The organism is Nonomuraea sp. NPDC050404 (genome assembly GCF_040655495.1).
Classification (GTDB): Bacteria; Actinomycetota; Actinomycetes; order Streptosporangiales; family Streptosporangiaceae; genus Nonomuraea.
In genome coordinates this window covers 1-114,164 of sequence record NZ_JBFAKB010000008.1, presented here as the reverse complement: position 1 = coordinate 114,164, position 114,164 = coordinate 1, and the positions used below count along the sequence as shown (strand labels likewise).

Below are 114,164 nucleotides of genomic sequence, written 5' to 3'. Positions count from 1 at the left end.
TTGGCGACCGTGTCGGTGGAGCTGCCGGCGATGTAGGTGACCTTGCAGCCGCAGGTCTTCTCGAAGTCCGGCAGCACGGCCTGCTCGAAGGCCTCCTGGTAGGAGCCTCCGTACCCCGCCACCACGAGCGTGCCCGCGGCGGCGGTCGGGCTGGGCGGGGCGCAGGCCGTCAGTGCGGTGAGGGCCAGGGCCGCGGCGAGCAGCCTTGTCATGCGGTCTCGATCTCCTTGTTCCAGCGGTCCGTCCAGGCGGAACGGTTCTTGTTGATCACGGCCCAGTCGAGTTTGCGCAGGTCGGCGGCCCGATCCTGGCCGACGACCTTGTCGGCCAGTGCCGGGTCGAGCTTGACGCCCTTGACGGTCGGGCCGTTGAAGTTGGACTCGGCCATGGCCTGCTGCGCCGCCGGTTCCAGCAGCGTGTTGACGAACTTCTGCGCCAGGTCGGCGTGCGGCGCCTTGTTCACCACGTTCACGGTGGCGATCAGCGGCAGCGCCCCCTCCTCCGGGTAGACGAACTTGACCGGATAGCCCTTCTTGGCCAGCATCTGCACCCGCGAGTTGCCCCACACGCTGGCCACGGCCTGACCTTGCAGGAAGTAGTTGGACACGTCCGCGGTGGTGTCGAAGGTGACGGCGTTGGCGGCGATCTTCTTGATGCCCGCGAAGCCCGGATCCACCTTGTGCTCGGACCCGCCGCCGACCTTGGCGGCGATGAGCAGGGCGCCCAGCCCGTACGTCTGCGTGATGGACGGCATCACGAGCTTGCCCTTGAGCTTCGGGTCGGCCAGGTCGGCCAGCTTGGTGGGCTCGGGCAGCCCGTTCTTGGCGTAGTGCTCGGTGTTGTAGGCGATGCCGGTGGCGTTGAGCGAGAAGCCCACGCCGACGTCGCCGGGCAGGCGGGCCAGGTCGATCACGTTGGCCAGGTTGGTGACGGCCTTGGGGTCGAGCGCGGCCAGCAGCCCGGCCTGCACGGCCTGGTTCTGCACGCCGTCGTCGATCAGGGCGACGTCGATCTGCGGGGCGCCCTGCTGGGCCTTCAGCTTGGCGACGGTGTCGGTGGAGCTGCCGGCGATGTAGGTGACCTTGCAGCCGCAGGTCTTCTCGAAGTCGGGGATGACCGACTGTTTGAACGCCTCCTCGTAGGAGCCGCCGTATCCGGCGACGACCAGCGTCCCCGGCGCGGCGGACGGGGTGGGCGGGGCACAGGCCGTGACTGCGAATGCGGTGAACGCGGTGGTCAGGACGGCGACGGTCAGCGGTCTGGGAGTCATGACGACCTCCGTAGGGGGCGGTCCGGGGCTAGATGGCCGATGCCGCGCGCGGTGGCGCCGGTCTCGACCAGATCGGCGACGATGTCGCCGAAGACGGGGGCGAGCTTGAAACCGTGCCCGCTGAACGCCGCCGCGACCACGGTCCTGCCCTGCCTGCCGAGCAGGCCGTGGCCGTCGGGGGTGAAGGCGTCGGCGTAGGTGGCCACGCGCACCGGGTCGGGCCGCAGGCCGGGCAGCGTCGCCGCGACGGCCTCGGCGACCTGCCGGACGTACGCGGCGGGCGCGCTGCGGGCCAGCGCGTCGGGCGAGTCGATCTCCTGCCACGGGACGTGCAGGTTGACCTTGACGCCGATGCCGTCCACCGACGGGAAGCAGGAGTAGGCGGGTTCGCCGACGCGGATGGCGATCGGGCAGCTCCCCGGATCGAACAGGCTCTCCTCGCGGCGCGGGAACCAGGTCGAGGTGATGGCCTTGGCGACGATCGGCGCGTCGGGCAGCAGCGTGCGCGCCCAGGGGCCGGGGGCCAGGACCGCGTGGGTGAAGCGGTGCTCACCGTCCGCGGTCGTCACCGTCACCCCGCCCTCGTCCTGGCGCACCCGCGTGACCGGGGTGTAGCGCAGGATGCGGGCGCCGGCCTGCTCGGCGGCGGCGGCCGCGGCCACCACGGCCGGTTCCGGGCGCAGGTAACCCGCATCGGGGTCGGCGATCATCACCTCGCCCTCGCGCAGCGGATGCTCCGGCACCCGCCGGGCCGCCTCCGCGCCGGTCAGCACCTCCACGGGCAGGTCGTGGGCGCGGGCGGCGGCCAGCACGGCGGCCAGTTTCGCATGCTCGCGCGGCCCGACCGTGACGCCGCCGACCGGGGTCAGCAGGCGGCGGCCCGCCGCCCGTTCCAACTCGCCCCACAGGTCGCGGGCCTCGCGCAACAGCGGCACGTACTGCGGCCCCTCCTTGTACGCGGTGCGGAAAATCCGCGACTCGCCTCCCGCGGCACCACGGTCGTGGCCTGGCGCGTAGGCGTCGAAACCGGTTGCCGGGATGCCGCGCGCGGCCAGCCGCCACAGGGCCATCGAGCCGACGGCGCCGATGCCGACGACGGCGACAGAGGTCATGGAACCGCTCCTTCCGGGGCCCGGCTTCTGGCCCGGCTTTTGAGCCCGGCTTTTGAGCCTGGCTTCGGGGCCCTGGCGTTGGGGCCCGGCTTCCAAGGCATGGCTTGCCAGGGCGTGGCTTTTCCAGGCCATGGCTTCCAGGGCATGGCTGTGGACCGTGGCGCACAGTGGTATGCAGCGGCGCACGGGCGGGGGTGGTCTCGGGGGTGATGGGTCGGTCAGCTGTGGTCGGAAGAGCCGCTCAGGTCGGTCTCCACGTAGAAGCTCTCGGAGCGGGGCGGGACGATCTCCTCCAGGAGTTCGGCGATCTCGCCCCGGCGGGTCCAGGTCTCGCGCATCCAGCGGAAGACGGGTGTGCCCTCGGGCAACCCGAACAGCTCCGCCTCGGTCTCGCCGAGGGCGTACGGCTCCACGTAGAGCCTGGCCCGCACCAGCTCGACCCCGCGATCGCGCAGGTAGGCGTGGGAGGTCAGGGTTTCTAACGGCTGGTCGAGCAGGTCGGGGGCCAGCCGGAAAGGCAGCACGTGCAGCTCGGTGTTGGCTACCTTGCCGTCCATGCGCAGCTTGTGGCGCTCCATCTGGACGACCGCCTCCTCGTCGGGTATCCCCGGCAGCCGCAGCCGCGCCAGGTGGGCGGGCAGCACCTGCGCCGAGATGACCTCGTGGTCTCCGTGCGTCTCCGGCCCCTGGATGAGCAGGCCGGTGAAACGCAGCAGGTTGTGCTGGCCGATCGCCTGGGCCACGAAGCTGCCGCGTCTGCGGAAGCGGACGATCAGCCCGGCGTCGGCCAGGTCACGCAGGGCCCGCTGCACGGTGATGCGCGAGACCCCGAACTCCTCACAGAGCTCGACCTCGGTGGGGATCCGGGTTCCCGGGCCCCACTGGCCGTCACGGATACGTGCCTCCAGCGCCTTGCGGATCCGCACGTGGAGCAAGAGGTCACGTTCTGACATGTCAAAATACTCGTTGTGGCGATTAGTTATGTCAATAGTCGCTTAGATATAACTTTTCGGTGTTTACCGTGGTGAAGCAGGCTCAGCGGGGGGCGGCGGTCTCCCGTACCCAGGGCAGCAGCAGCCGTTCGGCCAGCACCAGGGCGTAGAACAGCACGATGCTCATGATCCCGAGCAACGCGATGGCCGCGAACGCCAGCGCCGTGTCCGAGCTGCCGCCCGCCTGCACGATCACGAACCCCAGCCCGGCGTCCCCCGCGCTGAACTCGCCGATCACCGCGCCCACCGAGGCCAGCGGCATCGCCACCTTCAACCCCACGAAGATCTGCGGCAACGCCGCCGGGAAGCGGATCTTCACGAACGTCTGCCATCGGGGCGTGTCCAGCGACCTGGCCAGCTCCACCAGCTCCGGCGGCGTCGAGGTCAGCCCGCCCGCCACCGACAACACCACCGGGAAGAAGCACACCAGCAGCGCCATCACCACCTTCGGCTGCTGCCCGAAACCCATCCACACCACCAGCAGCGGCGCCAGCGCCACCTTCGGGACCGCGTTGAAGGCCACCAGCAGCGGATAGAACATCAGCTCCGCCACCCGCCACGCCGCGATCGCCATCCCGATCAGCAGCCCGCAGCCCACCGACAGGCCGAAGCCCAGCACGGTCTCCCCCAGCGTGATGGCCGCCTGCTCCAGCAGGTAACCCGGGATCCGGCCGAACGCCGCCACCACGTCGGCGGGCGCGGGCAGGATGATCTCCGGGATCGCGAACGCCGCGGCCACCAGCGCCCACGCGCCCACCGCGACCACCACGCCCAGCACGGACCATCCCGCCGCCGTCACCGCCTCGCGACGCTGCCCGACCTCGCGTCGCTGCCCAGCCTCCCGACGCTGCCCGGCCTGAGGGCTCCGTCCGGCCTCTGGGCGTCGTCCGGCCTCGTCCACGCCGGTCAGCCCGCGGGCAGCAGGTCGAACGCCACCACCGACTCCGGCGTCGGCGCCGTCTCGAACGCCCCGGCGGTACGCAGCGCGGTGATCGCGCGTTCGACGCGTTCCCTGCTCATCGCCCCGATCGGCTCGCCGCCGGACGGGCGCACGTAAGGCGCCATGAGGGTCAGCTCCGCCGCCGCCGACTCCGCGTTCATCGCGGGCTGGCGCTTGAGCAGGATCTGCGCCGCCTCCTGAGGATGGTCCACCGCGTACGCCAGCCCCTTCAGCAGCGCACCGGTGAACTTCCTGACCAGGTCGGGCCGGTCCTTGGCGAGCGTGGCGGAGGTGGTCACGGCCGAGCCGTACAGGTCGGTGATGACCTCACCGAAGGGCAGCACCGTCACTTTCCTGCCCTTGGCGGCGTTGCGCACCGTGGGCTCGCCGACCACGTACTGGCCGATGGCGTCCACCTGCCCGGAGGCCAGGTTGGCGGCGAGCTGCGCGGGCTCCAGGCTGACCCACTTGACCTTCTCCCGGTCCACCCCCGTGAGCTTGGCGTACGCCGGGAACATCATGCTGATCACCGACGACGCCGCGTCCGCCACGGTCTTGCCCTCCAGGTCCGCCGGTTCGCCGATGCCGCTGCCCTCCAGCGTCATCAGCGCCGCCAGCGTGCGCTGGTGCAGGGCCGCGACCGCGACCGCGCCGTCCGCCTTGCCATTGGCGGCGCTGATCAGCGTCGCGGTGAAGTCGATGGCGGAGAACTGGGCCCGCCCGCCGAGCACCGCGGCCAGGTTCTCCCCGCTGCCCTGCCCCGGCTGCACGGTGACCTCGATCCCGGCCTCGCGGAAATAGCCCTTCTCCTGCGCCACGTAGACGTATGCCTCACGGCCGAAGGTCCCGAACCCGGTCACGTACGTGACGCGGTCGGCAGCCGGCCGGGCGGGCGACGGTTCCTCTGTCCCCGAGCCGCAGCCGGCGGGCAGGGAGAACGTCGCGACGAGAACGCTGATCGTGATCACACGCGGCAGTCGCCTCATGCCCCGATCATGACCGACGATCGGGGCCAGTCAACATCGCCTATCATCTGGATCAATCGGGGCTTTCACCAGGAGGTCACCAGGTGATCCGGTTGCGGGGAGTCTCCCAGGTGTTCGGTGGCCGCCGGGGCGCGGTCGAGGCGCTGCGCGCGGTGGATCTGGACGTGGCCGGCGGGGAGTTCGTCGCCGTCGTGGGCCGCTCCGGCTGCGGCAAGTCCACCCTCCTGCGGCTGATCGCCGGTCTGCTTCCCGCCACCTCGGGCGAGGTGAGGGTAGATGGCGAGCCCGTCGTGAAGCCACGCAGGGACGTCGCCATCATGTTCCAGCGTCCGGCCCTGCTCCCCTGGCGCAGCGTCCTGGACAACGTCCTGCTTCCCGTCGAGGTGTTCGGCTGGCCCAGGGACGAGCACCGCACGCGCGCCCACAGCCTGCTCGAAATGGTCGGGCTGGAAACCTTCCACCGGCGGCTGCCGCACGAGTTGTCGGGCGGCATGCAGCAGCGCGTCGCCCTGTGCCGGGCGCTGATCCAGCGGCCCCGCGTGCTGCTCATGGACGAGCCGTTCTCCGCCCTCGACGCCCTCACCCGCGAAGAGCTGTCCATCGAGCTCCAGCAGATCCACATGGAGCACGCCGCCACCGTCGTGCTGGTCACGCACTCCATCGAGGAGGCGGTGCTGCTCGCCGACCGCGTCGTCGCCTTCACTCCCCGCCCCGGCCGCATCCTCACCACGGTGGCCGTGGACGTCCCCCGTCCCCGCACGCTCGGACAGGGCGCGCACACGGCCGGACTCGCCCGCTGCTCCGCCGAACTCCACGAAATCCTGGGCGCCGCCTCACAGCCGCCTCACCGGTAGGCGGCGCGGATCCGCTCGGCGTACGTCGGCAGGTCGAGGCCGAGCAGCCGGAACCGGCCGAGCTGGTGCAGCAGGAAGTTGTTGGCCCCCATCCGCGACAACCGGCCGACGTCCCCGGCCAGCAACGCCGCCAGCTCCTCCTCGCTCAACGCCGGACGGGCCGCGCGCAGCGCCTCCTCCGGGGCCTCGGTCAGCGCCCGCCGGAACTCGGGCTCCCTGACCACCCGGTAACACACCTTGTTCACCGCGTACAGGCTCACGTGTCCGCCCGCCAGGCCCCGTACGCGTGCCCGAACCCCGGCTGCGCCTCCAGGAACGCCGGCGCCCCCGGATCGAACGTGCCCAGCATCGCGACCCAGTCCAGCAGCTCGCCACCCGCGTTGCCCGCCTGGGCGAGCTGCTCCTCCCCCGCCTCCGCGACCAGCTTGCCGACCTCGCCGCCGGCCAGCAGCGACACCACCCGCTCCGCCCAGCGCGGATCCGGCACGCCCGTGTGGGAGTCGGCGCTGATCCGCGGCCCGCCGATCTCCAGCGAGAAGCTCCCGCTGGCCAGCACCGCGACCCGCTTCGGCGCGGGATCGTCCTCGACGGCCGCCCTGATCGCCGCGCCCAGCGCGTGGCAGCGCCGCGACAGCGGGATCGGCGGCATCAGCCCGCTCACGAACACCGGCACGATCGGCACCTCCATCCCCGGCGTCAGGAAGTGCAGCGGCACGGTCACCGCGTGGTCCAGCTCGAACTCCTGGCTCATCCCGACGTCGAACTCGGCGCGCACCACATGGGCCTGGATGCGCCTGGCGAACTCCGCGTCGATCGCCACCTCGCACGCCGGCAGCTCGCGGTAGTCGCCGGGCCCGGCCGCCGACTCCGCCACGCCGATGCTGAAGATCGGCACGCTCTCCACGAAGAAGGTGTTGTAGTGGTCGGAGGTGAACACGATCAGCACGTCCGGCGCCAGGTCCCGCAGGTGCCCGGCGACCTCGCCGTAGAGGCGTTCGAGCTCGGGGGCCAGTGCCTCGCCGCGCCGTACGATGCCCGGGAAGTGCGGCGTGTGCGGCACTCCCACCGCGCCGACGATCCGTGCCACGCGCCGCTCCTCTCGCCGCTGTTCTCAAGATTGTTCGCCTTCGCCTCGTCGTCAACCCACCACCCGGACGCCTTTACATTGTAGATCAATCCGACGGATGAGCCAGGATCAGCACCAGAGCGTCCAGAAGCCGTTGCCAGTCGCCCTCATGCAGGTCGTCGCGCCGCAGCGCCGCCGCGACGGCCGCGAGAGCGTCGGCCAGCATCGCCCGTACCACTCCCGCCTCCTCCCCCAGCGACTCCGCCAGCAACGCGGCCTGGCGCCGGAAGCGGCGCCCGCCGGCGAACTCCACCAGGGACGGCGGCGGAGCGGGCGCGCCCTCCTCCGCGGACGGGTCGGCGAGGGTGATCACGAGCCGGGTGCCGAGCGCCTCGGCGAGCCGGTCGAGGGCGGCGACGGTCGGGTTGCCCCGCCCGTTCTCCAGGTTGGCGACGTACGGCACCGACAGGCCGGCGTCGGCGGCCACCGGGGCCACGGTCCGGCCGAGCGCCGTCCGGCGGGCGCGCAGCCGCCGGCCAAGTTCCACAGGATCCACAGGGCTATCTTGACAGAATAATTCGATCCCTGTTCTCTTCTCAGAGAATAAATTCGAGGAGGAGAACCAGTGCTGCCGCATGCCCTGCGCGTCCGCGACTTCCGCTATCTCTGGGCGGGGCGGTCCGCCACCAGGCTGGGCACGAGCATGCTCGTCGTCGCCATCCCCGCCCACGTCTACGCCGTCACCGGCTCGGTGCTGGCCACCGGCGTCACCCTGGCCTTCGAGTTCCTGCCCTCCCTGCTGCTCGGGCCGGTCACCGGAGTCCTGGCCGACCGCTGGGACCGCCGCCGCCTGATGATCGCCGCCGACCTGCTGCACTCCGCGGCGGTCTCCGTCGTGCTGCTCGCCGGCACACCCGAGACGATCTGGCTCGTGTACGCCGCCGCGCTCGGGCAGGGCACCGCCGCGACGCTCTTCCACCCCGCCGCCCAGGCCCACATCCCCGTCATGGTCGGCACCGGACCCACGCTCACCAGCGCGAACGCCATCAACGCCACCACCACGGGCGTACTCGGCCTGGCCGGTCCCGCGCTCGGCGGGCTGCTGTTCGCGACGGCCGGCGTCGAGGCGGTCGTCGCCGTCGCCGCCGCGGCCGGCCTGCTGTCGGCGGCGGCGATCTCCCGCACCGCACGCCACCCCCGCACCCCGGAATCCCGGGAGCGGCTCGCGACGGTTCGGAGAGAGCTGGGGCAGGGGCTGCGCCTGGTCCTGCGGGGCCCGGCGACGCGGGCGCTGCTGGCGACCAACGCCGTGTACCTGCTGGCCAACGCCGCGCTCACGGCCCTGCTCATCCCGTTCGGCGTGGCCACGTTCGGCGGCACCACGGGGGTCGGTTACCTGCTGTCCGCCCTCGGCCTGGGCTTCGTCGTCGGCGCGCCCGTCAGCCGCCGCCTCGTGGACCGCTTCGCGCCGCGGCCGACGATCGCCACGGCCCAGGCGCTCGTCGGCGGCGCGTTCCTGCTGATGTTCAACGCCACCTCGCTGCCCGTCGCCATGACCGCCGCGTTCCTGCTCGGGCTGCCGGGGGTCACGGTGCTGGTCGCCGTGCTGACCCACGTGCAGCGGGCGGCCCCGGGCGAGTACCTCGGACGCGTCACCGCGGCCTTCCTCACCGTGGAGGCCGCCGCGAACCTGATCGGCGCGCTGGCGGGCCCGGCGCTGAGCGAACTCGCCGGGCTGCCCGTGGCGCTCAACGCCGCCTGCGCGGTGACGTTCCTGTCGGCGCTGGTTACGCTCATCCTGGTCGGCACGGTTCGTTCTGCCGAATCCCCGAACGGGCGATAGATCATCGCTGTATGTTGATCAGTGGCTGTGGGCTCGCGCACGATCAGCGACATCGTCGGCTGAAGTCCCCCGAACTCAGTCGTGAGGAGTGCTCAGTGCCCACGATCTACGACGTCGCCCGCGAGGCGGGCGTCTCCGCCGCCACCGTCTCCCGCGTGCTCAACGGCCGGCGCACGGTGGACCCCGAGATGGTCGCCCGGGTGCTGACGGCCGTCCGCGAGCTGGGTTACCGGCCCAACGCGGTGGCGCGCAACCTGCGGCGCAGCCGTACGACGTTGTGGGCGGTGATCATCTCCGACATCGGCAACCCGTTCTTCACCGCCACGGTCCGCGGCATCGAGGACGTCGCCCGGCAGGCCGGATACTCCGTCGTGCTGTGCAACAGCGACGAGGACCCGGTCAAGGAGGAGACGTACGTCACGGCGGCGCTGAGCGAGCAGATGGCCGGCGTCATCATCTCCTCGTCCGGCAGCGTCAAGGCGGCCAGGAACCTGCTCGACTCGCCCGTGCCGGTCGTCGCCATCGACCGGCAGCTTCCGCGCGGCGCGGTGGACACGGTGGTGGTCGACAACGAGGCGGGCGCCCGCGCGGCCACCCGGCACCTGCAGGAGGCCGGCTACACGAAGATCGCCTGCATCACCGGGCCCGAGGGCGTGAGCACCGCCGACCTGCGGCTGCGCGGCTACACCGAGGCACTGTCCGCCGAGCCCGTGGTGGTGCGCGCGGACTTCCGCGAGAAAGGCGGCTACGACGCGATGGCCTCGCTGCTGTCGTCGGGCTCCCGTCCCGACGCGGTGTTCGTGGCCAACAACCTGATGACGGTGGGCGCGCTGCGGTGCCTGACCGACCGGGGGGTCGAGGTGCCGGCGGAGATGGGGCTGGTGGGGTTCGACGAGATCCCGTGGGCGGACCTGGTACGGCCCTCGCTCACGACGGTCGCGCAGCCCACGTACGAACTGGGCCGCATGGCCGCCCGCCTCCTGGTCGACCGCATCGCCACCCCGTCCGCCCAGCCGGCCACGGTGGTCCTGCCCGCCGAGCTGCTTCCCCGCCAGAGCAGCGCCCGGCCTCGCTGAGAAATCGATTTCGCGGACGATGGCCGGACAGGTTGGGGTCACGACTTTGACAGCGCACCGTAACCATTAGTTACGTTCGGTAGTCAGCTCTGGCGGCGAAAGTACCCACGGAAACCATTGGCCCCCTCCGCAATCAGAAAGGCTGTCCTGATGTCTCGTTCCACCCGAATCACCGCCGTCGCCCTCGCCGGGGCCTTCGCGCTGGCCACGCTCGCCACCCCGGCAGCCGCCAACGTGCCCAGCAGCATAGACACCGCCGTCAACGCCTTCAACGGCAACTTCGCCGGCAACAACGTACCGGTCTGCGTGCCAGGCGAGGTCGCCGGCCTCGGGGTCCAGGTGCCGATCATCTCGCCGAAGAAGGCGACCTGCACCCAGCACTGACGGCCCGAACGCGGCCCTCGACCCCTGAGGACCGCAGGTGAGCCCCGCAGCGCGGCGTCCCCCTGGTGCGACAGGGCCGGCGTGCAGTCCAGCACCACGGACACCGCGCTGCGGCCCTCCCCCTTCAGGCCAGGTCAGTCCGGAACGGCAACCGCTCCTCCACCGGCGCGCCGGTTTTCACATGTCGAACACGCAGTGGCCGCACCCCTCGGCCTCCAGCAGGACGTAGTTGCCCTCGCCCGTGTCGTTGACGCCCTCGACCTGGAATTCGCGGTTGCTCTGCCCGCCCTGGTCGATGCCGTCCGTCGGGCGCTCGCACCGCCGCTGGGCGTGGAAGCGGCCGAGGTCGTCGATGTAGTAGTCGAAGAGCCCTTGATCGGCCGACAACTCGCTGATCAGCTCCACCTTCGCGCGGCTCGCGAACGGCATGTGGAACCAGGAGTCGAAGCCCTTGCCGTCCTGCGGGCTCATCCGCAGCGGCACCGAGACGAAGTTCGCGGCTCTGGCGTGCCCCATGCCGAAGAAGCCGCCGAGCGGCACCAGCACGCTGGGGCGCACCTGATCGTCCCAGGTGATCTTCAGAACGAGTCGCCGCAAGTAGTCGGCGTCCTTCGCATCCCGCCGGGACAGCGCCACCAGATGTGGGTTGATGGAGCCCGGACCCTCGATGTCGGCCAGGCTCACGGTGCCCCCGCCGGTACGGTCAGCCGGTCGTCGCCGCCACCGGTACGGTCAGCCGGTCGTCGCCGCCACCGGTACGGTCAGCCGGTCGTCGCCGCCACCGGTACGGTCAGCCGGTTGTCGTTGCCACTGGTGCGATCGTGGCTGAAGGTCCGCCTGCGCCTGGCGGTGCGCAACCGGGGCTGGCCACGCAGGCTGCTGCCGTGGTTTCCGCACGTCATGCGGCGCGAGTCCGCATTTCCTCCGGGATCGAGCAATCGAATTCTCAAGACCTGGGAGCTGAGCGTCAAGAACCCTGCGTCACGGCTCCCCGACGCCAGGGGTCCGCGGTCATACTCGGAGCATGGAGCCGCTGACGGAGATCCTGCATCTGCCGCCCGGCTACCGGCACCAGGAGCAGACCACCACACTGGAGTGGTCGCAGGTGCTGGCCAAGCTGGCCGCCGCGCCCCGCTACTGGCTGGCCACCGTACGCGCCGACGGCCGGCCGCACGTCGTGCCCGTGGACGGGGTGTGGGTGGACGACGCGCTCTACTTCGGCGGCAGCCTGGAGACCGTGCACGAGCGCAACCTGCGGCACAGCGCGGTGGTCTCGATCCACCTGGACGGGGCCGACTCGGCCGTCATCGCCGAGGGGCGGGCCGTACGCGTCCATCCGGCTCCCGAGGAGGCCCGCCGCCTGGCTGAGGCAACGCGCGCCAAGTACGGCTACGACTTCGGCCCTGACGCATATGCCGCGGGCTGCTGGGCCCTGACGCCGTCGCGGGTGATCGCCTGGAACGCCCTGCCCGCGGACGCAACCCGCTTCACCTGGCCTTCCGCCTGAGCCACCGTCAAACCCCACGTCGGAACCCTCATCCCGACCTGCGGCTTCCACCGAAACTTTCACCTCAGAGCCCGCCGCACGCGGGCGCGGGGATCGACTCGTGGCCTGCCGTGCACGGGGATCGCCTGAGCGCCTGCCATGGGCGAGCACGGGGATCGCCTGAGCGACTGCCATGGGCGAGCGTGCGGGGATCGCCTCGGGGCCTGCCGTGCGCGGGCGCGGGATTGTCGGTCCCGCCCCGTAAGGTTTCCCGCATGGCGATGCTCATCGGACGGGAACGACCTGCCGCGATCCTGCGCGGCGAGGTCGAGCGTGCGCTGGTCAGCCATGGGGCGCTGGTGCTCGTGACGGGCGAGGCGGGGATCGGCAAGAGCACGCTGGTGGCCACCGCGGCCGAGGAGGCCGTCCGGGAGGGTGCCCGGCTGCTCAGCGCGGCCTGCTGGGAGGGCGAGGGTGCACCGGGCTACTGGCCGTGGGTACAGGTGGTCAGGCAACTCTCCCCCGGCGCGACGCCGCAGAGCCTGGCGGGCGCAGACGGGGAGGCGTTCGAGCTCTACGACGCGGTGACGGGCCTGCTGGTGGACGCCTCGCGGGAGCGGCCGGTGGTGGTCCTGCTCGAAGACCTGCACTGGGCCGATGCGGCGTCGTTGCGGCTGCTGGAGTTCGTGGTGCGGCACGCCTGGTTCGAGCGACTGCTGGTGATCGGCACCTACCGGGACGCCGAGGTGGACGGACCGCTCAGCCTGCCCTTGGAGGCCAAGGCCACCACACTGACGCTGACCGGGCTCGACCGTACGGACGTGGGCCGGCTGGTGGCGCGTACCACCGGGATGACCCCAGGGGATGACCTGATCGCGGAGATCCACCAACGCACCGGCGGCAACCCGTTCTTCGTCGAACAGACCGCCCGTCTGTGGCAGGGCGGCAGCCCGCTCGCCACCATCCCGCCCGGGGTGGGCGCGGCGGTGCGGCGGCGGCTGACGCGACTCTCCGACGAGGTGCTCAACGTCCTGCGGATGGCGGCGGTGCTGGGGCGCGAGTTCACCCAGGACTCCTTGTCCACCTCACTGAACGCCCTCCCATCCGACCCTGGCGCACCACCCACGAACCCCGGCGCACCACTTACCGAGCCCCGCGCACCAAGCACCCAGCCAGGCATACCGCTCACCGAGCTCGGGACATCACGCACCCAGCCCGGCACGCCACCGAACGACGCGTCACAGGTTGCGCCCGTCACACCGCCCGATTCCGCTGCTCCCCTGCAGGCGCGGGTTGCGGCCGGGGCGGCGGTGCGCAAGGCTCTCGACCAGGCCCTGTCGGCCAAGCTCGTCCTCTCACACGGATCCGGACGGTACGCGTTCGTGCACGACCTGGTGCGCGAGACCCTCTACGCCGAACTGGACGAGGTGAGCCGTCCCGCCTTTCACGCAGCCGCCCTCACGGCCCTGGAAACGGCTCTGCCCGCCGTCCGCGCCCATCACGCTTATCTGGCCGCCGCCCCCGAAGCCCCCGGCCTGCTCCTCACCGCCGCCAGGGATGCCGAGGGCCGGATGGCGGATGAGGAGGCGGCCGGGCACTACCGCCGCGCCCTGGACCTCACACCCGCCTCCGACCCGCGCCGGAAGGCCACGATCGGACTCGACCTCGGCATGGCGCAGCACCGCGTCGGCGACACCGCCACCGGAGCACACACGCTGGACACGGCACTCGCGATCATCCGTCGACTCGACGCCCCAGACCTGCTGGCGATCGCGGCGCTGAAACTGCACGACCTCTGCCACACCGGCCAGAGCCGCTGGACCGACTTCGTCCACGAGGCCCACCACCGGCTCGTACACCGATCACCTCGCCGCCGCGGCACCGACGCCGCACAGGAGCCCTCCCCACCAACACCGGCGTCGAGCACAACCACCCACCCGGGGGCGAGCGCCGAACCCGGGACAGGCACCGGCACCGGCGCGAAGGCGGACGGCGGAGATCGGCTGAACGTCGCGGCGCGGGAGTTGAGTGCGGTCGCGGCCGACCTGGCCAGGCGGGGCGCGGACGACGACGCGCTCGGATACAGCCTCTCGGCCAGGCTGGGCATGATCTTTGGCCCGGACACCACGGCCGAACGCCTGGCGATCACCGAGGAGCTCGGGAAGGTGGCGCGGCGCAACCGGGACGAGCAACTCGACCTGACCGCCCTCAGCTGGCGCATCGGTGCGCTGCTCGAACTGGGCGATCCCCGCTGCATCGCCGAGCAGCGCGACTTCGTGGCCAGGGCTGAGCAGTCCGAGCTGGCCCTGTTCCAGCATGAGGCCGCCGTGCTGAAGGCCATGTTCGCCACTCTGACGGGCCGCTTCGAGGAGACCGACGCCCACATCGAGGCCGCGTACGAGCTGGGCGAGCAGCCGGGCATCGGCAGGCGGGACCTGCGCTGGATGCAACGCTGGTCGGTCGCCCTGCTCAGGGGCCGGTTCGACGTGGCCGAGAGCGTACTGTCGGAGATGGAACGCGCGGGCAGCCCGCACTTCCCGCTCTACCGGGCCGTGACGGCGGTGCAGCGGGACGACGGGAGCGAGGCCGCGATGCGTCACCTGGCGCAGATCATGGCGGCGGGCGAGCAGTACCTGCGCTGGATGGCGCCGCTGTGGCTGAGGTTCCAGGCGCAGGCGGCCGCGCGGTCGGGCGATCCCGTGCTCTGCGAGCACGCCCGTGCCGCCCTCGCCCCGTACGCCGGCCATTGGGGGGTGACGGCCACCGTCGCCGTCGAGGGCCCGTACGCGTACTGGGCGGCTCTGCTGGATGCGGCGCAGGAACGCTGGGACGCGGCGATCGAGGGCTTCACCTCGGCCTGGCACGCCGCCGACCTGCTGGGCGCCCGGCCCTGGTCGGTGGAGTCCCGCGCCCGCCTGGCCGATGCGCTGCAGGCCCGCGGCGACGACGTGTCCGCGCTGGTCGCGCAGGTGGAGCGGGAGGCGGCGGAGCTCGGCATGCTGGTACGCCTGCCGCGCCCCGGCGCCAACGCCTTCCGATTCGACGGCGAGGTCTGGACCCTGACCTTCGCCGGCAGGACCGTACACCTGCCCGACGCCAAGGGCCTGGCCGACCTGCACGTACTGATCGGCCGGCCGGGCCGTGACGTGGCGGCGGTCGAGCTGCTCAACCCGGCCGGCGGCGAGGTCGTGGTCGCGGCGCGCCGCCTGGGTGGTGACGACGTGCTGGACGAGGAGGCCAGGTCGCGCTACCGCGCACGGCTGGAACTGCTCGACGAGGAGATCGACCGGGCGGTGGAACGGGGCGACGACCGGCGGGCGGCCGAGTTCGACGCCGAGCGGCAGGCGCTGCTGGACGAACTGCGTACCGCGGCCGGGCTGGGAGGCCGTCCGCGCCGCCTGGGTGACGAGGCCGAACGCGCCCGCAAGGCCGTCACCAACCGTATCCGCAACACGCTGCGCCAACTCGACCAACGCCACCCCGAACTGGCCGCCCACCTGCGCGCCTCGGTCGCCACGGGCGCGACGTGCCGCTACCAGCCGACGGCCGAGGTGCACTGGTGCACGTGAGCGGCCAGCCCTCGGACTGCGCTGGTGCCGGGTCACTCGCGGGCAGCGTTCATCCGGCCGGATCCCTCCCGGGTCGTGTGCGCCCCGCCGAGTCACTCGCGGGCGGGTTTCATGCGGCCGGATCACTCATGAGCGGCATTCATGCGGCAGGGTCACTCGTGAGTGGCGTTCGCCCGGCTGGGGAGCAGGAACATCAGCAGGGCCGCGACGATGTAGCAGGCGATCTGCCAGGGCAGGATCGCGGTCAGGGCATCGCCGTATGCGGTGAGCTGGGTGGCTCCTGCGGTGAGTGCGCTCTCCATCCGGGTGAAGAACACCGCGCCGAGGACGGCGACGCCGAACGCGTTGCCGAGTTGGGTGACGGTGGTGAGCACGCCGCCCGCGGTGCCGGCGTCCTTGACGGGAACGCCGGCCAGCACGACGTTGATCAGGGAGGGTGCGGTGAGCCCCAGCCCCAGACCGCCCAGGAACAGCGGCACGGCGAGTGCCCAGTACGAGGGATTGGCGCCGTCGCGGACGAGCAGCAGCAGGACAACCTGCGACACGGCCAGGGTCAGGGCGCCCGAGATGAGCAGTGCGCGACCGGCCCGGTGCGCGAGTCCGGCGCCGACGCCCGAGGTGACGATGGAGCCGATCGCGTACGGGAGGATCACCAGGCCGGTCTCCAGCGCGGTGCGACCGGTGCCGAGCTGGAGATAGAGGGACAGCAGGAGGAAGAAGGACCCGAGCGCCCCGAAGAACAGCAGGCAGATCGACAGGCCCCCGGCGAAGGCCCGCACGCGCAGCAGCGCGGGGTCGAGGATGGGCTGCTCGCCGCGCCCGGCGAGCCGTCGCTGCCTGACCAGGAACAGGGCGGCGACGAGGACCGCGCAGGCGAGAAGGGCGAAGCTCCACCAGGGCCACCCCCAGTCACGTCCCTGCATCAGAGGCAGGAGCAGGAGCACCGCGCCAGCCGCGGCCAGCAGCGCCCCGGGCAGGTCGAGGCGGGTTTCGCCGGCCGCACGAGACTCGGGCATGAACCGGAACCCGATGATCAGCCCCACGATGGCGATCGGCACATTGACCCAGAAGATCGCCCGCCAGCCCAGGCCGAACAGGTCGGCCTCGGTCAGCACCCCGCCGAGCAACGGCCCGGCCACCGAGGCCAGGCCGAGGACCGCGCCGTACACGCCGAGTGCCTTGGCCCGTGCGGCGGGCGCGAACGAGGCGCGGATGATGCCGAACACCTGCGGGATCATCAGCCCGCCCGCCAGACCTTGAGCGATACGCATGCCGATCAGCGCGCCGGAGTCCGGCGCCAGCCCGCAGCCCGCCGAGGCCAGCATGAACCCGGCCAGCCCGAGCAGGAAGACGCGACGCCGTCCGTACTGGTCACCGAGGCGGCCGCCGGTGATGAGCCCCGCTCCGATGGAGAGGGTGTATCCCGCGAGCATCCACTGCAGCGCGACCTCGCCGGAGCCCAGGTCCTCGGCGATCCGCGGGGCCGCCACGCTGACGATCGTGGCGTCCAGGAGCTCCATGAAGTCCGCGACGAGAATCGCGGCCAGCACCAGGACCGCCTTGCGTCCGGACAGGAATGCGGCGGTCGTGCTGCCGTCGCCGCTGCCGGTGAGCGGGGAGACGGCAGTCGTGCTGCCGCCACCCCCGCTGCGGCGCCGCGAGGGAGAAATTGCGCCATTTCCACCGTGGTGCGGGGAGGGGAAAGTTGCACTGTCATCACCTCCACTGTGGCGCGGAGGGGTGACGGTGGTGCTGCCGCCATCGCCAGGGTGGTGCGGGGAGGTGGGGGTTGTGCTGCCGTCGCCGCCGCTGCGGCTCGGGGAAGTGTTGGTCATGCTGTGGCTGCGCTCCTGGTTCATGGGGATGCGATAGAATTACTGCACTGTGCAGCAATTGCGCGACGCAGCCAATGTAGCGCAAAATTCGCTGCACGACGCAGCGAGTTGGAGGGGAGACGCGGTGACGGCGCCGGATCAGGACAGGCAAGGGCTGGTCGACGAGCTGGTCGGGGTCGCGGTGCCCGGTTACGCGATCTTGGTCGTACAGCTCAACAACGTCGTGGCCACCCAACTGGGCGTCACCGACACCGACGTGCAGTGCCTGCACGCGCTGGACCGCTACGGCCCGATGACGCCCGGAGCTCTGGCCAAGCGCGTGAACCTCACCACCGGATCAGCCACCCGCATGATCGACCGGCTGGTCGCCGCCGGGTGCGTACGCCGCATGCCCGACCCCGACGATCGCAGGAAGGTCGTCGTCGAGCCGACCCAGGAGGGACTCGACCGGGTCAGGGACGCCTACGCGGGGCTGGTCGAACGCACCCGGGACGACCTGGGAGACTTCACCGACGAGGAGCTCCGCGCCGTGCTGCGCTTCGTGCGAACGGCCGAGCACAGCACCGCCGCCGAAATCCACCGACTCCAATCCGGCACCGGCAACCAGTAGCGCCCCGGGGACATCACCGTCATCGCACCACCCACCCACTCACACCATCCGCTCGCTCACGCCATCCGCTCGCTCACGCCATCCGCTTACTCACGCCCCCGCTGACGCCGGCGTGCTCACGCTGCCTGACCGCTCGCGTTGCCCGGTTCTGACGCCATCCGTCCCGTTGGCGCCGCCTGATACGCCCCCGCCACCTGATGCGACCCATCCCCCAGATGCGACCCACCGCCCGATGCGGCAACGCGCCGATGCCACGCGGCAGGGTGGGCATGGCCGCGTGGCGTCGGTGCAAAGGTGGGCTTTCGTCAGCGGAGCTTCGCGAAGAAGGTGGTGACGTCCTCAGCGAAGAGAGCGGGCTGTTCGGCGGCGAAGAAGTGACCGCCCTTGTCGTACTCGGCCCAGTGGACAATGTTGTGGTCGCGCTCGGCCCAGGCACGGATCGTGACGTCACAGGCCCTGGACACCAGAACGCCCGTGGGTACGGTACCCCGCGCGGCAGCGGCCCAGTCCCCGGCCCCGCCCCATCCCGCCGCATCGCCCGCGCCACCCCAGCCCGCGCCACCCGAGTCAGTGCCGCCCAAGCCCGCCGCGCCGCCCGAGCCGCTCCAGGCCGCGTCGGCAGGGGCTCCGGATGGGGATGCGACCTGGGGGTTGCCCCCGAAGGAGCTTCCAGACGCGTCCTCGGAAACAATTCCGGAGGTGCCCTCGGATGCGCCCCACTCCCCCGTGCCGCCGTCGCTGCTGCTCCAGTCCCCGGCGCTCATGTTCTCGTAGTAGAACTGGGCCGACGATCCAGCCGTGCCCGTCAGCCAGTAGATGCTGATATTCGTCAGCATCAGGTCGCGGTCGAGCGAATCCTCCGGAAGCCCATCAACGGGCTCGGTCAGCTCCTTGAACTTCTCCATGATCCAGGCGAGTTGCCCCACCGGCGAATCATGCAACCCGTACGACACCGTCTGAGGCCGTTTGGACTGCGTCTGCAGGTAGCCGTCGTTCATGTTCTCCATCGCGTTCCACCGCCGCCGCTCCTCATCCGACAGCCCGTCCATCTCGCCCTCCTGCCCGATCGGGAAAGTGAGCGCGGCGTTGAGGTGGATGCCGGCGACCTGCTCGGGCGCGTGTTTGCCCATCTCGGGCGCGATGAAGGCGCCGGCGTCCCCGCCCTGCACCCCGTACCGGGAATAGCCGAGCAGTTCCATGAGCCGCGCGAACGCCCTGGCGGTGCGGGCGGCGTCCCAGCCGGGGCCGGACAGCGGGGCCGAGAAGCCGAAGCCGGGCAGCGACGGGATGACCAGGTGGAAGGAGCGGGAGAGCGGCTCGATGACGTCCAGGAAGTCCATGAAGGTGCCCGGCCAGCCGTGCAGGAGCATGAGGGGCAGCGCTTCGGGATTGTCCGAGCGGACGTGGACGAAGTGCAGGTTCTGACCGTCGATCGTGGTGGTGTAATGGGGCAGTTCGTTGAGCCTCGCCTCGTGGGCGCGCCAGTCGTAGCCGGCGCGCCAGTACTCGGCCAGGTCTCTGAGGTAGCCGAGCGGAACCCCGCGCTCCCAGCCGGTGCCGGGCAGCTGGGGCTGCCATCGGGTCATGGCCAGGCGGGTACGCAGGTCGTCGAGGCCCTGCTGCGGCACCTCAATGCGGAACGGTCGAATTGTCATGATATTTCCCCTCAAATCTTGAATGCGGCGGCGTGCTCGGCGGCCCACTGGGCGAATGTGCGCCCGGGACGGCCCGTGACCCGCTCCACGGTCGGCTGCACGATGGCCCCGGCCCCCGGCGGATTGGCGCCGAGCTGGACCCCGAACTCGATCATGTCCTCGGTCACCCCGGCGGCCTGCATCGCGGCCCGGTACCCTGCCTCGTCCAGCTCCTCGAAGCGGAGCTCCCGCCCGACGGCCTCCCCGATCAGCCGCACCCGCTGCTCGGGCGTCAGCGCCTCGGGCCCGGTCAGCGTGTACGACTCCCCCGCGTGCCCGTCCTCGACCAGCGCCGCCACGGCCACGGCCGCGATGTCGGCCTCGTGCACCACCGCGCCGAGATGGTTGCCGAAGACCCGCACCACACCTTCGTCCCTGATGGAATCCACCCAGTCGTAGGCGTTGGCCATGAACTCCACGCACAGCAACTGCGTCCAGCCCACGCTGCCCGCCCGCAGCGCCCGCTCGACCGAGGACTCGTCCCAGCCGCTCAGCACGCTGACGCGCGTGACGCCCGCCTTGGCCGCCAGCTCGACGATCTCGGGCCCGGTCTCCAGCTCGGCGAAGTCGTCACCCCCGAACGTGATCAGGTGCAACCCCGTCACACCCTCCAGCGCCGGCGCCAGCGTCTCGGGCGAGGTCAGGTCGCCGCAGGCCACCTCAACCCCGTCGGGCAGCCCGGCCGCCGCCGGATTCCTGGTCAGGGCCCGTACGTGCGCGCCCCGCTCGACGAGCTGCGCCACGATCTGACGGCCGACCGTACCGGTGGCGCCGGTCACGAGGAACGTCATCGTTCTCTCCTTCGAGTACGTGTTCATTTCCGGTCTCGACCAGGAGGCGCTACACGGCAAATAGCACCCGCCACCCATCGGCCACGGCAGAAAGGGCGGCTCGTAACAACCTGGCAACATCCTCTTGCCATCGCCCATGTGACCGCTCACACTCAAGCAGAATGTGTGACCGGTCACACCGAGAGGTTGGTCCGCCATGAGGAGGAAGAATGCCTGGTCAGCGGCCCTGGTGGCAGCTGTCGTGACGAGCCTGCTGCCCGCCGTCCCCGCCCACCCCGCCGCCGCCTCACAGTTCGTCGTGGACCTCGCCGCGCCGACCGGCGCGCTGCGTTACGGCGCCACCGGCTTCCTGTACGGGCTCGGCGACGAGGGCATCCCGAACGAGACCATGCTCGCCGCGCTCAAACCCCAGGTCACGGCCCAGAAGGCGCCGGACGGCCTGCAGCACCCGAACGGCGACGCGCTGAAGATCGCACCCATGTTCAAGCGCGCCGGGGGCCGCGACATCCAGATCTACCTGCAGGACGTCTACAAGCAGTGGCCGTACGAGAAGCTCGGCCTGGCCGACTACCTGGCCAAGGTGGAGACGATGACGAGGAAGGTCGTCGCGGACCCGTACCGCGCCTCCTACGTCTATGTGCCCTTCAACGAGCCCGACCTGATCTGGTACCAGGGGAACCTGACCGCCTTCCTCAACGACTACAAGGCCGTCCACCAGCGCATCCGCTCGATCGACCCCGGCGCGCGCGTCGCCGGTCCGAACTTCGCCTCCTACCGCCCGGCCGACCTGCGCGCGTTCATGACCTTCGCCCGCGACAACGGCGTGCTGCCCGACGTCACCACCTGGCACGAGCTGGGGGACGACTTCTACACGAGCTGGCACACGCACTACGACGACTACCGGGCGATGGAGGCGAGCCTCGGGATCAGCCCGCGCCCGATCACCATCAACGAGTACGGCCGGTCGTCCGGCGACCTGGGCGTGCCGGGCAACCTGGTGCAGTACGTGGCGAAGTTCGAGAACAGCAAGGTCGACGGCTGCCTGGCGTACTGGACGACGGCCGGCGGGCTCAACGACCTGGTGACCAGGAACAACCAGGCGACCGGCGGATGGTGGCTGTACAAGTGGTACGGCGAGCTGACCGGCACCACCGTGGCCGTCACCCCACCCGCGCCCGGCGGCTCCCTGCAGGGCCTGGCGGCCTACGACCCGGCCAAGAAGCAGGCCCGGGTGATCTTCGGCGGCAACAACCCGTCGTCGGGCACCTACGACACGAACCTGGTCGTCAAGGGCATTCCCGCCGCGCTGGGCGGCACGGTGCACGCCACGGTGTGGGGCGTGGACAACTCGGGACTGAACGCCTCTCCCGGCCCATATCGGGTGACCGAGTCGGACTTCACCGCGTCCGGCGGGCAGATCACGATCCCGCTGACCGGGCTGAAGGGCTCCTCGGCCTACCACGTGATCGTGACGCCGGACAAGGACACCTCTCCCGCCGGTTCGCGCTATGAGGCCGAGTACGCGGCGCTGGCCGGCTCGGCGCGCGTCACATACGGCTCGAACACCGGCTATTCGGGCACATCCTTCGCAGAAGGCTACGGCGGCAGCACCAACGCGAGCACTCGGTTCGTGGTGACAGCCGCCGGCGACGGGTACCACGACCTCGCCCTGCGTTACTCGGCGGGCCCGTACGCGGGCGCCCCGGCCGGCCGCTCGGCGCGACTGCGGCTCAACGGCTCCGACCTCATCGACGTCGCCCTGCCCGGCACCGCCGACTGGAACACCTGGAACACGGTGACCACGAGGGTGTTCCTGACCGCCGGGATCAACCGGGTGGAGGTCAACGCGTACGCGGGCGACGACCGGGACGCGGTCAACATCGACTACCTCGACGTCACGCCCGCCACCGGCACCATCACCGCCTACCAGGCCGAATCCGCCACCAACACGCTCGGGGGCGCCGCCAGGGTGGGCTCCAACGCCGCCGCCTCGGGCGGAAGCTACGTGGGGTACGTCGGCGCGGGCGCGGCCAACACGCTGCGCTTCAACGGGGTGACGGTCCCGTCCGCCGGCCGGTACCGCATGATCGTGACGTATGCCAACGGCGAACTGGGTGAGGGGGCGACGAACTACAACACCAACATCGTCGACCGTTACGCCGACATTTCGGTCAATGGGGGCGCCGGCAGGCGGCATTACTTCCGTAACACGCTGGGCTGGTCGAACTTCCGTACCACGGTGGTGGATGTGGTGCTGGCGGCGGGCACGAACACGATCACCTTCGCCAACGCCTCCACCGGCTACGCGCCCGACCTAGACCGCATCCAGATCGCCACCCCAACCCTCGGCTAACCCCCGCCCCGACCGACCCCCCACACTCCCGGTCCCCCACGCCCCCGGTCCTCCCACACCCCGGTCCTCCCACACCCCCGGCCCTCACACCCCCGGCCCCCACACCCCTCCGTCCCCCGCACCCTCTGTCCCCGCCGACCGACATCCGGCGGAGCCTCTGCCCAGCCACTCGGCTGAGGCTCCGTCCGGCCGCTCGGCTGAGGCTCCGTCCGGCCACTCGGCTGAGGCTTTGTCCGGCCACTCGCCCGGCCGATTCCGTCCGACAGTGGACGACTGTGGCCGGCCGTGGCTCCCTATCGTCCGAACTTGGCCATCCACTCCTCGACGGCGGCCGCGATGACCAGTGGATGGTCCTCGGGCGTGTGATGTCCCGCCACCTCGTCATGCTCCGCGATCTCCAGGGCGGCGATGGTGGCCGCGCACCAGGCGAGGGTCTGCGGCGTCCACATGGAGCCGGGGCCGGGACGGAAACCGATCAGCAGCTTGGGCACGTCCACGCTGCCTGCCAGCCACCGGTCGAACGCCTCGATCCTGGCCACGACGTCGGCGGGCTCCCCGTCCAGCGGCATCGAACGGGCCCAGCGCAGCATGGGGACGCGATTCTGCCTGGTCGGATACGGCCGCAGGTAGACCGCCAAATCCTCCTCGTCCGGCGGCGTGACGACGGTGCCGGAGAAGGAGCGCAGGAAGACGTTGTCGTCGAGCATCATCGACTCTCCCACGCCCTCCGTCTTGATCGCCCTGAACAGCTCGCGTCCGCCCTCGGGAAACTCCTCCCAGCTCATCGGCTTGACGATGGCCTCGGTGAAGGCGATGCCGCGTACCCGCCCGGGATGACGGGCGGCCCAGTCGAAGGCCAGCGCGCCGCCCCAGTCGTGGCCCACGAGCACCACGTCGTCCAGGCCGAGCGCGTCGAACCAGGCGTCCAGATATCGGGCGTGGTCGGCGAAGGTGTAGTCGATGGCGGGCTTGCCCGACTCCCCCATGCCGATCAGGTCAGGAGCCAGGCGACGGCCACGGCCGATGGCGGGCATGATGTTGCGCCACAGGTGGGAGCTGGTGGGGTTGCCGTGCAGGAAGACGATCGGCGCGCCATCGCCAAGTTCCCGGTAGGACATCGTGGAGTCGAGTACGGGCTGAATGGGCATAGTGAGTTCCTTTCGTAGGGGTCATCGGTGGTCAGCGGAAGCCCGGGGTGACGGACCGGAGGACCGACGTAAAGCGCCGACACGACAGACCGGCGAACCAGCGGAAGACGCCAGACCGGCGGACCGGCGGACCGGCGGACCGGCGGACCGGCGGACGAAAAGCACCGCTGCGACAGACCGGCGAACCAGCGGAAGACGCCAGCGCGACAGACCGACAATCGGCGGAAGAGACGCCGGCCCGGTGACCGGCGAAAAGTGCCGGTGCGACAGACCGGCGGACTGGTGGAAAGCGCCGGTGCGACAGACGGGCGAGTTAGCGGAAGGCGGCGGCGTTGCGGGCCGCCCAGTCCGCGAACGGGCGCGGGGCACGACCCAGAATGCGTTCCACTTCCGGGCTGACCTGCTGCTCGGCGGGGGTGGGCGTGCCCAGAATGCTCAGAGTGCCCTCGACGGCCTCCTCCGGCATGAACCGCAACATCTGCTCCCGCGCCTCCTGCCTGCTCTGCTCGACGAACCGCACCCGCTCGCCAAGCACCTCCCCGATCGTCGCGGCCCGCTCGCGCGGGGTGATCGGCTGAGGACCGGTGAGCACGTACGTACGCCCCGCGTGCGAATCCCCCCGCAACACCGCCGCCGCGACCCCGGCGATGTCGGCGGGATCGATGAACGGCAGAGCCACGTCGGCGAACGGGGCGGCCGCCGTGCGATGGGCCCGGATCGGCTCGGCCCAGGCCAGGGCGTTGGAGTGGAACCCGCCGGGCCGCAGAATCGTCCACTCCAGCCCCGACCGGCGTACGGCCTCCTCGAAGACCACCGGCTGGGCGTAAAGGTCCGGCCGGGACCCTGCTCCCTGGGAGGAGAGCAGGACGACGCGCCGGATCCCGCCCGCCTCGGCCGCGTCCAGCACGCCCTTCGGGTCGGATCCGGCGACGTGCAGGAACAACGCGTCGCCACCGTCGAAGGCGGCTTTCAGGCTGTCGGGCTCGGCCAGATCCCCGACGAGGCTCCGTACGGACTCCGACGACGGCGCGGGCCGCCGCGAGACCGCGGCTACCTGCTCACCCGCGCCGACCAGCAGCCGGACCAGCTCGCCACCGACGTTGCCCGTGCCACCCGTTACAACGATCATCATCCCGCTCCTGAAAGTTAGTTAGCTGACTGACTCACTTCGAGACCATAGCGGTGCGCCAACGCGGCTGTCTATAGTCAGTCAGGTGACTAACTCAACGCGGGCGGGAAAGCGGGAGCGGCTGGCGCACGCCGCCGTACAGGTGCTGCATGAGCAGGGAGTCGAGAAGACCACGCTCGCCGACATCGCGCGCGCGGCCGACGTGCCCGTGGGGAACGTCTACTACTACTTCAAGACCAAGGACCAGCTGGTCGGGGCGGCCATCGAGGCGCACGGCCGGCACCTGGAGTCCGTACTCGACGGCCTCGAACGGCTCGCCACACCGCAGGAGCGGCTCAAGGCGCTGGTGCACGGCTGGATGGAGGGCCGCGACCTCGCCGCCAAGTACGGCTGCCCGACCGGCACCCTCGCCTCCGAGCTCGACAAGCGCGACGACGGCCTCGATCGCGCGATCGCCAAGGTCATGGGGCGGCTGCTCGACTGGATGGAGGGACAGTTCGCGACCATGGGGCATGCGGACGCCAAGGAGCTGGCGGTCGCCCTTTTCGCCTCCTACCAGGGCATCGCGCTGCTCACCAACACCTTCCGCGACCCGGAGATGATGGCGGCGGAGGGCCGCCGCCTGGAGCGCTGGATCGACTCGCTCACCTGAACCTGACCCCCGGCGACAACTTTTGCACTCAAAAACCCGTCGTACACCCAGAGTTATCACTCATACACTGTGAATAACGGGCAGGGTGCGGTGCGGGCGAACGGCCCCGGTCGGGGAGAGGGCAGGGTCTGTGGCGATGAGCGTGGATCCGAGAGCGGCCAAGAACGTGCTGGTTGCCGGGGAAAGGCCGGAACCCGGCCTGGAGGAGGAGCAGACCGGTTCCGGGCTGGAGTCGGTGACCCGTCATGAGGAGCTGGTGCGGCTGCTGGCCGAGCAGTTCGCGCGGGCCGACGCGTCCCTGCGGGAGCTGCAGGCGCGGGCGGACCGGGCCGACGGCGCCCGCCTCCCCCGGGCCACGTGCGCGGACATGCTGGCCGGTCGGCGCTTTCCGAAAAAGGCGGTGATGGTGGCGTTCCTGCGGGCGTGCCAGGTGCCCGAGCAGCAGGTCCCCGCGTGGGAACGGGCTTGGGAACGGGTACGGCTGGCCCGCCTGCCCACCATGGTCGTCCAGGACGGCCCGGCATGCTCCGTCCAGCAGTACCCAGCCTCCGATCCTCCGGACGAGCTGGAAGAGCCGGATGATCCGGACGTGCGCGGCCTGCTACGAGTGCTGAGCAAACCCATCGGCACAAACACAACATTCCACGCAGACGAACCCATAAGACCGGGAAGGCCAGCCGAGCCCGACCCGTTCCCGCCCCCGGACCGATGGCCAGGCCGTACCGCCGGCGCGGACCGCAACCGCACCGTCGTCATCGCCGCATTCGCCTCACTCGCCACCGGAGCGGCCCTGGGCGCGCTCGCGGCCGTGGCGGTGCTGGGCGTGCTCGCGGGCGCCTGGATCCCGGAGCTCGGTACGCCCGCGGCGAAACCCAAACCGGAGACTCCCCTCGGCTGGAAACTAGTCGACGACGGCCGCGCGTTCGGCCCCGGCGGTTCGAGCCGGTTCACCGTAACCGTCGATCCGGCCAACACCGGCGTCCGGCTGATCCGCCGCCTGGACGCCGGCATCGGCAGGCAGCATGCCGCCATCACGGTGAACGGCAGCCCGGCGGGGTCATGGCAACCACTGCCGGCGGCGCACGACTACAGGTGGCGCAACCAGAGCGTGGACCTCCCGCCGTCCGTGAGCGCGGGACGGCACTCGCTGACCGTGGTCAACACGTTCATCTCCTCCGACCTGGACTTCAACGAGTTCTCGTACGTCGTCAGACAGAAGCTCAACGGCGTCTGGTCCACCGCCGACACCCTCGACGTCGGCCCCGAACACACGGCCAGCGAGGCCGTACACGACTACCACCTCACCGGCCGCCAGACCTTCTCCGGCCCTCAGGACTTCGCCTACCCCCCGAACCATCCGCCGGACAGCGACGGGTGACGTGGCAGGATCCAGGTGGCGGACAAGATCAAGCCGGTCGACGCGCTCAAGGCAAGTAGAATGAATGTGCGTGCTGCGGGGTGCGCTTCTCATCCACGGCGCCGCAGCCTTGCGACGCGAGCATGCCCGCAGCGCACAGCCCTGGCGTCACTTCCCCAGTCGCCTCGATCGAACACCTAGGTCGGCGTGCGTCAGGCATCACGGCTCCAGGCGGGTGAGGTCGAGGGTGGCCAGGCGGGCGGGGTCGGAGAGGATGTCGATGGTGGCGATCCTGCCGTCGGCGATGGTGAAGCTCATGACGGAGATGGGCTGGTCGTCGATGGTGTTGACCAGGCCGGCGAGGCCGTTGATGAGTGCCGGGCAGGTGGCGGCGCTGGTGGCCATGCGCTGGAAGGTGGCGAGTTGTCCGGCCACGGCCGCCACGCCACGGATGATCTTCAGGCCGCCGGTGAGCGTACCGCCGTCGGCGCGCAGGACCACGTCGGGGTCGAGGATGGACACCAGCGCGGCGAAGTCGCCGCCACGGGCGGCGGCCAGGAACGCGTCCACCACGCGGCGCTGGCCGGCCAGGTCAGGGTCGGGGTTCGGGGCCGCGCCGCGTACCCGCCGGCGGGCGCGGCTGGCGAGCTTCTTGGCCGCCACGGGGGTGCGGTCCACGATGGGCGCGATCTGCTCGAACGGCAGGCCGAACATGTCGTGCAGCACGAACGCCAGCCGTTCTGGCGGGGTCAGCGATTCCAGCACGACCAGCAGCGCCAGGCCCACCGAGTCGGCCAGCAACACCTCCTGCTCCGGGTCGGCGGCATCGGCACGGCTGATCACCGGGTCGGGCAGGCGCTCCTCCAGCGACTCCTCGCGCCGGGACTTGCGGGCGCGGAGCAGGTCCAGGCACACCCGGCCGACCACGGTGGTCAGCCAGCCACCGAGATTGTCGATGTCACCGGCGTCCGTACGCGCCAGCCGCAGCCACGCCTCCTGCACCGCGTCCTCGGCCTCGCTCAGTGAGCCGAGCATCCGGTAGGCGACCGCCTTCAGGTGGGGGCGGTGCCCCTGGAACTGGTCGGCCAGGAAGTCATGGGGCGTCACGGTTGCATTCCTCTCATCTCAGCCACGTCAGAACGCTGACGTATCAAACCCGGCAAAGGTGACCGTCACCTTTGTCGCGGGCCGTCCGTCATGCCGGCGATCAGCACTCACTCTCGAAGGGTTGCAGGCGATGAGCAGGACGGATGTGCACGGCACGGTCGCGGACGGCTTCGAGCCGGTACGCGAGGAGTTCGCCGCGGTGGCGGCCGAGCAGGACGGCCAGGCGGGCGCGCAACTCGCCGCCTACGCGCACGGCCGGCAGGTGGTGGACCTGTGGGCCGGGGACGAGGCCGGCGGCGACACGCTGACCGGTGTCTACTCCTGCACCAAGGGTGCCGCGACGCTGGTGGTGGCACTGCTGACGCAGGAGGGGGTCCTCGATCTCGACGAGCCGGTGGCCCGGCACTGGCCGGAGTTCGCCGCCGCCGGCAAGGATACGATCACGCTGCGGGACGTGCTGACCCACCGCTCCGGCGTCATCGGCGTGGACGGCGGGCTGTCGGCGGCGGAACTGGCCGACGACGCGGTGATCGCGCGCCGCCTGGCCGCGCAGCGCCCGTACTGGCGGCCGGGCTCGGCCTACGGTTATGGCGGGTTCGTCTCGTTCGCCCTGGTGAACGAGGTGATCCGGCGCGTGACCGGCCGCTCGCTCCAGCAGGTCTACGACGAGCGCATCCGTGCCCCGTACGGGCTGGATCTTTATCTGGGGTTGCCCGAGGCAGAAGAGGAGCGGTTCCGGCCGATCCTGCGGTGGACGGCCACGCCGGAGCAGGAGGCCGCGTTCTGGTCGAACGTGCCGGGTCCGAACAGCATCCTCGGCATCGGGTACGGGCTCAACAGCACGCCGCCGCTGGACCAGGTGGCCTTCGCCAACACCCGCGCCGTCCGCGCCGGCGGCCAGGCGTCGGCCGGCGGGGTGGGCAGCGCGCGCGGCCTGGCCGGCCTGTACGCGGCGGCCGTCTGGGGCATCGGCGGACGCCCGCCGCTGCTCAGGCCGGACACCGTCGGCGAGTTCTCCATGTTGCACTCCACCGGCCGCGACCTGGTCCGCGGCGATCAGGGCAACTACGCGCTCGGCTTCCAGGCCAAGGGCCTGCGGTACGCCTTCCTCGGCGCGAACGCGTTCGGCCACGACGGCTCGGCCGGTTCGGAGTCCTTCGCCGACCCGCACGGCGGCATCGCCTTCGGCTACACGCGGCGCCGGTTCGGCTCCGGCTGGTCCTACCCCGAGCACGACCGGCTCGCCGCCGCCGTCCACCGCGCCGCGACCGCCTCCTGAGGAGCCGCCATGACCTCTCACGCCGGAACCCGCCTGGCCTTGTTGCTGATCGCGGCCGCGCAACTGCTGATGGTGGTGGACGGCACCATCGTGACCGTGGGCCTGCCCGTCATCGGAACCGGGCTCGGCGTCCCCGAGACCGGCCTGGACTGGGTGCTCACCACCTTCGCCCCGCTGCGCGGCGCGCTCACCAGCGGTTACACCACCGGCATGCTCGGCGCGGGCGGCTTCTACCCGGCCGCGATCGTCACCGCCGTCCTCCGCCTGCGCCCCTCGAACCGGGACGGCGAGCCCACGCCGGAGACCCTCGGCAGCAACTGACCGCCTAACCGGTCACCTTCGTGCCCTGCGATCCGTCAGAGCAGCGATCCACCATTCACCACCTTGAAGGGAACACCACCATCATGACCACCACCGAGTCCCGTCTGCCCAACCCCGCCGCACTCGTCCCCGAACTCAAGGACATCGGCGGTGCCCTGTACAGGGCGACCGGGAACGGCACGATCCCCCAGGCCACCATCGGCCTGGTCCAGTTGCGTGCCGGTCAGATCGTCGGCAACACGTACCTGACCGTCCTGCACACCGGCAACCTCCGCAAGGCCGGCGTCAGCGAGGAGAGCATCACCGCCGTGGCCTCCTGGCGGGACGCGCCGTACTTCACCGATGCCGAACGCGTCGCGTTGGAACTGGTCGAATCCGTGCTCACCCCGAACCCGTCCGGTGAGCGCGTCCCCGACGAGCTGTACGCGAGGGCGTCCGGGCAGTACGACAACAAGGCGCTCACCACGCTCATCATGGCCATCGGCCAGGTCTGCTTCTTCCTCCCCCTGGCCCTCATCGGCAAGCCGCTGCCGGGTGTGTCGCCTACGGAGCAGTGGAGGGCGTAACACCTGAAACCGGCAGGGCGAGGACGCGGCACCCCGTACCTCGCCCTGCCGGGCGACCGGAGCCGCGTGAGGTGGCCGGCCGGAGATCCAACCCTGGTCCCGCCGTCAGGGGAGTGCCGCGATCACCTCGACCTCGACCAGCAGGCCGGGCGCGGCCAAGGAGACCACCTCCACGAGGGTGCTGGCCGGGCAGGACGTGACGCCTTGGCGAAGCGGGGCGAGGATGGCGGGCAGCACTTCCGGGCGGTAGCCGACCACGTAGATCGTCTCTTTGTCGATGTGCTCGCGCCCGGTCCCGGCGGCGGCCGGCGCGAGGTCGATGGCGGCCGCGATGTGCTCGGCCTGCGTGGCGTGGTCGTCGCCGCGGATCCGGCCGGCCTCATCCTAGGCGACCTGCCCCGACAGGAACACCAGCCCAGTGGGACCTGCGCCCGCCACGATCACGTCAGCGTGCAAGGTTTGCCCCCTCCTCGATTAAATGAACATTGTTCATAAAAAGACGTTCACTAGTATCACCAGGCATGGGAACGTCGTCAACCGCACAGCGCGGCCGGGGCCGCCCCCGCAAGATGGCCGTGCCGGAAGCGGTCACCACCGCTCTGCGCCTGGTGGATGAGGAGGGCCTCGACGCGCTGACCACGCGCCACCTGGCCACGGCGCTCGACGTACAGGCGGGCACGCTCTACCGGCATTTCGCCACCAAGCAGGCGCTGCTCGCCGCCATGGCGGAGGAACTGCTGGCCGGGTGTGGGGACCCGCTCCCCGACGGCCTCACCTGGCGGGAACAACTCGCCGTGCTGGCCGGTCGCCTGCGTACGGCGCTCCTGTCCCGCCGCGACGGCGCCCGCGTCTACGCCGGCACCCACTCCGTCGGCCCCAACACGCTGGGCTTCGCCGACACCCTGGTGGGCGTGCTGCTCGAAACGGGCCTGCCCGCCGAGGCGGCCACCCGGACCATGTTCACGATCATCAACTTCACCGTCGGGCACACGCTGGAGGAGCAGGCCGCCCGCGAACTCACCGGCTCCGACCTACCCGGCGCGCTGCTCATGCTGCACACGGCCCTGGACCCGCACGTCTACCCGAACCTGGCCGCCGCCGAACCCACCCTGACCGGCACCGACTTCGACGGCCACTTCACCCACGGCCTGAACCTGCTCCTCACGGGCCTCACCGACCCGCCCCCGCCGGCAAGATCGGCTTCTTAGCCGAACACCCCCGAGGCGAGCCTGTCAGCGGCGGCACGGGGCTCGCGGCCGAGGAGTGTCGCCCTCCGGGGCTCGTGCGGTGCGGCTTGAGGTCGAAGGCCCGCAAGATCGGGCCGATGGTCGACTCCGACCGTCCACTGCGCCGCGCCATCGAGGCGCGGGTCCAGTGCCAGGGCGCCGATGATGCGCGGGCGACGTGGATTCGCCGCTGGGTCAGAAGGCGCCGGGGTGGACCGTGCGCATGGCGTCGTCGAGAAGTTCGCCGAGGGGTGCTCGGCCGTCCGCTGCCAGCCACGCCCGGTTCGCCGCCTCCAGGCATGCCAACGCGGCACCGATGACGGCGGCCGGGCGGGCGTCGGCAACGGCTGAGGTGCCGGCGGCTGGGTCGAGGCGGGCGATGATGTGTGGGATGAGCCGATCGTGCCACCTGCACTGTTTCTCCAGGTTGCAGGCCCGTAGCGCGGAATTCCCGTCGAGCATGTGCCGCAGCGCGAGGCTGCCCTGCCGGTCACGCTCCTGGTGGGTGAGCAGCACGTCGAAGGCGTGGCGCAGCGCGGTCCAGGCGTCCTCGTCCGCGGGTCTGCGTGCCAGGGCCTCGGTGAGCGCGTCGCCGAGAACGTCCAGGTGGCCGAGCACCACGTCTTCCTTCGAGGCGAAGTAGCGGAAGAAGCTGCTGCGGGACATCCCGGCCGCCGCCGCGATCTCGTCGATCGTCGTGGCGTCGTAGCCCTTGCGGGCGAACAGGTCTATCGCGACGGTCACCAACTCGGCCCGTACGGTACGGCGGGTGCGTTCACGCAGTCCGGGCCCCGGCGAGTCGTCGATCGTCATCTCGGTACTGTACTCCGTGCCTCGCTGAGACCACCGTGTCAAAAGCAGTACTGAGTCTCGCTTTCAGCGTAGGGTGACGACGACCGCTCCGGTGATCGAGCCGGAGCGGCGCGGTTTCGCCGGCATCGAGGAACGAGGATTCAATGGATCTTTCTGGCGTGGGCGTGTGGAGCACCCAGTTGCGTTACGGGGACCCCGTCGAGTCCGCCGAGGCGGCTGCGGAGCTTGAGGAGCTGGGCTTCAGCGCGTTGTGGATTCCGGACATCGGAGGCCCCGTGTTCGACGCCGTCGGCAATCTGCTGGCGGCGACCCGCGAGACGGTCGTCGCGACCGGGATCCTGAACCTGTGGATGCACGCCCCCGCCGAGGCCGCCGCGTCGTACGCGTCGCTGTCGGCCGCCCACGGCGACCGGTTCCTCATGGGCATCGGGGTGAGTCACGCCCCCTTGGTCGACGCCGCGGAAGCCGGCCGTTACCGGCGGCCGTTGGCGGCGATGGCGGCGTTCCTCGACGGCCTCGACGCGGCAGACCCACCCGTACCGGCCGAAGGACGAGTCCTGGCCGCGCTCGGCCCCAAGATGCTCGAACTGGCGGGCAAGCGGACGCGGGGAGTTCACCCCTACCTGGTCACGCCCGAGCACACCCGCATCGCCCGCGAGGCCCTGGGCGCGGGGCCGCTCGTGCTGCCGGAGCAGACGGTGATCCTCTGCTCCGGAGCGGAGGAGGCGCACGCGATCGGGACCGAGTGGCTACGGGGTTACCTGGCGCTCCCGAACTACGCCAACAGCCTGCTGCGGCTCGGATTCTCCCAGGAGGACCTGACGTCGGTGAGCGACCGCCTGTTCGACGCGCTGATCGCGTGGGGAGATGAGGAGGCGATCAGGAGCAGGGTGAACGAGCACCTGGCCGCCGGCGCCGATCATGTCACCGTGCAGGTGCTCACGGCGGACCAGGATGCCTTCCCGCGTGAGCAATGGCGCCGCCTGGGCTCCGCTCTGCGCTAGCCGCCCAGGTCTTGGCTTCGGTGGGTTAGGGCATAAACCATTTGGTACGGCGCTCCAAGTTGGCACGCCGTACCAAATGTGCCATCATGAACGCATGACGACGCGAGCACGCCGGTCTGAGCGACGTAATCAGGTGCTGTCCCGGGAGCAGATCATCGAGTCCGCCATCGAGCTGCTCGATGCGGGCGGCGAGGGCGCGCTGACCGTCCGGGCGCTGACCGAGCGCCTGTCCACCGGGTCCGGTGCGATCTCGTATCACGTGGGCAAGCGGGACGATCTCCTGGACACGGCGACCGAGACGGTCGTCATGGCCGCCCTGGCGACGAAGCCCGCCCGGGCGGAAGCGGCGCCGGCGGACGAGATCCGCGTCGTCGCGCTGGCCCTGTTCGATGCGATCGCGGAGCACCGGTGGCTCGCCACGCGGCTGACGCTCCAGATCATCCGCAACCCGGTGGGACCGGTGACGGTGGGGATCTTCGAGCGGATCGGCCGGCAGGTGGGCGCTCTGGGCGTACCGCAGGCACGCTGGTTCGACGCGGCCTCCACGCTCGTGCACTACATCCTCGGCGCGGTCAGCCAGAACGCCCGCATCGAGGGCGACACCTCGGGCGTCGACCCGGACGCGGACCGTGAGGAGTTCTTCGACGCGGCCTCGGCGGCGTGGCGGGAACTCGACCCCGAGGACTACCCGTTCATGCACGCCATCGTCGGCCAGATGAGAGCGCACGACGACCGCGAGCAGTTCCTCACCGGCATCGCCGTCATCCTCGACGGCCTCACCCGCCTGCGCTGACCCACCCCGCCGAATCCGGCCCGGGCAGGACCACGTACTGGTATCAGGGGGAAACTCACATGCACCACGTAGTAGTCGCGGGCGCCGGCCCGGTCGGCCTGTTCCTGGCCAACGAGCTGGCCCTGTCCGGCTGTTCCGTCCTCGTCCTTGAGCGCGACCGGGATCCCGCCCCGCCGTTGAAGGCGTTCCCGCTCGGATTGAGGGGCCTGAACGCCGGGTCCGCCGAGACGTTCTACCGCCGCGGGCTGCTGGAAACGGTGGCGAAGGCGTCCGGCGTCAACGCGGAGAGGCTCGGCGCGGACCCCGAGGCGATCGAGGCACCCGCCCCCCGTGAGCTGAGCCATTTCGCGGGCATGACGCTCGATCCGGCCGGCATCGACACGGCCTCGCTGCCGTTCCGGCTGCCCGGCCCGGCGATGGAAGGCTTCATGACGAGCCTGGAAGCGGTCACGGCGGTGCTGGCCGAGCAGGCCTCCGCGCTCGGCGTGGAGATCGTCCGGGGCGTTCCCGTGACCGCCGTGAGCCAGGACGGCGAGGGCGTCGCCGCCACGGCGGGCGGGCGGCGGTACCGGGCACGCTGGCTGGTCGGGTGCGATGGCGGGCACAGCGCGGTTCGCCGGCTCGCCGGCTTCGACTTCGTCGGCACCGAGCCGTTGCTCACCGGCTACGTCGCCAAGGTCACCTTCGCCGACCCCGGCCGGTTGCCCCTCGGGTTCAATCTGACGGCGAACGGCATGTACCTGCGTACGCCTCTTGAGGGGCATCTGGGCATGATGGACTTCGACGGCGGCGCCTTCGACCGCTCCCGGCCGCTGACCCGCGACCACCTCCAGACGGTGCTGCGCCGCGTCTCCGGCACCGACGTGACGCTGGAGGAGGTTCATCTCGCCTCCAGCTTCACCGACCGGGCGATGCAGGCGACGACGTACCGCAAGGGGCGCGTGCTGCTCGCCGGTGACGCCGCGCACATCCACTCGCCGCTGGGCGGGCAGGGGCTCAATCTCGGCATCGGTGACGCCATGAACCTGGGCTGGAAGCTCGCCGCGACCGTGCGCGGGCACGCGCCCGAGGACCTGCTCGACAGCTACACCGGCGAGCGTCACCCCGTCGGCGCCGGCGTACTCGACTGGTCGCGCGCCCAGGTGGCCACCATGAGGCCGGGCCCCCACGCGCCCGCACTGCGCCGGTTGGTCGGCGACCTGATGAGCACCCCTGACGGGACCACGCACGTCTACCGCAGCACATCGGGCCTGTTCCACCACTACGACCTGGGAGGTGAGCACCCGCTCATCGGCCGCAGCGCCCCGGACTTCCATTTCGCGGAGGACGGCACCCACCTCGGCGAACTGCTGCGGCAGGGGCAGGGGATCGCGCTCGACTTCACCGCTGACGGCGCGCTGCGGGAGGCGGCCCGGAGATGGGAGGGCCGGATCCGGTACGCGGCCGGCCCGGCGCGGGACAACCTCGGGCTGGCGGCCGTACTGGTCCGGCCTGACGGTGTCGTGGCCTGGGCGAGTGGCGGCACTCCCGATCGCGACGCGTTCCAACAGGCCGCCGCCCGGTGGTTCGGCACTCCCGAAAACTGAAGGCACCGGCCAGTCCCGGCGGGCGCGCCGGCCTCAAGTACCAGCCGTGACACCCGACAACCAAAGGACAACGATCATGAACAGAGCCATCAACACCCCCTCCGGCCCGGAAGGCAGCGACCCGAACGCGATCGCCTGGGTTCGCACCTGGGGCGCCTCCCCCCAGGCGCCGGACAACTCCGTCAGCTTCATCGAACCCTTCGAGAACGCGACGCTGCGGCAGATCGTCCGCATCAGTGGCGGCGGACGCCGCGTACGCGTCCGTATCAGCAACGAGTACGGAACCGCACCGCTGGCCATCGGCGCCGCCCGAGTGGCCATCGCGGACACCGACGGCGGGGACGCGGGCGGCAGCGGCCATGCGGTGACCTTCGGCGGCCGGCCGACCGCCACCGTCCCGGCGGGCGCGCCGATCCTCAGCGACCCCGTCGACCTGCGCGCCGCCGCGTTGTCACGGCTGGTCATCAGCCTCTACCTGCCCGGACGAGTCGACACCCCGACCTGTCACGGGACCTTCCACGCACTCGGCTGGCGCATCCCCGGCGACGCGACCGCTCTCGCGTCGCTCCCCGCGGACGCCACCCCCTTGCCGGCACAAGCCCTGATCTCGGCCGTGGAAGTGCAGCCCGACACACCGGCCAAGGCCATCGCCGTGATCGGCGACTCCCGCGTCGACGGCATCGGCTCCACCCCCGGCGCCGACCGGCGCTGGACCGACCTGCTCGCCGAACGTCTGGCAGCCCGCAACGGACGGACCCGCTGTGTGATCAACCAGGGCATCGGCGGCAACCGCCTGCTCACCGACGGCGTCGGCACCGCCGCCCTCGCCCGCTTCGACCGCGACGTCCTCGCCACGCCGGGCCTGGGCCACGTGATAATTGCCGTGGGCAACGACCTGGTCTTCTCCTACGCTCCGCGCACCGCGGAGACCGCCGGATTCCTCGCGATGTTCCCCGGCGAGCCCGTGGGCGTGGACGACGTCATCGCCGCTCACCTCCAGTTGGCGGCCCGCGCCCGCGCGCACGGCGCGAAGGCGTATGCGGCGACCATCGCCCCCTACGGTGGCTCGGAAATGTACACGCCCGAGGGCGACAAGGCGCGCGAGCAGGTCAACGCGTGGATCCGTACGAGCGACGCCTTTGACGGAGTGCTCGACTTCGATGCCGTCTGGCGCGACCCCGCCGATCCCAGCCGCATCCGCCCTGACCTGCACATGGGCGACAACCTCCACGGCAACGACTCGGGCTATGCCGCCCTCGCGGAATCCATCGACCTGTCCCTCTTCGGCTGATCCCTCGGCGAGGCGGCCTACCGTGGCGAAGGAAGATCGCCGAGCGTGATCCTGGCACCGGAAAGGCGTTCAACCAGCCAACCGGCCCGGAATGCGCGCCAACACCACCGCCATCACCGACGCCAACCCCAAACCCGGATGACACGCCCACCCCGTGCCCCACGCCCACCGACCCGCAGGCCACCCCACCCAGCCCGTGCTCGAGTGCGCGGCGGACGACACCAGCACATGCGCCGCGCGCTGAGCCACCCTTGGCTTTCTCCTGCCACCCGACGGTCACCTTGATCGCCAACCGCCGCCTCACTCGCCGAGGCACCCGTGCCGGTCACGGTCCGAGAGTCGTTCAGCGCCCGAGATCCTCACGGACGACGGCCATCACCTCGGCCGGCAGGGTCGCGGCTCCGGTCTCGAGCAGCCACCGCTCAAGGGCGCGGCCACGGTCGGCCAGCCACTGCTCGGTGCCGTCCGCCCGGTGCACCACCACCGTGCCGTCCGAGATCATCGCTTCCGGCTGCGCTCCCGGACCGGAGCTCACGGTGAGACCGCGATATCCCAGGCCCTCGCGTGGCGAGGGCGATCCGGGCGCGACCGGCAGCGCGCCGACGCGGCGCCGGAACTCACCGGTCTCATCCTCTCCCAGGACGAACGTGGGATTTGGCCGGCCGCTGTACAGGTCCACTTCGACGAGCATCTCGGTCTCCTTGATCTCGGAAGCCGACGGACCAGGTGTGCCGTCGCCGCCGTCCGGTCGAGAGCAGGCGCCTGCGGCGACCGCCGCGCACAACAGCAGCGCCACCCCCACCACCACCGATCTGCGTGTCCGGCGGATCATGAAGCAGTCCATCACACCCCCTTCACTCGGATCAGGCGAAGGCGCCGCCCCCGCGTGCGGTGGGCGGCTGCCCCCGGTTTCAGCGGCCGTCGTCGTCCGGTTCAGGGGCCGGCGCCAGAGTGCTCGCGGTGGGCCGGCCGATGTCGCGGATCTCGTCGACCAACGCGTTCGATCGTGGCATGGACAACCTCCGATCAGGAGATGCGCATCGTGTAGGCGGCCTGGAAATAGCCGCAGAAGTTCGTGTACGGCCCCCGAGCCGCCGTAGACGGGTTGGTGATCAAGGCGCCGTTGTTGTCGGTGTTCTTGGCCGCGGTCCCGCCGGGCTTGTGGCCCCAGAAACCCTCGGCGCTGTACCGGTACCAGTGGTAGTCGAATCCGGGCGCCACCACGAGGGCCATGACCCAGATACCGCCGGTGCCGCCGGGAAAGCAGTGGCCCCACTGGTGTGCGCCGTCCAGCAGGGCGCCCTGCCGCACGCTCGGGCACGACATGGCCGCGGTGAAACCGCTGGCCCGGCCGGGCTGGGCGAAGGTGTTGGTGCGCCGGTTGACGGCGTAGTTGTAGCAGTTGTTGTTCTGGCGCACGTACGAGTCGTCGTTCCAGAACCCCGGGTTGAAGGCGGTCGCCCAGTACGCGCACGCCGCGGCGGCGGAGACGCCACCGGCCTCCGGGTCGCCGGTGCCCGGCTCGTCCCTCGTGTACAGCGGGCCGGACCGTTCCTGTGGCGCCGAGGCGAACGGCGGATTGGCGAGTTGGTCGCGCAGCAGGTCACGGACGCCGGCGCTCATCACGGACTCGGCGGCCTCGGCCTGGTCATCGACCGGCATGCCGGCGATCAGGCGTTCGGCGATCTCGAAGCCGTGCGCCTCGTCGGCCGAACCGCCGCCCGCGATCCGGAACCGGGTGGGCAGGTCGTACCGCTCTCCGGCGGAGTCGTCCATGACCGAGAGCGTGAGGCCGCGGAAGCCGAGGCCCTGCCGCCCGGAGTCGAGCTCGGCGACGACGCCCCGGCGGTTGGCCACGGCGCGTAACACGTCGAACGATTCCGTCTCGTCCAGAACCCATTCCGGGTTCGACCGGCCGGAGAAGATGTCTGCCTCTACTTTGAGCATTTGTTTTCCTTTCCGTATGAGGAGCGAGCTGAGGATCTTGTTCGCGCACCGGGCCGGAGTCCGGCCCCCGTAACAAGCCCGGCCCGCCGTGACGAGGTGGGGCACGGTCGCGAACCTGCCGGTGTCGGCGAGCCGCTGCGGTGGGCCATTCGCCTTTGTCGTCTGCTGTGTCCCGTATGTGCGCTGCCGTGCCACCTCGCAGAGTAGGAACCGCGCTTTCACCGACGCCTCAGGGGGCGGCTCAGGGATACCCCCGGGAGCTCCTGACGCAGGTGTGCGGTGCTCGCGGGGCCAGCCTCGGGTTCGTCCCGGGCGTGCTGACCGGCTCCTCGTGGCGGGGCCGGGGTGTCACCGCACCGGGGACGGTCCCGTACGAGGCGAGGGAAATCCCTGAGGCGCCACCCGAGGCCGGTACGACCCCGTCTTCCTAACCTCCGGATGGAGCAGCGCCCTCATCAGGGGCGCGACGTGGGCGGCAGACGGAGGCGTCAGGCGCGTTGGCAGCGACGGACCGGGAACGCGGAGACGACCAGGTACGGCGGATGAGGGACGGCATCCGCCGGCGCGTCGCCAGCGACGCGCGCCGCGCGGGCCGGACGCTGTTGCGCCTGTCCCCGGCGGCCTTCACCGCTCTGTTGTGCGCATCCGCCCTGGCGCCCGTCGCCGCCGCCATCGGGACGACCTCGATGGCCGCGAACGCCGTCAATGTGCTCGGCTCCGTGGGCGCCAACGTGCTGACCGAGGTCGTCATGAGGGCCGTAGCCAGGCTGCGCGGCGACAGCGATGGCTCCGTTCCGGCGGATCGGCTGGAAGGGGAGCTGGCCGGGCGGCTGGAGGAGATTCTTGCCGGTGAGCAGGCGCGGGCGGCGGTGTTGCGCGCCGAGATGGCCGGCCTGCTGCGGGAGATCGGCGCGGTGCGTACGGCGGTCGAGGCGGCCATCGAGACTGGCGACGAGGAGCTCCGGGACCGGCTGGCCGAGCAGCTCACGGCGCTGGGGCTGGAGTTCGGCGAGTTCGCGTTCGTCATCCACGCCGTCCGCGAGGCCACCTCGGACATCCAGCGCACGTTGGCACGGCAGGACGCCGAGCACCGGGCCGACCGGGAACGGCTCCGCGGCCAGGCGCTGAGCCTGCGGCTGATCGACGAGAAGGTCTCCGTCATCGAGCGGCGCACGCGGACCGCCCGCGCCGGTGGGACCGGGGCGGCACGCTGGACGGACGACTGCCCGTACCGGGGGTTGTGGCCGTTCGAGCAGGAGCACGCCGAGGTCTTCTACGGGCGGGAACGGCTCACCGCCGAGCTGGTCGGCAAGGTGGCCGAGGCGCTGGACACAGCCGGCATGGTGGTGGTCACGGGCGCCTCGGGCACGGGCAAGTCGTCGCTGCTGCGGGCGGGCCTGCTGCCCGCGCTGGCGCTGGGAGCACTGCTGCCGGGGTCGCAACACTGGCCGCGCGTCCTGCTCACGCCCACCGCGAGCCCGCTGGACGAACTGGCCGCGCACCTGGCGACGGTCGGCGGGATGGACGCGATGGCGGTGCGGAGAGGGCTGGCCGGAGACCCGGAGGAGGCGTATCTGGCCGCCCGGCAGGCGCTGTTGATGGCGGGCGCCCCCGGTGGTGGGCGGCTGGTGCTCGTCGTGGACCAGTTCGAGGAGCTCTTCGCGCTGGGGGACGGGATGTGGGCGGAGCCGTTCGTGACGGCGCTGGCGTCGATGGCCGCCCGCCCGCCGGCGGGCGGCGAGCCCGCGGCGCTCGTTGTGCTCGGCGTGCGAGGCGACTACTGGGATCGTTGTGCCGCCCATCCGCGGCTGGCGCGCGCGCTGCAGGAGGGACAGTTCCTGGTCGGCCCCATGACGGAGTCCGAGCTGCGGCGCGCCGTCTGCGGCCCGGCCGAGTCCGCGGGGCTGGAACTGGAGGCGGGGCTCGTGGACACCGTCATCAGCGACCTCCGCCCGTCCGGCGCGGGCGGCGCGCACGAGGTGGGGGCGCTGCCGCTGTTGTCCCAGGCGATGCTGATGACCTGGCAGAGCCGGGAGGGCGATCGCCTGACGACGCGGGCGTACGGCCTGTGCGGCGGTGTCGGCCGGGCCGTGCAGAACAGCGGCGACGCCGCCTATCACGCCCTCGGCGAGCGGGAACGCGAGCTGGCCCGCGAGGTGCTCGTCCGGCTCACGTCCGTCAACCGGCAGGGGCGGGTCGTGCGCCGGCGGGCCCGGCTGGCCGATCTGCGCCTGGCGGACGGGGTGGACGCCGTGCTCGGCACGCTCGCCGCCCGGCGGCTGGTCATCCTGCACGACGACAGCGCGGAACTCGCCCACGACGTGCTGCTGCATGCCTGGCCGCGCCTGCGGGGCTGGCTGCGCGAGGAGGAGGGCGACCGCGTCCTGTACACCCAGCTCCTGGACGACGCCGCGCAATGGCGCTCCCGCGAGCACGACCCGTCATTCCTTTATCGGGGCACCCAGCTCGCCGCGGTGCTGTCCGCGTCGTCCCGCTGGAGCGTGCATTCCGGACATTATCCCGCGCTGCCGGAGCTTCCGGCGGCGTTCCTGGCCGCGTCGGAGGACGCGGAGCGGCGCCGCCGGCGCAACCGCCACCGCACGCGCGGTTCCCTGGCCGTCCTGCTGGCGATCACTCTGGTGGCGGGCGGGTTCGCCGTGGAGCGAAGCCTGTCGGCCGCGTACCAGAACCAGTTGCGGCTCTCCCGCCAGGCGGCGGCCCGCGCCGAGTTGCTGCGCGCGACCGACCCGATGCGGGCGCTGCTCATGAGCGTGGCGGCCTGGCGCCGCGCCCCCGGGGACCTGGAGGCCCTCAGCGCGCTCTACGGCTCCCTGGCGCAGCGGGAGGCGCACGTGCTGCCGCCCCGCGCCAACAGCTCCGACGAGGTGTACGCCCTCAGCCGGGACGGATCGATCCTGGCGGTGGTGAGCGGGGGCAGGCTGTCGCGCTGGGACGTGGCCGGTGAGCGTCGGATCCAGGGCGCCGAGCCCGAGGTGGGTCCCGGGGTGACGGCGATCGCGCTGAGCCCCGGCGGGGACAGGCTGGCGGTCGGCTCGGCCCGTTCTGTCCGGCTCTGGGACCTGCGCACGGGGAAGCCCGCCTCCGGCGTGTTCGGGCCGGGCGGCGCGGAGCGGATCGGCTTCCGGGCGGGCGGGGACGTCCTCGTCGTCGAACGGTTCGGCCGCGGGCAGGTGTGGCAGGTGTCGGGACGGCCCAGGCGGCTGTGGAAGAGCAAGGCGGACCTGGCGCTGCTGGAGGTCTCCGGCGACGGCCGCCTACGGGTGAGCGCCCAGGACCTGGGCTCGTACCTGCTGACGGATCGTCCCGGCGCCGTGCCGCGCGAGCTGGGGCCGCTCCCCGACGGCGGCGGGGCCGCCGCCTTCTCCGCCGACGGCTCGACCCTGGCGGTGGGCGCGGACCGTCAGGTGCGGTTCTGGGACCTGGCCCGGCACCGCTGGGAGGAGCGGGTGCTCCCCGTGGAGGCCGCCGAAGCCGTCACGTTCAGCGGCGACGGCCGTTTCGTGGCCACCTACGACGGCAGGGCCGTGCGGTTGTGGCGCCGCGACGGGGACCAGGTGCTGGTACGCCAGGTCTTCGACCTGGCCGGCGGGCCACGGCTCGGCGCGGGCACGCTCACCTACCTCAGGGAGAACGGCGAGGTCGTCCGGCTCGACATCGGCGGGCTCACCAAGCCGACCCCGCTGGTCGCCGGGGTGCGGATGGCGGGGATCGACCGGCAGGCCCGTACGGTCCTGCTGCTCGGCGCCTCGGCCGAGCTCGCCCGGCCCCGCCGGCAGCTTGACGTTCCCGGATCGGCCGGACCGGCGGCGTTCGCCCCGGACGGTCGCACGGTGGCGGTCGCCCTGTCCGGCAGGCCGGAGGTGATCATTTATGACGTCGCCACCGGGTTGCCGAGGCACACGCTGCGGGTCAGGAACGCCGTCTCGGCGGGCGGCCTGGTGTACAACACCGCCGGCACGCGACTGGCCGTGACCCCCTTCGACGGCGCCGACCACGGGAAGGTGCAGCTCTTCGACGCCGGCGATGGGCGGTTCGTGCGCACGCTCGACCAGGCCGGCGGTTCGCAACTGGCCTTCAGCCGCGACGACCGCCTGCTCGTCGTCAACGACCCCGTGCACAACGGCGTACTGGACCTGGCCACGGACACCCCGCACCGCCTGCTGTTCGGCAGGGGCGGGGAAGGCGGGCGGGCCCTGGCCGTCAGCCCCGACGGCCGGAGCATCGTCGCCGGCGGTCCCGGCTCCGACCTCGACCTGTGGAATACGCGCACGCTGACGCGGACGGGCACGCTGCGCCCGCCGGGCGACGAGATCGAGCAGTTCAACGCCGCCGTCTTCAGCCCCGACGGGCGACTTCTGGCGGCGGGCGGCGCCAGTGGCCGGGTCTGGTTGTGGCACGTGGCCGACGGCCGCCTGCTCGGAGCGCCCATCCCGCAGCACGCCGGCGACCTGCTGGCCATGGCGTTCGCGCCGGACGGCGGCACGCTGCACAGCGCGGGAACGGACGGCGTGGTACGCGTCCTGCCCATCGCGGCCGCCCGCGCCGCGGCCGAGCTGTGCCGCCGGATCAGCGGCGGCCTGAGCGAGGACGCGTGGAAACGGCTCATCGTCGAAGCGGACTACACGGATGTCTGCTGAAACCCCCAAAGGAGGACACATCATGGCCATCGACAAGATCACCGTCACACCGGCGATCGTCGAGGTGGACGACATCGTCAAGCAGGTCACCTTCGTCGTCGAGGGCACGGGACTCAACAACCTTCGCGGCGAAATGATCTCACCGGACGACAATCAGCCGCCGCAGCCACTCGCCTTCCAGCCGGACGGCGCGCCGGGCCGGTGGAAGGCGGCTCGCCCGTTCTCGTTCGCGGACACCACGGGGGTGTGGCTCCTGCTGGTGCAGGCGGACGGCGCGGAAGGCGAGCAGGAATTCGAGGTGTTGTGGAGCCGGGCGCGGTACCCCGTCCGGATCACCGGCTTCAAGGCCACCACGACCACCACGATCCAGCGCGGCGACCCGGTGATGCTGGAGGGCGAGGTCCAGTTCCAGGAGGGCGGCCAGTGGAAGCCGTTCGGCCACCAGACGGTCTCGATCTTCTGCGACGAGACGGGCGGAACGGAGGAGTTCGAGCTCGACCTCGTCGTCGCCGACGGGAAGGGCCGGTTCGAGGCAGAGGTCTACCCGGACTTCGAGGGCGACCTGCGTGCCACGCTGCGCATCACGCGCCAGGCCGGCCCCAGCGCGCCGAACGTCATACACGTGCGGGTCGCGGTCGCCAGCGGCACCGGTAACACGTTCACCGACTACGACGTCGACGACGCGGCGGGCAATCTCTACCGGCATCGCATCTACATCACGACCGCCGCCGGAGCGGCCAAGGGGAAGATCCAGGTACGCCGGTCCCGGAGCGAGTCCCAGCCCGGGCGTACGGCCCGCGGCGTCCCCGGCCGCATCCGCGCGGGGAGGAGGTGGAAGACGTCGGCGTCACCCGGCCAATCGGGGGGCTCCTATGACGTCAAGGCGCTGGCGGACGGCCGCTGGTGGCGCATCAAGTATCTCGGGAAAAAGAACGGCTACGGCCCCTGGCACAAGAGCCCATAGCGAAGCAGCCCCGGTCGGCCAGGTGAGCGCGACGTTCACCTGGCAGCAGGGCGGAGGTATCCGCGCGGCGTTCGCCCGGCGGGCGCTGGGGCCACCGGCGCGGCGTTCACCTGGGCGGGCGCTGGAGCCACCGGATCGTTTCGCCCTTGACGGTCCACGCCACGCCGTACCAGGTGGTCGCCCGGCCGGAGAAGCGCCTGATCCGGAGGTCGTACACCTGCCCCGGCACGCCGAGGAACTCCACGAGCTCGTAGCTGTTGTCCCAGGAGCAGCTGGCGCACACCAGCTCACCGTCCTGGTCGAAGACCAGCAGGTCCAGATCCACCGCCAGGTGCGCGGTCAGCCTGTCGCCGACGACCTGCGGCCTGCCGTCCCAGGCCAGGGCGGCCCGCACCCGGGGCGCGAGCAGGCCGGCCGGCACCTGCACGCGGTAGGCGAGGCCGGCCGTGCCGTTCGCGCCGAAGTCCTGGGTGCGCAGGGTGCCCACGTCCCAGCCACGCGCCGAGGCGCCCGCGCCGGACGAGCGCCGCACCTGCGCGATCTCCAGGCTGTTGTAGCCGTTGAGCGCGCCCACGCCGTCGGAGGCGTCCACGTGCGCGGCCAGGTCGTCCTGCCAGGCGCCCCCGGACGGGTTGCGGTCGGCGCCCGCCAGGAGGATCGCCCTGCAGCCTTCCGGCCAGGATCGCAGCACGCCGTCCTCGTCCTGCAGCAGCGCCGCGCAACCGGCCACCGCCGGGGCGGCGAAGCTGGTGCCGGTCAGCGTGACGTTCAGCGCGGTGACGCCGATGCCGTTGGCCGACAGTTCCGGCAGCTCCCGGTCCGCGTGGGGCGACAGGGGGTTGTTGAAGACCGAGTTGCCCGCCATCGCCGTGGCCGTGTCGTCGTGGTTGCCGATGGTCAAGCCGTTGTACCCCTTGTGGTTGACGTACTCGTCCTCGATGGGGTCGGCCTCGGCCTCGGCCTCCTCGTAGTTGCCCGCCGCCTGCACGATCGTCGGGTACGGCCGGCGCAACACCAGGTAGTCCTTGTAGAGATCCTCGTGGCCCGGGCGACCGAGGTCGGTCGCGGCGGGCAGGTGGAAACTCTGGTTCACGACCGTGCACCCCTTCCTGCGTACCGCCCAGCACAGCGCGCGCAGGCTGTAGTCGTTGGCGGAGTACAGGCTGCAGCCGGGCGCGTGGCCGTGGGGCCTGTCGGGCTCGGTGTTCTTGATGATGGCGTGGGTGAGCCTGGCGTGGTCGGACCGGTCCGGAGGGGTGTGCAGGTAGGCGCCCGCGATGTCCAGGTACTTGTCCTCGTCGGGCCCGGATTCCCACACCGCGACCCCGACGCCGCCCCCGGTGCGGTTCAGCTGGGTGTGCGCCACGTCGGTGCCGGCCAGCTGCATGGAGATGTCCAGGTCGGGCACGCCGTCGGTCTCGTACAGGTACGCGGCGGTCACCACGTCGCGCCGTACCAGCTTGCGGATGGCGGCCGGGTCCAGGACGGCGTAGACGACGGGGGCGACGTCGTCCGGTGTCGCCTCGCGGTCGTACCTCCTGACGGCCCGGAGGAGCCGCTCGGTGAGGCGCTCTACCTCCTCGTCCAGGCGTTGCTCGTGAGGGTAGGGTCCCTCGGCCGCGCGATCCTCCCCGTCCGGCTTGACGTAGTCGGCGAGCCCGGCTGGCACCTGGGTCCAGAACGCGACCGGGATGCGGCCCTTCTCCCGCATCCGCCGGTCCAGCGCCTCGTGGATCTTCCCGTAACGGCGGGCCCTGCGCCGGGCCACCCTGGCCAGTTCCCTGTCCGCCCGCACCTTCCGGCCGAACCTGTCGAAGGCGAGTTCCACCGGCGTGTCCGTCGTGGTGTCGAGGGCCTTGAACACGTCGATGTACCGTCCGCGCCCGCTCCGGGAGAGCGGCAGCCTCCTGGTCTCCAGTCCCCTCAGCCAGATCCTGGCGAACGCCTCCACCTTGAGATGTTCGGGGATCCGCGCCCTCGTGCCCGCCACGAGGAACGGCACCTCGAACGGCTCCCCCATGCGGTTGAACGTGCTGTCGAGGACCTCGCCGACCACCAGATGGTGCCGCCCCTGGGGAAGGTCCCCGAGCGGGACCACCACCGCCGTACGGCCCTCGTCGGCCAGTTCGACCCGGACCCGGTGGCCGCGGATCCCGATCGATGCCTGCGCCGCCGACGCCGCCATCGGCTCCGTCGTGGTGACGGTGAGGGGGGTGCCGGGCCGGAGCAGTTGCTCCGCCCTGATGTTGACGCTCACCTGGTTCGGCATTCCTGCTCCCTTGGGGTGAGTCCGATGGGCCCGGATAGAGGATGAGCCGTCCGGGCCGGACGATCCAGTCACAACCTCCTGACACCCCCTGTGGGGTTCATCAGGTCAGGAAGGTGACGTAGAGCAGGTACACGTTCAAGAAGATGATCATGGCTGCGATGGCGCCGGCCGTCACGTTCGTGATCCGGTGGTTGACGAATGAGCCCATGATGTCGGGGCGGCGGGTCAGCATCAGCAGCGGCACCAGCGCGAACGGGATGCCGAACGACAGCACGACCTGCGAGACCACCAGGCTGTCCGTGGCCGGCAGGCCCAGCCCGAGCACCACCAGCGCCGGGAGCATCGTCAGGCCCCGCCGCAGGAACAGCGGGATGCTCCGGCGGATGAAGCCCTGCATGACCACCTGTCCGGCGTAGGTGCCGACGCTCGACGACGACAGTCCCGAGGCGAGCAGCGCCACCGCGAACGCGAGGGCCGCCGCCCCGCCGACCAGCTGGCCGAGGCCGGCGTGCGCGGCCTCGATCGAGTCGATGTCGGCGCGGCCCCGCCCGTTGAACAGGGACGCGGCGATCACCAGCATCGACAGGTTGATCAGCCCGGCGGTGCCGAGGCCGATCACCACGTCGAGCCGCTGGAAGCGGAGCAGCTCACGGCGTTCGGCGTCGTCGCGGCAGGTCACCCGCGCCTTCGTCAGCGCGGAGTGCAGGTAGACGACGTGCGGCATGACCGTGGCGCCGATGATGCCCGCCACCAGCAGCAGGCTCTCGTCGCCGGCGAGGCCGGGCAGCAGGCCGCCCGCGACGGCCGCCGGGTCGGCCCCCACGACGGCCAGGTCGTACAGGAAGCCGAGGAACACGATGAGCAGCAGGCCGGTGATGGCCAGCTCGAAGCGCCGGTAGCCGCGCTGCTCCAGGGCCAGGATCGCGAACGCGACGACGGCGGTGATCAGCCCGGCCGCGAACAGCGGCACCCCGAACAGCAGGTTCAGGCCGACGGCCGCGCCGACGAACTCGGCCAGGTCCGTCGCCATCGCGATGATCTCCGCCTGCACCCACAACCCGCGCGACACCGGCCGCGGGAAGTGCTCGCGGCACAACTCCGGCAGGTCGCGCCCGGTGGCCACGCCGGCCTTCGCCGACAGGTACTGCACCAGCATGGCCATCAGGTTGGCGACCACGATCACCCAGACCAGGGTGTAGCCGAACTTCGCGCCGGCGGTGAAGTTCGTGGCGAAGTTGCCCGGGTCGATGTAGGCGACCGCCGCGACGAAGGCCGGGCCCATCAGCGCCACGGGGCCGCGTACCCGGCCGCGCGAGCGCAGGAGACGCAGGGAACTGCTGTGACTGTGTGAAGGGCCGGTGGTCACTGAGCCCATGTCTCACCGCCGGTGGTTAATGAGCCCATGTCTCACCGCCGGTGGTTAATGAGCTCATGCCTCGCCGCCGGGGGTTACCGAGCCCATGCCTCACCCGACCGATGGCCCGAGGCCGAGTGACTGCGGGGTGCTCGAATCGGGCGACGGCTGGTTCAGGCCCTCGTCGAGCGGGCCGAACTCGGTCATGAGCGCGCGGCTGCCGCCCCACGGCGTCTGCTCCTCGGCGACGAGCGTGTTCGTCGTCAGCAGCAGGCCGGCCACCGAGGCACCGTTCTGCAGCGCGGAGCGGGCGACCCGCAGCGGGTCCACGATGCCCATCTCGATCATGTCGCCGAACCGTTCACGCAGCGCGTCGAACCCCTCGTCGGGGCCCAGCCGCTCGGTCCGCGCGACCACCTCGGGGCCGGAGAAGCCGGCGTTGGCGGCGATGAGGTACGCGGGCTCGGGCAGCGCCCGGCGCACGATCTCCACACCGGTGGCGTAGTCGTCCTTGGCCTCCAGGTCCTCCAGCGCGGACGCGGCGTGCAGCAGCGCCGCGCCGCCGCCGGCCACGACGCCCTCGGCCATCGCCGCGCGGGTCGCCGACAGGGCGTCCTCGACCCGATGTTGCAGCTCCTTGAGCTCGGCGTTGGTGGGCGCGCCCACCCGGATGACGGCGACCTTGCCCGACAGCGCCCCGATCCGCTCGGTGAGCACGTCCTCGTCCACGCCGAACGTGGCCCGCCCGAACTCGGCGCGCAGCTGGGTGAGACGGAACTCCACCGCCTCGGGCGCGCCGCCGCCCCCGATGAGGGCGGTACGGTCGGCGGTGACCCGCACCTGGGCCGCGGTGCCGAGCTGGTCGACGGTCATGGTCTCCAGGGTGAAGCCGGAGTGCCGGCTGTACACGGCGCCGCCGGTGATCGCGGCGATGTCCTCCAGCTTGTGCAGCCGCCTGTCGCCGAACCCCGGCGCCCGTACGGCGACGCACCGGAAGATCCCGTTGACGTGGTTGTGGACCAGCATGCCCAGCGCCGTGCCCTCGACCGACTCGGCGACGATGACCAGCGGCCGCGGCGCCCGCATGATCTTGTCGAGGAGCGGCATCAGCTCCTGCACCTTCGTGATCTTCTCGCTGCACAGCAGGATGTACGGGTCGGCGACGACCGCCTCCAGGCTCGCCGGATCGGTCACCATGTACGGCGACAGGTAGCCGTTGTCGAACTCGAAGCCCTCGACGAACTCCACGCTCATGCCGTGCCGCGCCGACTCCTCGACGGTGACGATGCCGCCGTCGCCGACGGTGCCCAGCGCCTTGGCGATCACCGCGCCGACCGTGTCGTCGTCGTTGGCCGAGATCGCGGCCACCCGCGCGAGGTCCCGCTCGGTGCTCACCGGATGGGCGACGGCGGCCAGGCGCTCGACGAGCCGTCCGACGGCCAGGTCGATGCCCCGCTTGACGAGCACCGGGTTGGCGCCGGCGCCGATCGCCGCCATGCCCTCCCTGACGATCGCCTGGGCCAGCACGGTGGCCGTGGTGGTGCCGTCGCCGACGATGTCGTTGGTCTTGATGGCCGCTTCCTTGACGAGTTGGGCGCCCATGTTCTCGAACTGGTCCTTGAGGTGGATCTCCCGCGCGATCGTCACGCCGTCGTTGGTGACCACCGGCGAGCCGGTCAGCTTCTCCAGGATGACGTTGCGTCCCTTGGGCCCGAGCGTCGACTTCACCGCCTCGGCGAGCTGGTCGACGCCGCTCTGCAGCAGGGTGCGCGCCTGCGGGCCGAAGCGCAGTTCCTTGGCCATCGGTGCTCCTTACGGGATGAGGATGGCGCGGCCGCGGACCCGGCCCGCGTCGAGGTCCCGCAGGGCCTCCGCCGCGGCCTCCAGCGGGTACGTCCTGGTGTGCAGGGTGACCTTGCCGGCCTGGGCCAGCACCATCAGCTCGGCGAGGTCGTTGTAGGTGCCGACGATGTTGCCCACCACGTTGCGCTCGGTGGAGATGATGTCGAGCGTCGGGATGCGCACGGTGCCGCCGTACCCGATGACGAAGTACGAGCCGGCGCGCGCGGTCATCGCGAACCCGTCCTGCTCGGCGCCCTGCTCGGCGACGAAGTCGAGCACCACCTCGGCGCCACGGGCGTCCGTGAGGTCCATGACCGCCTCGACCTGCCTGCCGTCGGCGACGACGCCGTTGTGCGCGCCGAGTTGCTCGGCGAGCTTGAGCGCGTCGGGGTTGCGGTCGACGACGACGATCCTGGTCGCGGTGAGCGCGGCCAGGCACTGGATGCCGATGTGGCCGAGCCCGCCCGCGCCGATGACGACGCAGGTCGTGCCGGGGTACAGCAGCGGGATCGCCTTGCGGACCGCGTGGTAGGCGGTGATGCCGGCGTCGGCCAGCGCGGCGACGTCCTCCGGCCTGGTCCGCGGGCCGAGCTTGACGCAGGCCCGCTCCGAGGTGAGCAGGAGCCCGGCCATGCCGCCGTCGCGGGACAGCCCCGGGAAGGCACTGGCGGCGCAGTGCATGTCCTGCCCGATCCGGCAGGCGCGGCACAACCCGCAGGTGGGCGTCGGGTGCAGGATGACCGGGTCGCCCGGCCGCACGGTGGTGACGGCGGAGCCGACCTCGTGCACCCAGCCGGCGTTCTCGTGGCCGAGCGTGTAGGGCAGCGGGACGCCCGTCGTCTCGGCCCACTGGCCCTCGATGACGTGCAGGTCGGTACGGCACACCCCGGCGCCGCCGATGCGTACCACGACGTCGAGCGGGCCTTCGACGGTCGGCTCTGGCACCTCCTCGACCACGGGCATCCGATGGTAGTCGTGCAGCCGGACGGCCTTCATCGCTCCTCCTCGCCTTCTCCCTCGTCCTGGTAGCGGTGCCGCAGCATGCCGCGGCAGATGCCGGTGTTGGCCTCGATGCCGACCCGCATGGTGCGCGCCCTGCGCAGATGCGGGGCGGCCCGGTCCGGGCCGATCGGGGCGCCCGTCTCCGGGTCGATCAGCAGCGGGGCGTCGTCCCCGGCGGGCAGGCCCAGCTCGGCGCGCCGCTCGCGCAGCCGGTCGAGCTCGCGGGAGGCCGGCACGTCGCCGAGCCTCAGCCCGGCCGCGACCCCGATGTCGGGCAGGGCGCGGCACACCTGGTCGGTGCCGGCCAGCACCGCCCTGCGCAGGAAGTCCGCGCGCAGCCGGTCGAGCTCCCCGGTCGCCTCGCCGGGGAAGGACCGCTCGAACCCGGCCCGCGCGGCCACCCCGCCGTTGATGGCCTCGGCCGCGAAGTGGTCCACGAGGACCACCTCGGCATGGCGTACGCCCTCCAATGCGGACACCGCGTCGTGCGCGTCGGCGACCATGAGGAAGGCGAAGTTGGGCGCGCAGAAGTACGTCGGCAGCCGCAGGCGTACCGTGGCGTGCCCGTCGGCGGACACGGCGCACGACGCGACGAACCCGAGCGCGGTGATCGGCTCGTCCAGCTCCGGGTCGCGGACCTTCGCCAGCGCGGCGAGGATCCGCGACCCGTCGATCGCGACGTTCGTCCCGGTACTCATGCCGCCGCTCATGCCGGCGCAAGCGGCGGGACGTCCCGCGGGGCGTCGAGCCGGAGCTCGGCCGGCACGTCGATGCCGTAGAGCCTGGCCGCGTTCAGCCCGAGGATCTTCTTCTTCGTCGCGGTGGTGACCCGCGGGTAGTCGGAGAACTCCTCGCCCGGGTAGTCCCAGTCCACGAAGCCCTCGATCTGCCACCTGGGCTCCCAGATGCCGTAGTCGCTGCCGAAGGTCATCTTGTCCTCGCCGACCCAGAACAGCAGCTCGCCCATCACCTTGGCGAAGAACTTCGGGCGGGCGTGCATGAGGCCGCCGATGACGACCGACAGCCCCGCGTACACGTTGGGCTCCTGGGTGGCCATGAAGCAGAAGTCCTCGATGCGCGGCAGCCCGACGTGCTCGACGATAAAGTTCAGGTCGGGGAAGTCGGTCGCCGCGTGGTCGATGTCGGAGACGTCGAACGCGTCCTTGTCCAGCGGCCAGATGGTGGGGCCTTTGTGCACGTGGATGTTGACGATCCCGAGCTCGCCGCACGCCTCCAGGTAGCGGTAGGCCGCCGGGTCCTTCAGCGTCCAGCCGCGCGAGCCGTCGCGCCACTCGGCGGTGTAGAGCTTGACGCCCTTGCAGCCGTACCGCTCGACGTTGTGGGCGAGCGTCTTGAGCCCGTCCTCGCCGTCGCGCGGGTCCCAGCGGGTGTTGACGATGAACCTGCCGGGGTGCTTCTCGCCGAGCGCCGCGTTGCGCTCGGTGGTGTTGAAGCCCTCCTTGTACCACTCCGTCAGGTACGTCGGCTGGAAGACGGCCACGTCCACGTGCCCGTCCCGGAAGAGGTCGGTCATCAGGTCCTGTTCGGAGTACTTCTGGAACTTCTCCATCGGCCAGTGGGTCTCGGGCGGCGCCAGCCCCTGGTAGGCGTGGAAGCATTCGATCCAGCCCTTGGCGTACCGCTCGGCGCCCGGCACCCAGTTGTCCGGCGCGGCGTTCCAGTAGTGCATGTGGCCGTCGACCACGAAGTACTTCTCGCCGTCCTTCTCGTACACGGTTCACCTCCTCGGCGTGACGGTCAGGTCGAAGCCGAGGTACTCGGCCGCGTCCTCGGGGTTGGCGAACATGATGGTCCGGTCGTCCTCGTGGATCATCCGGCCGTAGTGGGTGGACATGTTCTCCTCGAACTCGGCGCTGTCGAAGTAGCCGGGCTCCTCGCCGAGCGCCTCGGAGATCTCGTCGTAGACGACGTCCATCCGGCGCAGCGCGTCGACCCGGATCATCGACGGCAGCGGCGTCACCACCACGTCGGGCTTCCTGCTCATGACCTCGGCCACCACCACGCCGACCTGGTTGTTCATCAGCGTGAAACCGCACCTGTTCGACGAGGTGTTGTCGGACTTGAAGGGGCTCTCGGCCGTCTTGAACGTCGTCTTGTACGCGGTCACTGCGTCAGCTCCTTCGGGGTCTCCAGGTGCAGCTCGGACAGGATGCCGGTGAAGCGGCTCTTGGCCCGGTCGAGGCCGTCCTCGAAGCGGGGCGCCTTCGCGTCGGGCTGCGACCACAGCGGCTGCAGGGTGCGGGCGGCCGTGATGGCGTGCGGCACCCAGATCGACAGCCACTCCCGCATGATCGTGGTGTTGTGGCGGGCGAACTCGCGGTCGCCGGTCAGCAGGGCGAACATGACCTTCGTGTAGCGCAGGTCCCGCTCGGCGTAGTCGTACTCCTCTGCGCCGACGATCGTGGGCGTGACGAAGTCGCCGTTGCGCGGCGCGGCCTGCTGCACCAGGTGGCTCCGGAACAGCTCGCCGACCAGCGGCTCGAAGACGATGTTGGCGGCGAACACGGCCTCGCACCAGTCGTCCACGGCGGTGAGCCGCTCGGCGGTCTCCCGTACGCCCTGCCAGGCCGGCTCGTTGTTCCACGCCTCCAGGTGCGCGGCGCCGTCGAAGGCGTCGATCTCCTCGCTCAGCGTCAGGTTGTACAGGGCGAGGTCCTGGGCCGCCCTGATCCGGTGCATGCTGTTGACCGAGATCGCATTGTTGTGCATGTTGGTGGGCGCGCGGCGGTTGGCGTTGGCGAACAGGTAGAGGCCGAGCCCATGGTCCACGTGCATCCACGCGCCGACGTGGCTCTCCACGAAGCGCACCCAGTTGGGGTTCCACTGCTCGAACGCCTTGGCCTGCCTGGCCGCCTCGATGTTCTGGCCGACCTGGCGCACCACGTTGGAGTTGTAGCGGTAGAGGGACAGCTCCCACTCCTGGTTGGGGTCGCGGAACTCGTGCCAGCCGTGCGCCGGCCAGTCGTAGCCCTTTCCGCCGGACCCGGGTCCCCGCTCGGGCTCGGGCCGGTCCTGGCCCCACGCCTTGAGCGCGGTCCAGTCCAGGGGGTAGCCGCCGCGGCCGTCGGAGAAGCCGTACAGCCAGCCCTGGCTCAGGTAGTGCCGGGGGTCCGGCTGGACCTCGACGGTCACGTCCTCGTAGTGGGTGCGCTTGCGTTTCTGCGGCGTGTAGTAGGAGAACTGGCGCGCGGTCGAATCCGGGAACTCCTTGGCGCCGGCCTCGGCGTCGGTGAAGACCGGCTTCGGTACGCTTCGCGGGGTTGTCATAAGGTTTGTCCCCCTCACCCGGTCGTAGTGAATTTGTCGTAGTAGATGTGTTTCTGCGGCACCCCGAGCGCGGCCAGCAGCGGCATCGCCGCCTCGACCATGGGCGGCGGCCCGCACAGGTAGGCGTGCGTGCCGCTGAGGTCGCGCTCGTGCCGTTTCAGCACGTCGGTGATGAGGCCGACCTCGCCGTCCCAGTCCTCCTCGGCCGCCGGTTCCGACAGCGCCGGCACGTAACGGAAGCCGGGCAGCGTGTGCTCCAGGGCGCGCAGCTCCTGCTCGAAGCAGAGGTCGCGGCGGCGGCGCGCGCCGTAGTAGTAGGTGGCCCTGCGCCGGATGCCGCGCTCGGCCATCGAGCGCAGCAGCGCGAGGATCGGGGCCATGCCGGCGCCGCCGCCGACGAAGAGCAGGTCCTCGTCGTGCCCCTCGCGCAGGGTGAAGACGCCGAACGGGCCCGTCAGGCCGAGTCTGTCGCCGGCCGCGAGCCTGGTGTCCAGGAAATGGGAGAACAGCCCGTCCGGGTACACCTTGATGACGAACTCCAGCCGTCCGCCGTCGCGGCTGGAGGTGTTCGCCATCGAGAACGACCGGGTCGCATCGGTGCCGGGGACGGCGATGTCCACGTACTGCCCGGGGAAGAACCTGATCTCCCCGGGCTCGACCAGCCGCAGCACGAGGTGGCGCAGGTCGTGGGTGACCGGGTCGTTGGCGACGACCTCGGCCACCGCGTGCACGATCGGCAGTCCGGAGCGGATCATCTCCTCGTCGTAGTTGAGCAGCTCGATCGTGACGTCCTCGTACACGTGCGCCCGGCACAACAACGTGTAGCCCTCCTGTTTCTCGTAGTCGGGCAGGGCGAAGGTCGAGTACCGGTCGAGCTCGATGTCCTCGCCGTCCAGGACGAACGACTTGCAGGCCGCGCACTGCCCCTCCTTGCAGCCGTGCATGAGCATCAGCCCCTGCTCCGCCGCGGCGCGCAGAACCGTCTGGTCCTCCCCGACCTCGATCTCGATGCCGACCGGCTCGAACCGGACGACGTGCTTGTCCGCCATCTACGTGCTCTTGGGGGCGGGGCGCCCGGCGGGCCCGCCGCGCACGTAGTCGGCGCGGAACGCCTCACGCTCCTCCGGGGTCATCTCGTTGAGCAGCACGTTCGGGCTCTGCAGCGGCGGGCAGCGGCGCAGGTGGTCCAGGGTCCACATCTTGGCCGGGTCCAGGTTCAGATGCGGCTGGGCGACCATCGTCCTGCCGTCGTCGCGGACGAAGCCCATGTCGGTGACGACGTCGGCCCAGTTCCAGCCGTGGTAGAGCGTCTCCCATTCGCGCGAGCCGATGAGCTGGCCCATGTTGGGCGTCTGCCGGCCCTGGTAGGTGGGGCGGAACGCGGTGACGTCGGTCCAGCGGCACGCCTCGTGGCAGTACGTGCGCCACTGGCCCTCCACCTCGGCCATCACCATGTCCTCGCGGACCAGGCAGGGCACCATGCAGGTCCAGCAGCGGTGCGGGTACTGGTAGTCGACGTCCTCGAAGACGATCGGGTTGTGGCCGTTGGGCGTGGACAGGCGGTTGTAGTTCTCCCACCACTTGCCGTACCTGTCGTACCAGCCGGGGTACTTGTGCTCGAACCACTCGAAGTCCTGGTCGGTCATCGGGTCGATGCGCCAGTAGTTGGCGAGCCAGCCGGTGGCGAAGAACTGGGCGACCTCGTGCACGTAGCCCTTGTTCCAGATCTGGTTCCACGCCTCCTCGATCAGGTCGTGCGGGATGACGAGGCCGTACTTCTCCAGCGGCACGAGGTAGCTGCGGTAGTAGTCGTCGTAGATCCACCGGCGCCACATCTCGGCGTAGCTCTCGCGGTCCTTGCGGCGGTCCTTGGTGCCGTACTCGATGAACGTGCCGATGGCGGCGTCGACCACGCGGTGGTTGTTCCACCAGGCGTAGCGCAGGTCGCGCTGGAGCAGTTGGTGGTTGCCCTCGTCGGCCAGGGCCATCAGCAGCGTCGCGTAGCCGTTGCTGATGTGCCGGGACTCGTCGGACTGCACCGAGTGGAACACCGTCGGCAGCAGGTAGTCGCCGTTGGCGGCGGCCTCGGCCGGCATGGCGACGAACAGCGTGTTGGTGAACGCGGTCTCCGCCACGATCGTCAGGTAGATGCTGGCCGCGGTGATGGCGTCGCCGGTGATGAAGCCCTCGGCGAACTGGCGGCCGATCGTCCCGCAGTAGTCGTTCTGGAAGTTGCGCAGGCTGCTGTTGAAGCCGGCCGGGTCGATGTAGTTGTTCATGTACAGGCGCTTGAGGTTCTGCTGGATCGTCGAGTGCCTGACCTCGTCGATCATCTGGATCGCCTGGCCGTTGTGCAGTTCGGGGTTGGGCACCGTACGGAAGAGCAGCGGCATCGCCCGCGCGGCCGAGATCTCCGGCAGCGGGATGATGCTGAGGAACAGCTTCTGCCACTCCAGCCAGCGCTCCTGCACCTGGCGGAACATGTTGCCCCTGATGGCGCCGTCGGAGGCGCCGTAGACGCGGTGGTCCTTCTCCTCCTGCATCGGGAAGTAGGACCGAAGCACCTGCTTGAGCGGGTCCTTCTTCTGCGCCTTGCGGAAGGTGTAGTCGGTTCCGTACTGCGACACCGGCTCGTGGTACGTCGGTTCCCAGGACAGCTCCTGGATCTTCTGGTGGGCCTTGGCCACGCTCTGGCGACTCATCGCCTCACTCCTCACGTCCGTGCCCGGATCAGACCACGGGAGCGGCTCCGTGGCGGTCTCAAGTTGAGTCGGTCCGCGGGGGTTTCGGTCAGCGCTCGCCCAGCATGGCGTTCCTCAGGTCGGCCAGCTCCCGGCGTACGCCCTCGGTGACGTGCCGGTTCCCCTCCGGCGCGGGCTCGATGCCGAGCGCCCGCAGCAGCTCGGCCGCCGGGCCGCCGGGGTCGGCGCCGCCGAGCACGGGGTGCAGGCCCTGCGCGGCCAGGTGGTGGAAGACCAGGTTGACGACGCTCCAGGGGTTGTAGGTCTCCTCCATGGGCACCTCCTCGCGGATCACCGCTTCGATCGAACGGCGTGCGCGGCGGTGCGGCGGTCTCAATATGAGACAGGTATCGGACAGGCGGCGCGTATTGTGAAGTCTCGACGTAAACCCGCAAGCCCACCCGCGGGCCCGACCTCGCCCGCGGGAGCGTTCCCGCGAACAGGGGGCCCCATGCCGCCCGCAGTGACGCGTCCAGGTGACGGTGACGACCTGGCCAAGGTTCGCGAACGGTTCCTGACCGCGGAGACCGTCGATCCGCGCCAGGTGCGCGACGCCATCCTCGCGTCGTGGCGGCGGTCCCTGCGTCTCAACGTGGCGGCCGACCGCATCGACCTGACCTACATGCGCGACCCCGACCTCGACACCCCGCTGAGCCGCAGCGCCCTGCCGGTGCTCATGCACCTGCGCGAGCACCTGGACGGCCAGCCGATCAGCATCATCCTCACCGACCCCGCCGGGCTGGTGCTGGCCCGGCTGGCGGCCGACCACGATCTCGACGCGCATCTCGACCACGTCCAGCTCGCGCCCGGCTTCAGCTACGCGGAGGAGTTCGTCGGCACCAATGGCATCGGCACGGCCCTGGAGGGCGGGCGGCCGATGCACGTGTTCGGCCACGAGCACTATGCCGAGCACCTGGAGGACCTGGCCTGCGCGGGCGTGCCGATCCACCATCCGATCTCGGGCAAGACGGTCGGCGCCGTCGATCTGACCTGCTGGCGCAAGGACGCCGACGCGCTGCTGCTGGCGCTGGCCAAGACCACGGCGGACCAGATCAGGCAGGCGCTGTTCACCGACAGCCACATCCGCGATCTGGAGTTGCTGCAGGAGTACCAGCGGGCGTGCCGGCGCACCACCGGCATCGTCTTCGCGATCAGCGACGACGTCGTGATGATGAACGACCTCGCCCGGCAGGTGCTCGATCCCGGCGAGCAGTCGATCCTGCTCGGGCAGGCGGCCGACGCGCTCACCGCCCGCCATCCGGCCGCGGTGGTCACGGTCGAGCTGCCCAGCGGCGTGCGGGCGAAGATGCGCTGCCGGCCCGTGGGCGGCGGGGGCCGCCCGGCCGGCGGGGTGGTGCACGTCAAGCTCACCGAATTCGGCGAGCGGCCACACGGCGAACTCGTGACGCCGCCCCGGATGTTCCTGCCGGGCCTGGTCGGCTCGGGCGCGTTGTGGTCACGCGGCTGCCATCAGGTGGAGGCGATCCACGCGGCCGGTGAGTGGCTCGCGCTGGAGGGCGAGTGCGGCGTCGGCAAGCTGGCGGTCCTGCGGGCCGTCCACCGGCGCCGTACCCCGGCCGCCCGTTTCTCCGTGCTGGACGCCGCCGAGGCCACCGACCGGAGCTGGGTCGCCGCGGCGCGCGGGGAACTGCTCGGCGGTACGGGCACCCTGGTGATCCGGCACGTCGATCGGCTCTCCGCCGGGCGGCTGCACGCGCTGTCCTCTGCCCTGCGGGCGGCCACGGCCGCGGACCGGCCCGACCCATTGTGGGTCGCGGTCACGCTGAGCCGGCGGGAGGACGGTGGCGAGCTGGCCGAGCTGCTGCGCTTCTTCCCCAGCACGGTCGAGCTGCCGCCGCTGCGCCACCACGCCGACGACGTGCACGCGCTGGTGCCGTTCTTCCTGGGCAAGCTCGTGCCGGGCGGCCGCCTGGTGTGCTCGCCGGAGGCGATGCAGTTCCTCCTGCGGTCGAGCTGGCCGGGCAACGTCGAGCAGCTCTGGCAGGTGTTGCGGCGGATCGTGCAACATCGGCGCACCGGCTCCATCCGGCCGAACGACCTGCCGCCGGAGTGCCGCACGGTCAGCCGCCGGCTGCTCAGCCCGCTGGAGGCCATGGAGCGGGACGCCATCGTGCAGAGCCTGATCGACCACGACGGCAACAAGGTCAGGGCGGCCAGGTCGCTCGGCATGTCGCGGGCCACGATCTACCGCAAGATCCACGGGTACGGCATCGTGCCGCCGACCGGCTGACGTACCGCCCCCTTGGAGGACCTTCCCGCGCTCACGCGCCCTGCGCGACCGCCGCCAGTACGCTGTCGATGGCCGCCCGGCCCGCCCGCATCGCGGCCTTCAGCGTTCTCCCGTCCCGGGTGAGCCGTCCCACCTGCGGCGAGTCCGGCGCCGGCCGGACCGAGAGCACCGCGGGCCCGCTCCGGGCCTCGGCCGCCCCGGCGAGGAGGGACGCCGCCAGGCCCGTGCGGTCGTAGCGGGCGAGCAACTCGTCGTCCTCCAGCAGCCGGGAGTCGCGCCCGAAGTAGCTGTGGCGAAGAGCCTCCGGATATCCCCGCAGAGCGGTGGCGGCGATCAGCCGCGCGCCGTAGGACGGCCGCGCCGTCATCCCGGCCGCCGCCGTCACCGCAGGTGGCCACGGTTGAGGGCGGGAGCGCAGCACCAGGACGTGGGTCGCCCCCTGGGCCAGCGCCGTGCGGTAGGGGACGGACTCGGCGAGCCCGGCGTCGTAGAAGAGCCGCCCGCCCAGCTCCACCGGCGGCCCGGCGAGGAACGGCAGCGCGGCGCTGGCCCGCAGCGCCAGCCGCAGCTCGGCCGGGCCGCTCAGGTAGGGCCGCAGATCGGTGGACGTGCCGGTGTGCGCGTCGGTGGCCAGCGGGTGGTATTCGATGGGGTTGGCCAGGATGGCCGCGCAGTCCATGCCGAGCACCTCGGCGTAGAGGTGTTCGACCAGGTTGCGCACGTCCACCATCGGCTGGCGGCGCCACAGGTTGGACAGGCGGATCATGGCCTTGGCGTAGGCGGGCTCGGCCCAGCCGTTCAGGTGCTCCGGAGTGCCGCTGAGCAGCCAGGCTCCGGTGATCGCGCCCGCGGAGGCGCCGTAGACCGCGTCGAACGCGGGCGCCATCCCGGCGTCGTGCAGGCCCAGCGCCATGCCGGCGGAGACGGTGCCGCGCATGCCGCCGCCCTCGATCGCCAGGGCCACCCTGAAGCCGTCACGGCGTTCTCCGGGACGGCTGCCCTGCCCGACCCGGTCGGCGATGACCCTCAGCACCGCGTGCGCGTCCGTCACGGGCGCCGATTCCTGCGTCATGGAGAACCTCTCTCGTGAAGACCGGGCGTCGCCCCGGCGTCAGGCACGCGGCGCCCTCACTCCGGAGAGCAGCTGGCCAACCAGCCGGTCGGCCGCGTCGTCCTGCGCCAGGTCGCCGTAGAACAGCACTTTCGCGGTCAGCGTGCCGATGATCGTCTGGATCAGCAGGCGCGGGTCGCAGTCGGCCCGCAGCTCACCGCGGTCGATCGCGCGGCCGACGATCGCCGAGGCCCGCCGCAGCCGCGTGTCCCAGAACTCCGAAGCGTGGGTGAGCGCCGGGTCGGACGGCGGCCGGGCGCCGATGCGCAGCAATGCCTGACCCACCGGTGAGGTCAGGAAACGCAGCAACGAGGTGGCGTACAGCCGCAGGTCACGCTCCACGTCCCCGGTGTCGGACATGAGCACGGCCTCGTCCGTGCCGTGCCCCACCGCCTCGGAGATCAGCCTCTCCCACGTGCCCCAGCGCCGGTAGATCGAGCTCTCGTGCACCCCGGCGGCCGCGGACACGGCGGCCACGGTCGTCGCCTCGACCCCCTCCGTCACCAGCAGGTCCACGGTCGCGCTCAGCACGGCCGACCGGAACCCCTCCCCGCGCCGGCCCAGCGGCCTGCGCTGTGCCTCCATGGTGCCGCCTCTATAGCGAGTCAACTTGCTTTGGACGCGACCATCATAGCCCGCAAAGCGAGGACACTTGCGATAGCCCCATTGAAGCTGGTCAGAGGTGGTCCACCGGTCCGGAGGTCTATCCCTGAGGGCTATCCCCTCGATCTCCGCCGGGGTCCCAGTGTTCTTGATGGGGAGCGCCACGCTGGACCGGCCCAGGGAGCAAGTCACCGATGCTGAAGATCGACCGTGCCGCCGTCAATGAGGTGGCCGGGGCGAGCGGGCCCGGCGACCTCGTCGCCCGGGTGCACGACGCCGTACGCCTGGAGTTCGCCACCATCCCGCCGTACCTCACCGCGATGTTGTCGCTGAAGCCCGGCCGCAACCGCGACATCTGGTGGGCCATCCACGACGTCGTGGTGGACGAGATGCTGCACCTGATCATCGGCTGCAACCTGCTCAACGCCCTCGGCGCCCGCCCCGCGCTCGACGGCGCGGACTTCGTCCCGCGCTATCCGGGGCCGCTGCCGCTCGGCATCGGCGACGACCTCGTGGTCGGGCTCGAACCGTTCTCCCGCGAACTCATGGAGCGCGTGTTCATGCGCATCGAGGAGCCGGAGGACCCGCTGATCTTCCGTCAGGCGAGCGCGCCGCCGGAGTTCGCCACGATCGGCGAGTTCTACCGCACTCTGAGCGAGACCCTCCTCGCCCTGCCCGGCCCGCTCATGCCCGGCGACCCCGCCCGCCAGGTGGTCGCGCCCCACTGGTATGGCACCGACCGGCTCTTCCCGATCAGGACGACCAAGGACGCCGCCCGTGCCGTCAGCCTCATCGTCGAGGAGGGCGAGGGAACCCGCGACTCCCCCGTGGACCCCGACGGGGACATCGCGCACTACTACCGCTTCGCCGCGATCGCCAAGGGCCGCCGCCTGGTGCGCGACCCCTCCGCGCCCGCCGGATACTCCTACACCGGAGCGCCGTACCCCTTCGACCCCGACGGGGTGTGGCCGCTGACGCCCAACCAGCGCGCCGCCGACCTCGACCCGGCGTCCGAGGCGTGGCGGCGGGCGCGGCAGTTCCAGGTGACGTTCACGCGGCTGCTGTCGGCGCTGCAGCAGTGCGTGGACGGGCGGCCCGGCCGGCTCGACGCGGCGATGGGGATCATGTTCGAGCTCAAGCTGGCCGGGCAAATGCTGGCCGCCACCCCGGTGGTGTGCGGCGGAGCCCCCACCGGCAGGAACGCCGGGCCCGTGTTCGTCCGCGAGACGATCAACCGCTGAATCACGGCGAGAAGGGTGTGGCATCGCGTCCGTGGTCTGCGGGCGTGTCCCGTATGGGATCCGGCGTCCGATGGTTAGCGTGAAGGTGCGTTTCGGATCGTGTGCACCAGGTCCGCTCCTCCCGCGAAGGTTTTCCACGGCGACGGAAGGAGCCGCGTGCATGTACGCGACGACCTCGCGGAGCGGCCCGGTGTGTGAGCCGGGCCCGTGTTGAGCCCGGTGGTGGTCATCGGGGCCGGTCTGGGCGGCCTGGCGGCGGCCGTCCGCCTGGCCGCGGCCGGCCGCGAGGTGACGGTGGTGGAGGCCCTCGACGAGCCCGGCGGCTGCTGCGGCACCGCCCGGCTCGGCCCCTACCGCTTCGACACCGGCCCGTCGGTGCTGACCATGCCGGGCGTGCTGGCCGAGATCTTCGGCGCGGCCGGGCAGGAGTTGCGGCACTGGCTGCCGTTGCGCCGCCTGGACCCGTCCTACCGGATGATCTTCGAGGACGGATCGCGGCTGGATGTGCTGCCGGAGCGCGAGGCGATGGCCGAGCAGGTGCGCGCCGTGTGCGGGCCCGCGGAGGCCGCGCGCTACGAGCGGTACCGGCGGCTGCTGGAGGAGATGTTCCGCCTGGAGTGGCCGGCGTTCATCGACGCCGACATGACGCGGCTGCGCGGTCTGGCCCGGCCGGCGGCGCTGCTGCGGCTGGCCGCGCTGGGCGGCTTCCGGCGGCTGGACCGGCTGGCGGCCCGTCACCTAAGGGATCCACGGCTGATCAAGGCGCACACGTTCCAGGCCCTGTACGTGGGGCTCTCGCCCCGGCGCGCGCTGGGCATCTACGCCGTCATCGCGCACATGGACACCGTCGGCGGCGTCTACTTCCCCGAGCGCGGCGGCATGCACGCCATCCCGGTGGCCATGGCGGCGCTGCTGGAGAAGCTGGGCGGCGGGATCCGCCACGGCGTACGCGCCCGGAGGGTCGAGACGGACGGCGACGGCGTCACCGGCGTCCTGCTGGCGGACGGCGAGCGCCTGCCGGCCGGGCAGGTGGTCGTCGCGTGCGACCGGCTGGCGGCCCAGCGGCTGCTGCCCGGCCCGGCCGGCGACTGGCGGCTGCGCCGCCCCCGCCACTCCCCCTCGTGCCTGGTGATGCACGCCGGCCTGGACCGCCCGCCGGCCGGTCAGGCCCACCACACACTGCATTTCGGGCGGGCCTGGCGGGAGACGTTCACCGCTCTGGCGGCGGGCAGGCCGCAACCTGACCCGAGCCTGCTCATCACCTGCCCCGAGCCGGACGGCGAGGCCGCGCCGCACGGGCAGGCCACGCTCAGCGTCCTGGAGCCCGCGCCGAACCTCGAACGCGCCGACTGGGGGCGGCTGCGGCCCGAACTGGAGGCGCGGCTGCTCGGCCGGCTGGCCGAACTCGGCTACGGCGACCTCACGGACGCGCCCCGGCTGGTGCTGGACCCGCCCGCCTGGGCGGCGCGCGGGCACAGCGCGGGCACCCCGTTCGCGCTCGATCACCGCTTCACCCAGACGGCGTGGCTGCGCCCGTCCGCCGTCGCCCGGCGGGTGCCGGGGCTGCACTTCGCCGGCATGTACACCGCGCCCGGGGTCGGGGTGCCGCCCGTGCTGATCTCCGGCCGGCTGGCCGCCGAACGCATTCTCGAGGAGACCCGTTGACGCTCACCGCCAGCTACGAACGCTGCCGGCGGCTGCATGCCCGCTATGGCCGTTCGTACTATCTGGCCACCCGGCTGCTGCCGCGGTGGAAACGGCGGCACGTGCACGCCCTGTACGGTTTCGCCCGCTACGCCGACGAGATCGTCGACTCCTTCACGATGATCGCCGACCGGGCCGGCGCCCTCGGCGAGCTGGCCGTCCGGGTCGAGGCCGGGCTCGCGGGCGCGAGCGTGGACGGTCCCGTGCTGCCCGCCTTCCTGCACACCGTGCGCTCCTTCGGCATCGGTCACGACGACATCGGCGCCTTCCTCGTCTCCATGCGGACCGACCTGTCGGTGACCCGGTACGCGACCTACGACGACCTGCTCGGCTACATGGCGGGATCGGCCGCCGCCATCGGCACGATGATGTTGCCGGTGCTGGAGCCGGCGCCCGGCCGCGAGGAGGCGGCCCGCGAGCCCGCCCGCCAGCTCGGGCTGGCCTTCCAGCTCACCAACTTCCTGCGCGACGTCGGCGAGGACCACGCCAGGGGCCGCGTCTACCTGCCGCTGGAGGACCTGGACAAGTTCGGGGTCGAGCCGGACGACCTGGGCGCCCGCCGGACAGGCTCCCGCGTGCGGGAGTTGCTCGCCTTCGAGGCCGGACGCGCCCGTGACCACTACCGCGCCGCCGCCGGCGGCATCGGCCTGCTCATCGCCTCGTCGCGGCCGTGTGTGCGGGCCGCGTTCGAGCTGTACGGCGGCATCCTGGAGGAGATCGAGCGCCGCGGTTTCGAGGTGCTGACCCATCGGGTACGGGTGCCGCGCCGGCGCAAGGCCGCCGTGTTCGCCCGGCAGGTGCTGGCCTCCGCCGAGGCGGGCCGGGCCGAGCGTCGTGTCCGCGCGGAACTCCCGTGACCGCCGGGACACGCGTCTTCGTGACCGCCGGGACACCTGTGGGGTGCTCGTGAGCGCCGAGCCAACCGTGCCACCCGTGCCGCCCGTGGTCCTGGACGCGATGGGCGGCGACCATGGGCCCGCCGAGACGGTCGCCGGTGCGGTGGCGGCGCGGCGGGCGTACCAGGTGCCCGTCACCCTGGTCGGCGATGAGCCGCGCGTGCTGGACGAACTGCGCAGGCACGGCGCCGTCGGCGAGATCCCCGTGGTGCACGCCCATGACGCCGTCCCGATGGCCGAGCGCGGCGCCGCCGCCGCGACGCTGGCGACCTCCAGCCTGGCGGTCGGCTGCGAACTGGTCGGCCGGGGCGCGGGCCGGGCGTTCGTGTCGGCGGGCTCCACCGGCGCGGTGGTCTCCTGCGCGGTGCGCGGCATCGGCCGCCGCAGCGGGGTGCTGCGGCCCGCGCTGGCCGTGGCGCTGCCCTCGCTGGCGGGCGGCGCGAGCGTGCTCGTGGACGCGGGCGCGACGGCCGATCCGAGCCCGGCCATGGTGGCCCAGTTCGCCCTGCTGGGCGTGGGGTACGCGCGAGCCGTGCTCGGCCGTACGGACCCGGCGGTGGGGTTGTTGTCCATCGGCTCCGAGCCGGGCAAGGGCAACCGGCTGACCCGCGAGGCCGCGGTGTTGCTCGCCGCATCGCCGGTGCGCTTCCACGGCGCCATCGAGGGCCACGACGTGCTGGCCGGCATCGTGGACGTGATCGTCACCGACGGTTTCACCGGCAACGTGGTGCTGAAGAACGTCGAGGGTTGTGTCCGTACGGCGCTGGCCATGGTCGCGCGGGCCGGCATCGCCTCGCCGGAGCGGCTCGCCGAGGTGGCCCGGCGCTACGACCCGGAAACGCACGGCGGCGCCGCGCTGCTCGGGCTGCGCGGCACCGTCGTCGTCGCGCACGGCTCCTCCCGCGCGGCCACCATCGCCCGGGCCTGCGTGGTGGCCGGCGCGCTGGCGGGACACGATCCGCGGGCCGGCACCGGGACCATAACGGCGGAGCCGGTGTCATGACCGCGTCAGCGCAGCGGGTCGGTTCCGTCCCAGGTGCCTTCGCTGGCGATCGGGGTGAAGCGGGCGAACAACTCCTCGGCGTACCAGTCGTGCGCCCGCACCCGCTCGATGACCCGCAAGTGCTCCTGCCCTCGGTAAGCGAAGGCGCGCACCGCCTCGCGGTCCCGCCACAGCGAGAAGGTCGCCTGCCGGGCCAGCGGCCACTCCCCCATACCGATCGAGGCCAGACAGCCGTCCTGCCGCCCCAGCAGTTCCTCGACCGGCGGCACCGACCGGTAGAAGGCGAACAGGCGGCGAGCCCGGATCGACGCCCTGGTAAGCACCGCCACCGGCCCCACACCGCCATCCTGGGCCACCGGTCCATCGAAAGGGTCGCGGCCCGACCAGGTGCCGCGCGAGGTGAGCGGGGCCAGCCGCACCTGCCAGCGCTCGGCCGCCTCGGTTTGCCAGCGGGCGGCGATCGGCGAGGTGCGCAGGAACTCCGCCAGATCACTTTCGTCGCGCCAGACCGCGAACAGCGCCCATCGGCGCAGGTCGGCGCCCAGCGACATGGTCCTGCCCCGGCCGGTGCCGAGCAGCCGCCAGAACCGCGGCCCGCCGGCGCGGCGCAGCAGCGGCCGGTCGAAGGCCATGTGCCTCATCGCGCGGGCGCTGTCGTACCGGATGAGGTGGAACGAGGCTATGGTCGTTGATCTGCCGGTGCCGGTCATCGCCGGTTACCTGATCGGCTCGGTGCCGGTCGCGGTGCTGGTGGCGCGCGCGTACGGCGTCGATCCACGCAGGGTCGGCGACCGCAACCCGGGGTACTGGAACGTCAGGGAACAGCTCGGCCGGCGGGCCGCGCTGCCGGTGTTCGCCGGCGACACGGCGAAGGGCGCGCTGGCCGCCCTGGTGGGGCTGCTGGTCAGCGGCGTCCACACCACCGGCCTCGGCGTGGTGACGGGGGCGAGCGTCGTGCCGGTGTATCTGGCGGTGGCGGCGGCCATGGCCGGGCACGCGTGGCCGGTCTTCGCCGGTTTCCGGGGCGGCAGGTCCGTGCTGACGTTCGCCGGCGGCATCGCGGTCATCTGCCCGCCGGCGTTCCTGCTGGCGGTCGCGGCCCTGGTGGTGGTCGCGGCGGTGCTGCGCTCGTTCGCGGTGGGGGCTCGCCTGGCGGTGTTCGGCGTGCCGGTGCTGCAACTGCTGTTCGCGCCCGCTGAGCTGGTGGCGGCCACCGGAGGACTGATGTGCCTCATCGGGCTGCGCTTCGGCCAGGCCGCACTGACCACCCGCCGCCACTGACGTCCCGCCCGTCACCGCCGACGTCGCGCACGGCACCGTTGGCGTCCCGCGCGGTGCTGGCGGTGACCGGATAGGTGCGGCCGCGCCAGGTTCGTACGGGGCGGAGCGTGGCCTGGGTCAACCTGAACGCCGAGGCCGGGTCGAGCAGTGGCGACAGCAGCAGGCCCGCGCCCGGCGCGCGATAACTGCCGCGCAGCGCGCCCGCCAGCAGCAGCCGGACCGCCAGTAGCGCCACGTCCAGGCCGGTGGGCCGGCCGGCGGCCAGTCGCAGCACGGGCAGCGCCCCGGTGAGCCAGATGACGGCCAGGTCGGCCGCCTGCCATCCCGGCCCCGTCACATCGCGCAGCGGCAACGAACGGCCCCACTCCCGCCACAGCTCCCTCACGGAGTCGTGCATGTCGACCTCCAGCAGGGCGGCCGCGTCCAGGAAGCCCACCGCCCAGCCCCGCCCGGCCAGGGACCGGGCCAGCGCCACGTCGTCGGTCATCCGATCCCGGACCAGCGCGAACCCGTCCACCTCGCACATCGGGGCCCGGCGGAAGGCCATGCACTGCCCGTTGGCGACGACGCGATGGGGCGGCGGCGGGCTCGCCGGGCCGACCGGCCCGAACCGGCAGACCAGCGTCGCCAGCATGGAGGCGTGCAGCGCCTGCTCCAGCATGCCGTCGCAGGCGAACCGGGGGGCCGCGCTCACCAGGTCGTACCGCTCCAGGGCGTCCGCGAGCGCGCCGAACAGGCCGGGGCCCGGCCGGGCGTCTGCATCCAGCGTGACCACGACGTCGCAGGTGGCGGCGGCCATCCCCTGGCGCAGCGCCCACTGCTTGCCCACCCACCCACTCGGCAGCGGACCGGCGGTGACGACCTTGGCTCCCAGCGACGCGGCCACCCCGGCCGTACCGTCCTCGGAGCCGTCGTCGACCACGATCACCTCAGTGACGGCGGGAGCCGCGAGCACAGCGCGCAGGCATGGCCCGATCCTGGCCGCCTCGTCGCGCGCCGGGATCACCACGGAGATCGTCACACCGGCGGATTGGCGGGGCGTCAGCGACGGGAGCCGCCGCCGTCCGCGCGCGAGCCTGGCGGCCACCGTGGCGCCCGCGACGACCTGCGCGCCCATGAGCAGCCGCCCCGCCGACCGCCCGAACGATCCCACGGCCGGGAAGGGAAGCCTCATTGCGGGCCGCCGGGGAAGTCCTGTGCGACCAGGCCGGCGACGATGCGGGCGCCCAGTGCCACCATGGGCAGCCCGCCGCCCGGATGTGCCGAGCCGCCGACCAGGTACAGGCCTCTGCGCGGGCCGCGGTTGCCCGGGCGCAGCAAGGACGCCGACCGGCCCCGGTGGGCGCTGCCGTAGATGGCGCCGCCCCAGGAGCCGTAGCGGTCGCGCAGGTCGGCCGGGGTGAAGACGTCGGTGAAGCGCAACCGGCCCGCGAGGTCGTGGCCACGCTCGGCCAGCCGCTCCAGCACCAGGTCCCGGTACGCCTCCACCCCGATCGGCCACCGGCCGGGATCGCGCGCGGGCACGTTGACGAGCATCGTCCAGTTCTCGGACCCCGCCGGTGCCTGGGAGGGATCATCGACCGACGAGCAGCCGAGGTAGATCGTCGGGTCGCGCGGCGGGCTCCCGCGATCGAAGATGTCGCCGAACTCCCGCTCGTAGCCGGCCGAGAACAACACCGAATGATGCGGCAGCCCGGGTGTGCGCCCCTCGACCCCGGCCAGGATCAGCAGCGCCGAGGAGGACCGCCCCAGGCCGGCGATCCGGCGCAGCCGCCGGCGATCGGGCAGCAGGCGGCCGTACAGGGCGGCGGCGTCGGTGTTGGCCACCACCACGTCGCAGCGCACGCGGCTCCCGCAGGCCAGCCGCACCCCCGTCACCCGGGAACTGTCGGCCTCGATCGCGGCGACCGGCTCGGACAGCGACACCCGCACGCCCGCGGCCTTCAGCAGCAGCGCCAGGTCGTCGGCCAGCCGGGCCAGGCCGCCCGGCACGTACCAGATGCCCTGCCCGTGCTCCAGCGCGGGAACGCAGCCCAGCGCGGCGGGGGCCCGGTACGGGTTCGACCCGGCGTAGGTGGCGTAGCGGCCGACGTACTGCCGCAGCCGGGGGTCACGGAAGTAGCGGCGGGCCAGCCCGTCCAGGGTGCGCGTGGGAGCCACAGCCAGCAGGTCCGACAGCCGGGCCCGGCCGTGCCGCCGGATCAGCGGCCCGGCGAACACGGTGCGCCTCGCCGCCTCCAGGCAGCCCCGCGCCCAGCCATGAAAGGCGCGCCAGCTCTGCCCCTCCCCCGGGGCCAGCCGTTCCACCCCGGCGGCCATGCGTTCCGGGTCGCGCGGGGCGTCCAGCACGCTGCCGTCGGCGAACCGGTAGCGGCACAGCAGTTCGGGCTCGATCAGCTCGCCGGTGAGCCCGAGTTCACGGAACAGCTCCGGCATGGTGAGCAGCGACGGCCCCAGGGAGAAGGTGAACCCGTCGCGGCGGTGCTCGGCCAGCTTGCCGCCCAGCCGCGGCAACCGCTCGTACAGCCGCACCCGGTTTCCCTGCCTGGCCAGCAGCAGCGCGCACACCATGCCGCCCACGCCGCCGCCGATCACCGTCACCTCTGCCATGACCCGCTCCTCTGCCGCGACCGGATCCTCTGCCGTGACCCGCTCCTCTGCCGCGACCGGATCCTCTGCCGTGACCCGCTCCTCTGCCGTGACTGGCTCCTCTGCCATGACCGGCTCCAGGCCGGCGCGGCGAACGCGCCCATCGTGATCCCTCCGGCCGCCGCCACCAGCACGTCGGGCGGGTCGAACACGGCCGCGAAGGCGACCGTCTCCATCACCGCCATGACCGTGTACAGCACCAGCAGCCCCCGCCCTGCCCGCGCCCCGCCGCAGATGTGCCCGACGACCAGCATGACCAGCGCCGACACCAGCAGCCAGCCCGCGAAGTTGCTCAGCGGGATGCCGCGGTAGAAGCCGTCGCGCGCCCACGTCCACAACCCGAGCCGGACCATCTGCGGATCGAGGAACACATCCCACGCCGTCAGCGCGCCCGCGCCCGCGCACACCCGTGCCCAGCCGCCGGCCGGAGCGACGGCGGCAGCCACGGCGTACGCCGCCAGCCCCATGCCGCCCCAGGCCAGCGCCACCACCACGGGAACGCCGCCCACCTGCGGCCACAGCACATCGCTGTAGCGGTAGGCGCCGAACGGAAAGCCGGTCAGCACGCCGACCGCCTCGGCCGCGTACCCGGTCAGCGCCGCCGCACCGAACGCGATCACGGCCCTGCGCACGCCCCACGCGTGGGCGGCGAACGCCACGGCGCAGACCGCCAGCAGCGTCACGATCGGCCCGGTGAACCGCTCCGGCCGCGCGTCCAGCCCCGACGCCACCTGGCTGCCCATCATGGCCAGCAGGAACAGCACGCCCAGCGCTCGTGCCGGCCCCAGGGCCACACGTCTCACCTGTTCGCTTGGCGTCTGGTCCACACGCTGTCTCCTGAAGCCGCCCCCGGTCACGGAGGCATGTGCCCCGTGGTGCCCCAAGCGAGCCTCATGGCCGGCCGAGCATCCGATCAAGCTTCGCCAGCGGCCGCTCAGCCCTGTGTGGCGTAGCCGTTGTCCCAGGCCCAGGTGGCGATGGCCACCCGGTTACGCAGGCCCAGCCTGCGCTGGACGGCGGCGAGGTGGTTCTTGACGGTGCCGTGCGACAGGAACAGCTCTGCGGCGATCTCGGCGTTGGTCTTGCCGGCGGCCACGCCGCGCACGATGTCGATCTGGCGCGCGGTCAGCGGCTCAGGCCCGGGGACGGCGCCGGCCGGGGCCGGGCGCGTCAGTTGGCGCAGCAGCCGGACGGTGATCTGCGGGCCGATGAGCGCGTCGCCGGCGACGGCCGCGCGCACGGCCTCGACCAGGAGGGCCGGGCTGGAGCGCTTGAGCAGGAAGCCGCAGGCGCCGTTGCGCAGGGCCGTGTCGACGTACTCGTCGAGGTCGAACGTGGTCACCACGACGACCGGGATCGGGTCGGCGACCCCGGGGCCGGCCAGGGCCCGCGTCACCTCCAGGCCGTCGAGCACCGGCATGCGGATGTCGGCGAGCACGACGTCGGGCCGGACCCGGCGCGCCAGTTCGATCGCGGCGGCGCCGTCGGCCGCCTCCGCGACGACCCGCAGGTCGGGCTGGGCCTCCAGGATCATGCGGAAGGCGCTGCGGATGTCGTCCTGGTCGTCGGCGATCAGTATGCCGGTCATCGTCGCACCGTCCCGCTTCCCGCCGGCGGCAGCACCGCGCGCACCCGCCAGCCCTCCTCGTACGGCCCATAGGTCAAGGTGCCGCCCAGCCCGCGTACCCGGTCCGCCAGGCCGGACAGTCCCCATCCGCGGGTGCGCCCGGCGGGATGCGCACCCCCCTTGCCGCCCCCGTCGTCGGTCACGGTCACCTCCAGCTCACCCCGGGGGCCGGGGCGCAGGTCCACCCCGACCGTGGTGGCGCGGCCGGCGTGCCGCCGGACGTTGGTCAGCGCCTCGACGACGACGCGGTAGGCCACGGTCGCCGCCTCCCTGGGCACCTCGATGCCCTCGGCCACCTGGAGCCGCACCCGTGCGGGGCCGGCCGCCGAATACCGTGCGGCCAGCTCCGGCAGTTCCCGCAGGCCGGGCAGGGGTGAGAGGCCGGCCCGCGCGTTCGGATGCAGGGCGTCCACGGCCTGGTCCATCGAGGCCAGCGAGCGCAGACCGGCCTGCTCGATGCGGGCGAACATGGCGACGGCCCGCTCCGGGTCCCGCAGGGCGGTCAGCTGGCCGGCCTGGGCCTGGGCGACGATCGCGCTGACATCGTGAGCGACGAAGTCGTGCAGGTCGCGAGCGAGATCGAGGCGCTGCGCCTGCCGGGCCTCGGCCACCGCGCGGCGACGGCGGGCGTCCAGGGCGCGCAGGTACGCACCGGCCGCGGCGGCGGCCAGCGTGCCGACCGAGAAGATGGCGCAGGCGATCACCGCCGTCACCGGCGAGACGGTCAGGCTCGCCGCGATCAGCCTCAGGATGAGCACGACGATCGCGGCGGCGACCGCGGTGCCCAGGCCGATCGCCTGCCGCACGGTCGCCCGGCGTGCCAGCCCGCCCACGCCGGCCATCAGCGCGATCATCTCCACGTAGCCGGGCGCGTCCGGCGGCGGCGGGGTTCCCGCACGGGCGTACAGGGCGCTGACCAGCACGGAAACCAGAGCGGCCGCACCGGGGCCCCACACCACGCCGCGCCAGATGACGAGGATCGCGGCCGCCATGGCGACCGCGGCCGAGACCAGCGCGAGCCCGCCATAGAACGGCGCGAGCACGAACCCGGCCAGCCCCACGGCCACGGCGATGCCGTACGTGGCCGGCCGTCGCCGATCTCCTCCTCCCATGCTCTGAGCATAGATGTCACCGGCCCGCCCGCACCCGTGCCGAACGGCACCCATCGGGCCCCGGATCTCGGTGTCAACGAGGCCGGACGGCATCTGCCCCGGCCGCCCGAGCGTGGCCAGACTCGGTTCCATGTCGATCGCGCAAACCCGCCAACCGCTCAACAACCCGGCGACGCCCGTGCCCCGATGGGCCAGGCTGGCGGCCCATGGCGCCGCGCTGGCTCCTCTGCCGTCCGGAATATGGCGGATCGCCATGGCGGCCGGCATCCCCGTCGGCTTCGACGCGGCCTGGCTGCGCAACGCCCACATCCCCGGCGGCGGATCCGTGTGGCCCGTCACCCTCAGCCTGCTCACCGAGGCATGCGCGCTGCTCGCCCTCGGCCTCGTGCAACCGTGGGGGGAACGGGCGCCTCGCTGGATCCCGTTCATCGGCGGCAGGACCGTGCGTCCCGCCGCGGCCGTCATCCCGGCGACGATCGCCTCGGTGATCCTGACCATGTTCGGCGTCGTCTTCGGCATCAAGATCGTGCTCGTGCTCGCGGGGGCCGAGCACGATCCGAGCTTTCCCGAGGGCGTGGCGGCCTGGGTGATGAGCCTCACCTACGTTCCGCTGCTGCTCTGGGGTCCGCTGCTCGCGCTGGCCACGCTCGCCTATCACCGCCGGCGCACGCGGGAGCAGGCCCGGCCCGGATGATCGCCACTTACCGAAAGTGACATCTCTGTCACGGACTGGCAGGTGTGCGGTTAGTATCGTAACCCGCCACCGATCGATCGGCGCGTTCTCCCTGCGCGCCCGCAACGGACGTTCCCCCCATGACCGAACCGCCTTCGTCAGCACGGCAAGAGGGCTCGCCGCGCCAGGACTCCCGTGTCATCGTCCTGCAAGCGCTGGCGAGCGCGGCAGCGCCGCCGATCGTCAACCAGGTCTGGGGGGATTTGTCCGGCTTTCCAGGTGGTCCCTATGTGGGTTTTCCGCTCCTGGCCCTGCTGATCCTGCTGGTCCTGCGCGCCTTGTCGAAGGTGAGCCCGGAGAAGGTACGCAGGCGGGTGACGGACCTGGGGGCGCGATGGTGGCACCGGTTCGGAGAGAGGACACCGGACCGGCTGGGGCGGTGGGCCGCCCGGCTGCGGCTGGGCCGACTGGGCAGGCTGTCGCTGGCCGTCTACCTGGCCGCGCTCGCCGGAGCCTGCGCCGTCGCCGTACCGTGGCTGCTGGTCCGGGGTGGGGCCTGGCTCCATCGGCAGGTCGTTCCCGGGCCGTGCGCCACACCGCTGGAGTTGTCGGTCATGACCGCCCCGGAGAACGTGCACGCGTTGCGGGCGGAGGCCCGTTCGTACATGAAGGATCGGTCGGCGGACGGCTGCGCGCGGCACCGCGTCTCCGTGTACGCCTCCCCCGCACCCGCCGACATGCACCACGGTTTCCGCCACGCCTGGACCCGGGGGCAGCACAACCAGAGTGCCGTCCCCTTCGTCCGTCTCCTGTCTCCGCGGCCCGACCTCTGGGTCGCGACCACGACCCAGGAGCGCGATCTGGTGCTGGGCCGGGGCAGGGACACGGTGGAGAGCGAGGACGGCGGGACCATCACGGTGACCCCGGCGGGCGACGCCGGGACCGACCGCCTGACACTGGCCGTCCCCGGCGTCCGTCGCGACGCCCTGCCCCAGGGCATGGACGCCGCCGGCCTCGCGACAGCGGTGTCGGACGCGCGGGGGAAGCTGAAGATGCGGCTGGTCTACCCGCAGCCGAGCCTGTCGGTCGCGGGTCTCCTCGCCGCCTCCCGCGTCGTGGCCACCGACGACGGCGAGCAGTTGGCCCGCAGCACGGCGTTCGGGGGCACCGTCATGGAGTTGTTGTGCCGGTTCCGGGCCGCGCCACCCGACGAGCGGCGCGACCTGGCGTTGCTCGTGCCCGCGCGGGTCGTCCGCGAGGGCACCGAGGACGTGCTGACCCGCTTCGACTGCCCCGGCGAGTCCTTGTACGGCCACCAGGGCCTGCACGACGTGGAGTCCGAGGACGGCCCGCTCATCAAGCACCCGATCTATCACGTCCTCTGGCCGGGACCCCGGGAGCGCACGCGGTATGAGGCCGCGCGCGACCTGGCCGGCTGGCTGGACAGGACGTCTCCTCTCGGCCGCCCGGCGCACTCGGACGACAAGCCGTTGGAGACGAGCCTGGACTCCGTCCGGGCCGCCGTCGACGCCAAGCTGCCCCCCATTCGTGTCCAGGTGGCGCTGGACGGCTCGGGGTCGATGGTCCGTTCGCCTGCCGCCCCCTTGCCCGGGATCCAGGACGCCTTCACCGCCGTCCGTCCCGCGCTCGGCAGCAGGGACGCCCTCTACCTGAGCTCGTTCTTCCGCGCCGGCGGCGCGACCACCGTGACCGCGTCCCCGGCGGCCTACCACCTCCAGGACTGGGACCGCCTGCTCCAACGGCTCGTCCCCGGCCCCGCGGGGGCGGCGGACGCGCCGGTGTCGCAGGCGCTGAAGAAACTGGCCGACAAGATCGACGCTCCCGGCATGCCGGTCATCGTGATCACCGACGGTGGCCCCTTCGACGACGAGCGGGACGCGTTCACCGCCGTCCGGCGGGCGGAACGAGCCTCGGACACGGTCGGCTCCGTGCACATCCTCGTGGTCGGCGACCGTCCCTGCCCGCCCGGCGGCACAGGTGCGGCCGATACGCACCGCGTGACCTGCGTCGCCGTGGCGGCCGACGAACTGGAGAAGGCCCTGCGCACCACGATCTCCGCCATCAGGGACCGTTCCCAGTGATCGGCAGGTGGCGACGCGCCCCACGTCCCGAACGTGTCCTGGTCCCCGTCGCTTTCCTGATGAGCGCCGGCCTGCTGCTGTACCAGGTGGCGGCGGGCCTGGACGCTCCGGGGGAGCACGTGTGCCCGCCGGCCAAGGGGATCCGGGTGGTCGCCGGCGACGATGTCAACGCCAGCACGCACCGCCGCCGCCTGTTCGACGAGTGGAACTCCGGCGGGCACACGCGGGCCGAACTGATCGAGGTCGGCCAGTACACCGATGAGGAGCGCAAGGAGATGGCCGCCTCGGCGCAGGCCGGGCGCTGTTCCTACGACGTGCTGATCCTGGACGTCGCGTGGACCCAGGAGTTCGCCCGCAACGGCTACATCGATGAGATTCCGCTCAGTGCGGACCGGCGCGCGCAGTTCGTGCCCGAGGTGCTGCGTACGGGCCAGGTGGACGGCCGCCAGTACGCCGTGCCGTTCGGCACGAACGTGCCCCTGCTGTACTACAAGGCTGGCCGGGAGTACCCCCGTGACGTGGGCCGTTTCCTGCGGCTCGCCGCCCGGGACGGCTATGCCGGGCAGTGGGACGACTACGAGGGGGGCACGGTCAACCTCCTGGAGGCGATCCACTCCTACGGCGCGGAGGTCGTCGAGGACGGCCGCGTGGTCGTCGCGGAGCCGGAGAACGCCGAGAAGGCCCAGGTCGCGCTGCGGCAGTGGGGTGCCATGATGGCCGGCGCCATCGCACGCCGGCCGGACCACCGCACCCTTCAGGAGCGCAGCAGCATGCGGGAGTTCCGCCGGCCGCAGATCGGCTACCTGCGGCACTGGGCGTACTCCTTCCACGAGTTGGCCGCCGATCCCGCCATGCGCGCCGCGGACGGGAGCCTGCGCTTCGAGATCGGCCGGTTTCCGGCACGCGGTGTGCTGGGCGGCTTCAACCTCGCCATCGCCAGGAACTCCCCGAACGCGGCGGAGGCGAGGGAGCTCATCGACTTCCTCACCTCGCGCGAAGCCCAGACCACGCTGTTCACCTGCGGCGGCTACCCCGCCGTGATCGAGCAGGTGTACACCGACTTCCGGGAACGGCCCACGACCTGCGGGAAGGAAGGCGGCGACGACGAACTCGCGCTGCGCGCCGATGACCTGCGCACGCTCGCCATGGTGGTCCGCGCGGGACTGGACGACGCCGTGACCCGGCCGGCCTCGCCGCACTACGCCCTGTTCAGCGAGGTGTTCCGGTCCTGTGTCCGTACCGCCGTGCAGGGCGGGCGCTCCTCTTCCATCGACCTGTCCGCACTCGCCACCGCGCTGCAGGAGGCCCTGGCGGGGCGCCGCGCGTCCGACACGCCCTGCACGGGGGCGAGCTGACCCGGAGTGTTTACATTCGCCCGGATTGCATTTATGAACAGATGGGACGAGCGCCGGGGCCGGGAGGCCATCATGCCAAAACTTTCGCGCAGCGACTGGTACGACCTGTCACGCGACACGAATTGGACCTTCCGCTACGTCACCGAGGAAGCGGCATTCCCGGAGGAGTTGTCCGGCTCCCATCGCATCCCCAGTGAAGGATGGTTGCGGTGGGACGAGCCGTACAAGATCAGTTATCGGGAATATGTGCACAACCAGGTGACCAAGGACACCACGACTTACTCGCTGAAGAACGCGGTCGGGCGCTCGAAGTTGTTCGACCAGCTTGATCCCGGCTGGAAATCGGTGATTCTGGCCCATTACGGCGCCATCACCATGCCCGAATTCCTGGCCTCGATCGGGGAGGCGCGCATGGCCCGGTTCGGGCGGGCCGCGGCCTGGCGCAACACCGCGACCTTCGGCGCGCTGGACGAGATGCGGCACGGCCAGATCCAGGCGTTCTTCCCCTACGGGCTGCTGGACAAGGAGCCGCGCGCCGACTGGGCGCTCAAGGCGTTCCACACCGACAACTGGGTGGTGCTCGCCGTACGGCACCTGTTCGACGACATGTTCCTGGCCAACGACGCGGTCTCCATGGCGCTGCAGCTCACTTTCACCTTCGAGACGGGTTTCACGAACCTGCAGTTCCTCGGCATGGCGGCGGACGCCATGGACGTGGGCGACCTGGAGTTCGGCGCGCTCATCTCCAGCATCCAGACCGATGAGGCCCGTCATTCCCAGCAGGGCGAGCCGACCATCAAAGTGCTGATCGAGAACGGGCACAAGAAATGGGGCCAGTTCCTCATCGACCATATGTTCTGGCGGTCGTGGCGGGCTTTCGCGGTGCTCACCGGTCTGTCGATGGACTACTACACGCCGCTGGAAAGCCGGCGGATGTCGTTCAAGGAATTCATCGAGGACTGGGTGATCAAACAGTTCGCGGAGCAGTTCCACGATTTCGGCCTGGACCGACCCTGGTATTGGGAGGAGTTCATCCGCGAGCTCTCCTGGTATCACCACGCCATCCATCTGGGCGTGTGGACCTACCGGCCCACCGTCTGGTGGAACCCGGACGCGGGCGCGTCGGCCGCCGAGCGCGCGTGGCTGGAGGAGAAGTATCCGGGGTGGAATGACACCTTCGGCCGGAACTGGGACGTCATCCAGGACAACCTGCGCAAGGGAGAGGTCGCGGCGACCTTCCCCGAGACGCTGCCGCTCATGTGCAACCTCTGCCAGATCCCCATCGTCCGGCCCGCCGGCGTCACGGCCGGCGCCCTGGACTCGCCGGCGCCGCTGCGGCACACGTACGAGGGCCGGACCTATTTGTTCTGCTCCGAGCCGTGCAAGTGGATCTTCACCTCCCGGCCGGAGCGGTTCGCCGGGCACAAGTCGCTCATCGACCGCCTGCTCGGCGGCGACATCACCCCGCCCGACCTGGGCGGCGTGCTGCGCTACATGGGGCTGTCGGAGGCCGAACAGGGCCGCGACGCCACCGGCTACGACTGGGCCCGCTGACACACGAGGAGGGGTTCATGGCGCTGCTGCCGCTGTCGGCGAGCTTCCGGGGCGACATCGCGGTACTGCTCGTCCTGGTGGACGACCAGGACACCGCCGAGGTCGTCGGCCGGAAGATCGCCGTGCACGTCGCCGGCCGCCGGGCGCCGGCCGGATCGGGGCCCGTCCGCGTACGTCACGAGGGCCGGATCCTGCCCGCAGGCCAGCGGGTCGGCGAGGCGGGCCTGAGCCCGCTGGACTACGTGGAAGCGTTCTTCGATGAGCGCTGACCTCCGCTGGCTGCCCGCCGCGACCCTGGACGAGTTGTGGGAGGGCGACCTCGCCGAGGTCGAGGTGGGCGGCGACGCCGTGCTGCTGGCGCACCTGCCGGGCGGCGAGCTGCGAGCCTACCAGGCGCTCTGCCCGCACTCGGAGTTCCCGCTGGCCTCGGGCGACCTCGACGGCGGCGTGCTCACGTGCGCGGCACACGGATGGGAGTTCGACCTGCTCACGGGCCGGGGAGTCAACCCGGACAGCTGCCGGCTGTACACCTTCCCCGTCCGGCTGGAGGGGGAACGGATCGACGTCGCGGTGCCGGCCGACGGCCTGCGTCACCACAACCGTTGCCGCGGATAGCCGCGCGACCAGTGAGGAGCCCGCTCGTGGCAGAGGACCGGACGCGGCTGGTGGGACCGGTGGTGCGGGGATTCGACCCGGACGTGATGGACGCCCTGCTGACCGCGATCGAGCACGACAATCCCGGCACGGAACTGCTGGTGGAGGACCACGGCGGCTACGTGCGCATTCACGCGCCGCTGCGGTTGCGGGTCACCCGCGCCAGCCTGGAGGAGGCCGCCGGCCGCGCCTTCCCGCTCTCCGGCCTCGAACCGGCCATGGCGAGCTTCGCCGGCCGGATGCGCTATGAGGGCGACGACGAGCTCATCTGGTACCTGACCAGGGAGGACTGACCATGGCAACGGCAGGCGACCCACGCCGGCGGCGCACCTGGAGCCTGTTCGACGGCGAGCGCCGCAGGCCCGACGAGTACGACATCGTCACCCGGGGCTTCCACTACCACTTCGGCCGCCGGCCGGCGCCCTTCGACCTCGACCCGCGCAGCGCGATCAACCAGTGGTACCTGCGCTACCGGGAGGGCTCACTGCTGCAGGCGCCGGACTGGGACGGCTTCCGCGACCCCGCACGGCTCAACTACCGGCGCTACGTCGCGCTCCAGAACGACCGCGAGATCTACGCCGAGGGCGTCGTGGACAGCTTCGAGGCCGACGACCACGACGCGCGCCTCGACCCCGCCTGGGTCGCGGTGCTCGGCCGCGCGTACCTGCCGGCCCGCTTCGCCCTGCACGTCCTGCAGATCACCAGCATGTACGTCGCCCAGCTCGGCCCCTGCGCGGCCATCACGAACGCGGCCCTGTTCCAGGGCGCCGACGAACTGCGTGCCCTGCAGTGGATCGCCTACCGGGCCAAGTCGCTCTCCCTCGCCCACGGGGCCGAACTCGCCGACAGCGGGGCGACGCGTGCCATCTGGCAGGACGATCCCGCGTGGCAGCCGGCCCGGGAGGCGCTGGAACTGCTGCTGCTCGCCTACGACTGGGGTGAGGCGTTCGTGGCGCTCAACCTCGTCGTCAAGCCCGCCTTCGACGCGCTGTTCAAGGGTTCCTTCGCCGAGCTGGCGCAGGCCCACGGCGACGGCCTGACCGCGCGGCTGCTGACGGACTCCGGCACCGACACCGCCCGCAGCCAGGCGTGGAGCTCGGCCCTGGCCCGGTACGCGCTCGCCGCCCGCCCGGAGAACCTGAAGGCCGTCACCGACTGGCAGCACACCTGGACGCCGCGCGCCGCCGCGGCGGTCGAAGGTCTGGCCGCCGTGTTCGCCACGGCCCCGCACCCCGCGGACCCCCACGAGGTGACGGCCGCCGTCACCACCTCCGCCGAGCGGCTCACTGCGTCGATCCTGAGCTGAGGCGCCGGGCCGCGCCCAGTTCGGCGTCGCGGGCCTGCCGGAACCGGTCGAACTCGGCGCGGTGGGCGGCGATGGCGTCGAGCTGAACGGCCTTCTCGGCGGCGGACCAGGCGGCGACCAGGCCGGTCGCCCGCTTGCAGCCGACGTCGGCCCGGGCGGCGGCGATCTCCCGGGGTGAGGCTTGGGCGGAGCTCGTCCAGGCCGGGTCGCTCACGGCGTCGAGGGGTGTGCGGTAGGCGAATCCCCTGTCCTTCATACATCCGCTCCATGCGCCGAACGCCGCGACGACGGCGGGAAGGCGCTGGGACGCCTCGAAGGTGCTGCCGATGAAGCCGTTCAGCCGCCCCCGGTCGATCTTGGGGATGCCCTCCGCCAGCCGTGTGCGCGCGGTGTTCCGGCAGCCGCCCTGGCCGTCGTGCCCGTACGCGGCGCGCCGCCCGGCCGGGGGCAGCGCCTCCCGCCGTCGCCACACCTGTTCGCGCGCCCACTGGTCAGGGGCCGGGGGCGGCAGGTGGTAGCCGTGGTGTTCGGCCACCTTGGGCTCGATCACGCCGTAGCGCCTGCGGTGCAACGGGTCGGTGTCGGTGCGCGCCGGCGGTGGCAGCAGTTCCCAGTCGAGGCCGGAGGCGCGCATGCAGGCGCGGGTGAGCAGGTCTTCGGCGTACTCGATCGTGTGGATGTCGAGGCGGGAAAGGGTGAAGTCGTCGAAGGGGACGCGAAGGCCGCGAACCTCCGCGCTCACTTCGGCCGGTACGACGCTCTCCGGCGTCGGCACGCACCCGGCGAGGAGCACCGCGACGAGAAGGGAAAGAGCGGCGCGGGAGGGGTGCGCCGAAGAGAAGGGGCCGGCGGGCCGGGGTATCGGCACGGCTTGCCTCCTCGTGGCGTCTCGCGGGTGCCGCCCTCTAGATCACGAAACGGACCGAGCTGGCCACGTTGTCGAAACGGGCGGGGTTGTTGCTGTTGTGGGTCAGGTCGCTGTCGGAGGAATGGGCGAGCGCGGAGTAGGCGGCGCCGCTGTAGTTGGCGTCGGAGTACATCACCGCGCGCTGGTCGCCCTGGTTCCTGAAGGAGCTGATGTTGTCGTTGATGCTCGCCCCGGTGCCGGACCAGTAGTTGCCCATGAAGTTGCTGTCGTTGCCCGACAGGTGGGCCGAGCGGCCCTTGAAGTCGTCGTGCTCGTAGACGGTGAGCGAGCGGGGCGCCCGCGCTTCGGCGTCCGCCGGGGATCCTGCCGCGAGCAGCCCGGAGATTCCGAGCAGCGCGGCACCGACGGTCGTACCGAACCTGTGCTTCATACGCTCTCCCTACGGATGGGGCGCCGGGGACGCCACAACGATGGTCATCGCTCTGTGCATCAACAACATAACGCAAAGTAGCGGTCCCGATGCGGCAATGCCGCGGTTCGCTCGTCCCGGCCATGGCCGGACTGCCGGAGGGGCGCCATGCCACCCGGGCCCGTACCTGCCGGAGCGCGAGATGCGTCAGTGCCGCTCCGCCAGGTGCCTGCGCAGCAGCGGGTGGAGGAAGTGGTAGGCACGTGGTTCGCACTGCCGCAGCAGGCCCGCGCGGGCCGCGGCGGTGAGCAGCGGTGAGACGTCCTTCGCGCGGACGCGCGCCTGCCGCAGTGTCGTCCTGATGTCCGGGTCGTCGCCCCGGAACGTGTCCTGCCGCCGCCGGATCGTCTCGGCGGCGATCGCGCACAACCCATCGGTCACCTCGCCGGCGTCGAGCCCGGCCGCCGCCGTCGCCGCCAGCGCCCGTTCGGCGTACCAGGGCACGAAGGAGACCGGCTCCGGCGGCAGGTCGTCGATCCACTCCGGCGCGCCGGTGAGCACCGCGAGCAACGCGGGTGAGCCGAGCAGCTCGGAGGTCAGCCCGAGCAGGCGGTCCGGCTCGACCTTGCGGGCGGCGAGCAGCGTCTCCAGCCGCCTGCGCGCCTCGGACGCCACCACGCCGAGCACCTCCAGGGCCTCGAACCCCGGCGCAGACGGGGTCCTGCCCGTCATGATCACGTCGAACTCGGTGTGCTCCGCCCACCCCAGGAACTCCTCCCGCGCGTCCCGGGCCAGCGTCTCCAGCCCGTCGAGCACCAGGATGAGCCGCCGCCGCACGAGCATGGCGTTGGCGCCGGCGAGCGAGAGCCCGTACTCGGCCACCAGCGCGTGCATCAGCGCCCGCTCGTAAGCGGACTGCTCGACCTCCAGCCCGGCGAACGGCAGGAACACCGGCACGTGGCCACCCCGCCGCTCCGACAACCGGCGCGCCAGCCGGGCCGCCAGGACGCTCTTGCCCGTCCCCGGCCCGCCGGTCAGCAGCAGCTTGCCGGTCCGCAGGCCAAGGATGTCGTCCAGCCCCCGCACGCGCGGCGGGTCCTCTCCGCTGAAGCGCACCACCGGGTCCATCAGCGGGCCGTCATCGCCGACCTCCCGGTCCACCCGCTCGTGTACGAGCCCGGCCAGGCCGTCCAGCGGAATCTCGTGGGAGGACTCCTCCTGCCCGCTCAGCCAGGGGTCGCTGGACTGGGGCGACTTGCGTACCAGGTCGATGTAGACTTCCGCGTCGCGCGGCACCCTCCTCGGATCCCTGCGCAGCTCATCCACGATGCCGGCGACGGTCTCACCGTAGTCGGCGGGCGTCTCCGGCATCTCGGCGAGCCGGCGCAGCAACGACGGCTCCTTCATGAGCTGTGCGTACGTCTCCGGCGCCCGGTCCCTCAGCAGCAGGACGGCCGCCAGGATCGAGACGTCATAGAGGCCGTGGGCCGTCTCCTTGGCGACGCGGTCCTGCAGGATGAGGACGTTGATGAAGCGTTTGATCGTACGCGGGTTGCGCGGCAGCGCGCACTTCAGCATGCCGCCCGCGGCTTCGATGTCCTTGTCCGCGAGCAGGCGCTCCAGGTAGCTCGCGAAGTCCTCCTCGGACATCCGAGGCATCTCAAAGGGAAACTGGATGATCTTATCCAGGTAGTCGCCTACCGGATCCTCCTTGTACTTCTCGCGCACGGCCGCGATCAGCGGGCCCTTGGCCACGCCCAGCACGAACACGCAGTTGTCCCGGTTGAAGTGCAGCTTCAGCGACTCCAGCAGGCCGGTGATGCGATCCGCCTCGCAGCGGTCCAGGTCGTCCACGAACACGATCAGGCGTTCCTGGCCGCGCACGGCCAGCGCGGTCTCGATGAGGACGCGCAGATACTCGTCCAGCCGCGTGCGCTCGGAACGGATGCGGAAGTGCTCCGCGTCGTAGTCCTCGATCGACTTGCGCACGTCGGGCAGGCTGATCCTGAGCGTGGTCGACAACACGAGTGAGCCGAGCATGTCGGAGATCGTCCGCAGCGTCCTGCGCACGTTCTCCCTGCCCTGCAGGCCGAGGCCGTCGACGATGGCATGGAGCAGCGGCAGCACCGGGTTGTCCTCGTGCTGGTGCCGCCAGGGGTCGAACCACACGTGGGCGTACTTGTCGGGGTCGCGTGCGAGCTGCTCGCGGACCTGCATCAGCATCGAGGTCTTGCCGGTCCCCCACTCGCCGAACACGCCGATCACCATGGGCGGCGTGGCCTCGCGGGCCAGCGCGGCGAGCTGGCGGACGTAGGCGGCGCGGTTGAGCTCATCCACGTACACGGGCTCGTCGCTGTGCGTGAAACCCTGCGGCCCCGCGGGGGCTCGGGTACGCGGCGCCGTTGCCTCCCCCATCTCCCGGGACCGCCCGCGCCGCCGTCGCCACCAGGAGAGCGGGGCCGCCACGATGCTCACGAGCAGCAGGACGCCAACGACGACCGGCACGAACGGATGGCGCGTCAGGAAGGAGGGCTGCGTCGTGACGGCCACCCGTAACCGGTCGATGCCCGCCTCCGAGACGAGGACGAGCTGACCGGAGCCGGCGTGCGGGCGCGAGTTGCTGCCCACGACAGTGAACGTCGCCGAACCCCCGGCCGGGATGTGGGCCCGGCTACCGCCCTTCAGCGCGATCGCGTCGGCGATGGGTCCCGCGACCTGGACCTCGACGTCGATGGCCGGGCCAGGATTGACGACGACGACCGGCCAGGCACCGGTGCGCAGGCGTTCCAGGGCGATGGAGAGCTGGTCCTCGTCCCGGAACTCCGGCGCCGCCGCGGCTCCGGCGTGTGACGACCTGGCCTGTGCCGGGATCGCTGCCGGAACAAGGCCCGCGCCGAGGCTCACGACAAGACCTAGGGTGAGGCATGGGGGCAGCAGCGCACGAAATCTCCTTGCCATGCTCTGATTGCAACCGAAAGTGGCGCCCAGCGCACCGGTCTTCGCCGATTAGGTGACGGCCGCCTGCGGTCCGGCGATCTGCGGCCCGGTGGCCTCGATCCCACGCGGCTCAGCGGGCTCAGTGGCGTCAATCCCGCGCAGCTCGGCGGCCCTGACCCCGCTCGGCTCGGCGGCCCTGACCCCGCTCGGCTCGGTGACCCCGACAGCAGGCGGCTCGGTGGCCTCGGCACCAGGCAGCGAGGTGGTCTCGACACCGCGCAGTGAGTCATCCATCCTGCGCAGAGGCGTCTCCGTGCCGCGCATGGCCTCCTCGGTCCTGTCCGGCGCGACCTCCGCCGAACTCACGACGGCCGCCGCGTTCCGCACGGCGGCCTCCATCCTCGGCACGGACACCAGGCTGCTCCTGAGCCTGGGCACCGTGGTCATCGCCAGGGCCACCACTCCCATGGGGACGCAGAGCATGAGCAGCGCCACCCAGGACTCCACGTGCCCGACCAGGAGGCTCGCCAGCAGCGGCCCGAGCGCCACGGCGCTGTAGCTGCCCAGGCGGGACACCCCGGCCACGCGGGCGATCCGGTCGAGCGGAACCTGGCTGAGCACGGTACGCATGGTGACGTTGCTCAGCCCGCCTGCCAGCCCGATGAGGAGCAGCGCGACCCCGAACGACCACCACACCTGGAGCAGGAGGAGCGGCAGCGCCAGCGCCACCGCGCACGCCCACAGGTGTACCAGCATCACGGGCCTGTGCCGGAGCGTCCGCCGATCGGCCCGCCCGCGGCGGATCGACGTGATCGCCCCGATGACGCCGCCGATGCCGGAGGCGGCCAGGATGGTGCCGGCGAGGGCGGAGGGCAGGCCGTCGTTCGTCGCCTCCCACAGAAACACGACGATCATGCCCTGGACCATGAAATTGATGAGTGCCGTGATGAGCGTCGCAGAACGAAGGAAGCGATTCCTCCGCAATTCGGTCAAACCGCCTCGCATCTCCACAAAAATCTCACCGAGCGGCTTTCCCTTCGCCGTGATATCGCGAGGCACCTTGCGCAGCGTCGCCGCGGCCCCGAATAGCATCACTGCATTTGCAACAAATGCGACAATCGGGTGCACTCCGTAAAGAAGACCCCCCAAGGGACGCCCCGCCAGAACCATGCCGTGCACGGACGCCTCGTGCAGAGCCAGGGCGGTCTCCACCTGGCCCGCCTTGTCCGGCTTGACCGTGGACGGGATCAGCACGGTCTCCGCGAGCGACGAGTGCACCGAGATCGTTCCCTCAACCAGTGCGACCAGCAGGAGCCAATGGAGCTCAAGTGTCCCCGTGACCATGGACAACACGATTCCCGCGACGAGCGCGCCACGGAGGAACTCGCTCCACACCATGACCCGGCGGGGGCCGATCCTGTCGATCCACGCGCCGGCCGGGATGTACCACAGCAGACCGGGCACGGTCGAGGCGAACATGACCAGGGCGATCGCACCGGGTGACCTGGTGAGTTCGTACGCCAGCAGCGGGTAGGTCACCCCGACGGTACGGCTGCCCAACATGGAAAGGGTCGATCCCACCCAAGACCACATGAAGGGCGAATTATCCCTGAAAAGATCCTTAACCACAAAGCTCGCTCCACGCCCGTGACCGCTTTTATCGCAGAAACGGACGTTGGCGGCCTCTGATTCCCAAATGGCACACGGCTGATGCCCGAGGCACGCGATGATAATAGAGCAACATCAGTCACGCCTGTTACCAAGGCCACTTAAAACTTTTTCAGGCGGTGACGATCAGCCGATCGGCGGCCTCGGTGAGCTGCGGCGGCAGCGGCCGTCTGCCCCTGATCTCCCGGGCCCGCCACGCCAGCCTCGACGCCTCCGAGTGACGCCCCGCCACCTTCATCACCCGGGCCGCGCGCAACAGGGTCGCCGCGTCGCTGTCCACGTCGAGCTGGGGCATCGCCTCGACCGCCTTGCGCACGTCGCCGCTCAATGCCAGCGCCAGGGCGTAGGCGGCCTGGGTGGAGGGCTGCTCATGCGGCTTGACCTTGCCGAGGTCGCTCAGCGCGCGCTCGTACCTGGCCAGGTCGGAGAGGATCTCGCCCCTGGCCCGCAGGATCTCGGGCTGCTCGCCGCTCTGGCGCAGCGCGCTGTCCAGGACGTCCACCGCCCCGCTCTCCCGGCCGACGTACCACAACGCCCACGCCAGCTCGGTCCGGATGGCGGGCTCCCTGCTGCGCCTGGCCGCCGACTCGAGCTGGGCGACGGCGTCCTGGTACGCGCCGCGGTCGAGCAGGATCCGGCCGATGGCGGTCAGATGTGTGGCGACGATCTGGTCCGAGCCCGGCCTCGTGTCGTAACGGCGGACCGCCTCCCAATAGTGCTCCAGCGCGGCGTCGCCGTCGTCGCGCAGGTACGCCAGGTCACCCAGCAGCGACTCGGCCCTGGCCCGCATCCTGTTGTCGGGCCGCAGGCCGATCTCCTCCAGCGCGTACCGCTCGGCGATGTGGAACCAGCCCCTGTGCAGCGCGGCGCCGGCCGCGGCCAGCCGGTCGGCCACCGTGGAGTCGGGGACGCCGGCGGTGCGGCGCAGAAAGGGATCGACCAGCCGCTGGGGCATCTCGTAGCGGCACTTCTCACCGACCCGCAGCACCAGGCGTTCCGTCAGGGCCTGGGCGACCGGCTGGGGCAGCTCCTCGCACGTCTTGTCCTGGCGGGCGATCGGCCGCAACAGCTCGACCAGCCCGTCCGCGTCTCCCTCGAAGTGGTCGCGGGCCACCTCGTGGACCACCTGATGCGTGAAGGAGCCCAGCACGTCGTCGACGTCCACCAGGTCGCCCGCGCCGATGGCCGCGGTGCGGTCGCCGACGGAGTCCCACAGCGCGGTGCACACCAGCTGCAGGTGCAAGGGCTCAACGGTCGCCGACGGCGCCGGGCCGGCGTCCCGTAGCCGGTCGACGAGCGCCTCGCCCACGCCCGGCTCGAACTCGCGGCCCGCCGCTTCGAGCGGGCGGCGGCACGCCTCCAGCGCGGCGTCCGGTCCCAGCGGCCGCAGCCCGAACGAGGCGCCCCTGGCCATGTGGGCCCGCAGGCCGTCGTGCCGCCGCAGTGATTCGAGCTGGTCGTCGCTGACCACGACGAGCAGCCTGAGCGGCAGGTCGTCGGCGGCGAGCGCGTCGCCGAGCTGGTCGAGCAGGTGGTAGTGGTCGCGCGAGGACCGGCGAAAGGCCGTGAAGACGTCGTCGGCCTGGTCGAGCACGGCCATGATCGGGCGGCCGCTGGGGCTCCAGTGGTGCCGCAGGTAGGCGGAGATGGTCAGGCCGGCGAACCGGATCGGGTTCTCGTACGGCGACCACGCGGCGAGCAGCGCGAAGGCTTGCGGATCACTGCCCTCGGGGATGAACGCCGCGGGCACGAAGGACGGACGGTTCACCCCGCCCACGGGCAGCACGTCGAACCGCGACAGGTCGAGCCGGGGCAGCACCCCGGCGGTGACCAGTGAGGTCTTCCCGACGCCCGAGGGCCCGTGCAGGATGGTGAGGCGGTTGTTCTGCCAGCGTTCGGTGAGTTCGCCGATCTCGCGATCTCGCCCGTGGAATTTGGCGACGTCCTCCCGGCGGAACGGTTGCAGCCCGACGAACGGTGCCAGGCTCTTGCCGCTGGAAGTCATACCGCGCTCCGCCGCCTCGTGTCGGTACCAAACAATTCGTCCATCGTGCCGCACCGGATTATCAGCGCATCGCCGGACGATTGCGGGTGGATAAATCTCCCCTCACCGTACCGCGCATCCACCGGCGGCATCCGCATCAAAGGACATGAAGTGTCGGGCCAGGCCGCGACGACGCTCTCCGGCGACCTTGGTCAGGTCGCCGACTGGAAATCCGCGACCGGTGCGCCCTGGCTGGAGATACGCTGCAACGCCCGTGTTAGCACTGGTAGATCGAGATCCTTGAGATCTTCCAGGGTTTCCTCGTCCACGTCGATGACGCCGGTCGCCCACTCGCCGCCCATAAACCCTCCTGTCGCCGGTTTCCGGCTGCCCGTAAACCGGAATTCGATCGGGGCATGCCTATTGACGCCTTAATTGTGATTCTGTGGCCGCCCTTCGCCAGAATCAATCGTAGGATCGGAATTCACAGGGACGCGAGAAGGCGAGGCGACGTGGACGAGCAGGTCGTTCCTCAGACGGTGCCCCGGATGCCGCCTATCTGGGGAAGGAAAATCCCAGGCCGTAACAGACATTTCACCGGGCGCGAAACTCTGCTCAACGAGCTGAGGAAAAGCCTCACGGAGACCACCCGGGCTGCCGTCGTGCCTCTTCCGCAGGCCCTGCAGGGGCTGGGCGGCGTGGGCAAGACTCAACTCGCGGTCGAGTACGCCTGGGCCTATCGCGGCCACTACGACCTGGTCTGCTGGATCGCCGCCGACCAGCCGCTGCTGATCCCCAGCGTGCTCGCGGCGCTGACCGAAGACCTCAAGCTGCCCTCGGCCGGCAGCAAGGGAATCGAGGAGTCCGCCGAACTGGTGCGCGACGCGCTGCAACGCGGCGAGCCGGTGGACCGCTGGTTGCTGATCTTCGACAACGCGGACGACCCGGAGGAGATCCGCCCCTTCATCCCGCAGGGCAGGCCGGACGGCCACGTGCTGATCACCTCCAGGAACAGCAGGTGGAGCGGCGTGGCCGAGACCGTGCCCGTGGACGTCTTCTCCACCGCCGAGAGCGTGGCCTTCCTGCGCAAGCGCCTGCGCCGCGACGTACCGCAGAAGGAGGCCGAGCATCTGGCGCACGAGCTCGGCGACCTCCCGCTGGCGCTGGAGCAGGCCGCCGCCCTGCAGGACACGACCGGGATGTCCACTGAGGAGTACGTACGGCTGCTGGCCGAGCAGACCAGGCAGCTGCTCCAGCTCGGCAAGTCGACCGAGTACCCGCACACGATGACCGCCGCCTGGCAGCTCTCGGTCCACCAGATCGAGACCCGGATGCGCGAGGCGGCCGAGGTGCTGCGGTGCCTGGCCTTCTTCGGGCCCGACCCCATCCCGCGCTTCGTCTTCGAGCGCGGCAGGGACAGCGGCGCCAAGCGCATGGGGCCGATCCTGTCCGACGGGATCAAGCTCATCCAGGCCTTCGCCGAGCTGGGCCGGTTCTCCCTGCTGCGGATGGAGCGCGACACCGGCACGGTCCAGGTGCACCGGCTGGTGCAGGCCCTGCTGCGCGACTCGCTCGACCCGGAGCAGCAGGAGGCGGTCCGGCACGAGGTGCACCTGCTGCTGGCCAGCAGCGCACCCACGGACCCCGAGGACATCGCCAACCAGGAGGAGTACGCCCTCCTGCTGCCCCATGTGCGCCCGTCCGGCGTCACCCGATGCAACGAGGAGGCCGTACAGGACTTCGCCCTCGGCATCGTGCGCCATCTCTACCGGGTGGCCAACTGGAAGTCGGCGCGATCGCTGGCCGAGGAGTTCCACGACAGCTGGTCCACGATCTCGGGCGATCGCAGCCCCGCCGTGCTGCGGTTGCGGCGGCACCTGGGCAACGTGTTGTGGCAGCTCGGCGCGAACAAGGAGTCGCTGGAGCTCAACGACGAGACCTTCGACCTCATGCGCGAGGTGTTCGGGGCCGAGCACATGGACACCCTGAGCATGGCCCTCACCTACGCCGCGAACCTGCGCGCCCAGGGCCGCTTCAAGGCCGCCCTGGAACAGGACGAGACGTCACTGGCCGCGCTTGAGAAGGGGCCGGGGGCCAAGGATCCGATGACCCTGCGCGCCATCAACAACCTGGCGCTCGACCACGCCCTGCTCAGCCAGTACGACGACGCTCTGGAGCTGCAGCAGCTCGCCTACATGGAGCAGAGCAGCGCGCGGCGCGGGGTGAGCAGGTGGGACGTCCAGGCGAGCTGGAACAACCTGGCCCGTGTGGTGCGCCTGTCCGGCCAGCATGAGCAGGCGTGCGACGTGGGCGAGGCGGCCTACGCCAACGGCATCAGAGAGCTCAAGATCGAGCATCCCCTGACCCTGGCCACCGCGAGGGACCTGTCCATCGCCAAGCGGCGCATGGGGGACCTCGACGAGGCGTTCGAGCTCATTCAGGACACCTACGCCAGGCTGAGCAAGATCTACGGCCCCGACCACCCGGAGACCATGGCCGCGGAGGTCGCGCTGAGTAACACCCTGCGTCAGACCAACCACCTCGAAGACGCCATGGCGCTGGCCAAGGGCGCGGTTCAGCGCTACGCGAAGACCTACGGTGAGCAGCACCCGTTCACCTACGGCTGCCAGCTCAACCTCGCTCTGCTGTTCCGGCTGCGCGGCGACGCGCGCAAGGCCAGGGAACTGGATGAGAAGGCCCGGGAGGGGCTGCTCGCCCAGCTCGGCGAGGCGCACGTGTACACCTTCACCAGCGCCATCAACCTGGCGGGCGACCTGGCGGACCTCAAGAACCCGGCCGCGGCGTGCGAGCTGGGCGAGCGGACGCTGGCCGGCGTGCGCGACTTCGTCGGCCCGAAGAACGGCCTCTCGCTCGCCGCCGCGATCAACCTCTCGATCGACCTGCGCGCCACCGGGAGGACCAAGGAGGCCGCGACGATGTACGCCGAGGCGATGGCCGAGTACGAACGTATGTCGCCCACCCACCCGGAACGGCTCAACGCCGCCGGCGGCAAGCGCTTCAACTGGGACTTCGACTCCTACAGCCTGTGACCGGGGTCGTCCCCGTTCACGGCCAGCCAGGTCGTCCGGTGCGCATCGGCCTCCTGCCGCGCGATCTCCAGCGCGGCGGGAGGCACCGGCTCCCGCGACCACGCCGTCAGGGTTCGCCGCATCGCGGCGACGAACCGTTCGCCCGCCGCGGTGAGCCGGCCGCTGTCCAGCAGCGTGCCGGTCACCGTCCGAGCGGCCTCCCGCCAGTGGGCGAACTCGATGTGCGGCCGCAGGTCCGCCTCGTGGGCCCGCTGCCGCCGCCAGAATCCGGACACCCCCAGATACGCGTAGGCCCCCTGGAGCAAACCTGACAGGGGGCGCGGGTCGGGCCGCCATGGCGCGTAGTACGTGCTCGTCCGGTCCGGCTCCAGCAGCCGTACGACGTCCAGGATCGCGTTGAGCTTGCCGTGCTGGATCTCGTGCGCGAACGTGGCGGCCAGCCAGCGGCCGTCGGGGGGCGTGGACATGGCGATCGTCCCGAACAGGTCGCCCGCCGAGGCGCTGTGCATGCCCTGCGCCGGCCCCTTGATCGGGGTCAGCACGGAGACGAGGGCGCGGGTCTCCCCGGCGATCGTCCAGTGGTGGGCGCGGAGCGTCGCCCAGGCCGCCTCCAGGCCCGCCCGCCACACCCGCAGCTCCGCCTCCCCCAGGCGCTCGGCCGCGCCGGCGGCGCGCCAGCGGAAAAAGTCGAGGTCGTCGATGAGCAGGCGCAGACCGGCGTCCGCGGTTTCCAGCCACCGCAGGGGACGCCAGCCGCGTTGCTCGCCGGCGCCGGGACGCAGGCACAGATCCCCGGCCTCCACCCGTCCGTCGGCGCGCACGAGGAGGTCCGTCAGCCCGTCCGGGCCGCCCTGAAGTTCGAGCAGGCCCAGGGACGGCAACATGATCGTGCCGCCGGTCACGGGGACCTGGACCTCGCACGCCAGGCCCGCCTTGATCGCGGCGGCGGCGGCGACCGCGCCGAGCCGCGCCGGATCGCAGTGCCCGGCCGGACGCTCCCCCGGGCAATCGCCGCCCTCCAGCGCGCGGACGGCGCGCGCGGCCCAGGCGCCGACCGCCGGGTGGGCCAGCGTGCCGCGTACCGTCGCGGGGTTCTTCTTCTGGATCTCGGCGAGCACGTCGTAGGCGTGCTCCGTGGCCCGCGCGTGCGGATGGCCGGTTTCCGCGGCCAGCCGCGCCGTGCCCAGCACGAGCAGCAGGTGCTTGCTGCGCTGCGGGGCGGCGAGGTGGCGCACGGCGTCCGCGCCGCCGCCCCCCGAAGCCAGCCCGGACAGGGCGTGGCCGGGCAACCGGTGATCCCTGAGGAGCATGCGGGTCCTTTCAGCGAGAGGCACGGCGCAGGTCGCCGACGAGACGGTTGTGGATGTGCCCGATCAGCTGATAGAGGTCCGGGCAGTACACGGACGGGTTGCGGAAGCCCGTGCCCCGGCGGTAGCGGTGCGGGTAGAGGCCCGCGCCGCACACCCTGCCGAAACGGCAGTCGCGGCAGGTGTCGCTCAGCGCGTCCACGCCCAGTTGCCTGGCCACCATTCCCGGGTGTTCGAGGGCCAGGTCGAACGGATGGTCCACGACGTTCAGGCCGGTGGTGGGGGCGCCGTGCCGCACCACTTTCAGGGAGTCGGTCTGCTCGATCGTGCCGTCGGTCTCGATGACCACCAGCGTGGACGGCGTCAGGCCGACCGCCTCGCTGGCCGACGCGCCGCCCAGCATCAGATTGACGATCTCCTGAAAGAGGCGGACGACCGTTTCACCGCTGCGGCCGTACCAGTGGTCGAAAACCGCGATCAGCCAGTCACCATAGGGCGTATTCGCAGGGTCAGGTGATCGATACGCGGGCGGCGATTCCCAGGTGCCGTGCGGCAGCAGGAAATCGACCATGGGCGGCTCGAATTGCAGTAATGACTCATATGTTTCGACGGGGTCGTTCGTAAGATCAACCGTGCACAACAAACCGCTGTACAGAGGCCGGAACCGCGGGCCGCGCAATAGGTTCAGCGCGTCGGCGACCGCGTCGAAACTGCTGCGGCCGTCGGCGTGGCGGCGGTTGCGGTCGTTGGCCGTTCTGCCGCCGTCGAGACTGACGCCCACCTGCACGTCCAGTTCGCGGAACGTGCGCAGGGCGGCCTCGTCCAGGAGCACCGCGTTGGTCTGCACGACCGCGTCTACGCGCAGGTCGCCGCGGGCCGCCGCGCGGGCCGTCTCCACGACCTTGCGCAGGTAGGCATGGCCGGCGAGCAGCGGTTCCCCGCCGTGCAGGATCAGCCGGACCGACCGCATGCGGTGGGCCTCGGCGTGCTCGGCGATGCGCTCGGCGGCGGCCGTGACCAGGTCGGGGGCCATGACCAGGGGTTTCGAGCGCCAGCTCTGGTCGGCGAGGGTATAGACGTAGCAGTAGTCGCAGGCGAGATTGCAGCGGCTGTGAACCTTGAGCAGGAATTGCTGGAAGGGCCGGGGACGCCAGCCGTTCTTCAGCATTTGCGCCACATCGAGAGTGTCGGGCCACTCTCCCGCTGGATCCTCCCACTGGTACGTCAATCCCGTAACACCCCGCACCGCCGGAAAATATCCGCTCGATTGACGATGCTAGCCGAGACGCCATGCACTGTGGAGAACTATTTTGCTATCCCTGCAAATGGCCGCATTTTCGCTGCCAGTCGGCCCGCCCGGAACGGCTCGTACTCTCCGGACGGCTCTTCCTGGCACCGCACGATGCACGTGCCGCCGACAGGCCGTGTCCGTCACCGTCGGCAGTGCGGCAAAATAGGACAGTGATCGCAGAAGTGGAGATCTCTCCTCGGGAAACCGAGGTGCTGGGGCTGGTCGGGGCCCATCTCAGCAACGCCGAGATCGCGGCACGGTTGTGCCTCTCGGTGCGTACCGTGGAAAGTCACGTCTCCTCGCTGCTGCGCAAGCTGGAGGTGCCGGACCGGCGGGCGCTCGCCCGGCGCGCGCCCGAACCGGCCGGCGCGGGCCCCTCCCCTTCGCCGCCGGTGTTGCCGGCCCCGCTGACCTCGTTCGTCGGGCGGGTGAGCGAGCGGGCCGCGCTGGCCGAGCTGATCAGGGCGCACCGCCAGGTGACCGCGGTCGGGCCCGGCGGGGTGGGCAAGACCCGGCTCGCCCTGGCGGTGGCCGCGGACGCGGCCGGCGACTTCTCCGACGGGATGTGGTTCGCCGACCTGGTCCCGGTCACCGACCCCGACCTGATCGCGACCGCGGTCGCCGGGGCGCTCGGCCTCGGCGAGCAGCCGGGCAGCGACATGACCGAGTCCGTGGTCGCCGCGCTGGCCGACCATCATGCCCTGCTGGTGCTGGACAACTGCGAGCACGTGGTGGACGGGGTGGCGCTGTTCCTTGAGCGGCTGCTGGCGACGTGCCCCCGGGTGACGGTGCTGGCGACCAGCCGGGCCCGGCTGATGGTGCCGTTCGAGCGGGTGTATCCGGTCCCGCCGCTGTCGCTGGCCGTCGATGGCACGCCGGACGCGGTCGCGTTGTTCATGGAGCGGGCGGCGGCGGTCGGCCGGCCGCTGGATCCTCTGCTGCGCGACCAGGTCGCCTCGATCTGTGAGCGGCTGGACGGAATGGCGCTGGCGATCGAGCTGGCCGCCGCCCGGTGCCCCACGCTCGGGCTGGACGGCATCACCGCCGCCCTGTCCCACCCGCTGCGGATGCTCACCGGCGGATCCCGCGCCGACGAGCGGCACCGTTCGGTGCGGGCGGCGCTGGACTGGAGCCATGCCCTGCTGGAGCCGGCCGACCGGGCGCTGCTGCGCCGGGTGTCGGTGTTCGTGGCGCCGTTCACCTCCGCCGCGGCGGCGGAGGTGGCCGGCTCCGAGGAGGGCCTGGTCGCCGACGTGTTGGCCCGGCTCGCCGAGCAGAGCCTGCTGGGGGTGACGGCGTCCGCCGGCGGCACGGAGTACCGGGCGCTGGAGACCATCCGCCAGTACGGGATGGAGCGGCTGGCCGAGACCGGTGAGCTGGCCGACGCCCGGTCCCGGCACCTCGCCTGGTGCCTGGCCACGGCCGCCGGCCTGGCACCAGGCATGGGGGCGGGACCGGACTGGCGGGCCCGGTTCGACCGGGTGGCCGATGACCTGCGCGCGGCCCTGGTGTGGGCGGCCGAGCGGCCGGAGCGGCGCGCGGACACCCACGAGCTCGCCCGGCACCTGGCGGAGCTGACCTTCACCCGCAATCTGGTCGGCGAGTCGCAGCGGCACTACGAGCAGGCCGCCGGGCTCGCGATCGACCCCGCCGCCGCCGCGTCGATGCTCCGGCAGGCCGCGGCCGTGGCCGGCTGCCGCACGATCGGCGACGACATGTACCGCCTCCGCCTGGCGGCCGCGGACGCCGCCCGCAAGTCGGGCGACACCGCCGGCGCCGCCGCCGACCTGGCGACCGCCGCCACCATGGCCTTCCGTTTCTCGCCCACCTTCCTGCGGCTCCCGTCCACGGAGGAGGCGCTCGCGCTGATCACCGAGGCGCGGGAGCCGGCCGGCGACGATCCGGCCGCGCGGGCCGCGGTGGCGCTGGCCGAGGCCGCCGTGCTCACCGACGCGTTCGGCGCCGCTCAGGGCCCGCCAGGCAACTCCGTACCGGAGACGATCGCCTACGCCGAGCGGGCCGTCGAGCTCGCCCGCAGAACCGGCGACCCGCTCGCCGAGTCGGCCGCGCTGGACGCGCTCGCCTCCGCGAAGAGCTGGGCGGGTGAGGCCTTCGCCGCGGCGGACCTGGCCAGGCGCCGGGTCACGCTGCTGTCGTCCCTGCCGATCTCCCCGGCCGGCACGCACGAGCTGATCGACGCGCTCGGCATGGTCACCGAGGCGGCCCTTGGCGTGGGGGACGTGCCGGGCGCCCGCCTGTGGGCACGCCGGCTGGCCGAGCATCCGTCGCTGGCGGAGGTCGGGCACCGCGCTCCGCTGATGGTAGACGCGCTGGCGGGCAACGCCGGCGACGTGCTCGCCGGCAGCGTCCGGCTGCTCGACGCGTGGCGGCGGGCAGGCAGTCCCGCCCGGTCGCACCTCGGCCCCGCGGTCGCCGGTGTGGCGATGATCCACGGCCTGCGCGACGACCAGGACGCTCAGCGCGAATGGCAGGAGATCCTGAGCCGGCTCGGCACCCTGCCGTCGCACACCTACGGCTACGGCGCGGTCTTCGAGGCGATGCTCCTCCTGCACCAGGGTCAGGCCGAGCAGGCGCTGCGACGGCTGGCCCCCGAGCCCGAGCAGGTGTGGAAATGGGTCACCTGGATCTGGTACCACTGGTACGTCGCGCTGCGTGCCGAGGCCGCCGTACTCGCCGGAAGCCCCGATGCCCGCGACCGTACGGCCGAGGCCGGGACCGTCGTGGCCGGCAACCCGGTGGCCGCCGCCATCGTGCGGCGGGCCGAAGCCCTGCTCGACGGCAACACGGAGGCGCTGCTCGCCACGGCGGACGCGTTCGACGCCGCCGGCTGCCCCTACCAGTCCGCACGGACCATGCTCCTCGCCGGCGGCGAGCACGCCGGACGCGGCGCGAGGGCGCTCACCGGCCTCGGCCTGACCTCAGGGCGGGGAGGTCCCGGATGAGTCGCGCAGGCGGCGGTAACGCGCCGGAGTGATCCCGTACGTCCTGCGGAACAGCCGGACGCGCAGGACGAGCAGCGCGCCGGGATCGGTGACGAAGGACGAGGGGTCGGTCTCCACCTCACGGGCCAGCACGGCCGTGAGCAGGTCGACGACCGTGCCGGACAACCGGTCCAGGTCGGCCGGCGACAGGTGGTCGGACTGCGCCATCACCTGGTGGAGCAGGCCGCTGAGCACCGCCCCGACGCCGCTGCTCCCCGGCACCCTCCTGGCCAGCAACCGCCGTTTATGTGTGTGAAAGAAGCGTGGGCTGCAGCACCACCAAGTTGGTCACCTGAAACCGCCGGCCCGGCTCTCGGGGGAACAGGGCCCCGGCTCCGGCCGGGGCCCTTTCACCTGCTCTTCTTCCGCATCCGCCTCACTCGGCCGTGAGGGCCTCCCGTATCGCCTTGACGGCGGCGGTCGGGGCGTAGCCGTCGGGGACGCCTTCGACCAGGATGATGTCGCCCTCGATGTGCCGCGAGCGCAGCGGCGCGATCTCCCGGTAGGCGGGCGAGTCCCACCAGGCCCGCGCCTCGTCGATCCCCGGGAAGCCGATCATCACGACGGACCCGGGCCAGGCGCCCTCCTTGACCTCGTGCGGGGTGGCGTGCACGAGGTAGCGGCCGCCGTACGGCTCGAAGGTGGCGGGGAGACGCTCGACGTACTCGGCGATCTCCAGATGCGGGGCGGCGTCCTGCAGGTGAGCTATGACGTAGGCGGGCATGATGTCCTTCTGGTAGATCAAGCTTTGGTACGCCGCCAATCTTGGCATTCCCGGCATAGCTGTAGCGATTACCTGACAGGTAAGCGCTTCACGTTCATCGGACCAGCCGCTCGACGGTCTCCGCACGCGACCTTTTCAGCAGGCCGACGTAATCGGTGCCGCCCGTCCCGCCGGCCGTGCCGCGTTCGAACCGCTGAATGTAGCGCCCGGTGATGCCGAGATGCAGGGCCCTGAGCCGGGCCAGGGCGGTCACGGCCGCGTTGTACGCCTCGGCCAGTCGCGGCCGGGTGTCGCGGTGCAGCGCGACGTAGTCCCGTACCGAAGGGCCGGCCTCCAGGTCCTGGAGGAAGCGGCGGTGCGGCCCCGGCATGTACGCGCGCATGCCGGTCAGGAAGCCGGCGGTCAGCCCGTCGCGATGGGGCACGTCGAGCCCGGCGTCGAAGGCCTGGATGAGCGTGCTCTGCGCGGCGCTGCCGCCGGCCAGCACCAGCGGCTCCCGATCCACGCCTTCAAACCGCAGCCCCGGCGCGGACCAGCCGGTCAGGTACGGCCTGATCCGGTGGTAGAAGACGTAGGGGTCGCACCACCGTTCGATGTCGAGGAACGCCTCGATCACGCGGCCGAGCACCTCGCGAATGCCGGGCAGCGCCTCGGCGAGCCGGGCGTGGTCGTCGTCGGCCACGGCCTGCCGGACCTGCGCGAGCAGGGGCAGCGCGGGGGCTCCTGCCAGCTCGACCCCCACGATCGCGAGGTAGAACCACTTCTCGTCCAGGCCGCCGAGGAACGTCTGCTGAGTGTCGACGTTGGACGTGCTCAGCGGAGCGGTCCTGTCGATGCGCCGCCAGTTGTTGAGCACGATCGAGGCGTGGGCGACGATCGGCATCCGGTCCAGCCGCCGGGCGAGCTCGTGCAGCGGCCGGGCCACCGGGGCCGGGAGGGTGCGGGCGGGCGGGCCGGCGCCCCATACGTACCCGTTGGCGAGGCAGGTCAGCAGGAGCATGGCCCGTTCCCGCTCCCCAGGCGACTCCAGGGCGTCCGGCGGGAGCACGGGCATCGACTCGATCGCGGGACGCAGCCGCCCCGTCATGATCAGAGCCGTGAGGTCGCGTGCGGCCCGCTCCCAAGGGCGGTAGCACGACGGCAGCGCGTCCACCGGGTCCTCGGCGGGCAGGAACCCGTGGCGCGCGTCGATGGCGTACTCCGCCAGCGGGGCGATCCTCGACCCGGGAGCGCGGGCGCGCGTCGTCTCTGCCGTCAACGGGCTTCCTCCCCCTCACCCACGTCCTGGCCGCTCGATGCCCTTCCACGCACCTGCCGAAACCGTGGTGTGCGAGGGCTGGAGCCCGGACCCCCCGCTGACGCCGGTGCGGATCTGCCGCGAGGAGGCTACGAGGCGTGGGCGCTCAGCGCCGTGAGGGCGGCGGCGAGTTGCGGATCCGCCCGCCTCGCCTCCTCCAGGGCGGCCTCCAGCGTCTCCTCATAGGTGCGGCTCGCCTCGGCGTGCCTGGTCCGGCCCGCCTCGGTGAGGACCGTGTAGACCCCCCGCTTGTCGTCAGGGCACAGATCCCGGACGGCGAAGCCCGCCGTGCCCAGTCGCGCCACCAGGCGGGTCACCGAACTCTGGTTGAGCCCGACCTTGTCCGCCAGCTCCTGCATGCGCAGCTCGGAGGTGGGCGAGGCGGCGAGGTGGCCCAGCGCGCGGAACTCCGACAGTCCGATGCCGTGCCTTCTCTGCAGCGCGGTGGCGAGCCTGTTCTCCACGCGGGTGTGCAGGAGGAGGACGTGCTGCCAGGTCGCGGCGAGGTCCGAGACGGGTGGCGCGGCTGCGGGAGTCATGAGACCTCTTTGTTCGAGCGGTACGGGCCTTCCGGAGGCATTTCTGAGACCGGCTTGACAGAAGGATACATGTACATGCAACATCTTGTCGCGTCAGAAACTTGCACGTACATACAAGTAGGAGCAACTCCCATGGCCTGGCTCTACCTGCTCATAGCGGCCGTCTTCGAAGTCGTCTTCGCCCTGGCCACCAACGCCACCGAGGGCTTCACCCGGCTGGGGCCCTCCCTGCTCACGGCCGCGGCGGCGGCCATCGGGATCTTCTTCCTGAGCCTGGCGCTCAAGACGCTGGACGTCGGCGTCGGCTACACCATCTGGACCGGCATCGGCTCGGTCGGCACCGTCGTCTTCGGCGCGGTGATCTTCGGCGAGGAGTTCACCATCTGGAAGGTGCTGGCCTTCGTCCTGATCATCGGCGGCGTGCTGGGCCTCAAGCTCTCCGACCGCCTGACCGCCAAGAAGCCGTCCGCGGCCTGATCCACCCTCTCACCTGAAGGAACGTCATCATGGCCTGGATCTACCTCTCCATCGCGATCGTCTTCGAGATCGGCTTCGCCCTCGGCACCAACGCCACCAAGGGCTTCACCCGCCTCTGGCCGTCGGTCTTCACCCTGCTGTCGGCCGCCGGCGGCATCTACACCCTGAGCCTGGCGCTCAGAACGCTGGACGTCGGCGTCGGCTACACCATCTGGACCGGCATCGGCTCCATCGGCACCGTCATCCTCGGCGCCCTCATCTACAAGGAGAAGATCACGCCTGCCAAGCTCGCGTCCTTCGCCGCGATCATCGGCGGCGTAGCCCTCCTCAAGCTCGCCGCGGGAATCTGACCGCCGACGCCACGCGAGGGCGGCGTCCTGGCGGTGGCACTCGCCGATTGGAATGATGACGGGATGGAATATCGCGAGCTGGGACGATCAGGGCTGCGGGTATCGGTGCTCACCATGGGCACGATGACGTTCGGCGGCGGGGGCAAGTTCGCCTATGTCGGCGACACCGGGGTGGAAGAGGCGCGCAAGCAGATCGACATGTGCCTGGACGCCGGGGTCAATCTCATCGACACCGCCGACGTGTACTCCACCGGCCTGTCGGAGGAGATCGTCGGCAAGGCGATCCAGGGCCGCCGTGACGACCTGCTGCTGGCCACCAAGGTACGCATGCCGATGGGCGACGGCCCCAACGACGCCGGGTTGTCGCGCCACCACGTGATCACCGGGGCGGAGGCCAGCCTGCGCCGCCTGGGCACCGACCACATCGACCTGTACCAGGTGCACGAATGGGACGGCCGCACCCCCGTCGAGGAGACCCTGGCGGCGCTCGACCACCTGGTGAGCGCCGGCAAGGTGCGGTACGTCGGCGTCTCCAACTACACCGGCTGGCAGCTCATGAAGGCGCTGGGCACCGCCGACAGGCTCGGCCTGCCGCGCTTCGTCAGCCAGCAGATCTACTACTCCCTCCAGGCCCGCGACTCCGAGTACGAGCTGATCCCGGCCGCGATCGACCAGGGCCTCGGCGTGCTGGTGTGGAGCCCGCTGGCCGGCGGCCTGCTGTCCGGCCGCTACCGCCGAGACGCCCAGCCGTCCGAGGGCCGCCAGCTCACCGAGTGGAACGAGCCTCCCGTACGCGACCAGGAGCAGTTGTACGACACCGTCGAGGTGCTGGTCGACATCGCCGGGGAGCACGGGGTTTCGGCGGCGCAAGTGGCGCTGGCCTGGTTGCTGGGGCGGCCCGCGATCACGTCACTGGTGGTCGGCGCGCGCACCAGCGAGCAACTGGCCGACAACCTGGCCGCCGCCGAGCTGAAGCTGACCGCCGAGCAGCGCGCCCGGCTGGACGAGGTCAGCCGCCAGCCGCTGCTCTACCCGTACTGGCATCAGGCGGCGACCGCCTCCGACCGGCTCTCACCCGCCGATCTGAGCCTGCTCGGACCGCACCTTTAGACCATGTCCCGACAGAGTAGGTTCTCGCCTGTGAGTGATATTCGCCTCCTTGGTCCCGAGGAACTGCCCCTGTGCCGGCGGCTCGAAAGCGACCGCGAGTGGTCCACCGACGAGGCCAAATGGCGGCTGATGTTCGAGGCGGGCGAGGTCTACGCCGTCGACGCGGACGACGGCGACGGCCTGGCCGGATGCGTCGTGGTGACCCGCTACGGCGACACGCTGGCAGCCGTCGGCATGATGCTGGTCGCCGGCCGGTACGGCAGGCAGGGGCTCGGCACGCGGCTGATGAAGCATGCCCTGGAGGTCGCCGGAGACCGTACCGTGGAGCTCACCGCGACCCGGTTCGGGCGCCCCGTCTACGAGCGGCTGGGCTTCCGGCCCACGGGCAGCCTGACGATCACCATGGGCCCGATGCGGGGGCCGGCATGGGCGTCCGCGGTCCGCGTGGCCACACCGGACGACCACGCCGCGCTCCTCGCCCTGGACGCCGAGGTCACCGGGGCCGACCGGAGCAAGGCGCTGACCGCCCTGCTGACCACGGCCGAGCGCACGATCGTCACCGACGGCGGCTTCGCCGTGTCCTGGAACGCCGGCCCCCACCGTGTCATCGGCCCCGTGGTCGCGTCCTCGGAGGAAGCCGCCCGCGAACTCATCCTGGCCGCCGCCCACGACGCCGACCGCGACGTACGAATCGACCTGCTGGACGCCTACCCGGGCCTGCGCCCGTGGCTAACCGGGCTGGGCCCCACCGAAGGCCCCGCGGCCCTGCCGACGATGGTCTACGGCGCCCACCGCCACCCGGGCGACCGCGGGCGATACGTCGCTCCCATCCTCGTCTCCATGGGCTGACAGGTTATGCCAGGTGCTCGCCGGTGAGCCGGTCCAGCACCGCGCGAAGGTCCACTTCCCGGGCGATCTCCAGCACGGCCCTGGCCATCATCGGCTCGGGGCCGGTGCCGGTCAGCACCAGCCCCACCCGCGGCTCGTACGCGGGCCGCTCCAGCCGGATGACCCGCATGCCCTCGGGCACGCCGAACATGTGCAGCCACGCGTGCGCGATCACGCTCGACCAGTGGTGCGTCGCGACGTGCGCGAACAGCGCCGAGACGGTGTCGGTCTCGATGGCGGGCATGGCCACCGCGCCGGCCTCGCGGAAGTTGGCGTCCAGGATGCGGCGGTTGCGCATCTCGGGGGCGAGCAGGCACAGGGGCAGCGCGGCGACCTCCGCCCAGCGCACCACCCGCCGGTCGGCCAGCCCGCCGTCGGACGGGGTGAGCAGCAGGTAGCGCTCCTCGTACAGCGGGGTGGCGCGTACCTCGCCGAGGTCCTCCTCATCGTCGTCGAGGTAGGTCATCGCCATGTCGATCTCGTACTCGGCCAGTTGCCGCGCGATCTCCCGCGACGACAACGACGTCAGCCGCACCCGTACGTGCGGATAACGCTCGCAGAACGGCGTGGTCAGCAGCGAGGCGGCGGTCAGCGCGGTCGGGATGGCCCCCAGGCGCAGCGTGCCCGACAGGCCCTCGCGCATCCTGGCCAGGTCCTGGCGCATGGCGTCGGTGTCGGCGATGATGCGCTGCGCCCACAACACCACCCGCTCGCCCTCAGCGGTCAGGCCGGCGAACTTGCGGCCGCGGCGGACCAGCGGCACGTCCAGTTCGCGTTCCAGCTTGCGGATGGCCGCCGAGAGCGACGGCTGGGAGACGTGGCAGGCCGCGGCGGCGCGGGCGAAATGCCGCTCCCGGGCCAGGGCGACGAGGTACTCCAACTGGCGCAACAACACGCCACAGGATGTCCCAGCCTCGCCCGTCCCGTCCATCTCGGCTGCTTGGCGAAGTCGGCCGGGCACGAGCGCGGGGCGGTACGGCCCGGGTGACGAGCCAGGTCGTACGCGCCCCGGATCTACCCGGTCACGCCTGGCTTGGCTCGGGCGGGGCGGAGGTCATGGGCCGTACCACGCGCACGCTGGCGGAGCCGATGTCGAAATAGAGCCCCACCAGCTTGAGCCGTCCGGTATCGACCCGCTCGTCCACCTGGGGGTAGCTGCGGAGATTGTCCAGTTGCTGCTGCACGTTGAACTGGCAGAGCAGGTCCAGCGCTTCGTCGTGGAGGTGCCCGTCGTCCGCGCGGAGCCCGGTCAGGCTGGCATCGCCGTGCCGGAGCCAGCGGCCGAGTTGCGGCAGTTCGGCCGTGGCCGCCGGGCCGGCGAGCAGCGCGGCCATCGCGCCGCAGCCCGAGTGGCCGCACACCGTGATGGTGTGCACGCCCAGGACGCGGGTGGCGTACTCGATGGCGGCGGCCACCGAGTCGTCACCCGGCGCGGAGCCCGCGCGCGGCACCAGGTTGCCGATGTTGCGCACGGTGAACAGGTCGCCGGGGCCGCTGGAGGTGATCAGGCTGGGCATGATCCTTGAGTCGGCGCAGGTGATGAACAGGTGGGTGGGCTGCTGCTTGGCGGCCAGTGCGGTGAAGATGGGCCGTACCAGCGGCGCCGTACGGCGGTGGAACTCGTCGGCGCCCTGCGTGAGCCGGCATTCCACGGTCGTGGGCGCGTCGGGGCGGCGGTGGGTCCAGGGCAGCCACCAGCGTCCGGCCGGCTTGGGCGGGCTCTTGGCCGGAGACATGCGGGCCCCGCTGGCGGCGATCGTGTACCACTCGTCGTGCAGTTCGTCGATGGTCACCGTGCCGCCCAGACGTTCGTGCTCCTGCCGCCAGTTGTGGATGGCCTCGAAAGCGGCGTTGTCCATGAAGTCGATGTTGAGGTCGAGGTCCACGGCGGCTCCGGCGGGAATGGCGCGCAGTTCCTGGGTGAGGCGGGGCACGCCGAGGAAGGTGAGCGAGCCGGAGACCGTGGTGTGCAGATGCCCGTTCAGCTCTTCGCGCTTGTCGATCGTCACCCGGGTCAGCCGCCGCAGGGCGAGCAGCGCGGCCAGGGCGAGGCCGGCCAGCACGCCCTCGGCCAGGCCGACCAGGATCACGCCTGCCATGGTGACCAGGTAGACGGACACCTCGTTGTGGCCGTGCACCTTCTTGACGTGACCGAGGCTGATCGTCCTGATGCCGATGTAGATCAGCAGGGCCGCCAGCGCCTCCATCGGGATGAGCTGGATCGTTCCACCGAGGCAGAGCGCGAAGAGCAGGACCCAGACGCCGTGCAGGATGGCCGACCGCCGGCTGCGTGCGCCGGCCCGGATGTTGGTGGTGCTGCGTACGATGACGCCGGCCACGGGAAGCCCGCCGAGCAGGCCGCTGACCACGTTGGCCAGGCCCTGCCCGGACAGCTCGCGGTCAAGGTCGGCGCGGGGGCCGGTGTGCATGCCGTCGGTGGCCACGCAGCAGAGCAGGGACTCCGCCCCGGCCAGGAGCGCGATCAGCAGTACGGCGCCGGCGACGTGGTGCCAGTCTCCCTGCGGCAGCGCGGGCGGCGCCCATGTGGTGATCGCGCCGGTCAGGTCGATGCGGGTGACGTTCCAGCCGAACACCCACGCGGTGCCCGCGGCGACGAGCAGCGCCGCCAGCGGGGCCGGGATCGCCCGGACGTGCTTGGGCAGCCGGCCCCAGATCAGCATGACCGTGACGGTGAGCACGCCGACCATGACCTTGTGGCCGTGCAGGTCGATGATCTGCCCGGGAAGCTGAATCAGGTTGGCCAGTGCCGAGTGCTGCGGGCTGCCGCCCAGGACGACGTGCAGCTGGGCCAGCGCGATGATGATGCCGACGCCGGCCAGCATGCCGTGGACGACCGCGGGTGAGACGGCCAGCGCGGCCCGCGCCGCCTTGAACACGCCGAGCAGCACCTGTACGGCGCCGGCGAGAATGGTGATCACGCAGGTGGCGCGCCAGCCGTAGGTGTGCACCAGGCCGGCGATCACCACGGTCAGGCTCGCCGTCGGGCCGCTCACCTGCACGGGCGAGCCGCCCAGCCAGCCGGCGACGATGCCACCGGCGACGGCGGCGATCAGCCCCGACGCCGGGGGCGCGCCGGCGGCCATGGCGATGCCCAGGGACAGGGGCACGGCCACCAGGAACACGACGAGTGACGCCGGGAGATCGCTTCTGAGAGTACGCATAACGCTACTCTCCGTATCTATCTTCATGCGGCACACCATAGTGGTGAAGGCGGCGCCGCCAGGCGTCTACCGAGCGCTGTTCGCTATCGGCGCTCGCCGGAGCACGCCCAGCGCGTGTTCAGACGGTGGCCGAGGGACTGCATGGGACGTTCGACGAAGCGGTGGCTGAGCCAGCTGAGCGGTATGAGCAGGCACAGGAAGCCCACGCCGACGCCGATCTGCAGCGGCGGCGGCGACCAGCGCATCTCCCCCGCCACCCGCATGACGATCAGGAGGATCGGCAGGTGCACGAGGTAGAGGGAGTAGCTGATCTTGCCCAGCCAGGCGAGCACGGCGGGCACCGGGCGGGCGCGCCAGGCCATGGCGGCGGCGAAGGTCAGGGCCGCGAGGAGGATGGTCAGGGCCCACACGTTCGGCCGCACCCACCACCAGCCGGCGTTGAGCGCCCACAGCGGGGTCGCGGCCACGAGCGTGGCGGCGCCGGCCACCGGCCAGAGCGCTCCCCCGCCGTGCTCCCAGCGATGAATCGCCGTACCGGTGAACATCACGGCCAGGATGGCCGCCCCGAACCAGGGGACCCGGCTGCTCAGCAGCACCAGCAGCAGCGCCATCACCCCCAGCGCGCACGCCGCGACCGTACGCCCGCGCCCCGACACCACGCAGCCGAGCCCGATCACGAAGAGGCCCGACGACACCCACACCAGCCAGCCGCCCGACAACAGCGGCCCCGATAAGACCAGCCCGGCGATCGCGCCGATCAGCGCGAACCCGGCCGGAAGCAGGCCCCGGCCGTCGCGCACGCCGGCCACGAACAGCGCGGCGGCCAGCAGGTAGAAGATCATCTCGTACGACAACGTCCACATGGTGTTCAGCACGCCCGCCATGCCCACCGCGTCCAGCAACATCGTCAGATGCGCCACCACGGACGACAGATCCCTGGCCACCTCGGAACGGATCGGAACCCACCAGGCCAGGGCGAGCACCAGGGCGATGACCGCCAGGTAGAGCGGATAGAGGCGGAAGAACCGGCCGACCCAGAAGGCCCGTACGTCGCCGTGCCGTTCCAGCGAGGCCGGGATGATGTATCCGCTGACCAGGAAGAACACGAGCACGCCGTAGACGCCGAGGTTGAAGGCGGTGGGCCGCAGCCAGGGCATGGCCCAGGTGGTCAGGTGCTCCCCCACCACGGCGAGGGCGCCGATGCCGCGCAATGCGTCCAGCCAGGCGAGCCGGGCGGGCGCCCGCGGCCCGGCACGAGTGATCGCGGAGGTGGCCGTCGGCACAGGCTCAACGTATAGGAAGGATGATCCAAAGTGCAGGGCCCGGCGACGAACTTTCGCGCGACGGGACCCGTCTGACCCATATGAACCGGATTCTGCCGGCCGTCGTCGTGCTGGTGCTGGTGCTTGGCGGGTGTAGCGGTGGCGTCCCGGTGGACCTGCCGCGTTTCGCCGGGTCCGCCCGCTCGGTCGAAGAGGTCGCACGCCAGTTGCGCACGTACGAGTCGCGCGGGGACTCGTCCTACCCCGCGGTGGGTGACGTCTTCCAGCTGTGCCTGGGCACCCTCGATTCCCGCGCCCCCGCCGAGCCGCAGGCGCTCCCTTCCGTGGTCGCGCATCTGAAGACGTCCCCGCCCGTGGACGTGCGGTTCATGTTGATGCCCGACGCCGCGCGGGCGGCCGGCCTGGTGGCCCGGGCCGCAGGGGTGGCTCAAGGCTGCGCCGGGTCGGCGAGCGGCACCCTGGGCGAGGGCATGGACGCGGAGACGACCGTGTCCGCCTTCAACCGTGACGGCTGGTCGGGCGTGCAGGTCATCACCAGCGGGCGGCGCGGAAGCGACACGGACAACCCGTTCTTCTACCGGCCGTTCACCTCGGGGGCTCTGGTGGTGAACAAGGGTGCGTGGGTCGTGGAACTGGAATGGGACCTCGACGGCCGTTTCGGGTCCCCTGACCCCGGGTGGGCCGAGGCGGGGCTGAAGCTCTCCCAGGCCGTGCTGGCCGTGGCCGACGGCGGCGTGACGGCGCCGGATGCTCAGGAGCGGACGACCCGGTTGGTACATGCCCTGCCCGATCCCGGCGCCTACGGTGAGCGGCTGAAGGTCTGGCCGGAGCCCGGCGAGCCGCGCCAGTACCGCGAACAGGGGTCGGGGCCGCCGATGAGCAACGACCTGTCCTGCGGCACCGTACCGGCCAGGGAGCACCCTCCGGGCTTCCTGCCCTCGGTGCGGCGCTCGCTGCTCGGCGAGGTCGCCGTGCACGAGATGGTGTCGCCGGCGCGTGACGAACAGCACGCCGAGCAGGTACGGCGGACCTGGTTGCACGATGACCTGACGAGTTCCTCGCCGCCGGACCCTTGCGGCTATTCCGACCCGGGGTTCGTCCACAGCGCGCAGACCGAGGCGAAGGGCGTCGCACCGTCGGTCACGGCCTTCCGGCATGGGGAGTGGACCGGGGAGATCGAGCGATTCGCCGCACGTCATCCGAAGGCGACCGCCGCCTCCGGTTACCGCGACTCCTATGCCCATGTGGCGGTCGCCGTAAGGAAAGGCGCGGTGGCCGTTTACCTGCGGTGGCAGGGCGCGGCAGGGGTGGATCCGCAGCCGGTGTTCAGGCGCGGCGAGTCGGCCGTGAAGCGTACGCTGGACCGGCTCGCAGGGGCCGCCTGACGCTGGTGGGTTGGCATCGCCTTCGACGGCTCACGTGGCGTCGGTGCTCACGCGGATGAGGTGGGGGCCCGCCGCGATGATCTCCGCGGCCGCCTCGTCGTCGAGCCTGTCATCCGTGATGATCTTGTGGATCTCGTCCAGCCGCAGCGCCCGGTAGCGCGCGAACCGGCCGAACTTCGCGCTGCCCGCGACGAGGACCGACGTGGTGGCGGCGGCGAGTGCGGCACGTTTGACATCGATCTTCGCTTCGACGGGCGTGGTGACGCCGTGCCGTACATCCCAGGAACTCGAGGACAGGAAGGCGATGTCGAGGGAGAGCTCACGCAGGGCGAGGGTGGCGAGCCTGCCGGAGGTGGAACGGTTCGCGGTCTCGACCCGGCCGCCGACGCAGATGAGGTCCACGCCCGGGTGGTCGATGAAGTCGGTCACGGTCGCCAGGTCGTTGCTGACCACCGTCAGGTCGCGCGCCTCGTCGAGGAAGGGGCGGACGGCCTGGATCGTGGTGCCGGCGTCGAGGTAGATGGTCATCGAGTCGGCGACCATCCCGGCCGCGGCGCGCGCCATCGCGGCCTTGCCCGCCTGGTCGGTGACCGCCTTCTCGGTACGGTCGGGCTCGCGCAGCAGCCGGGTGACGATCTTGGCCCCACCCGGCGTGGCCTCGACGCTGCCCTGCTTCTCCAGGGCGATGATGTCCCGGCGGATGGTCATGTGGCTGACGGAGAGGAGCTCGGTGAGCTGGCGGTAACTCAGCACGTGGGCATGCTGCAGATGACGCAGGATTTCCTGCCTGCGCTGCTCAGGAATGAGTGGCGGCCTCGCCATGGACTACCTCCTCGCCGGGGCTCAGTGTAGTGCGCTCCCCCCACGGGCTGGACCAGCGCGCGGCAAGCTCGGCCACCGCTTCGGCAGTGAGCTCCCGGCGCGGCATTCCGCTGGTCAGCAGCGTGATCCGGCAGGCTTCCTCAAGTTCGGCGGCGCGGTCAACGGCCTCGTCCAGATCCGTGCCGGCCAGCACCGATCCGTGGTTGGCCAGCAGCGCGCCACGCAGTTCCCAGGGGCAGGTGCGCAGGTCCTCGCCGAGAGCGGGATCACCGGGCCGGCGGTAGGGCAGCAGCGGCGTCTGACCGACGCGCATCACGAAGTACGGGGTGAGCGGGGGCACCGCGCTGTGCTCCGACCACGGTTCCAGGCAGGCGACGGCCACCGCCGAGGGCGAATGGACGTGCACCACCGCCCGGTGACCGGGATCGCGCTGGTAGAAGGCGATGTGCAGCGGCCACTCCTTCGACGGTTTCGCGCCGTCGAGGTGACGCCCGTCGAGGTCGAGCACCGCGATGTCTTCCGGCCGCATCCGGCCCAGCGGCGCGCCGGTCCCGCTGATCATGATCCGGTCACCGGCGCGGACGCTGAGGTTGCCGCTGGTGCCGGGGCTGAGGCCCTCCTCGACCACGCGGACACCGGCGGCGAGCAGGTCGTCCAGCGCGCTCACGCGAGCCGGTCCCAGGCCGAGGTGAACAGGTCGTCGGGCCCGAAGTTGCCGCTCTTGAGCGCCAGTGCGACCACCTCTCCGCCGGCGGTGGTGGCGGAGCTCCAGCAGATGCCGGTGGCGATTTCCGGGCCTATGCGCAGCAGGCCGATGCCCAGCGCGCGGACGATCGCGCCGCTGGTCTCGCCGCCGGCGACCAGCAGGCGGGTGATGCCGGCCCGCTCGACCAGCCGCTGCGCGACGCGGGCGAGCACGTGCTCGACGGCGGGCGCGACCGGCCGGCCAGCTATCTCGTGGACGAGGTCGGCCTGCTCCCCTGCGGCGTACACGACGGGTGCGGCGCCGTCCGGCTGGGCCCGGACCCATTGGGTGATCGCGTCGATCTCGCTTTCCGGGTCGCGTACGGCCGTCGCCGGGTCGATCCGGCGTACCGGCTGGGTGCGGGCGGCGGTGGCGATCTGCCGCCGCGTGGTCGCCGACGCGCTGCCGCACAACACCACGCGGCCGGCGTCCGGGCCCGGTGACCAGGTGTCCGCCGCGGCGCCGGGACTCGGCAGGCCGTGGGCCAGGCCGGAGCCGCCGCTCACGAGCGGGCTGCCGGCGACCGCGACGCCGAGGACGCGCAGGTCGTCGTCATCGATCGTGTCGACGACGACGTAGCGGGCGGGCGCGGCCGCGATGGCGGCCCGGACCGCCTCCGGACCCTGCCGCACCGTCTCGTGGTGGATCTCCGAGACGGCGTGCCGGGTCTGCGGGCGGAGCAGGTCGGCGACCCGGGAGCGGGTCATCGGCGTGAGCGGGTGGTGCCGCATCGAGGAGTGTTCGAGGAGGTCGCCGCCAACGAAGAGGTGACCGTGGTAGACCGTGCGGCCGTTGGCGGGCAGCGCGGGCGCGACAACCACCCGCTCTGCGCCCAGTTCCTCCGACACCATGTCCAGGACCGGCCCGATGTTGCCCTCGTCGGTGGAGTCGAAGGTGGAGCAGTACTTCACATAGATCTGCTCGGCGTCCCAGCTCCGCAGCCTGTCCAGCGCGCCGCGCGAGGAGGCGACCGCCTCGCCGGAGGGCGCGGTCCGGGTCTTCAGCGCGATGACCAGCGCGTCGAGATCGGCGCGCGCCGATGTGCCCGGGTCGTGCTCCTCGATGGCGACGGCCACCCGATAACCGTTGCGGCGCAACATGATCGCGAGATCCGTCGCGCCCGTGAAGTCGTCGGCGATGGCACCCAGCACTGTCGCACCTCGTTCTTCCTCGTCAGGCCTGCCTATGCCTACATTTCATCTCATGTGAATATTTGATGCAAATTTGTAAAATTCTAGATCCTGTGTAACAGTGGCGGCCAGCGTCGTCCCTGGTCACCTGGGCGGCGCTTTGCCAGATTGGAGCTACGGTGATCCATTCCCATGCCGTGCGGGATCACGTTCCCGTCAGAGTCGCGCTGACCGGCGCAGGCGGTGGATACGGCCGCACGCTGCTCGCGCAGCTCCAGCACACGCCCGAACTGATCCCGGCGGTGCTCATCGATCCCGACGTGGACGGCGTGCGCCGCATGCTTGCCGAACTCGGGCACGACGCGGCCGGCCTCGCGGCGCCGGCCACCGGCGAGGAGTTCCGTGCCGCCGTCGCCGCCGGCCGCACAGTCCTGCTCGCCGACGCCGCCCCGCTCGGCTGGGACGGCGTGGACGTCCTGGTCGAGGCGACCGGCCACGTGAGCTCCGGCACCGCCTACGCCGAGGACGCGCTGGCGCACGGGGTGCACGTCGTCATGGTCAGCAAGGAAGTCGACACCGTCGCCGGTGTCGCCCTCGCGGCCAGGGCGGCGGCGGCCGGCGTACGTTACCTGCCGGGCGACGGCGACCAGCCCGCCAACCTGCTGCGCCTCGTCGACTGGATCTCGGCCACCGGCCTGGAGATCGTCGCCATCGGCAAATCGGGCGAGTACGACCTCGTCTTCGACCCCGGCAAGGGAACCGTGACGCAGGCCGGGGTGACGATCGACGCACCCGCCCTGGCCGAGGTGCTCGATCTGGGCGACGATCCGCTCGCCGCGCTGCGCCGCCGCGCCGATCTCGTCGCCGGGCTCAAGCGCAGGGCGGCCGCCGACCTGTGCGAGATGACCGTGGTGGCGATGCGCACGGGCGCCGTGCCGGACGAGGAGAGCCTGCACTACCCGGTGGCCAGGATCGCCGAACTCGCCGACATCTACGCCACGCGTCAGGACGGCGGCCTCGTGGGCCGCGACGGCGTCATCGACGTGTTCTCCGCGCTGCGCCTGCCCGGCGAGGCGAGCTTCGCCGGCGGCGTGTTCGCGGTGGTGCGTACCGGCGATCCGGCGACCTGGGAAATGTTGCGGGGCAAGGGGCACGTCGTCAGCCGAGACGGCCGCTACGCCTGCCTCTACTGGCCCTACCACGCGATGGGCGTCGAAACCCCGCTCACCATCCACGCCGCCGTCACCGGCGCGGGCGTCGCGCCGCGCCCCCGGCCGACGGTGCTGCTCGCGGCCAGGACCGCCACGGCCCTGGAGGCCGGTACGCCGTTCCGGGTCGCCGGTCACCATCACGAGATCGACGGCGTCGCCCCGGTCATGGTGGCTCCCGACGCCGGCCTCGCGCCCTACTACCTGCTCGGCGACGCGCGGTTGCGCCGCCGGGTCGAGGCGGGCGAGCTCGTGCGCCTCGACGACCTCGAGAACGTCGCGCCCGTACCGCTCGCCGCCTATCTCGCCGCAGCACCCCCAGCCCCCCAGCCGAAGGGAACCGACCAATGACGACGCTGCCCCCGCGTTCACCCCGAGGGGACGGACCATGAGCGTCGAGATCATCGCGCTGATCGTCTTCGCGGGCGTTTTCGCCGTCTCCGCGATCCGCAACGTGCACATGGGGGCGTTGGCGCTGGTCGCCGCCTTCATCGTCGGTATCGGGTTCGTCGGCGAGGGACTCGACGACATTCTCGAGGCGTTCCCGGTCGATACGCTGCTCATCCTGCTCGGCATCACCTACCTGTTCGGCATGGCCAGGGAGACCGGCACGATCGACTGGCTCGTCGACCGTTCCGTGCGTCTGGTCGGCCCACGGGTCTCCCTGCTGCCGTGGGCGATGTGGCTGATCGGCACGGGGGTGGCCTGTCTCGGCACCTCTCACGCGGCGTTCGCCGTCGTGCCGATCGCGATGTCACTGGCCACGACGCACCGGATCAGCCCGACGCTCATGGGCATCGCCATGAGCTCCGCGATCGTGGGCGGGGCGCTGGCTCCGACGAGCATCAACGGCATCACGGTCGCCACCATCGCCGAGGACACGGGGCTGCCGTACAACGCGGGGCTCATGTTCGTCCTGTCGGTCGGGGTGAACGCCCTGGTGGTCCTGGCCGCCTTCCTGATGTTCGGCGGCCCGGAACTGATCCGCCGTTCGCGGCGGGGAACCGCGGCGGCCGCCGAGCCTGCCGGGAGCGGTGGCTCGGGTTCCGCGACCGGCACTCCGGGTTCCGCGACCGGCACCCTTGGTTCCGCGACGGGCACCCCGGGCTCTGCGACCGGCACCGCGGGTACTGCGACCGGCACCTTGGCGATCACCGACACCACCGCAGCGGCGCCACCGCCGATCACTCGCATCCAGGTGATCGTGTTGTGCGCGCTGTTCGCCCTGATCGCCGGGTTCTTCGGGCTCACCGTGCTCGACGTCGACGTCAATCTCGGTGTCGTCGCGCTCACCCTCGCGGTGATCCTCTCCCTCCTGGTGCCGGACGTGGGGCGCCGCGCGATGTCGAAGGTCGACTGGGGGACGATCCTGCTGCTCGGCGGCATCATGACCTATGTGGGCGTACTGACCAGGCTGGGCGCTATCGACCAGCTCGGCGAACTGGCCAGGTCGGTCAACATCCCCCTGATCGCGGCCATCGTCATCTGTGTCATCGCCGGCCTGGTGTCGGCGTTCGCCTCGACGATCGGCATTCTCGGCGCACTCATTCCGCTGGCCGTACCGCTCCTCATGCCCGGGGGCGGGCTGGAGATGACCGGGTTCATCTACGCGCTGGCCATCTCGGCGTCGCTGGTGGACTGCGCGCCGTTCTCCACCACGGGTGCGACGATCGTCGCCTCCGCGGCCGAGGACGAACGACCGCTGCTGTCGAGACGCCTCACGGTCTGGGGATTCGCCATGGTCCTGATCGGCCCCGCGGCCACGATCATCACCATGGTGCTGCCACCCCTGCTACTCGCCGGCTGACCACACCGCACCGCTCCGCTTCTGGACGAGCGAGGCACCCCTCGGCCGCAGTGACCGTCAGGTGGCCGGATCGACACAACACGACGCGATGCGACACGACGCGGCCCGGAGTCCGGCAACGGCCGGCCTCCGGGCGTCGCCGGGTTGATCGGGCTGGCGCTCGGGGCGCTGCTCCTGCCCAACGCAGCCGCCGCCGAGCCAGCCGCGCACGACACCGGGCGGGCATCCTCCTGCCCCTGCACCTCGACGCGGGGAGGTGCCGGGCGGGGCGCGCCGGCCGGGGTGTGGGGCGGCCCCGCGCCGGGGGGGGGCGCCCCGGGGCGTGGTCGCCGGCCGGCGGGGTCCCGGGCCACGTGGCCGGGGGGGGGGCGGCGGGCGGGG

The 114,164-nt window shown here is 71.5% G+C and carries 101 protein-coding genes (1 of these 101 running past the window's edge); 43 read left to right on the top strand and 58 right to left on the bottom strand.

The window, feature by feature from the left end:
* From AB0I81_RS23670 to AB0I81_RS23645, 6 genes are all read right to left on the bottom strand, one after another.
* A protein-coding gene (locus AB0I81_RS23670) for an ABC transporter substrate-binding protein (protein ID WP_360659993.1) crosses the window boundary here: on the bottom strand, window positions 1-212 show its 5' end (the start). 820 nt of this gene lie to the left of the window's left edge; only the first 212 of its 1,032 coding nucleotides appear in the window; the start codon lies at window positions 210-212; the stop codon falls past the left edge of the window.
* Complete coding sequence (locus AB0I81_RS23665) at window positions 209-1,270, bottom strand: ABC transporter substrate-binding protein (RefSeq protein ID WP_360659991.1); 1,062 nt, start codon at window positions 1,268-1,270, stop codon at window positions 209-211. Before AB0I81_RS23665 ends, AB0I81_RS23670 begins: the two co-directional genes overlap by 4 nt.
* Window positions 1,267-2,382: an N-methyl-L-tryptophan oxidase gene (solA, locus tag AB0I81_RS23660; RefSeq protein ID WP_360659989.1), complete on the bottom strand. Its 1,116-nt coding sequence runs from the start codon at window positions 2,380-2,382 to the stop codon at window positions 1,267-1,269. The genes AB0I81_RS23665 and solA overlap by 4 nt, the downstream gene beginning before the upstream one ends.
* A gap of 218 nt (window positions 2,383-2,600) precedes the next feature.
* On the bottom strand, window positions 2,601-3,335 hold the full coding sequence (locus AB0I81_RS23655) for a GntR family transcriptional regulator (RefSeq protein WP_360659987.1): 735 nt from the start codon (window positions 3,333-3,335) through the stop codon (window positions 2,601-2,603).
* Window positions 3,336-3,417: 82 nt separating this feature from the next.
* Entirely contained in the window at window positions 3,418-4,173 is a 756-nt protein-coding gene (locus tag AB0I81_RS23650) for an ABC transporter permease (RefSeq protein WP_360659985.1), read from the bottom strand.
* Window positions 4,174-4,280: 107 nt separating this feature from the next.
* Complete coding sequence (locus AB0I81_RS23645) at window positions 4,281-5,300, bottom strand: ABC transporter substrate-binding protein (protein ID WP_360659983.1); 1,020 nt, start codon at window positions 5,298-5,300, stop codon at window positions 4,281-4,283.
* Window positions 5,301-5,383: 83 nt separating this feature from the next.
* Between AB0I81_RS23645 and AB0I81_RS23640 the strand changes: the two genes are divergently transcribed.
* Window positions 5,384-6,154 (top strand): ABC transporter ATP-binding protein, encoded by a 771-nt coding sequence (locus AB0I81_RS23640; protein WP_360659981.1) that lies wholly within the window; start codon window positions 5,384-5,386, stop codon window positions 6,152-6,154.
* Here AB0I81_RS23640 and AB0I81_RS23635 read toward each other — a convergent pair.
* The 3 genes from AB0I81_RS23635 to AB0I81_RS23625 form a co-directional block, all read right to left on the bottom strand.
* Window positions 6,145-6,414 carry a hypothetical protein gene (locus AB0I81_RS23635; RefSeq protein ID WP_360659979.1) on the bottom strand — a complete coding sequence of 90 codons (270 nt, stop codon included), beginning with the start codon at window positions 6,412-6,414 and terminating at the stop codon, window positions 6,145-6,147. The genes AB0I81_RS23640 and AB0I81_RS23635 overlap by 10 nt on opposite strands.
* Window positions 6,411-7,241 carry a hypothetical protein gene (locus AB0I81_RS23630; RefSeq protein ID WP_360659977.1) on the bottom strand — a complete coding sequence of 277 codons (831 nt, stop codon included), beginning with the start codon at window positions 7,239-7,241 and terminating at the stop codon, window positions 6,411-6,413. The genes AB0I81_RS23635 and AB0I81_RS23630 overlap by 4 nt, the downstream gene beginning before the upstream one ends.
* Before the next feature lie 85 nt (window positions 7,242-7,326).
* Window positions 7,327-7,776 carry a helix-turn-helix domain-containing protein gene (locus AB0I81_RS23625; RefSeq protein WP_360659975.1) on the bottom strand — a complete coding sequence of 150 codons (450 nt, stop codon included), beginning with the start codon at window positions 7,774-7,776 and terminating at the stop codon, window positions 7,327-7,329.
* 69 nt (window positions 7,777-7,845) lie between these two features.
* On the opposite strand from AB0I81_RS23625, the gene AB0I81_RS23620 reads away from it, so the two are divergent.
* The 3 genes from AB0I81_RS23620 to AB0I81_RS23610 all read left to right on the top strand — a co-directional run bounded on the left by AB0I81_RS23620 (window position 7,846) and on the right by AB0I81_RS23610 (window position 10,523).
* Complete coding sequence (locus AB0I81_RS23620; RefSeq protein WP_360659973.1) at window positions 7,846-9,063, top strand: MFS transporter; 1,218 nt, start codon at window positions 7,846-7,848, stop codon at window positions 9,061-9,063.
* A gap of 95 nt (window positions 9,064-9,158) precedes the next feature.
* Entirely contained in the window at window positions 9,159-10,139 is a 981-nt protein-coding gene (locus AB0I81_RS23615; RefSeq protein ID WP_360659971.1) for a LacI family DNA-binding transcriptional regulator, read from the top strand.
* A gap of 150 nt (window positions 10,140-10,289) precedes the next feature.
* A complete protein-coding gene (locus tag AB0I81_RS23610) occupies window positions 10,290-10,523 on the top strand; it encodes a hypothetical protein (protein ID WP_360659969.1) in 234 nt (77 codons plus the stop codon).
* A gap of 177 nt (window positions 10,524-10,700) precedes the next feature.
* Here the strand turns inward: AB0I81_RS23610 and AB0I81_RS23605 are convergent, their stop codons facing one another.
* Complete coding sequence (locus AB0I81_RS23605) at window positions 10,701-11,207, bottom strand: DUF2961 domain-containing protein (protein WP_360659967.1); 507 nt, start codon at window positions 11,205-11,207, stop codon at window positions 10,701-10,703.
* 77 nt (window positions 11,208-11,284) lie between these two features.
* Window positions 11,285-11,425 (bottom strand): hypothetical protein, encoded by a 141-nt coding sequence (locus tag AB0I81_RS23600; RefSeq protein WP_360659965.1) that lies wholly within the window; start codon window positions 11,423-11,425, stop codon window positions 11,285-11,287.
* Between the two features lie 122 nt (window positions 11,426-11,547).
* On the opposite strand from AB0I81_RS23600, the gene AB0I81_RS23595 reads away from it, so the two are divergent.
* Window positions 11,548-12,030 (top strand): pyridoxamine 5'-phosphate oxidase family protein, encoded by a 483-nt coding sequence (locus tag AB0I81_RS23595; protein ID WP_360659963.1) that lies wholly within the window; start codon window positions 11,548-11,550, stop codon window positions 12,028-12,030.
* A gap of 254 nt (window positions 12,031-12,284) precedes the next feature.
* Window positions 12,285-15,578, top strand: coding sequence for an AAA family ATPase (locus tag AB0I81_RS23590; protein WP_360659962.1), 3,294 nt, complete (start codon window positions 12,285-12,287; stop codon window positions 15,576-15,578).
* A 152-nt stretch (window positions 15,579-15,730) separates the two neighbouring features.
* Here AB0I81_RS23590 and AB0I81_RS23585 read toward each other — a convergent pair whose 3' ends face one another.
* A complete protein-coding gene (locus AB0I81_RS23585; RefSeq protein WP_360659960.1) occupies window positions 15,731-17,413 on the bottom strand; it encodes an MFS transporter in 1,683 nt (560 codons plus the stop codon).
* Between the two features lie 124 nt (window positions 17,414-17,537).
* On the opposite strand from AB0I81_RS23585, the gene AB0I81_RS23580 reads away from it, so the two are divergent.
* Window positions 17,538-18,023: a MarR family transcriptional regulator gene (locus AB0I81_RS23580; RefSeq protein WP_360659958.1), complete on the top strand. Its 486-nt coding sequence runs from the start codon at window positions 17,538-17,540 to the stop codon at window positions 18,021-18,023.
* A 305-nt stretch (window positions 18,024-18,328) separates the two neighbouring features.
* Here the strand turns inward: AB0I81_RS23580 and AB0I81_RS23575 are convergent, their stop codons facing one another.
* Together AB0I81_RS23575 and AB0I81_RS23570 are read right to left on the bottom strand one after the other, a co-directional pair.
* Window positions 18,329-19,678 carry an epoxide hydrolase family protein gene (locus AB0I81_RS23575; RefSeq protein ID WP_360659957.1) on the bottom strand — a complete coding sequence of 450 codons (1,350 nt, stop codon included), beginning with the start codon at window positions 19,676-19,678 and terminating at the stop codon, window positions 18,329-18,331.
* A gap of 11 nt (window positions 19,679-19,689) precedes the next feature.
* Window positions 19,690-20,508 carry an NmrA family NAD(P)-binding protein gene (locus AB0I81_RS23570; protein WP_360659956.1) on the bottom strand — a complete coding sequence of 273 codons (819 nt, stop codon included), beginning with the start codon at window positions 20,506-20,508 and terminating at the stop codon, window positions 19,690-19,692.
* Window positions 20,509-20,704: 196 nt separating this feature from the next.
* Here AB0I81_RS23570 and AB0I81_RS23565 point away from each other — a divergent pair, with 196 nt between their 5' ends.
* Window positions 20,705-22,861, top strand: coding sequence for a carbohydrate-binding protein (locus tag AB0I81_RS23565; RefSeq protein ID WP_360659954.1), 2,157 nt, complete (start codon window positions 20,705-20,707; stop codon window positions 22,859-22,861).
* Window positions 22,862-23,154: 293 nt separating this feature from the next.
* Here the strand turns inward: AB0I81_RS23565 and AB0I81_RS23560 are convergent, their stop codons facing one another.
* Complete coding sequence (locus AB0I81_RS23560; RefSeq protein WP_360659952.1) at window positions 23,155-24,009, bottom strand: haloalkane dehalogenase; 855 nt, start codon at window positions 24,007-24,009, stop codon at window positions 23,155-23,157.
* A 313-nt stretch (window positions 24,010-24,322) separates the two neighbouring features.
* Window positions 24,323-25,141: an NAD(P)H-binding protein gene (locus AB0I81_RS23555; protein WP_360659950.1), complete on the bottom strand. Its 819-nt coding sequence runs from the start codon at window positions 25,139-25,141 to the stop codon at window positions 24,323-24,325.
* 82 nt (window positions 25,142-25,223) lie between these two features.
* Between AB0I81_RS23555 and AB0I81_RS23550 the strand changes: the two genes are divergently transcribed.
* Window positions 25,224-25,790 carry a TetR/AcrR family transcriptional regulator gene (locus tag AB0I81_RS23550; protein WP_360659948.1) on the top strand — a complete coding sequence of 189 codons (567 nt, stop codon included), beginning with the start codon at window positions 25,224-25,226 and terminating at the stop codon, window positions 25,788-25,790.
* Between the two features lie 136 nt (window positions 25,791-25,926).
* Complete coding sequence (locus AB0I81_RS23545) at window positions 25,927-27,168, top strand: hypothetical protein (protein ID WP_360659946.1); 1,242 nt, start codon at window positions 25,927-25,929, stop codon at window positions 27,166-27,168.
* 198 nt (window positions 27,169-27,366) lie between these two features.
* On the opposite strand, the gene sigJ is transcribed toward AB0I81_RS23545, so the two are convergent.
* Window positions 27,367-28,254, bottom strand: a complete 888-nt coding sequence (gene sigJ, locus AB0I81_RS23540; RefSeq protein WP_360659944.1) for an RNA polymerase sigma factor SigJ — start codon at window positions 28,252-28,254, stop codon at window positions 27,367-27,369.
* 130 nt (window positions 28,255-28,384) lie between these two features.
* Here sigJ and AB0I81_RS23535 point away from each other — a divergent pair, with 130 nt between their 5' ends.
* The 3 genes from AB0I81_RS23535 (at window position 28,385) to AB0I81_RS23525 (ending at window position 30,420) form a co-directional block, all read left to right on the top strand.
* On the top strand, window positions 28,385-29,533 hold the full coding sequence (locus tag AB0I81_RS23535; RefSeq protein WP_360659942.1) for a serine hydrolase domain-containing protein: 1,149 nt from the start codon (window positions 28,385-28,387) through the stop codon (window positions 29,531-29,533).
* A gap of 9 nt (window positions 29,534-29,542) precedes the next feature.
* Window positions 29,543-29,854 (top strand): hypothetical protein, encoded by a 312-nt coding sequence (locus AB0I81_RS23530; protein ID WP_360659940.1) that lies wholly within the window; start codon window positions 29,543-29,545, stop codon window positions 29,852-29,854.
* Window positions 29,855-29,937: 83 nt separating this feature from the next.
* Window positions 29,938-30,420 carry a carboxymuconolactone decarboxylase family protein gene (locus AB0I81_RS23525; protein WP_360659938.1) on the top strand — a complete coding sequence of 161 codons (483 nt, stop codon included), beginning with the start codon at window positions 29,938-29,940 and terminating at the stop codon, window positions 30,418-30,420.
* Between the two features lie 105 nt (window positions 30,421-30,525).
* Here AB0I81_RS23525 and AB0I81_RS23520 read toward each other — a convergent pair whose 3' ends face one another.
* Entirely contained in the window at window positions 30,526-30,789 is a 264-nt protein-coding gene (locus tag AB0I81_RS23520) for a RidA family protein (protein WP_360660710.1), read from the bottom strand.
* A 152-nt stretch (window positions 30,790-30,941) separates the two neighbouring features.
* On the opposite strand from AB0I81_RS23520, the gene AB0I81_RS23515 reads away from it, so the two are divergent.
* A complete protein-coding gene (locus tag AB0I81_RS23515) occupies window positions 30,942-31,628 on the top strand; it encodes a TetR/AcrR family transcriptional regulator (RefSeq protein WP_360659936.1) in 687 nt (228 codons plus the stop codon).
* A 213-nt stretch (window positions 31,629-31,841) separates the two neighbouring features.
* Here the strand turns inward: AB0I81_RS23515 and AB0I81_RS23510 are convergent, their stop codons facing one another.
* Window positions 31,842-32,459: a TetR family transcriptional regulator gene (locus AB0I81_RS23510; RefSeq protein ID WP_360659934.1), complete on the bottom strand. Its 618-nt coding sequence runs from the start codon at window positions 32,457-32,459 to the stop codon at window positions 31,842-31,844.
* Between the two features lie 143 nt (window positions 32,460-32,602).
* On the opposite strand from AB0I81_RS23510, the gene AB0I81_RS23505 reads away from it, so the two are divergent.
* The 4 genes from AB0I81_RS23505 to AB0I81_RS23490 all read left to right on the top strand — a co-directional run bounded on the left by AB0I81_RS23505 (window position 32,603) and on the right by AB0I81_RS23490 (window position 37,133).
* Window positions 32,603-33,463, top strand: a complete 861-nt coding sequence (locus AB0I81_RS23505) for an LLM class F420-dependent oxidoreductase (RefSeq protein WP_360659933.1) — start codon at window positions 32,603-32,605, stop codon at window positions 33,461-33,463.
* Between the two features lie 94 nt (window positions 33,464-33,557).
* Window positions 33,558-34,256, top strand: a complete 699-nt coding sequence (locus AB0I81_RS23500) for a TetR/AcrR family transcriptional regulator C-terminal domain-containing protein (protein ID WP_360659931.1) — start codon at window positions 33,558-33,560, stop codon at window positions 34,254-34,256.
* Between the two features lie 59 nt (window positions 34,257-34,315).
* The gene (locus tag AB0I81_RS23495; RefSeq protein WP_360659929.1) at window positions 34,316-35,842 is read left to right on the top strand and encodes an FAD-dependent oxidoreductase; all 1,527 of its coding nucleotides are present in this window, start codon (window positions 34,316-34,318) and stop codon (window positions 35,840-35,842) included.
* 76 nt (window positions 35,843-35,918) lie between these two features.
* Window positions 35,919-37,133, top strand: a complete 1,215-nt coding sequence (locus tag AB0I81_RS23490; RefSeq protein WP_360659927.1) for an SGNH/GDSL hydrolase family protein — start codon at window positions 35,919-35,921, stop codon at window positions 37,131-37,133.
* Window positions 37,134-37,476: 343 nt separating this feature from the next.
* Here the strand turns inward: AB0I81_RS23490 and AB0I81_RS23485 are convergent, their stop codons facing one another.
* Both AB0I81_RS23485 and AB0I81_RS23480 read right to left on the bottom strand, forming a co-directional pair.
* Window positions 37,477-37,965 carry a hypothetical protein gene (locus tag AB0I81_RS23485; RefSeq protein ID WP_360659925.1) on the bottom strand — a complete coding sequence of 163 codons (489 nt, stop codon included), beginning with the start codon at window positions 37,963-37,965 and terminating at the stop codon, window positions 37,477-37,479.
* Between the two features lie 194 nt (window positions 37,966-38,159).
* The gene (locus AB0I81_RS23480; protein ID WP_360659923.1) at window positions 38,160-39,080 is read right to left on the bottom strand and encodes a hypothetical protein; all 921 of its coding nucleotides are present in this window, start codon (window positions 39,078-39,080) and stop codon (window positions 38,160-38,162) included.
* Between the two features lie 497 nt (window positions 39,081-39,577).
* Between AB0I81_RS23480 and AB0I81_RS23475 the strand changes: the two genes are divergently transcribed.
* Window positions 39,578-43,738: an AAA family ATPase gene (locus AB0I81_RS23475; protein ID WP_360659921.1), complete on the top strand. Its 4,161-nt coding sequence runs from the start codon at window positions 39,578-39,580 to the stop codon at window positions 43,736-43,738.
* 22 nt (window positions 43,739-43,760) lie between these two features.
* Entirely contained in the window at window positions 43,761-44,702 is a 942-nt protein-coding gene (locus AB0I81_RS23470; RefSeq protein WP_360659919.1) for a hypothetical protein, read from the top strand.
* Window positions 44,703-44,808: 106 nt separating this feature from the next.
* On the opposite strand, the gene AB0I81_RS23465 is transcribed toward AB0I81_RS23470, so the two are convergent.
* From AB0I81_RS23465 to AB0I81_RS23415, 11 genes are all read right to left on the bottom strand, one after another.
* Window positions 44,809-46,971, bottom strand: a complete 2,163-nt coding sequence (locus AB0I81_RS23465; RefSeq protein ID WP_360659917.1) for a S8 family serine peptidase — start codon at window positions 46,969-46,971, stop codon at window positions 44,809-44,811.
* A 100-nt stretch (window positions 46,972-47,071) separates the two neighbouring features.
* Window positions 47,072-48,346, bottom strand: a complete 1,275-nt coding sequence (locus tag AB0I81_RS23460) for an Nramp family divalent metal transporter (RefSeq protein WP_360659915.1) — start codon at window positions 48,344-48,346, stop codon at window positions 47,072-47,074.
* 90 nt (window positions 48,347-48,436) lie between these two features.
* Window positions 48,437-50,128: a chaperonin GroEL gene (groL, locus tag AB0I81_RS23455; RefSeq protein ID WP_360659913.1), complete on the bottom strand. Its 1,692-nt coding sequence runs from the start codon at window positions 50,126-50,128 to the stop codon at window positions 48,437-48,439.
* 9 nt (window positions 50,129-50,137) lie between these two features.
* Window positions 50,138-51,163 carry an NAD(P)-dependent alcohol dehydrogenase gene (locus AB0I81_RS23450; protein ID WP_360659912.1) on the bottom strand — a complete coding sequence of 342 codons (1,026 nt, stop codon included), beginning with the start codon at window positions 51,161-51,163 and terminating at the stop codon, window positions 50,138-50,140.
* A complete protein-coding gene (locus tag AB0I81_RS23445) occupies window positions 51,160-51,867 on the bottom strand; it encodes an iron-sulfur cluster assembly protein (RefSeq protein WP_360659910.1) in 708 nt (235 codons plus the stop codon). The genes AB0I81_RS23450 and AB0I81_RS23445 overlap by 4 nt, the downstream gene beginning before the upstream one ends.
* Before the next feature lie 8 nt (window positions 51,868-51,875).
* On the bottom strand, window positions 51,876-52,904 hold the full coding sequence (locus tag AB0I81_RS23440) for an amidohydrolase family protein (protein ID WP_360659908.1): 1,029 nt from the start codon (window positions 52,902-52,904) through the stop codon (window positions 51,876-51,878).
* Between the two features lie 3 nt (window positions 52,905-52,907).
* Window positions 52,908-53,297, bottom strand: a complete 390-nt coding sequence (gene mimD / locus AB0I81_RS23435; RefSeq protein WP_360659906.1) for a propane 2-monooxygenase effector subunit MimD — start codon at window positions 53,295-53,297, stop codon at window positions 52,908-52,910.
* Window positions 53,294-54,457, bottom strand: a complete 1,164-nt coding sequence (locus AB0I81_RS23430) for a hypothetical protein (protein WP_360659904.1) — start codon at window positions 54,455-54,457, stop codon at window positions 53,294-53,296. Before AB0I81_RS23430 ends, mimD begins: the two co-directional genes overlap by 4 nt.
* A gap of 14 nt (window positions 54,458-54,471) precedes the next feature.
* Entirely contained in the window at window positions 54,472-55,506 is a 1,035-nt protein-coding gene (locus AB0I81_RS23425) for a 2Fe-2S iron-sulfur cluster binding domain-containing protein (RefSeq protein WP_360659902.1), read from the bottom strand.
* Window positions 55,507-57,159 carry a hypothetical protein gene (locus tag AB0I81_RS23420; RefSeq protein ID WP_360659900.1) on the bottom strand — a complete coding sequence of 551 codons (1,653 nt, stop codon included), beginning with the start codon at window positions 57,157-57,159 and terminating at the stop codon, window positions 55,507-55,509. It lies immediately after the preceding gene.
* 88 nt (window positions 57,160-57,247) lie between these two features.
* Window positions 57,248-57,493, bottom strand: coding sequence for a hypothetical protein (locus AB0I81_RS23415; RefSeq protein ID WP_360659898.1), 246 nt, complete (start codon window positions 57,491-57,493; stop codon window positions 57,248-57,250).
* Between the two features lie 168 nt (window positions 57,494-57,661).
* On the opposite strand from AB0I81_RS23415, the gene AB0I81_RS23410 reads away from it, so the two are divergent.
* Window positions 57,662-59,449 carry a GAF domain-containing protein gene (locus tag AB0I81_RS23410; RefSeq protein ID WP_360659896.1) on the top strand — a complete coding sequence of 596 codons (1,788 nt, stop codon included), beginning with the start codon at window positions 57,662-57,664 and terminating at the stop codon, window positions 59,447-59,449.
* Window positions 59,450-59,480: 31 nt separating this feature from the next.
* On the opposite strand, the gene AB0I81_RS23405 is transcribed toward AB0I81_RS23410, so the two are convergent.
* Window positions 59,481-60,521 carry a patatin-like phospholipase family protein gene (locus tag AB0I81_RS23405; RefSeq protein WP_360659894.1) on the bottom strand — a complete coding sequence of 347 codons (1,041 nt, stop codon included), beginning with the start codon at window positions 60,519-60,521 and terminating at the stop codon, window positions 59,481-59,483.
* A 39-nt stretch (window positions 60,522-60,560) separates the two neighbouring features.
* Complete coding sequence (locus tag AB0I81_RS23400; RefSeq protein WP_360659892.1) at window positions 60,561-61,145, bottom strand: TetR-like C-terminal domain-containing protein; 585 nt, start codon at window positions 61,143-61,145, stop codon at window positions 60,561-60,563.
* 212 nt (window positions 61,146-61,357) lie between these two features.
* On the opposite strand from AB0I81_RS23400, the gene AB0I81_RS23395 reads away from it, so the two are divergent.
* The 4 genes from AB0I81_RS23395 (at window position 61,358) to AB0I81_RS23380 (ending at window position 66,007) form a co-directional block, all read left to right on the top strand.
* A complete protein-coding gene (locus AB0I81_RS23395) occupies window positions 61,358-62,404 on the top strand; it encodes a ferritin-like protein (protein ID WP_360659890.1) in 1,047 nt (348 codons plus the stop codon).
* 207 nt (window positions 62,405-62,611) lie between these two features.
* The gene (gene crtI, locus AB0I81_RS23390) at window positions 62,612-64,069 is read left to right on the top strand and encodes a phytoene desaturase family protein (RefSeq protein ID WP_360659888.1); all 1,458 of its coding nucleotides are present in this window, start codon (window positions 62,612-62,614) and stop codon (window positions 64,067-64,069) included.
* Complete coding sequence (locus tag AB0I81_RS23385; protein WP_360659886.1) at window positions 64,066-64,965, top strand: phytoene/squalene synthase family protein; 900 nt, start codon at window positions 64,066-64,068, stop codon at window positions 64,963-64,965. Before crtI (AB0I81_RS23390) ends, AB0I81_RS23385 begins: the two co-directional genes overlap by 4 nt.
* Before the next feature lie 49 nt (window positions 64,966-65,014).
* The gene (locus AB0I81_RS23380) at window positions 65,015-66,007 is read left to right on the top strand and encodes a phosphate acyltransferase PlsX (RefSeq protein WP_360659884.1); all 993 of its coding nucleotides are present in this window, start codon (window positions 65,015-65,017) and stop codon (window positions 66,005-66,007) included.
* Window positions 66,008-66,012: 5 nt separating this feature from the next.
* Here AB0I81_RS23380 and AB0I81_RS23375 read toward each other — a convergent pair whose 3' ends face one another.
* Window positions 66,013-66,648 carry a spheroidene monooxygenase gene (locus AB0I81_RS23375; protein ID WP_360659882.1) on the bottom strand — a complete coding sequence of 212 codons (636 nt, stop codon included), beginning with the start codon at window positions 66,646-66,648 and terminating at the stop codon, window positions 66,013-66,015.
* A 40-nt stretch (window positions 66,649-66,688) separates the two neighbouring features.
* Between AB0I81_RS23375 and AB0I81_RS23370 the strand changes: the two genes are divergently transcribed.
* On the top strand, window positions 66,689-67,288 hold the full coding sequence (locus AB0I81_RS23370; RefSeq protein ID WP_360659880.1) for a glycerol-3-phosphate acyltransferase: 600 nt from the start codon (window positions 66,689-66,691) through the stop codon (window positions 67,286-67,288).
* On the opposite strand, the gene AB0I81_RS23365 is transcribed toward AB0I81_RS23370, so the two are convergent.
* From AB0I81_RS23365 to AB0I81_RS23345, 5 genes are all read right to left on the bottom strand, one after another.
* Window positions 67,239-68,441, bottom strand: a complete 1,203-nt coding sequence (locus tag AB0I81_RS23365) for a glycosyltransferase family 2 protein (RefSeq protein WP_360659878.1) — start codon at window positions 68,439-68,441, stop codon at window positions 67,239-67,241. The genes AB0I81_RS23370 and AB0I81_RS23365 overlap by 50 nt on opposite strands.
* A gap of 17 nt (window positions 68,442-68,458) precedes the next feature.
* Window positions 68,459-69,898: a phytoene desaturase family protein gene (crtI, locus tag AB0I81_RS23360; RefSeq protein WP_360659876.1), complete on the bottom strand. Its 1,440-nt coding sequence runs from the start codon at window positions 69,896-69,898 to the stop codon at window positions 68,459-68,461.
* Complete coding sequence (locus AB0I81_RS23355) at window positions 69,886-70,731, bottom strand: carotenoid biosynthesis protein (RefSeq protein WP_360659874.1); 846 nt, start codon at window positions 70,729-70,731, stop codon at window positions 69,886-69,888. The genes crtI (AB0I81_RS23360) and AB0I81_RS23355 overlap by 13 nt, the downstream gene beginning before the upstream one ends.
* Before the next feature lie 140 nt (window positions 70,732-70,871).
* Window positions 70,872-71,525 carry a response regulator transcription factor gene (locus tag AB0I81_RS23350; protein WP_360659872.1) on the bottom strand — a complete coding sequence of 218 codons (654 nt, stop codon included), beginning with the start codon at window positions 71,523-71,525 and terminating at the stop codon, window positions 70,872-70,874.
* Entirely contained in the window at window positions 71,522-72,676 is a 1,155-nt protein-coding gene (locus AB0I81_RS23345; protein ID WP_360659870.1) for a histidine kinase, read from the bottom strand. The genes AB0I81_RS23350 and AB0I81_RS23345 overlap by 4 nt, the downstream gene beginning before the upstream one ends.
* 130 nt (window positions 72,677-72,806) lie before the next feature.
* Between AB0I81_RS23345 and AB0I81_RS23340 the strand changes: the two genes are divergently transcribed.
* The 8 genes from AB0I81_RS23340 to AB0I81_RS23305 all read left to right on the top strand — a co-directional run bounded on the left by AB0I81_RS23340 (window position 72,807) and on the right by AB0I81_RS23305 (window position 80,320).
* A complete protein-coding gene (locus AB0I81_RS23340; protein WP_360659869.1) occupies window positions 72,807-73,370 on the top strand; it encodes a hypothetical protein in 564 nt (187 codons plus the stop codon).
* Between the two features lie 269 nt (window positions 73,371-73,639).
* Window positions 73,640-75,451 (top strand): vWA domain-containing protein, encoded by a 1,812-nt coding sequence (locus tag AB0I81_RS23335; protein WP_360659867.1) that lies wholly within the window; start codon window positions 73,640-73,642, stop codon window positions 75,449-75,451.
* Between the two features lie 59 nt (window positions 75,452-75,510).
* Window positions 75,511-76,806 (top strand): extracellular solute-binding protein, encoded by a 1,296-nt coding sequence (locus tag AB0I81_RS23330; protein WP_360659865.1) that lies wholly within the window; start codon window positions 75,511-75,513, stop codon window positions 76,804-76,806.
* 72 nt (window positions 76,807-76,878) lie between these two features.
* On the top strand, window positions 76,879-78,360 hold the full coding sequence (locus AB0I81_RS23325) for a YHS domain-containing protein (RefSeq protein WP_360659863.1): 1,482 nt from the start codon (window positions 76,879-76,881) through the stop codon (window positions 78,358-78,360).
* Window positions 78,361-78,377: 17 nt separating this feature from the next.
* Window positions 78,378-78,629: a toluene-4-monooxygenase system B family protein gene (locus tag AB0I81_RS23320; RefSeq protein WP_360659861.1), complete on the top strand. Its 252-nt coding sequence runs from the start codon at window positions 78,378-78,380 to the stop codon at window positions 78,627-78,629.
* Window positions 78,619-78,975 (top strand): Rieske 2Fe-2S domain-containing protein, encoded by a 357-nt coding sequence (locus AB0I81_RS23315; RefSeq protein ID WP_360659859.1) that lies wholly within the window; start codon window positions 78,619-78,621, stop codon window positions 78,973-78,975. Before AB0I81_RS23320 ends, AB0I81_RS23315 begins: the two co-directional genes overlap by 11 nt.
* A gap of 26 nt (window positions 78,976-79,001) precedes the next feature.
* Window positions 79,002-79,307, top strand: a complete 306-nt coding sequence (locus AB0I81_RS23310; RefSeq protein WP_360659857.1) for an MmoB/DmpM family protein — start codon at window positions 79,002-79,004, stop codon at window positions 79,305-79,307.
* Window positions 79,308-79,309: 2 nt separating this feature from the next.
* The gene (locus AB0I81_RS23305; protein ID WP_360659855.1) at window positions 79,310-80,320 is read left to right on the top strand and encodes a hypothetical protein; all 1,011 of its coding nucleotides are present in this window, start codon (window positions 79,310-79,312) and stop codon (window positions 80,318-80,320) included.
* Here the strand turns inward: AB0I81_RS23305 and AB0I81_RS23300 are convergent.
* From AB0I81_RS23300 to AB0I81_RS23275, 6 genes are all read right to left on the bottom strand, one after another.
* On the bottom strand, window positions 80,298-81,188 hold the full coding sequence (locus AB0I81_RS23300) for a hypothetical protein (protein ID WP_360659853.1): 891 nt from the start codon (window positions 81,186-81,188) through the stop codon (window positions 80,298-80,300). The genes AB0I81_RS23305 and AB0I81_RS23300 overlap by 23 nt on opposite strands.
* A 37-nt stretch (window positions 81,189-81,225) precedes the next feature.
* Window positions 81,226-81,618, bottom strand: a complete 393-nt coding sequence (locus tag AB0I81_RS23295; RefSeq protein WP_360659852.1) for a peptidase inhibitor family I36 protein — start codon at window positions 81,616-81,618, stop codon at window positions 81,226-81,228.
* A gap of 186 nt (window positions 81,619-81,804) precedes the next feature.
* The gene (locus AB0I81_RS23290) at window positions 81,805-84,501 is read right to left on the bottom strand and encodes a P-loop NTPase fold protein (protein ID WP_360659850.1); all 2,697 of its coding nucleotides are present in this window, start codon (window positions 84,499-84,501) and stop codon (window positions 81,805-81,807) included.
* Window positions 84,502-84,603: 102 nt separating this feature from the next.
* Window positions 84,604-86,127, bottom strand: a complete 1,524-nt coding sequence (locus AB0I81_RS23285; protein WP_360659848.1) for an MFS transporter — start codon at window positions 86,125-86,127, stop codon at window positions 84,604-84,606.
* A gap of 187 nt (window positions 86,128-86,314) precedes the next feature.
* Complete coding sequence (locus tag AB0I81_RS23280) at window positions 86,315-88,207, bottom strand: hypothetical protein (protein ID WP_360659846.1); 1,893 nt, start codon at window positions 88,205-88,207, stop codon at window positions 86,315-86,317.
* 191 nt (window positions 88,208-88,398) lie between these two features.
* Window positions 88,399-88,548, bottom strand: a complete 150-nt coding sequence (locus AB0I81_RS23275; protein WP_360659845.1) for a hypothetical protein — start codon at window positions 88,546-88,548, stop codon at window positions 88,399-88,401.
* Between the two features lie 54 nt (window positions 88,549-88,602).
* On the opposite strand from AB0I81_RS23275, the gene fxsT reads away from it, so the two are divergent.
* Complete coding sequence (gene fxsT, locus AB0I81_RS23270; protein ID WP_360659843.1) at window positions 88,603-91,236, top strand: FxSxx-COOH system tetratricopeptide repeat protein; 2,634 nt, start codon at window positions 88,603-88,605, stop codon at window positions 91,234-91,236.
* On the opposite strand, the gene AB0I81_RS23265 is transcribed toward fxsT, so the two are convergent.
* Both AB0I81_RS23265 and AB0I81_RS23260 read right to left on the bottom strand, forming a co-directional pair.
* Window positions 91,224-92,546, bottom strand: a complete 1,323-nt coding sequence (locus AB0I81_RS23265; protein ID WP_360659841.1) for an HEXXH motif domain-containing protein — start codon at window positions 92,544-92,546, stop codon at window positions 91,224-91,226. The two genes, fxsT and AB0I81_RS23265, sit on opposite strands and share 13 nt — an antisense overlap.
* Before the next feature lie 10 nt (window positions 92,547-92,556).
* A complete protein-coding gene (locus tag AB0I81_RS23260) occupies window positions 92,557-93,711 on the bottom strand; it encodes an FxsB family cyclophane-forming radical SAM/SPASM peptide maturase (protein WP_360660706.1) in 1,155 nt (384 codons plus the stop codon).
* Between the two features lie 293 nt (window positions 93,712-94,004).
* Here AB0I81_RS23260 and AB0I81_RS23255 point away from each other — a divergent pair, with 293 nt between their 5' ends.
* On the top strand, window positions 94,005-96,797 hold the full coding sequence (locus tag AB0I81_RS23255; protein WP_360659840.1) for a LuxR C-terminal-related transcriptional regulator: 2,793 nt from the start codon (window positions 94,005-94,007) through the stop codon (window positions 96,795-96,797).
* On the opposite strand, the gene AB0I81_RS23250 is transcribed toward AB0I81_RS23255, so the two are convergent.
* The 4 genes from AB0I81_RS23250 to AB0I81_RS23235 all read right to left on the bottom strand — a co-directional run bounded on the left by AB0I81_RS23250 (window position 96,774) and on the right by AB0I81_RS23235 (window position 99,396).
* The gene (locus AB0I81_RS23250; RefSeq protein WP_360659838.1) at window positions 96,774-97,073 is read right to left on the bottom strand and encodes a helix-turn-helix transcriptional regulator; all 300 of its coding nucleotides are present in this window, start codon (window positions 97,071-97,073) and stop codon (window positions 96,774-96,776) included. The two genes, AB0I81_RS23255 and AB0I81_RS23250, sit on opposite strands and share 24 nt — an antisense overlap.
* 139 nt (window positions 97,074-97,212) lie before the next feature.
* Complete coding sequence (locus AB0I81_RS23245) at window positions 97,213-97,560, bottom strand: DUF1330 domain-containing protein (protein ID WP_360659836.1); 348 nt, start codon at window positions 97,558-97,560, stop codon at window positions 97,213-97,215.
* 94 nt (window positions 97,561-97,654) lie between these two features.
* The gene (locus tag AB0I81_RS23240) at window positions 97,655-98,818 is read right to left on the bottom strand and encodes an indoleamine 2,3-dioxygenase (RefSeq protein WP_360659834.1); all 1,164 of its coding nucleotides are present in this window, start codon (window positions 98,816-98,818) and stop codon (window positions 97,655-97,657) included.
* Window positions 98,819-98,946: 128 nt separating this feature from the next.
* Window positions 98,947-99,396, bottom strand: a complete 450-nt coding sequence (locus tag AB0I81_RS23235) for a MarR family transcriptional regulator (protein ID WP_360659832.1) — start codon at window positions 99,394-99,396, stop codon at window positions 98,947-98,949.
* Window positions 99,397-99,528: 132 nt separating this feature from the next.
* Between AB0I81_RS23235 and AB0I81_RS23230 the strand changes: the two genes are divergently transcribed.
* The 4 genes from AB0I81_RS23230 to AB0I81_RS23215 all read left to right on the top strand — a co-directional run bounded on the left by AB0I81_RS23230 (window position 99,529) and on the right by AB0I81_RS23215 (window position 102,182).
* Complete coding sequence (locus AB0I81_RS23230) at window positions 99,529-99,873, top strand: multidrug efflux SMR transporter (protein WP_360659830.1); 345 nt, start codon at window positions 99,529-99,531, stop codon at window positions 99,871-99,873.
* 29 nt (window positions 99,874-99,902) lie between these two features.
* A complete protein-coding gene (locus AB0I81_RS23225; RefSeq protein WP_360659828.1) occupies window positions 99,903-100,223 on the top strand; it encodes a multidrug efflux SMR transporter in 321 nt (106 codons plus the stop codon).
* Window positions 100,224-100,286: 63 nt separating this feature from the next.
* The gene (locus AB0I81_RS23220; protein ID WP_360659826.1) at window positions 100,287-101,333 is read left to right on the top strand and encodes an aldo/keto reductase; all 1,047 of its coding nucleotides are present in this window, start codon (window positions 100,287-100,289) and stop codon (window positions 101,331-101,333) included.
* Window positions 101,334-101,363: 30 nt separating this feature from the next.
* Complete coding sequence (locus AB0I81_RS23215) at window positions 101,364-102,182, top strand: GNAT family N-acetyltransferase (RefSeq protein WP_360659824.1); 819 nt, start codon at window positions 101,364-101,366, stop codon at window positions 102,180-102,182.
* A 4-nt stretch (window positions 102,183-102,186) separates the two neighbouring features.
* Here AB0I81_RS23215 and AB0I81_RS23210 read toward each other — a convergent pair whose 3' ends face one another.
* The 3 genes from AB0I81_RS23210 to AB0I81_RS23200 form a co-directional block, all read right to left on the bottom strand.
* The gene (locus AB0I81_RS23210) at window positions 102,187-103,116 is read right to left on the bottom strand and encodes a LysR family transcriptional regulator (RefSeq protein ID WP_360660704.1); all 930 of its coding nucleotides are present in this window, start codon (window positions 103,114-103,116) and stop codon (window positions 102,187-102,189) included.
* Window positions 103,117-103,243: 127 nt separating this feature from the next.
* A complete protein-coding gene (locus AB0I81_RS23205) occupies window positions 103,244-105,403 on the bottom strand; it encodes a bifunctional SulP family inorganic anion transporter/carbonic anhydrase (protein ID WP_360659822.1) in 2,160 nt (719 codons plus the stop codon).
* An 83-nt stretch (window positions 105,404-105,486) separates the two neighbouring features.
* Window positions 105,487-106,686, bottom strand: a complete 1,200-nt coding sequence (locus AB0I81_RS23200) for an acyltransferase (protein ID WP_360659820.1) — start codon at window positions 106,684-106,686, stop codon at window positions 105,487-105,489.
* An 80-nt stretch (window positions 106,687-106,766) separates the two neighbouring features.
* Here AB0I81_RS23200 and AB0I81_RS23195 point away from each other — a divergent pair, with 80 nt between their 5' ends.
* Window positions 106,767-108,071: a hypothetical protein gene (locus AB0I81_RS23195; protein ID WP_360659818.1), complete on the top strand. Its 1,305-nt coding sequence runs from the start codon at window positions 106,767-106,769 to the stop codon at window positions 108,069-108,071.
* A gap of 30 nt (window positions 108,072-108,101) precedes the next feature.
* Here AB0I81_RS23195 and AB0I81_RS23190 read toward each other — a convergent pair whose 3' ends face one another.
* The 3 genes from AB0I81_RS23190 to otnK are packed head-to-tail and all read right to left on the bottom strand — an operon-like array spanning window position 108,102 to window position 110,789.
* On the bottom strand, window positions 108,102-108,893 hold the full coding sequence (locus AB0I81_RS23190) for a DeoR/GlpR family DNA-binding transcription regulator (RefSeq protein WP_360659816.1): 792 nt from the start codon (window positions 108,891-108,893) through the stop codon (window positions 108,102-108,104).
* Window positions 108,868-109,560, bottom strand: a complete 693-nt coding sequence (locus AB0I81_RS23185; RefSeq protein ID WP_360659814.1) for a class II aldolase/adducin family protein — start codon at window positions 109,558-109,560, stop codon at window positions 108,868-108,870. Before AB0I81_RS23185 ends, AB0I81_RS23190 begins: the two co-directional genes overlap by 26 nt.
* The gene (gene otnK / locus AB0I81_RS23180; protein ID WP_360659812.1) at window positions 109,557-110,789 is read right to left on the bottom strand and encodes a 3-oxo-tetronate kinase; all 1,233 of its coding nucleotides are present in this window, start codon (window positions 110,787-110,789) and stop codon (window positions 109,557-109,559) included. The genes AB0I81_RS23185 and otnK overlap by 4 nt, the downstream gene beginning before the upstream one ends.
* A 158-nt stretch (window positions 110,790-110,947) precedes the next feature.
* Between otnK and AB0I81_RS23175 the strand changes: the two genes are divergently transcribed.
* Together AB0I81_RS23175 and AB0I81_RS23170 are read left to right on the top strand one after the other, a co-directional pair.
* Window positions 110,948-112,327, top strand: coding sequence for a homoserine dehydrogenase (locus tag AB0I81_RS23175; RefSeq protein ID WP_360659810.1), 1,380 nt, complete (start codon window positions 110,948-110,950; stop codon window positions 112,325-112,327).
* 37 nt (window positions 112,328-112,364) lie between these two features.
* Window positions 112,365-113,783 carry an SLC13 family permease gene (locus AB0I81_RS23170; RefSeq protein WP_360659808.1) on the top strand — a complete coding sequence of 473 codons (1,419 nt, stop codon included), beginning with the start codon at window positions 112,365-112,367 and terminating at the stop codon, window positions 113,781-113,783.
* Window positions 113,784-114,164: the final 381 nt, after the last annotated feature.

Bases quoted from the DNA above. Each gene is read 5' to 3' on its own strand.
- AB0I81_RS23515 (WP_360659936.1), top strand. From the start codon at position 30,942: ATGGGAACGTCGTCAACCGCACAGCGCGGCCGGGGCCGCCCCCGCAAG.
- AB0I81_RS23465 (WP_360659917.1), bottom strand. From the start codon at position 46,971: ATGCCGAACCAGGTGAGCGTCAACATCAGGGCGGAGCAACTGCTCCGG.
- AB0I81_RS23560 (WP_360659952.1), bottom strand. From the start codon at position 24,009: ATGCCCATTCAGCCCGTACTCGACTCCACGATGTCCTACCGGGAACTT.
- AB0I81_RS23535 (WP_360659942.1), top strand. From the start codon at position 28,385: ATGAGCAGGACGGATGTGCACGGCACGGTCGCGGACGGCTTCGAGCCG.
- AB0I81_RS23395 (WP_360659890.1), top strand. From the start codon at position 61,358: ATGCTGAAGATCGACCGTGCCGCCGTCAATGAGGTGGCCGGGGCGAGC.
- AB0I81_RS23330 (WP_360659865.1), top strand. From the start codon at position 75,511: ATGAGCGCCGGCCTGCTGCTGTACCAGGTGGCGGCGGGCCTGGACGCT.
- AB0I81_RS23420 (WP_360659900.1), bottom strand. From the start codon at position 57,159: ATGAGTCGCCAGAGCGTGGCCAAGGCCCACCAGAAGATCCAGGAGCTG.
- AB0I81_RS23655 (WP_360659987.1), bottom strand. From the start codon at position 3,335: ATGTCAGAACGTGACCTCTTGCTCCACGTGCGGATCCGCAAGGCGCTG.
- AB0I81_RS23205 (WP_360659822.1), bottom strand. From the start codon at position 105,403: ATGCGTACTCTCAGAAGCGATCTCCCGGCGTCACTCGTCGTGTTCCTG.
- AB0I81_RS23430 (WP_360659904.1), bottom strand. From the start codon at position 54,457: ATGACAACCCCGCGAAGCGTACCGAAGCCGGTCTTCACCGACGCCGAG.
- AB0I81_RS23315 (WP_360659859.1), top strand. From the start codon at position 78,619: ATGAGCGCTGACCTCCGCTGGCTGCCCGCCGCGACCCTGGACGAGTTG.
- AB0I81_RS23325 (WP_360659863.1), top strand. From the start codon at position 76,879: ATGCCAAAACTTTCGCGCAGCGACTGGTACGACCTGTCACGCGACACG.
- AB0I81_RS23485 (WP_360659925.1), bottom strand. From the start codon at position 37,965: ATGATCCGCCGGACACGCAGATCGGTGGTGGTGGGGGTGGCGCTGCTG.
- AB0I81_RS23470 (WP_360659919.1), top strand. From the start codon at position 43,761: ATGGCCATCGACAAGATCACCGTCACACCGGCGATCGTCGAGGTGGAC.
- AB0I81_RS23570 (WP_360659956.1), bottom strand. From the start codon at position 20,508: ATGACGTTCCTCGTGACCGGCGCCACCGGTACGGTCGGCCGTCAGATC.
- AB0I81_RS23220 (WP_360659826.1), top strand. From the start codon at position 100,287: ATGGAATATCGCGAGCTGGGACGATCAGGGCTGCGGGTATCGGTGCTC.
- AB0I81_RS23280 (WP_360659846.1), bottom strand. From the start codon at position 88,207: ATGACTTCCAGCGGCAAGAGCCTGGCACCGTTCGTCGGGCTGCAACCG.
- AB0I81_RS23510 (WP_360659934.1), bottom strand. From the start codon at position 32,459: ATGACGATCGACGACTCGCCGGGGCCCGGACTGCGTGAACGCACCCGC.
- AB0I81_RS23490 (WP_360659927.1), top strand. From the start codon at position 35,919: ATGAACAGAGCCATCAACACCCCCTCCGGCCCGGAAGGCAGCGACCCG.
- AB0I81_RS23645 (WP_360659983.1), bottom strand. From the start codon at position 5,300: ATGAGGCGACTGCCGCGTGTGATCACGATCAGCGTTCTCGTCGCGACG.
- groL (WP_360659913.1), bottom strand. From the start codon at position 50,128: ATGGCCAAGGAACTGCGCTTCGGCCCGCAGGCGCGCACCCTGCTGCAG.
- AB0I81_RS23295 (WP_360659852.1), bottom strand. From the start codon at position 81,618: ATGAAGCACAGGTTCGGTACGACCGTCGGTGCCGCGCTGCTCGGAATC.
- AB0I81_RS23525 (WP_360659938.1), top strand. From the start codon at position 29,938: ATGACCACCACCGAGTCCCGTCTGCCCAACCCCGCCGCACTCGTCCCC.
- AB0I81_RS23265 (WP_360659841.1), bottom strand. From the start codon at position 92,546: ATGCTCCTCAGGGATCACCGGTTGCCCGGCCACGCCCTGTCCGGGCTG.
- AB0I81_RS23275 (WP_360659845.1), bottom strand. From the start codon at position 88,548: ATGGGCGGCGAGTGGGCGACCGGCGTCATCGACGTGGACGAGGAAACC.
- AB0I81_RS23195 (WP_360659818.1), top strand. From the start codon at position 106,767: ATGAACCGGATTCTGCCGGCCGTCGTCGTGCTGGTGCTGGTGCTTGGC.
- AB0I81_RS23450 (WP_360659912.1), bottom strand. From the start codon at position 51,163: ATGAAGGCCGTCCGGCTGCACGACTACCATCGGATGCCCGTGGTCGAG.
- AB0I81_RS23530 (WP_360659940.1), top strand. From the start codon at position 29,543: ATGACCTCTCACGCCGGAACCCGCCTGGCCTTGTTGCTGATCGCGGCC.
- AB0I81_RS23405 (WP_360659894.1), bottom strand. From the start codon at position 60,521: ATGACGCAGGAATCGGCGCCCGTGACGGACGCGCACGCGGTGCTGAGG.
- fxsT (WP_360659843.1), top strand. From the start codon at position 88,603: ATGCCTATTGACGCCTTAATTGTGATTCTGTGGCCGCCCTTCGCCAGA.
- AB0I81_RS23565 (WP_360659954.1), top strand. From the start codon at position 20,705: ATGAGGAGGAAGAATGCCTGGTCAGCGGCCCTGGTGGCAGCTGTCGTG.
- AB0I81_RS23505 (WP_360659933.1), top strand. From the start codon at position 32,603: ATGGATCTTTCTGGCGTGGGCGTGTGGAGCACCCAGTTGCGTTACGGG.
- AB0I81_RS23480 (WP_360659923.1), bottom strand. From the start codon at position 39,080: ATGCTCAAAGTAGAGGCAGACATCTTCTCCGGCCGGTCGAACCCGGAA.
- AB0I81_RS23400 (WP_360659892.1), bottom strand. From the start codon at position 61,145: ATGGAGGCACAGCGCAGGCCGCTGGGCCGGCGCGGGGAGGGGTTCCGG.
- AB0I81_RS23575 (WP_360659957.1), bottom strand. From the start codon at position 19,678: ATGACAATTCGACCGTTCCGCATTGAGGTGCCGCAGCAGGGCCTCGAC.
- AB0I81_RS23460 (WP_360659915.1), bottom strand. From the start codon at position 48,346: ATGGGCTCAGTGACCACCGGCCCTTCACACAGTCACAGCAGTTCCCTG.
- AB0I81_RS23545 (WP_360659946.1), top strand. From the start codon at position 25,927: ATGAGCGTGGATCCGAGAGCGGCCAAGAACGTGCTGGTTGCCGGGGAA.
- AB0I81_RS23500 (WP_360659931.1), top strand. From the start codon at position 33,558: ATGACGACGCGAGCACGCCGGTCTGAGCGACGTAATCAGGTGCTGTCC.
- AB0I81_RS23245 (WP_360659836.1), bottom strand. From the start codon at position 97,560: ATGCCCGCCTACGTCATAGCTCACCTGCAGGACGCCGCCCCGCATCTG.
- AB0I81_RS23260 (WP_360660706.1), bottom strand. From the start codon at position 93,711: ATGCTGAAGAACGGCTGGCGTCCCCGGCCCTTCCAGCAATTCCTGCTC.
- AB0I81_RS23375 (WP_360659882.1), bottom strand. From the start codon at position 66,648: ATGAGGCACATGGCCTTCGACCGGCCGCTGCTGCGCCGCGCCGGCGGG.
- AB0I81_RS23170 (WP_360659808.1), top strand. From the start codon at position 112,365: ATGAGCGTCGAGATCATCGCGCTGATCGTCTTCGCGGGCGTTTTCGCC.
- AB0I81_RS23665 (WP_360659991.1), bottom strand. From the start codon at position 1,270: ATGACTCCCAGACCGCTGACCGTCGCCGTCCTGACCACCGCGTTCACC.
- AB0I81_RS23235 (WP_360659832.1), bottom strand. From the start codon at position 99,396: ATGACTCCCGCAGCCGCGCCACCCGTCTCGGACCTCGCCGCGACCTGG.
- AB0I81_RS23495 (WP_360659929.1), top strand. From the start codon at position 34,316: ATGCACCACGTAGTAGTCGCGGGCGCCGGCCCGGTCGGCCTGTTCCTG.
- AB0I81_RS23285 (WP_360659848.1), bottom strand. From the start codon at position 86,127: ATGTGGTCTTGGGTGGGATCGACCCTTTCCATGTTGGGCAGCCGTACC.
- crtI (WP_360659876.1), bottom strand. From the start codon at position 69,898: ATGGCAGAGGTGACGGTGATCGGCGGCGGCGTGGGCGGCATGGTGTGC.
- AB0I81_RS23350 (WP_360659872.1), bottom strand. From the start codon at position 71,525: ATGACCGGCATACTGATCGCCGACGACCAGGACGACATCCGCAGCGCC.
- AB0I81_RS23340 (WP_360659869.1), top strand. From the start codon at position 72,807: ATGTCGATCGCGCAAACCCGCCAACCGCTCAACAACCCGGCGACGCCC.
- AB0I81_RS23555 (WP_360659950.1), bottom strand. From the start codon at position 25,141: ATGATGATCGTTGTAACGGGTGGCACGGGCAACGTCGGTGGCGAGCTG.
- AB0I81_RS23590 (WP_360659962.1), top strand. From the start codon at position 12,285: ATGGCGATGCTCATCGGACGGGAACGACCTGCCGCGATCCTGCGCGGC.
- AB0I81_RS23610 (WP_360659969.1), top strand. From the start codon at position 10,290: ATGTCTCGTTCCACCCGAATCACCGCCGTCGCCCTCGCCGGGGCCTTC.
- AB0I81_RS23190 (WP_360659816.1), bottom strand. From the start codon at position 108,893: ATGGCGAGGCCGCCACTCATTCCTGAGCAGCGCAGGCAGGAAATCCTG.
- AB0I81_RS23320 (WP_360659861.1), top strand. From the start codon at position 78,378: ATGGCGCTGCTGCCGCTGTCGGCGAGCTTCCGGGGCGACATCGCGGTA.
- AB0I81_RS23585 (WP_360659960.1), bottom strand. From the start codon at position 17,413: ATGACCAACACTTCCCCGAGCCGCAGCGGCGGCGACGGCAGCACAACC.
- AB0I81_RS23425 (WP_360659902.1), bottom strand. From the start codon at position 55,506: ATGGCGGACAAGCACGTCGTCCGGTTCGAGCCGGTCGGCATCGAGATC.
- AB0I81_RS23445 (WP_360659910.1), bottom strand. From the start codon at position 51,867: ATGAGTACCGGGACGAACGTCGCGATCGACGGGTCGCGGATCCTCGCC.
- AB0I81_RS23305 (WP_360659855.1), top strand. From the start codon at position 79,310: ATGGCAACGGCAGGCGACCCACGCCGGCGGCGCACCTGGAGCCTGTTC.
- AB0I81_RS23345 (WP_360659870.1), bottom strand. From the start codon at position 72,676: ATGGGAGGAGGAGATCGGCGACGGCCGGCCACGTACGGCATCGCCGTG.
- AB0I81_RS23600 (WP_360659965.1), bottom strand. From the start codon at position 11,425: ATGACGTGCGGAAACCACGGCAGCAGCCTGCGTGGCCAGCCCCGGTTG.
- AB0I81_RS23370 (WP_360659880.1), top strand. From the start codon at position 66,689: ATGGTCGTTGATCTGCCGGTGCCGGTCATCGCCGGTTACCTGATCGGC.
- AB0I81_RS23595 (WP_360659963.1), top strand. From the start codon at position 11,548: ATGGAGCCGCTGACGGAGATCCTGCATCTGCCGCCCGGCTACCGGCAC.
- solA (WP_360659989.1), bottom strand. From the start codon at position 2,382: ATGACCTCTGTCGCCGTCGTCGGCATCGGCGCCGTCGGCTCGATGGCC.
- AB0I81_RS23225 (WP_360659828.1), top strand. From the start codon at position 99,903: ATGGCCTGGATCTACCTCTCCATCGCGATCGTCTTCGAGATCGGCTTC.
- AB0I81_RS23230 (WP_360659830.1), top strand. From the start codon at position 99,529: ATGGCCTGGCTCTACCTGCTCATAGCGGCCGTCTTCGAAGTCGTCTTC.